Raw genomic sequence first — 81,204 nt, 5'->3', positions numbered from 1 at the left:
TGATTTAGTTGCGCAGAACATTTTATGCTTCAATGGAAGACTACCAAAAAGATAACTTAGCACGTTTTCTGGAGCAGGTATTTACGCCTAATTGATACTCAAATAGGTCATACATGTGGACACCGTGTATCACCCCTAAATGTCTAAAACACGCCATTTGAATTTCTAACTTTACCACCCATAAATAAGTTATACAGGCGCATCGAAACATCAAGGGCTTGAATTGCATCCCAATGTTCAACAAGATTGCCATCAGTTATCTTCCAAGTGTCAATAATGTTCATTCCCTTTGTCTCGTCTCCCCTGTGTTTTGCCTTAAGAGTCGCATGGGAGTGCAGTATTACGTGGTCACCATCTACAAATACATGTTTCACATCATAGCTAAATTCAGGCGCCATTTTTACAAAATCTCGTAGTGTCGCCACTACACCGGATATTCCATCTGCCATACTTCTATTGTGCTGTTTATAGCTATTATTGCCATAACGCGCAGTAACCTCAGCAAAGTTATGCTCGTTCATTAATAGCTGTACAAACTCGACAACAGATGCTGCTTTTACCTTTTCGTCTGAACTCCAATGAGGTTTGATCAGGTTCTCGATATTAATTTGGGGTCTTTGCATTTGGATTTCCAACTCTAATCTTTGCGTATAAACACAGTTCAAATTTAACTTTTAAAATGCAAGTTAAATTATTTGATTGCAAAATGCAAGTGAATTATCATTGGCATATATTTACCAATGAGACAAAGTATGCCTAAACGTTCTGAGTGTCCCATTTCAAATGTGCTGGACCATGTGGGGGATAAATGGAGTTTACTGATCATCCGAGACCTAATGTTTTTTAACAAACATGCTTATTCCGATTTGCAAAGTTCAGATGAGAGAATGGCTACAAACATTCTTTCCAGTCGGCTTGAAAAGCTTGAAAGTGATGGGCTGATTAGCAAACAGGTAGACCCAAAAGACAAGAGAAAAAAAGTATATACTCTCACTCCTGCAGGTATTGATATGTTGCCTATTTTAATTGAAATGATCATATGGAGTAGCAAACATTCGCCTGATTTGAACATCCCTGAGGAGCTTGTTGCTAGAGCCATTAGTGATCGAGCAGGCTTGATACAGGATTTGACGGCTAATTTGGCTTCATAACTGTATCAAGTACATACATTTTTTTAGTTTAAAGTAAATCGCTCAACGATGGCGGTTGTCCCTGTGGCACCTGCCTCCATGGCTCCGCCCAAGATATAGATTTGCCCGTTTAGTGAAACTGCACCTAAGCCATGACGTGTCGAGGTCATGGATATTTGTTCGGTAAACCAAACATTCGATTTTGGATCGTAGCGCCAAATTTGGTCAAAGGTGCGTGTTTTCATCTGCTTTTCACCGTCTTTTGACTTAACAAATTTGTACTCCTCACCTCCAAAGGCATAAATTTGTCCATTGATGACAGCACTAGCCAGCCCAGCACTGGGCTGAGGCATCGCCGCTAAGCTTTCCCACAGATCACGTTTAACATCATATCGCCACAACGAACTCAGATTCTTAAAGTCTAATGCATTCACTCTACCTCCCATCACATACCATTGGTTATCAATCACAACAGAAGCAGCTGAATTGCTTGCGATGGGCAGTGGTGCTGCTTTTTGCCACTTGCCAGACTTTAGAACCCAATGAGCACTGGTATCAATCAATTGACCATTTTCCACAGAGCGCCCTCCCGCCACATGAATTTGACCATTGATCAACCCATATACAGACTCCCCCATAGGGATAGGTAACTCGGGGCCATTTGACCAACTGTTGGTTTCATTACTCAATACAAATACGGAAGACTTCACCTGCCATGCATTATCACGCGTTGCGTTAAACCCGCCTATCGCGTACAACTTTTCATTATTGGCAATCAACCCTAAATGGTGACGAGGCTCTGGTAAACTAGGCCCTCTGCGCCAACTTTGGCTACCGTAGTCAAATATATAGGATTTATCTGATGCCTTCAGGTGCGCTAATGTAGCAAATTCTTTTTGAGTTTGCTCAAAAGCACCTGCCACAACTATCCTATTGTTAAAAACTGCTGGATATACCTCTTGTAATGGCGTTGGTAACATTGTGGAGAGATGCCATTTGGGCCCTTTAGTATGAATAGTGCTAGATTCTGATGAGCAGGCTTGCAGACACAACGCGATTATACTGACGGTAATTGCTCGAAGGAAATAAAAGTGATTCATATAAAGTCTCAATAAAATGCAGATGGCTTAAGTAAATCACACCTGACAAACTTATCTTCTGACTTTTTTCTCAACCTTCATGGAACCTAATTTTATCTATAATTATCAAAAATTTAAAAAACTAAATTTCAAAATTAGCGAAGTCACTTTGGTATTTCCATACATTAACACACTCCTTATTTGCGATTTTTTTCGTGCGTCCACTATATCAAATAGCAAAGAACTTAATGCGTATAAAGGGTAACTATTAATCGGGGCTAGGAACCTGAATACCTAGCGCTTACAAACACCACTTTCGCAACGAGATTTGCCCGTGAGCCAATAAGAAATACGATATCTATTTTTGGCAAATACGAGATAAAATCTATCTGCAATGGGTTTTATCACCGGCCAGCGAAGTGGAGCGTATAGCCAACCCATTCCAACTAATTGCCATGCTTTATGTGTTACATCAAGCCCTAGCAGTAGGTTGCCGTTTTTATCCAAAGCATGCAAAATCATATTGGCTTTATCTGCGTTTATGTTTGGATAGCTTTTAAACTCCTCTGCGTAGATATCGACAGTCTTGATATTGCCTTTTGTATCTCTTTTGGTAAGTGCCGTCATCTCTTTAACACAAAGTGGGCATGTTCCATCATAAAATATTGTCAGTTCGCTCATGGTCGTTTCCTATACTTTGCAAACTAATACGCTTCCACAAATCAGTCAGATCACAACTTACCTCTCACATTTTGAAGGCATTTAAGCGCATTATTGAACGGTGGTGTTCATCCCTACAATGCTACTACATAAACAACGCCTTCACCTCAATAACTCACCGTCCTTAATAAAGTTTAAAAAAGTACTTTTTTCTTTCGTCCTTTTGAAAATAAGTGCGTCTTATTGGGTGTTAATAATTGAGGAGACGTATATGACTTACCTAAACAACGCTGAATTTAACCTGCTTCCACCAGCATCACAGTTGAGCAACCACAAACCTCGCGTGTTAATCTTATATGGTTCACTTAGAGCGCAGTCATACAGCAAAAAAACGGCGTTAGAGGCAAAAAACATACTCACGCATATGGGAGCTGACGTGAAAATATTCAATCCAACAGGCTTACCAATGTTTGACAATGGCCAAAGCGTGGCAGATGAAAAAGTGCAAGAACTAAGAGAACTAGTAAACTGGTCGGAAGCACAAGTATGGTGCTCCCCAGAATTGCACGGCAATATGTCAGCAGTCATGAAGAACCAAATTGACTGGATCCCACTATCACTAGGTGCAGTGCGTCCAACACAAGGGAAAGTACTGGCAGTAATGCAGGTAAGTGGTGGCTCGCAAAGCTTTAACGCTGTAAACAACATGCGTATTTTAGGCCGCTGGATGCGTATGCTCACTATTCCAAATCAATCGTCAATTGCCAAAGCAATGAACGAGTTCAATCCAGATGGTACGATGAAGGCCAGTAACTTCAGAAATAGAGTTGTGGACGTGATGGAGGAATTGATGCGCTTCACATACCTCACAAGAGACAATAAGCAATTTCTAGTTGACCGTTATAGTGAGCGACAGACTGAACAGCAAGCTATGATTAACAATAGTAAGGGCCTAGCTGATGTACTAGAGCCTGCAATACCGAGCAAACCTGTAGCTAAAGCAGGGTGTTGCTAAACAAAGTAGGCAGCCTATTCTGTGCTGCCATTTTAGAGATTAGAATATGACAATTGAACAGGTTTGGGCTCAGTACAGACAAAGTTTAAAAGCGTTTTTACACACAAAAGTCGCAAGCCCCAATGATGTAGATGATTTACTACAAGATGTATTACTTAAAACTCATTTAGCCATCGAAAACTTACACAAGCCAACTAGCGTAAAGGCTTGGCTGTTTCAAATTGCACACAATACGGTAATTGATTACTACCGAAAAAATGGCATTCATAGTAACGCCCAACAGGAAATCACTTGGTACAACGAAGCAGAGCGCAATATCAAAAAAGAACTCGCACAGTGTATTAAGCCCTTTATCCAGCAGCTACCAGAGCAAAGTGCCTATTTACTTGAGGTTATTGAACTAGAAGGCAAATCACAAAAGCAGCTGGCCGATGAAATGGGTTTGAGCTATTCCACTTTAAAATCTCAAGTACAAAAAGCGCGTAAAGAGTTACATGGTGTATTCAATGCTTGTTGCCAGTATGATATCGATAAACATGGGAACCTGATTGAATATCATCAACAAGCAACCAAAGGAAAGTGTTCACCAAACCACATGGATTGTACACCAGGCGTACGCAAAAAAAGTGACGATAAATATGCTCACTGTAGTAAGGGCTAATTTACTAAGTGAGCAATTAATGCCCTAAATAGCAACGTATTGCGAGACTCTCCCCAACCCTCTGGTAAGCACATCATGAGTATTTGATACACAAAGAAAACACCATAAAGTCAGCTCAACATACTCTGTAAAAAAACCTCGAAGGCATTAATAAACTTGAAATCATGGTATTAAATAGAGTTGTCGTTTATTCCATTTCGTCAATGCAACATTCATCTTGTAGAAAAGAAATGACTGAAAGTAGCTTTTCATATTCAACTGTACAATATAGTACTCGGCCTTCTCTTTGTTGCTTTATAAGACCTGCAGATACGAGACTGGAGATATGATGCGATAACGTTGAGTTTGGAATATCTAACTCATCTTTTAAGGTGCCTACACTCACCCCTTTTTCACCAGCTTTAACTAGTCTCTTAAATACTAATAATCTGGTCGCGTGACCTAATTCTTTAAACGCTTTAGCTATTTCTTCGGTTGTCATAGTCAGTACTCTTCAAAAAACATTTCGATATTACTAGAAATATATTGACGAGTCCAGCAACACTCGATAACATTTCCAAATTACTAGAAATATAGGTTTATAAATATGTCATTAAATCAAGAGATGATTGTTAGTACTATCAATATGTTTGCTTTTTTAGCCGTAGAGCTAACACTGCTTTTTTTACTTATTAGTTATATAGTTGGCGTTCTACAGGAATACATACCACCTACCAAAATACAGAGCATATTAAGCAGCAAGAAAGGGAAAGGATATTTTGTTGCTGGTTTTCTTGGCGCAATCACGCCGTTTTGCTCTTGCTCTACAATTCCTTTTTTAAAAGGACTTCTTCGAGCCAAAGCAGGATTCGGGACCATGATGGTTTTCTTGTTCGCAAGCCCTCTACTTAACCCGATTATTATTGGCTTATTCGCCATTACGTTTGGAGTAAAAGTCACACTATTTTACTTTGCAATAGCAATGGGTGTTTCAATTATCGCAGGAATAACACTTGAAAAACTTGGTTTTGAAAAATACATCAAACCAGAAGCTTATGTTGAGCCAGAAAAAAAAGCATGTGGAGTAACTTGTGGTGGTAATACTCAACCAGATAATAAATGGTTCAAAATTTGGAAAAGCACTTGGAAAGATTTTAAAAAAGTACTTCCTTATTTGTTCGGAGGCATCGCTTTAGGTTCACTGATTTATGGGTTTATGCCAGCTGAGTTTGTGGCGAGTGTAGCGAACGAGAGCAACCCTTTTGCGATCCCTTTTGCTGCTGTGATAGGTATCCCTTTGTATATAAGAGCTGAAGCCGTCATTCCGTTAAGCGCTGCATTAGCCGAAAAAGGCATGGGGCTTGGAGCAGTTATGGCTTTAATTATCGGAAGCGCGGGCGCAAGCCTAACTGAAGTGATATTGCTAAAGTCAATTTTCAAAAACAAAATGATCTGGGCATTTCTATTTGTAATTTTATCTATGGCAATCAGCGCAGGCTTTTTATATCAGTATCTCTTTTAACTGCAACAAACGCGCTTGCAACAAAGCGCGTTTAGCAATTTAGTGTTCAGTTTTAGATATATCCTCAAAGAAAAATAATTCAATATTGGCTAGGAAGTTAGCACAAAAACGGCGCACACTGGCTACTATAGTTCCATGAAAAAAGATATAGATAAACAAAAATCAGACCGATGGCAGTAGTCAGCACAGCAGCTGATCTTTTACTTCTAACCAACTTAGATTCTGTTAGTAGCTCAATACTACAAGTCAAAATACACAATGTAACGCCAAATAAAATAAATAAATATGTTACATTTTGCTCAACAAGATAAACCGGAATGCTTTGTAGGACGATACCACTCGGGGGCGAAGAAAATGACGTGATTACATAGCTAATCAACGTTGCCATCGTTTGCGAAGCGTTGAAACTCTCAAAACTAACCTTGGTGATAAGCATCACTCCCAGTGATATTATCACCGAAAGTGTACTTAACAGTTTCCAGTACATGTGTCTAAATAGCTCTGCACCCTTTAGGCTTTATTTGTGGTCTTTTTTCGTCCAAACAGCTTTAACCAAAATGCGGCCTCAAATAGAAAACCGAGAATAATAAAGCCAAATAGGCCTGCACTGTTACCAAAACTATAGGCACTAATTGCACAAACTAAAAGAACTAACGCGATCAAAATTCGATATACAACACTCATTGTTCACTTCTCCATTACTTGCGATAAATACTATTTTATATCATATACTTATTCATATCAGACAAAGCTATGTAACTGTTCTGCAAACTCCTTTGGCAACTCAAATATTCTAAATTGTCCATCAAATTTGCTCTTAAACTTAGACCGATTAGTTTTGACAATGCACAATGTCGAACGCTGGCTATTAACGGGTAAATCATCTTGAGGCGACCAGTGGCAATCCTCAATGGGGTAGCAAATATGAAACATGGTCATGCTCCACACCTCCTTACAGTCAATGCCCACTCCGCTATTTAAATCACTGTGGGCTAATACCTAAAAATTCGCACAACAACATTATTAAGATTTGTTCACTATTTGCCAATTTCAAGGATGGACCACAAATTTTGTACTCTTGCTTTCAGGAGCGCGCTTTAAAAAGCAGTAAGTAATTAGAGGCTATGGCCCTCTGTGATAAATCAATGCCTTATTAGAAGAAACAAATTGCCTCCCAGTGCTATAGAATCAACCCTTTATGTTATAACATATCCATAAATTATAATCGTTGTATTCATGCACCAGCTTATTTCTGGTGTGAAAAGGTCAAATTGATGTCAATTCCAGTTACTATATTACATGGTTTTTTGGGCTCAGGAAAAACCACATTACTGCGCAGCCTCTTAACTCAGTCGGCAAAAAGTGGGGTTATCCCAGGCGTCGTTGTCAACGATATGAGTGAACTTGATGTTGACGGCGTACTAATCAAAAATACCGAGGTGTTTGATGACGAAGGCAGCCATTTCTTTACCATCAGTGGTCATAGTATAAGTAGTGCAAAGGGCTTAAAAGAGCTCAAACCGGCGTTAAAGACTTTGAAAAAGCAAGCTCAACCACCATGGGTTATCATCGAAACTTCTGGCAGTAGCCACCCTCTTCCACTGGTTGAGTTTTTCAAAAGTAACAAAGACTTTGCGTTAAAAGGGGTCGTCACACTGGTTGATGCAACTTGGCTAAAAGAAGACTACCAATTTGCTCAATCTCTTGTTCCAAAGTGGCAAGAAAATTTAAGCAACCAAGTGCGAGGCATTGAGAATTTACTCGTTGAACAAATCCTTTTTTCAAACCAAATATTTTTAACCAAAACAGACAAACTCACTAGCAAAGCCGTCGAGCAAATTGCGCAAGCGCTCCACCCAATTAACCCTTATGCTGCAATTTCAGGGACAGCTTGGGGCAACATGGACGTAGCGTATTTTCATCAGTTTCCAGACTACAACTTCCATTTGGTTGATCAACTGATCACGGAGCTACGTAGTAGCGTTAATGCGCCTCTTACCTTGTCAGGAAAAGATAATCAAAAAATAGTTTCCAAAGTTATTCGAGATGACAGACCTTTTCACCCTTTACGCCTATGGGAAGTATGCCACAAACATCTTACGCATGGCGTATTTCGCAGCAAAGGTTTCTTCTGGTTACCGACAAGAGATGATATGTCATTACTTTGGAGTCAAGCAAATGGCAGCGTGGGGTTAGAAGTAATCGGGTTTTGGCGTGCGCCCATCCTAAAAGCGGAAATGGAAGACCTTGAACAGGAACACTATGATATTCTCAAAAAGAAAATCGATAAAATAGACAGCCGCTTTGGCGACAGGCGCTGCCGTCTAACAGTCATAGGTCAAAAAGACGAAGCCTCTGACTTTGTAAAAGCACTAGAGGCTTGTTTTTTGACTGATGAAGAATTGAACTTTTGGAGAAATGGCGGGTCTTTTGAAGATCCTTGGCCAACCAATGTGGCTAAAATTTGATGCTTACACTTCAAAATATAAAGCGTACGACCCTTCGTGCGCTTTATATTTGTATTGAGAGAGCCTAATGGAGTTGGTCTGTTTTGGAGAGATACAATCGTAACTATTCTCTTTGATAAACCCTATTTCACTCCCAGCGCTGAGTCACACAGGCATCCGTATGCGCGCAATTGCACCTTGCTTGTCTTGCCTATTTTCAAGCGTTAATTCTCCCGCTTGTCCCCGAACAATCTCTCGACTCAATACCAACCCAATCCCGTTGCCTTGATCCTTTGTTGAAAAGAAAGGCACAAATAAGTTCTCTGAGTTGCTAATCCCAGCCCCATTGTCAATCACCTCTAGGCTCCAATATTTATCACCACAATGGATAGATAAAGTCACTTCTTCTTCGCCTTCAATCACATTTGCCTGCTCTGCATTTTTCACTAGGTTAAGTAAAGCTTGCTCTAATTGTTCAATATCACAATGTACGATCTGCGCTTCTTCATACAGCCGCTCTACTCTCACTTTTGGGAACAAAGCTTGTAATCTGTCGCTTAAACCAGCTAAACAAGTAGGTACTTTTTGTGGTTTAGGCAGTTGAGATAGTTTGGAATAGCTGGCCACAAAGTCCAGTAAGTGCTCTGAACGCTTTTCTATTACATCAAGCATGGTATCTCTCAGCTCAGAGGTACCTTGCACTGGTAACTCTTTTAGAGACTGGGCCATTGAATATATCGGCGTAAGTGAATTTCTCACTTCATGATTAAGTACCCGTATGAGCTTTTGCCACGCCTCTTGTTCATTCCGTCTCAAAGATAGCTCAATTGATACAAATACCATTAAATGGTATTTTCGTCCCCCCCTATACAGTTCGTGTTCAACGACTTTAAAACGCTGATCTTTATGGTTTACCTGCCACTTTCCATCGTGGCGCACTAAATTGAGCGTATTGACTCCAAACCCGGCAATGTGTATTCCTTTATAAAGGTTTTTGGCAGTCTCATTAAAGTGGTACACCTGATAGTGATGATCGAGCACTAATATTGGTAGCTCCAATTCATTGATGAAGTCAAATACAAACGCTTCATTTTGAGCATATTCATAACGCTTATTTTGGATTCGTTGTGCAATTGATTTTAAGTCGTTTTTTAAATTTGCAATGCTACCCTGTCGGTAGTGTGCAAGCTGCCAAACGGTAAACTCTTCGTTAGCAATGCTATCCAGCTGCACAGCAACACGCTCTATTGTATTGAAGATGCTTTGATAAGCTTTATACAATGCAAATACACTGGGCGTTAATATCACTAATATCAAGGTCAGCACTTCTAGCCAGTCTAACGAAAAATACAGTGACGCACCTAGCAGAATCACTAAAATAGTGACAATTGGCACAGCAAAAAGCTTCGTCAGGCGTGCCTCAAGTGAGTGAGTTAATATCCTCATTATGATTCTTTAACTTGAATGTTAAACTTTTCAATTCGACGATATATGGCGGACTTACTCAATCCCAAAAACTCTCCGGCTTTTACAACATGGCCGTCAAAGTGGTTTATGGCTTTAGTAATAAGCCTTTGCTCGGCCTCCTCTAAACTCATTAGAGGTAGCGTTCCCGACTCTTCAGCATAATTTTCAAGTACAATATCTTGTGCATCTATTGTATCCACGTCTGCCATAATCACAGCTCGCTCCAACACATGGGACAACTCTCGGATATTGCCGGGCCAATGATAAGATAGCAATTTACTACACGCTTTTTCACTCAAAGTCAGTTCAGTCAATCCATATTTTTGAGCATGCTGTTTCACAAAATACGCAGCAAACTCAGGTAATTCAGAAAGTCGCTCTCGCAGTGGTGGCAGCTCAATCACCAATGTATTTAATCTAAATAATAAATCGCGACGAAAAGACCCCTGCTCAATCAGTTTATTTAAATCAGCATTGGTCGCTGAGATGATCCTCGCATTGCTGGTAAGTGTGGTAGCTCCACCGACTTCTTCATATTCGCCGGACTCAAGCACACGCAACAATTTTGCTTGCAAAGCCATAGGCAAGCATCCCACCTCATCTAAAAACAAGCTCCCTTCATTCGCCAGCGTAAAGCGCCCTTTGCGGTGTTCTTTTGCATCGGTAAATGCCCCTTTTCGGTGCCCAAATAGCTCACTTTCGAACAAGTTGTCGGGAATAGCTGCCATGTTCACACTCACCATTGTTTGGTTGTTACGTTGGCTATGCTGATGAATATAGGCTGCCAACATGCTTTTCCCAGTTCCGTTTTCTCCGGTAATTAATACATTGGCGTTGGTTTTAGCGATACGCTTGGCTTTCTCAAGTAGCTGTTTGTTGTTGGCTTCAAAAGCAAGTGGGATACCGTCACTTGGGGTGTTATCAGAGCAAAGCTTAGGCAGCAACTTCTGCACTGACTCTAGTAATCGAGTATTTTTCCAGGGTTTTTCAATAAAGTCACATGCACCGTACTGCATTGCTTGAACAGCTAAGTCAATTTTTGCCCATGCCGTAATTACAACTACGGGGACGGTATAATTCAGTGCCTTTAACTCAGTCAAGAAGTTAAGCCCCTCTTGACCTGAAGTCGTATCTTGGCTGAAATTCATATCAAGCAGTATTAGGTCAACCTGATTGTGCTTGATTGACTCAATTGCCCTGCTAGGGTGATCTGCTTCAAGGCATCGATACCCGTGGCTTTCTAATACAATGCGTGCACTTAAGCGAACGTCAATCAAATCATCAACTATTAAAACTGTTTTCATATTTCCATACTGATTTCGTACTTTTACCAGCTTGCATTACTAAGCAAACTGGAGCTGCATGAATGCAACTCCATCTCCGCATGTTATTCCTGACGCAGTGACGCCATTGGTTTAGCTTTCAATACTTTACTCATTGGGTATAAAGTTGCGAACAGAGCAAATCCCAATATACCAATACATACACCGGTTAACCATACAGGGTTAAGCAGCATGTATTCCTGAACTTGCTTACCAAACAACCTGTAGCCAAGCACACATACACCGACTGCAAGACAAAACGCTGCTGCCAAAGGCATTATAGTGTCTTGAAAAAGCTGTTTATAGAGCTTTTTATTCTTTGCACCTAATGCCATTCGGATCCCAAGTTCATAGCGGCGTAGCCCCAAGTTATAGCTCAGCACCCCATAAATACCGATTCCAGCTAAAAACAGCGTAAATAGAGCAAGCATAATACAAAGGTTGCGCGTGATTCGCTCCATATATGTCATCAGTGCATATTCCTTTTCAAAATCTGTCAATCTCCAAAGCCCAGCTCGTTCATCTACAGTGTGTGCAGCTTGAAAAACTAATTCACGATTTAGGGCTTTGCCTTCTTCCATTTTTACAATATATGGGAATGAATAAGCTTGAGATGCCCACCAAAAATGGCGACCTCGGTGCTTACCAAACGATTTGGGATGATTAAAGTTTTCAGTAATGCCTACAACCTCAACAGGGTTGTCAGGGTCAAAGCTTAAAAACTTTTCTCCCAGTAAGCTCCCATCAGGTTTGAGCAAATCATTCACCGCTTTAGTGACCAAAAATTCATGTTTCTCGCCACGTAATGCCGCTTCACTAAATGTGCGCCCTTCAATAATTTTAAGGCCTGTCATTTCAAAATAGTCTTGTCCTACCCACGCTTGTGGAATGAACACACTTTCTTTACCTGACATATCCGTCACCGTACTAGCGCGAATATTGTACTCAACGGGACTGCCACCATGGCCAACTTTGGTCACGCCATCAATTTGATACAAGGCTTGTCGATACAACTCGATGTATTTGTACCGGACACTTAGGTCATCATCTAGACCCGGCACATAAATTTGCACCGCGTACAAATTATCAATATCACTACCTAGTGGCCTGTGGAGCGTTTCAAGACTTTTGCTCAGTACCATAGTCGAACCAATCACCAGACAAGAAGCGACAAACAATTGCACAGCGATCATTATTTTAACCGTCTTGGCACTAATTTGGCTCACAGCGCCTTTACCAGACGATTGCACTTGCGCCCTTAACTGAGAGAAGTTAATCAAACGGCTTGATACCCAAGCAAAAAGCCACGCAAACACAATACAACATAGCAAGGCACTGACTAGTACCATAGAGTCAAGTGTTAAACTGGACACTAAAGGTAAAAACCCCATGCCGAGTGCCTTGAAAAGCTTGATACCCCACGCAGCTAAAAATAGTGCTATAAATACAGACAACGCCATGAGCACCGACGTCTCTAGTAGAATACTTTGGAAGATCACTTTGCGTTTGGCGCCTAGTACCGCTTGTAGTGCAAGTTGTTTGTGCTTTACTACAGCGCGCGAGACAAACAAGTTACTGACATTAAGCAATGCGATTAACACCAATCCAATAACCCCAGCTAATAACAGCAATGCCAGATAATTGTTATCGCCCAACTCTGCCTTTCTAAAACTAGTAACAATGGGTACTAAATCAACAATATTTGGGAACCCTTCCTTCCACTGTGATTTTATGTCTTGTAGTACCTGATGTAGCTGCGCCTTTGCCGAACTGTTTGTTTCCCCTTCTTTTAGCACACCAACTAACTTGAGCGTGCCAAAAAGGTTGTACCATGGGCTTGGGTTCTCTTCTCTGTAATATCGCGCATCCGCACTAAATTTAAACCAGATTTGTCCCTTGCCTTTGTTAAACATGAACGGATCACTGAAACTTTGATCGACAACGCCCACGATAGTGAACTGCGCGTCATTAGTCTGTATCGATTTACCAATGACTGATTCCTGACCATCAAAATACTTTTGCCAAAATTGATAAGAAATAACCACTTCTTGGATTTTTTCTCCCAAATGACTAACTGGCTCAGTATGTCTGCCAAGCAGAATTGGCATTCTGAATAGTTCATAGTATTCATCTGATGCGTAAGTCACTTCAATTTTTGGCTGACCTGGCAAATTCCTAATTATCTTTTGACCAGAGACAACCGCTGCGGCCTTTTCAAATACCTGATTGTTTTTGTACCAGTGCTCTATAGATTGAAAGCTCTGATAACCAGGGCTACTTTTATCCTCATAAACATTTTCTTGTTCGACAATTACAAGACGCTGCTCGTTTTCAACGTTGAGAGGCTTAACAAAGTAACTACTCACTAGACTCATAACGACAAAAAAACACGCTAGGGTCAGTGACAAAGTTAGTATAATTGCGCTCGAAAACCCTTTCGCTTGACGCAGCGATTGAACCGCAAGCTTAAATTGATTATTGAAGCGGACTATATTCATAGTACCTCCTCCGTTTGATAATCTTTCGCTTGTTGCTCGGCCGATTGATCTTGCAGCACCTCACCGTCTAACAGCTTTACTTGTCTTTTTGCATAACCTGCATAACGGGGGTCATGAGTTACCATACAAATAGTCGTACCTTGCTCATTCAACTTGTCCAAAATAGCCATTACAGCATCGCCATTTTTGGAGTCCAAATTACCTGTGGGTTCATCCACCAGCAAAATACTCGGCTCTCCAGCAAGCGCTCTGGCGATAGCGACTCTTTGCTGCTGACCACCAGACAATTGATTGGGCTTATGATCTGCTCTATGGGCAATTTCTACTTGGGAAAGCGCTTTGTGTACTCTGTCTGCAATGCCTTGCTGGCTCAATGATTGCTCTCGGTAAATTAAGGGCAACGCAACATTGTCAAAAACACTTAACTCATCAATCAGGTTGAATGATTGAAATATAAACCCAATGTGTAAATTTCTCAGCTCGGCCAAAGTGTCCAAATCAAGGCTTTGGGTATCCACGCCTTCGATTTTGTAACATCCTTCAGTAATGTCGTCGAGTAGCCCCATTAAGCTTAAAAGCGTTGACTTGCCACAGCCAGATGGACCACTGATTGCTACGTAATCACCTTTGTGGACATTTAGATTAATTTCACTGAGTGCCTGCGTCTCGACGCCCCCACTAACATAGACTTTTGATACGTTAATGAGCTCGATTACGGGTGTGTTAGCCATGATTGATTCCTTTTTACTGGTGATTTATTGTTATTTGTGCGAGATGTTTAAAGTCGGACATATCCGAGATTACGATTTGCTCGCCGGCTTTAGCACCAGATCGAATTTCGATGGCGTTGCCTGCGAGTTTACCAAACTCCAATTGAGTTTTAACTAGCTGATTTGTGTCTTGATTAAGAACATACATAGCAGTGCTGGATTGCTCAGAGACGTAACTTGGCTTTTGAATGGACAGTGCCGAGGTTCGCTTTTCAGTGATCACTTTGCCTTCTATCGATAACGCCGGCCGAGCATTGTCTGGTAACTCCCCTGTTAACTCCAATTCGACTAAGATCCGCCCTTCTCTAACGACAGGGTCAATACGGTTCACCTTCGCGCTAACCTCACCACTAAACGTGTTAATGATGCCAAGCTGTCCAACTTCAACACGGCTTGCTTGTTTCTCTGGCACTTGTAGATCTGCCAATAATGTTCGCTCACTGCCAACCAAAGCTAAAGGTGCCCCAATTTGAACTGATTGCCCTTGTTCAATGTTAACTTCCAATAACATGCCCTCGATACCAGCTCTTACTTGTAACTTGTCCACATTTTCTTTGGCGGCCTGATAACTCAACTCCAGCTCATTAATTAATTTGCGTTCAACACTTAACCGCTGGGTATGCAGCGCTTTGGTTTGTTCCAATTGCTGTTTAGCTAAACCAACCCGTTCACTTAACTGCTGTACGGCTAACACGGAGCGACGATGATCCAGCGCCGATACTATCCCACTAGAAATCAATTTTGCCTCAGCTTCCTCTCTCAGTTGTGCATTAGCTAACTCACTGTTTAGTAAAGTAAGTTGACCCTGCTGAGACAAAAGATCGCTCTTTTGACTTAGATTTAAAGCCTCAAAACTCGCTGTTTGTCTTGCTAGCGCAAGACGACTGCGCATCAGTGCTTGTTGCAAGCTTGGGTTTGACAAGCGCATAATGATTGAATCAGCATTGACGCGACTACCAGGCAAGAGTAATACCTCTTCAACCTGTGCTATACGACTCGAAGTGATGAAGCGGCTATGTTTTGAACGTAAATGCCCAAACCCAGAAACAACCAACTCCAGTGGCCCACTCTGCACTTGTGCAAACACTAGATCTTCCTGTTCAACAGTCTCTTCATGAAAATCTGCAACTGAGAAAACTAAAATCAAAAGTAAACTCACCACACTGACTACAACTTCCTTGAAAGGAAGTTCACGCTTTTTACTTTTCGCTAGAGAGTCTTTGATATCCATACTCACCCTTACTGATAAAAACTAGAACCAATAAGAGCGAAATGCATACCAAAACGTAACTGCATGTTTTAATTAAACTTAAGTAATTGTTGAGCGCTTTTTTCATCCCAGATATGGGAATAAATTACAAAATTGGGAAAAGTGAGGCTAAAGAATAATCGCGTTGAGTACGCTTAACTATTGATTGCATTACACTCTCCAAAATAAGTCTGAAAAGTGTCTACGCTAATTAGGGTGGATCATAGTAGATAAAAAAGCCGGCTTGATAGCCGGCTTTTAGCATTTAGAGCATGTAGGGATTGTCGCCACTTTGAGCCGAGCCTTGGCCTCCAGAAGGCAAACTTTCTATCCTAGAAAGTCGCTCTAAAATGACATCCACTTTTCGGCTTAGCTCTGGATCTAACCCATTTGCTTCACTGGCATTGGCAAGCAGTTGCGGCAAAGTATTGTTAACCAGTTCACTCAAGGCGAGCGCAACATCTTCACTTGGCGTAGCCTGACGCGAGCCAAATGATTCACTCACTTGTGCAACCTGCATAGTGAGTTTTTCCAGTGCCGTGCCTTGTATATCTGCTTTAGTCGACAATGCATCGTGAATTTGCTGCTGAACGTTCAACACTTTATTTAATTGCTCTGTGCTTTGCGTTTGATTCGTTTCAAGCACATGAACCAGCTGATTTGCTAATCCCTTCAACCCCTGCTGAGTGCCCTCATGTGAGGCAGCATTTTGCAAAGACTCATTGATTTGCAACAACAGCTCTGCTTGCTTGGCTTGATGCTGTTCAGGGTTTTGCGCCTCCTGTAACCTTGCGATCTTAGCCAACTGCTCGAAAATCCCAGCACCAACTGTGTCATGTTGTTTAGCATGTTCAACCAGTTCTTGCTGTTGCTCTGACTGCTGTGACAGCGCTCGGGACACTTGGCCAAGCTCATTGCCTAATTGCGCGAACAGCGAGCCTTGCTTCTCCAAAACTTGCTCAGCACTTTGCTCTTTTTGAGCAAGTACTTGAGCATGTTGTGTACTTAACAACTCAGTGAGCTTGTCTAGTGACCCTGTTAATGGTGACTGCTGTGCTCCTTGGGTGAGTGTTTGCGCTAGTAAATCTAGATTTGGCTTTATATCCTGCGCTTGTACTGTACTCGTTAAGCTTTGCAGTAGTTGCGAATAGTCATGAGTAAGCTGCTCTTTATCAAGCTTAGACGCAATGCTTGACAGTGATTCGTTTAGCTCGCTTAACTGTTCAACAGCCAATAATGCAGGGCTACCGGCATCATTGGCTCTGTTTAATAGCGCATAGTCCGCTAAAATTTGCTTCCACCTAACTTCATCTTCGCCAGCCAGTGTTCCTCTCAGCTCAGCCAGTTTCAGCAAATTCTCTTCACTGCCCTTACTCAGAGTTTGTGCTTCACCACGATAATGATCCTGAATGAGGTTTTCTAGTTCCTCGTCATTCATCGCCGCGACTACCTTTTCTGCCATTTTGTTCATGTTACGGTAGCTCCCTTGTAACTTAAACGGTGGCTCTGTTCGATAGTCATCATCCTGAGCAGCTGACGCAATGTATTGGGCGTTTACTTTCAGCACGGTATTTCGGATGGTGATCAGCTTTTGTAGTACCGAGACAATTTCATTTGCTTGCGCTTGAGAATAGTTGTGCTCAAGCTCATTTAACGAAATATCTTCCCCTTCACTGATCCTAACAAGCTTATACAAATCCGCCATATTGCGGTTTGCTAAAGGTGCGAGCACTGCATTTGAGGTCAACGCATTTTCTATGAAGCTCATTGCAAACTCTTGCTCGCAGCCCGATAGAGTATCACCCAAATTATAGATATCAGCACGGTTTGCCAACATATCTGGGATTTTAAAGCTTTCACCTGATTCCGTATATGGGTTACCTGCCATCACAACAGCAAATTTTTTACCACGTAAATCATAGGTTTTGCTTCGCCCATTCCAAACCCCATCAATACGCCTTGAGCCATCACAGAGTGAAATGAACTTCTGCAAAAACTCTGGGTTAGTATGCTGAATATCATCCAAGTAGAGCATTACGTTGTTGCCCATTTCAAAGCTTTGATTGATTTTTTCAATTTCTTTGGCAGCTGTAGCGTTAATGGCTTGCGCAGGATCCAACGATACCTGGTCATGACCAATGGACGGACAGTTCACTTTTACAAACGTCAAACCTAGGCGGTTTGCAACATATTCAATAAGCGTTGTTTTACCATATCCCGGTGGTGAGATAAGTAATAACATCCCCATCAAGTCTGTTCGTTTATTGCTGCCAGACGCGCCGATCTGTTTAGCAAGGTTGTCACCAATAATTGGGAAATAAACTTTGTCGATAAGCTGGTTACGAACAAAAGAGCTCAGAGGCCTTGGTTTGAACTCATCCAGCTGCAAGCGCTCTTTTTGTTCAACCAATATCTCAGATTTAATTTCATGATAATGAGAAAACCCAGGTACATGCTGAGCAAGATAATCCGAAGTTCGCGCATAAAACTCTGAATAGTCCAGCATCAGTGACTGCTCATCAATACGGCTATGTTGTCCCAATAGTCCACTGATAGAATTTGATACCGTCACATCTTGCGCAACAAATTTAGCAATATTAAGGTGCTGTAATAACAACACATTTGCCGATTCAAGTAACACGTCTTGCGCAATCTTTGCATGTGATGCTTGCTGAAGCCCATAGGCATTTAACCAGCTAGCCATCATAACTGCTTGTTCTTGCAAACATCCCAGCGTGTTCAACGTTTCGTTCAAAGACTTAGTAAAGCCCTTAGTTTTAGCCACACTACTAAACTGCTCAGACACCTTTTTAACCTGATCCGACATCGCAAAACAAACTTCTTTTTGACCGTTTGCCAGTTCCTTAACAAGGTATTCAGCGCTCAGCGCAATAGAAAGTTTAGGTAGATAAGCCAAATACTGTGGTAAATGTTTGTCCGCAAAGGCCTCAATCTCAATACTTAGCGCTGCTACGAGTTGAGCTTGAAAACGCGTATCGCCAAGCATGCTAGACATTAACTCAGCTTGCTTTGATTGCTCGGTCCATTTAGCCTGAGTTTGGCGCTTCATTTGACTAAAATATAGCTGCGCAACAATACGGGCTGAACTGGGATAAATGAGCAACTTCAACGCTTTTTTCTGCCCCAATAGATTACTCAAAATCATCGCTGCATCATGGTCATGAATGCCTTTTTCATAGCCTTCTTGATAGCGAGGCTCAGCAAACTTTTGTACCAATGGCAGAATGCGATCTTCTTGGATTGCTGTTTCGAGCGCCGTAAATGTAAGACTATGCGATGCATCATTAGCGGCTTGTAAAACTTGAGCAGCTAAAAACTCCCCACGATAAATACTCTGATTTTCAGAGACTAAGTTTTGTTGCCAATACGGGCGATACGTCAGCAGTTTTTCACGAATTTGTTTGTTTTGAATAGACTCAAAATACTCTGTACCAGTAAGGTGGAACATCAGATCTTCGTCGCGCGGCAATAGTGTTAGATCTAGCAATTGCTTATTCACACCAAAGCTGTGTTTGCCAATTTTAACGGAGTTTCCGCCATCGCTGTAAATATCTTGCTTGTCTCGCAATGAACGAATGCCTTGGTCCTTACACGCTTTTAACTTTGCCTGTATGTCATCCGCTTTTATCTCATCACCTAACTCTTTGAGCTCTTGAGTCAAACTACGTAACTTGCTGATCATCGGATCCGATGCAAAGTAACTGTTGATCTCATCAATCTCAGTAAAGTTTTGAGAACGTCTTGTTACACCTTGCAGAATTCGCTCCGCAGCATTGGCTAGATTTAATGCGCGACGTTGCCTCTCATCAATTAGTTGCTGCTTATGTGCTTCAAAGCTTTCGTAAACGTCATCACGTTTTGCCATGATTTCAGCAAGGTATTCATCGTACTCACTAAATTGTGACTCTAGCTCTTCTAATTGAATGAGCAAACGCGACAACTGCTCATCACATTGCTCTGGTGTACGAGCATTATTTAAACTGCTGGTAATACTTTGACTGAACAGCTTAAAGCGCGCAGCAAACTCTGCTTTGGCTTCAACGCTGCCAAGGCTTTTTCTCCGGATCTCAATACTTGCTTTGGCGCGATTAACCAAAGCATAAACGCCGCTAACATCTTCGAGGATCTGCGTTCTAACACGACTGTCATCGATTTCTAGATCAAGCATAGTGTGATTAAGTAGATCAAGCTCACTTCCCAGCGTATCAAGGGCTTCTAAGAAACCATTTAACTCTGTGACGCTCTCACTTTTCTCACTCAGCCCAGTCAATTCATCTAATTTTTCATGATACGGGGCAAGTGCCGTATCTTGCTGCAAAAACTGCGCAGTAGCTTGGCTTAAATCAAGTGTCTTTTCGTCCAGCTGCTGTTGCAGTGCTGTAAGCGCCTCAAGGTTGATATATTTAACCTCTTCGAGGCTGATAATCTTGCCTTTCAGCAGCTTTAATGACTCTAAACCAGTGACAAACTCGGTCGCTAGCTTGAAACTATCTGGGCGTATATCCTTAGTTGTTTCTTTGTACTGCGCTTGAATATCAACCAGCGCTTTTTTGGCTGTCTCTTGAATTTGGCTGACTTTTTCAAACTCATCGAGCACTTGCTCTGACGTTTCAAAAATCTCATGAAGTTGGCCATTAAGTGTCGCAAACTCGCTTTCAGTTAACCAATGATATCTATCTAGAATACTGCGAGTCAGTGAGATTAGACTTTCATAGTGAGATACATTTGGGTTCTGTTCATTAATCGCTTTACATACGCTGTATAGATCAGAGATACCACGAACCAAATCGGGGTTACCAATTTTACCCAGCATACTTGTCGGCGTCGGTGCATTGGCTGCATATTCAACAGAGCAAAATGGGCTATCCCAAACTTGAATTGGGTGTACTCGTTCTGCTTCTTCTTTTTCGGCTTTGAACGTGATGGTTAAGCCATCGTCGTACACTCCGTAACCATGACAGTAAATTGGGTTTTGTAGATTTTTTTCAATCAGGTTGTATGCAAATAATGCGTATCGACCTTCTGTCGGTTCATAAAAAACGTAGAGAACATCTTCGCCATTGGGCGATTTGATTTGTTTGTGAAACTCTAGATTTTCGATTTGATCATCAAAATGTCTTGTTTGCCCAGACTGCAAATAGTAGCCACCTGGGTAGATCACACCATGATCGTCTGGCAGTTGCACACACGCATCTGAAATCGCATCTTGACGAATTACTTTCTGAGTAATGCAGTTAAAAATATAGTGACGCCAAACTTTTTCACGGTATGGTAATACCTTCAATAAGATGATTTCACCAAGTTGCGCGTACTCGACTTCACAATCAGCTAGCGACTGATTTTTATCATCAACGGGCTCTGCATAGATCCCTTCGCCAGATTCGGTATTGTTGTCAATTTTAATGGTTAAGTCGCCACCAACCGTTTCAACAAAAACACGATCGAGAATATTAATATGTGGAAAGCGTCCTTCCACATGATCTGAACGGTCTGTTTTTATCCATTCAAAGTCGTAGTCTTGACTGCCATTAATATCGCGTTCGCCGCGATTATCAATGTAATCCAGCGTATTATCCGCAGCAATTTCCCAGCGAAAGACTCGGACGTCGGTGAGCTTATCGCCAATCTGAAATACCGCATAAAGCTTACCGCTTTGTTGAAATAAATGCTGAAGGCGCGTTTCTTTGTAATAGGTATAAAGCTCTTCGAAATCTCTTAAAAAGCGATTGTCTGTCAGAAATTTAGTTTCGCTCGGGTAGGCTTCAACTTCATAGTGATCGTCTTGATCAACAAGTTTTTGAACGCTAAAGACATCGCTAACATGAATATTCTTTTTTAGCCCAATGAATACGTTGTAGGCAAATATCAACTTATCGCCAATCAACACAATATCGCGAGGAATACAATTGTGTTCAGTTCGTACTCTAGCTCGCCCTTTGACCTTAATTTCTGTGCTGCCAAAGGTTTCAATACGGTTTTGGTTTAGAGCGTCAATGTCTTTGCGAAGCTGAGCACCCGAGTTGCTCAAGCGGCGTTTAATTAGATCGTAGGAGCCCTGTTCAAGCGCAGCATTGTTTGCAGAATCCGTCATAGTTTACTGTCCTGTTGTACACGGAGGGTAAATAGAAAGGTAAGTTAGGTGTGCGCTTGGTCGCACACCTAGGTATATCCGTCGAGTTTAGTCTTGCCCTTCTGACTTAACTACTGACTTGGCGTTACCATTTAACGTGTTACCTAACATCGCTAAAAGCTGCTGCTTTTCAGCGTCAGACGTATTACCTAACTGCTGAAAGAACTTACTCATTGCAACATTCTTCATAGTTTCTGATGAAGCATTTGCACCACTTAATACACCTTTCAAGTCATCCATGATGTTTCTCTCACCCGACAGATGATCTTTAAACAAAGTCTGAACCGTATCACTTTCGCCCACTAGCCCGTCAATTGACTTGCCTAGGGTGATAGCCTTCATAAACTGATTGAAGAATTGACCATCACCACCCATGATATTGATGTCCGCATTACCTAGCGTCTTCGCTAAGATTTCAGATTGATGCGCGGCAATTTCTTTTTCTGCTTCTAACTTGGCTAACGTCAGCTCTTTTTGCTGATTCAGCTTCAGTGTAAAGCCTTCATAATCTCTCGCATCTTTGTCCATCGCATTGAGTGCTTCTAGTTTCTCTTCAAGACCTTTCGCTTCAGCAGTCATACGACGCTCTAGCGTAATCGCCTCTGCTTCACCTTGCTTTTCGATAGACTCGGCCATCGCTGTTTGAACTTCAGCCTCTGCAAAGCCAATATCACGCTTACCTTTGGCTTCGGCTGCCAGTTTTTGCTCTAGTACTTGCGCTTCAGTTTCGCCTTGTTTTGCATTCGCCTCAGCTTTTGCTTTGATAACTTCAGCTTCGGCTAGCCCTGATGCGGCTTTTTCAACTTGCTCTGCCTCTGCAAGGATCTTTTTCGATTCGGCACTTTGATTAGCTATGCGTAGCTCAGCTTCTGCCATTTTCTCCAGCTCACGAGCTTTAAACTCGGCTGCTTGTTCTTGCGCTTTTGCCGCTTCAATATCTTTTACAAGCGCTTCTTCAGCGTCGGCTTTGGCACGGATGACAATTGCTTCTTTCTCACGCTCAGCTGCTGCTAGTGTTTGCACATCTTTAATTCGTTCTTGCTCTTCAGCAACGGTTTTTTCAACAGCGACTCTATCTCGCTGAACTTCCGCTATTTCTTTACGCTCAACTTCCAGCGCTTTCTCTTTATTGATGCGCATGATTTCAGTTTCTTTCTCACGCTCAATCACTTCGATTTCACGAGAGCGAGCCACTTTCTCTTCTTCAATTGCAAGCACACGCAAGCGGTTTTGCTCGGCAATATCAATTTCTCGTTGCTTATTTTGCTCTGCAATTTCAAGCGCCTCGTCAGCCTTCAGTCTTGCATCTTCTGCTTTCAAGCGCTCTTCTTGTTTTACACGCTCAGCTTCTGCTGACTCTCTTGCTCTTACCGTTTCAATCTCACGCTGCTGTTTTGCTTTGGCATCTTCTTTTTGACGCTCTATTTCTAGTGACTTCTCAAGCGCAGCTTGGTTTTGAATCTCAATTTGTGCTTGCTCGTCACACTTTAGTTGGTTTGTTTGGACGTTTTGCTCTGCGGTTTTCTCTGTGATACGACGAATACCTTCGGCATCTAAAATATTGTTCTCATCCAGCTTGTGGATTGAAGTTTGTTCTAGATAGTCAATTGCAACGTCTTCTAGTGTATAACCAGATAAATCCTGGCCAATTACTTCTTTAATGGCATCTCTAAATTCATTTCGGTGAGTAAATAACTCTTCAAAGTTCATTTGCTTACCGACAGTCTTTAGCGCCTCTGAGAATTTTGCTTCAAAAAGCTCTTGTAACGTTTCAGGTTGAGAAGCTCGCGCACACCCCACCTGCTTTGCAACACGCAGGATATCTTGCTTGTTTTCATTTACTCGAATGTAAAAAGTAATGGCAATATCAGCACGGATATTATCTTTACAAATTAGACCGCTGTTTTCTCTGCGCTCAAGCACCATACGTTTGGTAGAAATATCCATCACTTCCATCTTATGAATGACCGGGTAGACAATACCCCCTGTGGTAGTTACATCTGGTTCATTCTTCATCTTATTGATGATAAGTGCATGTCCCTGATCCACTTTTCGATAAAACTTGCCAATCATCAAAATAACCGCAAAAATAACGGCAATTACAACACCAGCGATTGTTAAAATAGGTCCTAGATTATCTAAAAATTCCATGCGTGTTCCTAACTAAATATTGATTTCCCGAATTAGCACAACACCCAGCTGTTTCCACCGAAACCAGATGTCATGCCATAAGTTGTTTTTTTGTAGCCCCATCTAGACCACTGTTTTTAATTACACAGTTAAGCGATTACTATCCTACTGATTTATTACCAAGGTTTTACGACAACCACATAGCTATTACGAAGTTCATCATGTTCTATTAGCAAGCCGCTATCCCCTATCTTAAATTCATTCTCTTCTTCGCACCGTACTTCAATCAACTGCTCAGTGCCTTGAAATTGCACTTTTGCTTGACCGAAGTTGCCAGTTACTCTGCTCGTTGCAATGACACACTCAAGTCCGATAAATTCGTTTTTCGACGCGGTTTCTTTGCTTTCAAAGAAACGCCTTAAAGGCTTTACAAGTATTGCTGTCAGCGGGATAGAGAGGACAAAACAGCCAAACATGACTGCCGCTCCTAGCAAATAGAAAACGACCCCCTCACCCAGCACATATTCGAATAACTGGTGCGAATAAAAACTAATTACCCAGCTAATTAGAATTACCAGGCTGATTGAGATTGTTAGAGGTACACCACCAAACCCCATTTGAAATAATGAATCTGAACCGTCGGCTTCAATTTCAACATCCCCTTCGAACATATCAATATCAGCAAAGCCCAATAATGCGATGAACCAGAAGCCAATAACGACAAGCAATAGCGTCGTAAATACGACAGTTGGAAAAGTGAAAATTGTATTAAGAAAGTCCATAGTTGTCCGTATACCTCCACGTATGTATATCGGTGTTACGCTCGTCTAAATAACTAAGCGCGCTTAATTCGAGTCTTTAACATGCTTGATCAGCAAATCTGCAACTTTTTGCTTCACCATGCGCTTATCTGCATCTGGTATACCAAATTGTTGAGCCAGTTGAACGATTTCTTCATCGCTTAAATTAAAACTCAATCTCTGACGTGTTTTTTTGGATTTAACTTCAAGCCCTAAAATCCGCCGGATCATATCTGAAGGTGTAAGTTCCTCATCAATCGCACTTTTTTTGATAGACTTTTGTACTTCCGAACTTAAATCAAAAGCAAGCTGGGTTGCTCGAACCGCCTTTTCTTGCTTTTGCCAAGCACTTTTGTTGTCTGTCATGGTGGCTATTTACTCTGTTTAGCCTTGATGCGCGCTAATATATCGGCACCTTTAGCTGCTTCATCACCAATACCTGCCTCGAGCATTTTGTCATGCAAAGATTTATCCGCACTTTCATCCGCTAATTGTTGAGCAGCATCTAGTTGGTCTTGTTTATCCATTTGACGTTGTTTAATACGCTCAAGAGATTGCTTTGCTGACGCCATTGCCGAATCACCAGATAACATATTGTCATTGACGGCCATTGTTGCTTTTTGCACGCTTTCAGTGGTCTTGACCATGCTAAGTTGACGTTGGTTCTCAACAATCGTCTTTTCTGCAAGCTTTATTTGCTGCTTTAACTTAGTCACGCTTGTTGTAAAAGTCGTAAGCACTTGTTGCTGCTCAGACTTTTGCTGTTCAAATTCTGCAATCTTACCTGCAATTTCTAGAGCTAACGCCTCTTCACCTTTCTCAAGAGCTTGTCCAGCGAACCCTTCATGCTTTTCAATATCACTATCTAACGCTTTGATAGCTCGAGTTGTCTGCATTTCTTTAGCCATAACTTCAGTTAGGCTACGTTTCGCATCCGAAAGTGCTTCTTGCGCATCTCTTATCTCTTGCTCGAAAATACGGATAGCGTTAGCGTCCACGATAGTCTCGCCAACTTCATTCACACCGCCCTTTACCGCGGTGAATAACTTTTTGAAAATACTCATTGTGAATACTCCTTTTATTCCGTCAAATAATCGCTAATAGCTTCTAAGGCATCTATCGAATTCGCTGATAAGGTAATGATTTCATGACTCAACTGTTCAATTGTTGAATTTGTTGAAAGCGCTCCAAAAACTGCGTACTTATCATCTATTTTGGCAAATGCACTTAATGGCATTGGTACATTCAAACGCAGTAACGTGTCGTTTAATTCTGCATGTTTATCAGTATTGATTTCTGACTCTGAAAACAAGTAGCAAATACACAAAATTTGCTCTTCTGTGCGCGTCACAAAGATAGGAAGCTCATCGTTTCCATCTACGATAACCTGTAGCACTTCTTGACCAACATTGTTGATAAAAAAAGATTCGAAACTTGACCCCTCAGTTTCATACTGAGACAATTTTAATGAAAGCTCATTCAATTCCATGTAAGAAATTCCTTATGTCAGTTAGCGTGTTTTAATCGTTAAATCACGCTGTTATGATTGTATGAGTTATGGTTACACTTTGCCTAGCAAGACATAATATGTCAACTGCGCTTTTAAACTTTATTGTTAAAATTTGCTTAAAATTCGATTCAAAAAAATTCTTTTAGCATTGTAAAACATAAGCATAGCATCAGCTCATAAATGTATTCATTTTTTGAAAAAATGCCGGATATCTGAAGTAAAATAAGCGAACTCCACAAAAAATGGCTTAATGCAGATCCATTTTAAAACCCAAAACACACCCATCTATACTGAGAAATAAGTAAGGAACAAGCATTTTATTGATAAAATCAAAACGACTAAAACCCACCCAACCCATACAAAAATCAGTGAGTACGAATTTGGCTAATAGCTAATAGCTAGAAGGTTATCTAAAAGGAAAAGCCCAAATTCCCACCTTTGGGCCATAAGCCTAGTTTCACTTTGTAAACAAAAACATGCTAGGTATATTTCGCTAATTTAGCGAGCAAATGATTTTTAACTGAAGGCCATTCATGGGATAGGATTGAGTAAACTGCGGTGTCTCTGATTGAGCCATCATCCATAATTTGATGACTGCGCAATACACCATCGAGCTTTGCACCTAATCGCTCTATCGCAGTTCGAGAAGCCTGATTAAAGTAATGGGTTTTGAATTCAAGGGATAAGGCATTACAAGATTCAAACAAGTGTTTAATAAGTAGATACTTACACTCTGTATTTACTGCTGTTCTTTTAACTGTATCAGCATACCATGTATACCCAATGGAGGCGCGGCGATGTTGTGCTTTGACATCGTAGTATCGAGTAGTACCAACAATTTGATTGTCAGCTTTTGTTTTAACGACATACGCAGGCTGCCCACTTTTTGCACCTTCTATCGCTTTCTCAACATACCCATACATTTTTTCTGGTGTAGGAACTGAGGCGTACCAAAGCTGCCAACTTTCACCATCTTGTACTGCACTTGCCAACGACTCAACATGCTCTAGTTTTATCGGTTCTAAAACAACTACATCTCCTTCTAAGACATTGCTTTTTAACCACATCAAATTTATTCCTTATAGTACGAACAACATGATGAATTTTAAACGATAAAGTATAGTTAGTCTGTAGTTATCTAGATCCTTAAAGTCATACTAAACGTTGGATGGTTCTCTTCAGGCATTTTTCTTGGGTTGAAGTCTGAGACTTGTAAACGTATTCAAATAAGTCTAAGCGTTTATCTTCCCCAACGTGATATTTAGTGTAATTCAATCCAGTATTAGAATACATCTTAGTATTCGAGTGGGCTTGCCAGCGCTCTTTCTTTAATACTTCGTATTCATCTTCTTTTTCGTCACAAATAATACGTTTGATATCTGAAAGCTCTGCAACTTTAACTGAGTTTCTGCTTTCAATACGCAGCGTTCTCTCTCGATTGCGACTTTCAAAAAGTGTATGCTCACCGAGTGATAAAGAAAAATCGTCAACGTCTCTCATTAAAATCGTATTCAAATCTCTAAGTATCTGAACTTTAATGAGGTCAAATAAGGACTCAACCGACTCACCAGAATACTTGGCTAACTCCTCCAATATCAACAACAATGCATCGTTATAGAGTGTATCCTGAGCAATCGCCAGACCAATATCAGGTTCATCAATTATTAAAAATTCCGACAGTTGCTGCGTACAACTTGGGAGCATGTTTGCAAGCTCCCCTACTCCTGGGCAAGCATTCAGAAATTCATGGAATCCGCTTTTAAATATGAATTGGTACTTATCGGGTTCAATATAGCGCAGCTCGACACCAAAACTGGACTTCAAATCTCGTTCTGTTTTGCCATTTAATGTTACGACTGTGTCACTCACATCAATACGATACTCATCGTTCACCACAACAAATCCTATATATTTGAAATACAAAAAAGCGCCCTCTAGGGCGCTCATTATCTAATATACCTAATTTAAGCTGGTATATTAGTGGCAGCGTGCATAGCTAGTACAACCCGCAGCAGTGTTAAATCCTGCAGCATTTGCGCCACCTGCGATTTCTTTTGTCTGACCTTTAACAAGAGATTTGTTGTTTTCAGATAGTTTTTTGATATTTTTTTTATTGAATGATAGTTGCATCGTGAGCTCCTTTTTTATTTTTATAAAATTGCGTTCTAAATTTAATACCTACTACCCAAAATGTAAACAAAAGTTTTTCTGAAATTTCCTACGCTACTTTAAAGGTATAGTTAACTGGAGGTATATGTGTTTGATAACTACAATAACCAAAATGCTTGGTGACTTAAACCTGTGTAAATTGACAGGTCATAACAACTTTTAGTGGTATCGGCTTACCTTAAGCAAGAAAAAGTAAAAATCACTGAATAAAATTAGTAGTTCGAGTCTTGCGTAAAATAGCAAAAAGACAAACCTACGGGCGGTAGTTAACGAGGTTATGCTTAACAAAGTCAAGCTGAAAAAGATTTAAAAATACACTCTTTAATCAAACATAAACTGCAAGAGAAAAACTAACACAATCTTAAATCACAAACTTATAATCAATAGGAGAATATTAAATATTAGACAGCAAAAATTCGCTATTAGCTTCCACTAATATACTTAATTACATTAGTTGAAAATATGCCGCTTAATTGAGTAACGCAAATCGCAAATTAAACACCCCATCAGTTACCTCTTCTACCTCTATAGAAGCGGAGTTTCTATATAAGTTCAATTCAGTCAGAAGTTTTATGCGGTCTTGTTCTGACACTGAGTCATCATCAACTAACAGTGTTGCGTTGATATGATGTTTGTTGATATCAGCTCGCTCGCGCATCTCTGCTGTTGCATATTCGTCAAAGTTCAATTGCTCAATTAGTTTTTGGTCCATAGCGTGTCTTTATTGCAAGTTACTAAACAACAATAACTATATAAAAGTCCTTTAAATCCAACTATTACAAAGTATTACACGTGGATAAAAAATAGTCTACAAACAATTACTTCCCTTTAAATGCCCCCTTTGCCAAACTAAATTATTAATATTAAATTCCAACACCAATAACATTATCGAATGAGTTCACAATTTAAAAATTAAAAATTCACTTTACAATCAAGACACTATGATTTTTTAAGCTGTTTTGTATGTACTTCCACCTTTATGATCTCTTTGGTCTCAGGCAAAAAGTAAATCAAAAGCTCCAACCCAGGTGAACCGCTTTTATGAACTGACTGAAAAGTAATGCGAACGATATCACGATTAAAACTATGCTCAGTAAACACCGAAGTATTGGGACTTTTATTGTCTACAAACCAATCTATTTTTTTCCTTAATTGAGTAAATTTCAATGAGAACCTCAGCCCTAATTTATTTGGTGCATGATAAATTCCATAATAGTTGGCTAAAGCAAGCACGGTAGACTGCTCATCTTCATTCAAGTTATGTGATACAAGAGGGAGTTTGTTCGCTTTGTCTTCACAGCTATCAAAGCCATACATTAACACAGTCAGCTCGATAGCTGATTTTTGTTTATGGAGACGATAGCCCCTGCATATTGAGTACTCTGAAATAGCTGGCAACACGTCTATAGACATATCACTCCCGCTCAACCTAAGGTCTAAGCCTTCAGGTTCGCTATTCAACATGTTAAGAAGTAATAAAAAAGTAGCTGACCACATGACCTTATACTGCTGTTTTGACTCGTAAGCAAGTGACTGCCTTGTTGCTTGGTTTAAGGTCAATATGAGAATGGAGTTGTCTTAATGTCAGTGTATTGGTAATTAGTTAAAAAGCAAGCTCACAGCAATGTTGTTGATACAAATGCTAATATGCTCCTTTTTTATCATGAGTCAGCGCTAGCGAAAAACACAAAGATTAATTTTTTACGTATAAAATAGATAACAATCAAATAAATAATAAATCAACAAAATAAAAGGTGGAAAGCATATTTTATCAAACAAAAACTGTTCGTAAGGCAATTTACGCAGTACCAACGCCCCCAAAAAATTAGTAGGTTTACCTGCTTAGCACGATTTTAAACCGCCCTTATTGTTTACAATTTTACACAAATAAAAAATGAGTTAGATACAACAATTCCGGTATGGTCAACCTCTTATCCACAGATCACTCCCAAATTCAACATCCAACCCATATAAAATTAATTTATTAATATCAATAAGATGGCAAAGAGCTTTATAAGCAACTTAAAAATTCCACGGTCCAACAGTCCGTTTTGAATAAAAATTCGCTTTCAAAAATAATTGTTGATTTAAACTTAATTCCTGATTAACATCCTCGTCAATTCAAATAGAGAGCACCCAAATAACAAAGGGTTAACTTTTTATTATTCTTAATGCTAAATGGAAGTATAAATAATGAACAAAAAACTATTATTAGCTGCTGCTACAGCTCTAACTTTTGCTGCAAATGCCAATGCTGAAGGCCCAAACCCATTCTCTGATTGTGGAATTGGCGCAGCACTATTCCCAGACAACAGCACTCTAGCTGTTACATCAAACATTATTTGGGATATCGGTACTACAGCTGTAACTTCAGCGACAATGAGCCCAGAAACATGTAGCGTTAAAGAAACAGAAGTTGCAAAGTTCATCATCGAAAGCTATGACTCATTAAATGAAGACACAGCTCGTGGCGAAGGTCAGCACCTTAATGCACTACTAGACATTGCAGAAGTTTCTGCAGAGCAAAAAGATGAAGTAGTTGCAAAGCTTCGTTCAAATGTAGCTGTTTCTATGGTTGAGTTTAATGCTGAAACTACTAAAGTTGAAAAGTCTCAGGCATACTACACTGCACTAATGACTGCAATCTAAGTCATTTGATGCAAGGCGTAAAAAGCCTTGCATCTCACCCTCTTTATGCAAAAACTATTTTATTACTCATTCTTTTTACTTCTTTGTTTCAGCGCGAATGCAACCGAAGAACATATTTTAAATAACTTGTCCCAGCACAAGCAGTGGCTAAAGTTACTAACCGCTTACAGCGGAAATAGTCCAAAAGTTACGGATAAAAACTTTTTACTATCACCGGAGGGTGAATATAGTAGCCTTAACGAATTACGGTTGACAATTAATGCCTTCGCTGAACCCGCAGGTTTAGACTTAAATCAACATGGTCAATGTAAGTACCCTGCCAGATACCTGTTTCTTAAAGAGAAATTAGATTTTGTAAAATTAGGAATAAAAAAAGTTAGTTGTCCAAACTACGAAGAATATACAAATGTAAATGACCAAGAACAGCTTAGTTTGGTTTTTGCAACAGGGTTTCTTGGTAATCCAGCTTCTTATTACGGGCACTTGTTGTTAAAAATAAATCAGAAAAACAAAACAGGTTTAGAACAAGCTTCCATTAATTTCGGCGCAGACATTCCAGCAAATGAAGGCATGCTTTCATATATTGTAAAAGGCATCATTGGTGGCTATGACTCCTCGTTTACAACACAGCCTTTTTTCTACCATTTTAATAACTATAACGAAACTGAGCATAGAGACCTTTGGGAATATCCTATCGTACTCAGTAAATCACAGTCTGAATTAGTCATTGCGCACTTGTGGGAGTTAATGAATGTTGATTTCCAGTACTTCTTCTTCAATCGAAATTGTGCCTATTTCATGGCAAGAGCTATCGAATTAGTGCTAGATCAAGATATTCTAGACGATGTAAAACCTTGGGTAGGGCCACAAGAGGTTATTCAAAAACTTAACTTGAGCACATCCGATGGTAAACGAGTACTCGGAGAGGCTGTATATCACCCTTCTCGTCAGACCAGGCTATACCAGCGCTTTTCTGGCCTCAACTCTACTGAGAAATCGATTGTAAGATCTATCGCTCTTTCTCCTGAAAATCTATCACTTCAAAGCATTTCAGACGTTCAGTTAGAATCAAAGTATCGTATAGTCGACACGCTAATCGATTATTATCAGTTCACACGAGATAAGAAAGACCCGGAAGATAAAAACAATTTATACTATAAAAAGGCTGTTCTAATTAGATATCAATTAGCCCCATCAGCCTCCACAACAAATTTTGCATCAAGCAATATCCCAGCATTGGGAAGAGGAATATCTCGTAGTTACATAGGGGTTGATGATCTTGGCATCATAGTTGGTATAAGGCCTGCTTACTATGATGCATTGGATGCATCCTATGGACATGTAAAGCATGCTGAACTAACAATGGGCGCTGCCGAGCTAATAATTGATTCGGGTAAAGTAAACTTGTATTCCTTATCTTTACTAAACATCGAGAGTGTAAAACAAAACTATACAATGTTACCTGGTGATAAGAATCATTCGTGGTTCTTGAAAGTTGGAGCAGAACAGGAAAGGTTGAATTGTAGTGATTGTTTAACACCCATAATTCATACAGGCGCCGGTTTGTCAAAATCCTTCTTTGGCTCTGATCTTGCCATTTCTGGCTTTTTAACAACTGGCTTTTTCTCTGACAGTTTAATAAGTGATGGACTGTTTGCTGGTGCAAAGATCAAGGCGAGTTGGTTCATTTCAAGCAATATTAGTACAGCGTTAACAATTAACCACAGACACCATATTGGCAATGCCACACAGACAGCTATAAAGCTTGAGCAAAGGACGTCTATTTCTGAGTCGATGGATTTAAGGTTGTCTTGGGAGCACAGCATAGAAACAGAGCTAAGCAAATTATCTATGAATTTTGGCTATTACTGGTAAGAAGTGTAATTTAGGGGGAACAACTCCCCCTAGAATACAAATGAGATAATTTGAGGGCCGTTATAACAACCTTCCATTAATCGTAAAACACAAAAAACCGCCAAATACAGCAAAAAATATCAAAAAACCCATTTCTCTTTTTTTAAAGTAACCACATCAAATCGATGACACTTTATGAGAGTTACTTATGAAAATCACTAAAACGGTAGAAATTAATAAACCTGCAGAACAAATATGGGAGCTTATAGCGACTCAATTCGATAAAGCACATTTGTGGATGGGTCCGATTCCTCGCTCTGTCGCTATGGGCAGGGGCAAAGGGCTCATAGGCGCCCCCATGGAAGGTAGGATCTGCGACCTAAGTGATAATCCCAATGGTCCAAAAGTTAAAGAAATTATTACTGAGTTTAATGAAGAGAATAAAACACTCGCTTTCGACGTATTACCCGTCAATAACCCAAAAATAGTTCCAATCAAGCAAAATCATGTGAAGATGGCCGTACGCTCACTTGGCCCTAGTAAAGCTGAAGTGACTTGGACAGCAACACCGCAACTTAAAGTGTTTGCTTACCCTTTTTATCCTTTACTGAGATTGGTGTTTCCCGTTGCTTTTGGCAAACTACTAAAAGGACTCAAGGATTATGCTGAAACGCAAGTACTTACAAAAGCTAATCCAGCCTAAATCACTGAACTACATTTAAAAAATACGAGGATTTTGAGATGGATCGATTTTTAAAAAGTATCGAATATATAGAGACGCACTTGAGCGAAAAAATCAGTGTGCATCAAATAGCGACTGCCTCTCATTATTCAACGTACCACTATAGTAGGGTGTTTAAAGCATTGGTAGGAGATACACCTAAAGAATATTTACGCAAGCGCCGATTAACCTTAGCGGCCAAGCGACTACTCACTGAAGACGTTGGCATTCTGGATCTCGCTATCGAGTGCCAGTTTGAGTCTCAAGAAGCATTTACTAGAGCGTTCAAGGCATTATTTGATATGACACCAGCACAATATCGGAAAATTAACGAGCCTTTTAGACTGTTATATAAAAAGCCATTTAGTGAAAGTGATTTAGATTTTTTACAAAACAATATTAGTATGGAGCCAGAAATAATCACTCAGCCTGCTATGAAGATCGTGGGAATAGCAACCCAATATGATGATGGTGATCTTAGTTTACCTAAGCTATGGTCTGGGTTTAGACCCTATCGAGATAAGATCCCCAATCGAATTGGAAGCGATTTTTTCGGTATTTACGAATGCTATGAAGAATCAGAGGATGTGACGCGATTTGTATATATCTGTTCAGCACAAGTCAAGAACTTTGATGATGTCCCAGAGGGCTTGATTACACGAGAACTTGAGGCTCAAACCTACGCTCGATTTACACATATCGGGCCTCTTTCAAAGTTAGAAGATACGTTACGCTATATATGGGGGAGCTGGCTACCGAAAAGCCCCTATGAATATGCAAATAAACCAGATTTTGAACTTCTGCCTGCAAGTTTTAACGATGCAGACCCAAATAATAAGATTTACTTAAACATCCCTGTTACTTTAAAAGCCTGATTTATTTAGGCTTTTTCTTTTAGAGCACAAACTACCCCGTTCGTTTCTTGTAGTTTTCCATCAAGACAGCAAGAAATATCAAAAATCACTAAGCTCATTTACCTACTATAAAGCCATCAGATTGAATCAATTTAAAAGAACATGAAGGGCAAAGTTATGATTACTCGAGTCTTAATTACAGGTGCAAACGCAGGTTTAGGTAAAGAAACAGCAAAGCAGTTAGCGAGCAATTCTGAGATAGGAAAAATCTATCTTGGCTGTCGCAATATGGAAAAAGCTTTGGCAGCCAAACTAGAGCTCGAGCAACTAACTGGCAGATCCATATTTGAAGTTTTAATCATTGATGTTAGTAACCAAGTGTCGGTTGTTGAAGCCGTGCAAAGGCTTGATTGTAGTGTTGATGCGCTTATCATGAATGCTGGCGGCACAGGTGGTAAAAACTTCAATAAGATAAATAGCAACGGTGTAACGGAAATTTTTGCAGTTAATTTATTAGGACATAGTTTGCTTGCGCAAGAGCTTTTAAAAGCTGGCAAACTTTTAAAAGTTGCAATTTATGCCGGCTCAGAAGCAGCTCGTGGCGTCAAAGAAATGGGTATGAAACGACCTGAGTTACCAACCTCTTCTGAGGAAGAGTTTGCAATGGTTCTTTTTTCAAAAAAACACAAGATGCCACTGTCTCATACGGTTCTATAAAATACATGGGTGCATTATGGATGTCAGCAATGGCAAGGCGCTACCCTCATGTGAAGTTTATAACCATGAGCCCGGGCGCGACTACAGGAACCGAGGGCTTCAATACTCTACCACTATTTAAACAATATATAATGAAAAGTATGATGCAAGTAATGTTATGGTTTAACAAAGTACATACAGTAGAAATCGGGGCTAAACGCTACCTTCAAGGCTTATATAATAGTGATTTTGAGTCAGGTTTATTTTATGCAAGTCAAAAGGGGCTCACTGGTCGTCTATGTGATCAAAGTTTGTTATTTCCAGATCTAAATAGCGAACAATATCAGGAAAATGCGTATAACGCGATACAGAGGTTTCTATAGTGCAAGTCGTGGGCTAAAACGCTTGTTAGCCCACACTTTTGACGATTAAAAGTAATTATGCATCAGCGACAAATAGCTTTTTGCGTTACGCGCCTGACATGGTTTGGGCATCAAAAATTTATAAATACCTACCAAAGTCAAAAAAGCTCTTAACCATTGATTTAACAAGAATATTTTCCGCTCCAATTTTACTTTATATAACTAATTTTTACGCAATTAGTAAAAGCCCAGTATGGCCATTACCTAAGAAAAAACCTCTGAGTGATTGATAAAAAACTAGCGCATTAAGATATTCCCAAATATCCAATATAAAACCAAGATTATAAAACAACTCAATTTACCACCTTAAATCCGCACGGTTAATTTAATTATTCGCAACATTAACACCCTATAAAAAATTAAAGAAAAATTCATGCGCGTTTCTTTAACGGTAAAACACCATAACATTTCATCCAAAGAAAAATTTAAAAGAATATAAAAACTTGCAATAAAAAAATTTATAAATAAAATACCCAAAATGTAGAGCTTAGACTCTATTGAATATATAAAACACTATTTAATTAAGGATGAACAGTGAAAAAATTAATACTTGGTTTAGCTGCATTTTGCGCATTCAATGTCTCTGCACAATCAGATGATCTAACAGCCAAAATTCTATCAAACAAAATTAAAATTGTTGCTTTCGGTGAGAGTGGGTGGGATCCGAGGTGGAGAGAGCCAACATGTAGCGTAACCAAAACAGATAAAGATGAAACAGGTCGCCCATACATGTATAGCCACTACGATATGTGCACCTGCCAAAATAGTATTGCAGCTAAATATCTAATAGAAGATACACAAGATAACCCAGAACATGAGTTGTTTGTTTGCTACATAAACAATAACTAATCAATCTTAAACAAGGTTGAGCTTACAACTTGACCTTGTTATAACCCTTACTCACTAAAGCCTACGCAAACTAGTTATGACTTTGCAGTGGGGCAATCGCCTACTCATTAAACTTAAATCTTTGATCGCTGGGAGCCTAGCGATTGCAACAACTGACAAGCTCAACAACTCCTACCATTACTTCAGCTTAATAGTAACCGTTTGAAAAGTTTTGCTTTTATATACTTTTTACGTATTCACCTACATATAAAAAAGTTATAACTTAAAATAATTAGGAATAAAAAATTGCCTACACCTCATACTAAGTGTTACATTATAACGAAGGCAACCCCTTTATTGGGTACAAGCTAATACCAAGTAATAGGTCAACAATGGTACTACTCAAATTAGAAACATATATTAAGCACAGCCGAATCATCGCGTCTCTGGCTATTATTATAAGCATTACAGCTTGGGCTGTAGAGCTAGCGGGCGTTGTTTACGTCTGCCCATATTGTAGAACACAACGCACAGTTATAGGCATATTGGGAATTTTATTGATTTTGCCCATTGCTTCGCATTGGATAACCAAGTACATCGCACTCGTTGTAGGTTTTTTTGGCGCTGTTGTTGCCGCCAACCAACACTTTATGGGCTGGAAGAAGATATCAGCAGGTACATTTAGTTTCCATGAAAAAATAGCGATGGATCCTTTTTTGTTATCAGGTTTAGCGCTAACGGGGATCATTGGACTAATTTTTCTAATACTCCAACAAACTAAACCAGAATAAACGCTCAACCTTGACTAAGCTGGGCCATTACTGCCCAGCATAGTCTAAACATTTAAAGACCGTAAACGCTTGGCTCCCTGCCATCATTGATAATCTTATCAGTCAATTCAGCTTTATACGCTTCATCATCTGCATCATTGTGCCAATACCAACGACCAAATTTTTCAACGGCTACCTTCATCAAAGAAGCTTTTGTACTCCCTACTCCAGCATCACATAGCATACGATAAAAGAGTGTATCAGCAGACTCACGTTGAATTTCGTGAGTGTGATACAGCCAATCATGAACAAGCGCAGCTTTCATATACCGAGGGCTGAAAGGGGTGCCAACTAAATAATAAGCAAGAGACGGAATACTTGCTCCATCATATTGAAAATACTTTGGCACCCAGTGTATCTTACCTTCATGTTCATAGGGAAAATCTTCAATAAGTTCATAGGCGGTTTCAAGCTTGTTCGAATGCGTTTCTAAAACAGGTCTTAAATTCAGTGTATCCATGATATACCTTCATTTAATTTAAAAGTGGTCTTGGCCACATTCAAGCAGTTCGATATGTCACTTTATATATTTCTGAGTATAAACTCGTTAATTCTTTGCGAAACTTGGGTAAAAGTGATAAAAGAAAGTAGCCCTGAATAAGGGCTACAACATTAACTAAGCACTGAACAGGCTACCATTGTTATTATATTTTTTTAGCCGTCAATGCACTCCCCGAATATAGCTTTATCGACAGTCAGATACTTAGTTTCTTGATTCGTGCTCTACTACTTATTCAATACAAGTAACAAACACAAACCCATATTAGGTACAAAGTTTATTATATGTCAATAGTCTATTTAAATTTGATGCCATCTAATATTAATGAATTGCTTTACATTATAAGCTAAAACCGGACACAAACCGACCTATTCGAGCAACCTTAAAATGATATTATCCAATAAAAATCATAAGGATAGAAGTTACATGTCAGCAAACCAAGAAATCTCCCGCTGTATCCACCCTCTCACAAAAATTAGTAAGTCACAATTGCTTAGAATAAATGAAAATGACACTGAAAAATTAAAACAGCTTCTCCCGAAAGAAGATTTCCTATGGCAACTAGCCTTGGACCCCTGCAGTCATGAAAGTGCTTTTCTTCATAGTCTTCAAATTGCTCCAAATATCTCATTTGTAGATAGAAGGGATATATCGCAGCCAGCAAACCTTTGTTTAAAGCTATTTATGCAAGACCCTCATTGGGAGTTTGCTGAAATCATCTTTAACCCTGATGCTACAACACTCGTCCACACGCACTCTCCATCTCTTGAATTACCACCAGAAGAGAAACATGTAACCGCAAGTGTAGATCTCTCTAATAAATCTCTTGCCATTATCAATATTCAGGTGCCTGCTCATCATCCGATCACTGACTTTTCTTCTAGCTCTCCACTATTTGAGTTTTTTGTAAGAGGTAAGCATTTAGAATCTGGTAAGCTGTTTTGTACGGCACAGCCAAATATATTGGCACACAGCTGATAGCATTAGGGTGACCCCAAATTTAGTGGAATGAATTGAGTGTCACCACCTATGAAGGGCGTATGAAGGGCGCAGTACAAACGCGCCCTCAAATTAATCTACCTTGTAATCAGCGGTATGTACAAACTCTGCAAGTTAACGTTGTAGGGTTGCTCTGCCTGCAAAATCACAGTTAAAATCTGTACACAACTTGTGGTGTTTTCTCTTTTACAATATCTGCGCTATTATGTTTAATCGTTTGAGTTTTTTCTTTAGTTGCAGTTTCATGTGTAATTATTACGTCTATCAAAACGGCCCTATTTTTTTAGATAAATCAACGATATCAAGTTTATTTCAGCTTCCCAGTAAAGTAGTTCAATAAAGCTGCTATTAGTATGCGCAGCACGGTATATTTTCATTCTATCGATTAAAGTGTTTTTTATTCACCAGCAGTGATTATACTTGCTGAGTACTTAACAAAATGCGGGCATATAACAATGAGAAAAACCAACTATTTAGTAACTGCACTCAGCATTCTTTGCACCTCTTCTTTGACCGCGTCAGCTGCGGTAAAAGTGGAAGATATATTTAAAGCCAACTGTGCCTCATGTCATGGAGAGCAACTACAAGGGGGAATGGCAGGATCGTTACTTGACACCACTTGGCTTAAAGATGGTTCCGACAAATCTCTCTCAGAAGCTATTAAGTTTGGTGTTAAAGAAAAGGGTATGCCCGCTTTTGGTGCTTCATTGTCAGAAGAAACTATTCGTACCTTGGTTGTCTACATCCGAGAGGCAGGCTATCGCGCTGATGTCCAAGCTATCAAAACCCCAACTATCAATAAACGTTTTAGCACTAAGTATCACAGCGTCAATACACAAGAGGTTACATCGACATCTGGAATTATCTGGGCCATGGACTTTTTACCTGATGGTAGCCTCTTATATACCTTAAGAGAGGGACAGCTCTGGCTCCTTGATAAAAATGGTCAATCAACCCAAATTAAAAATACACCTGAAGTTTGGCATCGAGGTCAAGGTGGCATGCTAGATGTCATGCCGGATCCAGACTACGCACAGAACGGCTGGGTATATCTCTCATATAGTAAGAAAACAGGTCAAAATAAGGCAGGGCAAGACATTGGTATTACAGCGATTGTCCGTGGCAAAATTAAAAACAACCAATGGGTCGAACAGCAGACCTTGTTTGAAGCCCCTAAGCAAACACACAGAAACAGAGGGTGGCATTTTGGCTCGCGCTTTGCCATTTCAGGGGAATACTTATTTTTTAGCAATGGAGATGAAGGTCATCAAGATGATGCACAAGACCTAGCGACACAAAATGGTAAAGTACATCGAATATATAAAAATGGGCAAATACCCAAAGATAACCCCTTTTTCAACCACTCTAAAGCGCTAAAAACAATTTGGACTTATGGTAACAGAAATCCACAGGGCTTAGTTAAGCACCCCATAACACATCAAATTTGGTCAACGGAGCACGGCCCTAGAGGTGGTGACGAGCTTAACTTAATCACCAAAGGGCTTAATTACGGATGGCCAAAGATAACCTATGGTATGAATTACGATGGTACACCTATCACGCCCCATACTAGTTTGCCGGGGATGCAGCAACCCGTGCACCAATGGACTCCTTCTATTGCCGTTGCAGGTATGAACTTCTACACCCATAAATTGTTTCAACAATGGCAGGGAGACTTGTTTGTAGGCAGCTTAGCTAAAAAACAACTACATCGTTTACGGATCAAAAACGATAAAGTTGTTGAAGATGAAATAATCCTGAAGGGGTTAGGTAGGATCAGAGATGTTGTCGTAGCACCAAATGGCAAACTTTATATTACTATGAATGACAGGCAAGCAAATGAGAGTAAAATCATAGCGCTATCACCAAGTAAGTAGAGTATTATTTATAGCTAGGTAACCGTATATACACGGCTTCCTAGCTAAACTCCAAATCTATTGCCCAACAGCCAAACTCATAGTCGTTTACATCACCTTATTCGCAGCCTACAACTTGAAAAATGCAGCACTGTTTTGCAGGTTTTCAGACACATTTACAATGTCCTCCACTGAACGTGTTAAGCTATTGCTTGCTTGGGTATTTCTATATGTTGCCGTTTCTACCGCTTTGACTGTTTGATTGATCTGCTCTAATCCTGCCTGTTGTTGTCCTGAAATATTCATCATATTTTGAACTAGTTCCGATGTTTTATTAGCAGCGGGTATAATTGTCTCTAGCTGTTTACCTGCTACCTCAGCAAGATTTACACTTTCAGCAGCGGTTTCACCAATTCTTTCTGACGCTTGCTGACAGCGCTCAGCCAATTTACGGACCTCACTTGCCACAACAGCAAATCCTTTGCCATGTGTTCCAGCTCTTGATGCTTCTATCGTTGCATTTAAAGCAAGTAGGTTTGTCTGATAAGCAATGTCATCAATTATCTTAATTTGTTCAGCGATTGTCCGCATTGCTTCTATGGTTTGCTTGACCTTTCCGCCACCATCTTCCGCTTCTTTGGTCGTATTTATTGCTACTCTGTCCGTTGCCAAGGCATATTCACTATTGCTTTTTATTGACTCTCCGATTTGTAACGCTGCGCTTTTTGTATTCGCAACACTCTGCTCTTGCTCTGCCGCTGAGTTTGCCATTTCTTTGGCTGTTTTAATGACCAACGTAGAAACACTTTCCAAAGCTGCGGAGCTTTGTTTTACTTCTTTTACCACAGTAGAAAATTGTTTAGACATTCCCTGCAAAGCCCGTAATAGACGAGAAGTCTCACTATCACCTTTGATTTTTTTGCTAATAATCAAATTACCTTGGGCTAATGCATTTGCAATAGATACAGCTTCATTAATCGGAGTCGTAATTGATTTAGATATAAGTACCGCTAAAGATATTGCAACAACGAAACTAATCACACTCACGGTTGCCACCAGTGTTTGCGAATTACGATTGTCCCTTTGTAGTAAAGGGCCCATATGATCCTGTCGATCTTTTATACTCAGCTTTAATTCTTCTATTTGTTTTGCAGCTTGCTGACCGATAACATCTAGGTACTCGCGTTTTAAACGGTTGCGAGACTCGATAACTTGAGTCAAACGATTAAAACTATCGATGTATTTCGGCGCAAGCCGCTGCAAGTTGAAGAAATAATTTTGTCGTTTTTTCTCTTGAATTAATGTGCCTAGCGTTCTTAAATTTTCTCTAAAAAGAGCGTACTCAGATTGAACTCGATCAATGTCTTGCGCATCGTTGGTATCCAAAAACTTGACTACATATAACCTTGCCAATAACAAGTTTCTCAAAGACGTGGCTGCAAAAAATGCAGCTTCCATGTCGTTGTCTTTCCTTGCATCCAATAAAATATGGGATAGGTCTTGTTCCATTCTTGGCCCAATCACATTCAATTTGTCATGCACAATGCTATTGCGTTCGGAAATTCTCGCGGCTACCTGCTCAAATGTAGAAGCGTATTTATCTGCCAATAGCTCTACATCGTTAAACGTTCTGATCTGTTCTTTACTGATGGCATCTTGATGGGCGCTTTGTAAAAGCTCTTTTAGCGCAGCCATTCGCGCAAGCTCTTCACGCAGAGCATCGGCCTTACCATTGTTGATATAGTGCAGCGCTGCGATTCTAAGACTAAGTAAATTAGCTTGTACTCTGCCTGCATTATTTGTATTTCTCGCAAGTGAACGATAGTCCCTAAAGCCATCGGATGCTGTATTAAGTGCTTGTATAGAAACTAATACGGCACAGCCGAATAGTAACAGTAAAACAAAAAAGCCTATTCCGAGCCGGTTTGAGATTTTTAGCTCCGCTAACATGTCTACCTTCTGATGCCGAAAAACACCCTTTGTGAGCGATTCTAAAAATATAATACAAACAAAGAGAGTTGCTTATTTATTGTTCTTGAGGCAACAAAATACTTATGTTCAACATGATTAACTTATCTTGTCGTACACTTTTACCGTAGGCTCAATTACCTCGATAAATTGTTTCTCTTTGGGTGCTAGGATCGTTGCAATCCCAAATACAACTTCTTCTTTGTTTTGATTCGTACATTGGCAGTCCAATGTCACAAAACCATGCTCGAAATCTTTATCAATCACGGTTACTTTAGTCGTAATAACATCTCCAATCATAACTGGCGCAACAAACTTCAACTCTTGAGATAAATAAATAGATCCTGGCCCCGGAAGTTGTGTGCCTATGAGTGCAGAAATATGAGATGCAGTCCACATGCCATGGGCAACTACACCATGAAAGCGAGTATTTTTGGCATATTCTTCGTTTAGATGTACTGGATTATAATCCCCCGTCAATGCAGCAAAGCCTATAACATCACTCGTTTTAACAGTACGAGCGACTGATACATTGAGGCCTATTTCTATTTCTTCAAAAACGATATTTTCTAAGATCATCTTCTAGTCCACCACGTGATAACCATTATCCACATAAAGCGTATTTCCTGTAATTGCCAACGAGAGATCGCTAACCAAATACAAAACGGCTCCTGCTACATCCCTTGTTGACAGGTCACGTTTCAAAGGAGCTTTCTTCGTGCTTCTTTCCAGCAAAGTATCAAAGTCTTTCAGCCCTGATGCAGCGCGCGTTTTGATAGGACCTGGGGACACAGCATTGACTCTGTGACCTTGCTCACCAAGTTCAAGCGCCATATAACGCACCGAAGATTCTAAAGCAGCCTTTATAGGACCCATCAGATTGTAATTTTGCACTGCTCGTTCACTGCCGAGATATGACATGGTGATAAGACTTGATGACGGGTTAAGCAAAGGCTCGGCCATTCTTCCTAGACGAACAAATGACCAACATGAAACATCCATTGCTAACTTGAGCCCTTCGCGGCTTGAATTAAGTAACCCTCCTCTTAGGTCTTCAAGAGGAGCAAAAGCAACAGAGTGGATGACAAAGTCAATCTGCCCAAATTTAGCCTGTGTGAGCTCAATTAAGTTTATGAGCTGCTTGTCACAACAAACATCACATTGTGTGAAAGTGACATCAGGTAAAATAGCCTGTAGAGGGGTAACAAAATTGGACGCTTTTTCGTTGGCATAACTAGCTATTACACTCGCCCCCATACTGCTCAGTAATTGTGTACATGCAAATGCAATACTATGCTGATTTGCAATTCCAACAACTAGGCCTTTTTTCCCTTTTAGATCGAACATACCCAAACCCCGCCCAGCCTTTCGAGCTAACTCAAATAATCTGCACTTTCTTGAACTAGTCCAATAATAAAATTTAGACTTTTCATTAATAAGACAATAGAAAAAATAGTTCAAAGTAGCGTACGGGATTAAGCAAATATTAAGGTAATCTTCGCGCCAAAAAGCACCTCGAAACAAAAAGTACACACAATAGAAACAAGATAAAAGAACGGTAAAAAATGAAAATAATAATTAACAAAAACAGTATTTTACAAATAAACCGCGTTCTGTATGATGTGCGTTGTTTTTTGTAATTATAATAGGGACTTTTATGAAACAATCACTTTTAGCACTATCTATTGCACTACTTTCAGGCAACGCCATTGCAAATGATGCGTTCAATTTCGACTATGTAGGTGCAGGTTACGGTAAAATAAAAATTGATGATTCATATTCTGATGAAAGCTTTAATGGATTTGCAATCGAGACAAGTAAAAAAATTAATGACAGCTGGGTTATTTCTGCACAATACTTGAACACATCTCGAGACTATACTAAACAATACTACTACCACCGCTACACTGGTGCGGAAGTTACAGGCAAAACGAATGTAGATTTAGACGTTGAGCAGTTTAACCTAGGTGCAGCTTACTTAATTGAACTTGATGAAAGCTCGGTGTTAGAGCTTGCTGCACATATTGGCAGATTAAATCTTGAATCTACTACTATGGGCGAAGAGCTCGAAGTGTTAGATAACGTCGAGTCTGTAACATCTTACACCTACGGTGGTAAAGCTCATAATAGTACTTATGGCTTAAACGTAAATTACCACTATGCATTTTCAGATTCATTTAGCGCAGAAGCTGGTATAGGCTATGAGCGCATTAATGACGCTGAACAAGAAAATGAGTTTGTTTACCAGCTGGGACTAAACTACAACATCACGCCTGATTTCACCATCAGTGCACTGTACCGCAATGTAGATGTTTATCAAAATCATCAAGTTACACTACGTTACAACTTTTAAACGTTAAAAAATATGGGGGCGCTTGCGCTCCCTTTCAAAACCATTTGATTGCCAAAAAGCCCCACAGCAAATATTCTCACACCAATAATTATATTACCCTAGACATCCATCACTTTAATATGCGCAATTCAGCTGTGTTGTTATGGCCAAATCTCTAACCACACCCCTTTACTACTGCCTAAAACATCCATTACAGACAAACTAACGTAGACAATCTACCTAAAATTCTCTATTCATATTTTCCCAAAATAACAACAACATACCTATAAATGAAACAAATAATACACATCAGGTTAAAGATAAAAGCAAACAAAATCAGAGCTTTACATAATTTACAAAATATGTATGATGCGCATTGTTTTTTCTGCAATTAATTATGGATTATTATGAAACAATCAATTCTTGCCCTTTCAGTCGCACTGCTTTGCTCAAACGCAATGGCTAACGATGTGATTAACTTCGACTATATTGGCGCAGGATACGCTGAATTCAAAGCAGCTAATAGCAATGTCACTGACAGCTTTGATGGATTTGCCATTGAAGCTAGTACTCAGTTAAACGAAAAGTGGGTTGTATCTGGCCTATACTCTGATACTTCGTTTGACGAACAATACACTCGCATCAATCAATACAGTAATGCAGTTCATAAGCTGACGGGTAATAAAGGATATGATGCAACTCAGTGGGAACTCGGTATTTCTTACCTTGTACCAGTTGAGCAAAACGCAGTAATCGAACTAACAGGCTTCGTTGGACGATTTGAATTTGAAGGAACTAATAAAGGTTCTGGTCAATTCAAAGTTAATGGCTATAGCCCTGAAATAACCGTATTCGATACCAAAGCGACATCACACAACCGAACTTATGGTTTACAAGCAAATTATCACTATGCGTTTTCTGATACTGTAAGCGGTGTAGCAGGTGTTGGCTACCAACACATCAATGATATTGGCTCTGAAAATAAATTTTCTTATCAGCTAGGTCTTCAATATAAGATCATCGAAGATTTCACTATTAGTGCACTATTTAGTGACTCTGATGCATATGAAAATCGCCAGATAACGCTCCGTTACAACTTCTAAAGTTGGTACAGGTGGGAGCTGTTTATAAGCTCCCACAAATAAATACAAAGTTTATGCACTTTTATCAATAATATGTACGTCTCGTTGAGGGAAAGGAATCGCAACATTGGCGCTATCTAGCGCAGGCTTAATTGCTCGGTTAGTATCAAAGTACACATCCCAGTAGTCGTCAGTTTTACACCAAACCCATACCGTAAGATCAATTGAATTATCGCCGTAACCAACAACACCGACAAAAGGAGACGGCTCTTGCAAGATGCGACTGTCGTTTTTAGCCATCTCCAATAACGCTTTCTCTGCTTCATCCACACTATTGTTGTAACTAATACCCACAGCCAAGTCCACACGACGAATTTGCTCATGCGTCACATTATTCACTTTTTCACTCGCCAAAGGACCGTTCGGTAAAATAATCCGACGATTATCTAAGGTTGTTAAAAACGTACAGAATACATCAATGGCCTCGACAACACCTTCCTCACCTTGTGCAACGATGTAGTCTCCAACTTGAAACGGTTTGAAAATTAATATCAAAACCCCACCAGCAAAGTTTGATAAGCTCCCCTGTAACGCCAACCCAACTGCTAAACCCGCAGCACCGAGAATGGCAATAAATGATGTTGTTTTGACTCCGAGCATTGATATCACAGAAATAAACAAACATGCTTTTAGCAGCACTGTTGCTACGCTACTTAGCCACTTTCTTAGCGATACGTTGAAATCACGCTTTTCCAGCAAATAATCAATTGCTTTTCCAACTAGGGATATCAACCATAAGCCTACAATTAAGGTAATAATCGCAAGCGCGAACTTAGGCGCGAACTCAACCGCATGAACTGTAATTAAATCAACAATTTTTTGCACATCTATATCTGCAATTTCCATAGCACTTCCCATCATAAATTAACACTTAAGAACTAATCTTAGTTAATAAAATGATTTTCATGCTAAGTTTTTATTAATTATTGCAAAATAGCCCACCTGATTAAGTAACTAACTGCTGCATTACGTACGAAATGACCTTGCTGAGACTAAAGCCCTCCAAACTCAGACCATAAAACTAACACAGCATTGAAACCACTATTCATCGGTACTTCTATTGATATAACAGCAGTGTAATCACTTGTAATTTTTAGCGTTAATTAAGTATGCGAAAATGTTAATTAACACTAAAACCGTCAGAGAATTTTATGTCACGTAATTACCCAATTGTCCTTGGATGGCTACTAAAAAAGTGGCCATGGATTCTATCCATACTCATTGTCATCGCGATCGCTGCATTTGTATTTCGCACTTTGACAGCGCTCAGCGAACTAAAATACGGCCTGACCCCGCCAGAACTACCTGAGTATCAGCATCTCAAAACTGAGTTTATTAATCAAAATGGTTGGTTATCTAAAGAGCAACAATATGATCACCAGTGGCCATATCATGCATCACAAGGTACTGCGACGTTACCGATTCCTTATGAATGGCTTGATGCGCTAGAAGCCCCAAAAAATATGCCTTGGTTTATATTCTTCGGCCAAGAAAAAGCTTTTTTGTCTGAGTACATTTACCGTATAGGTTTTATTAATTTAAATGACGTAGATCAGAACTTAGACTCTAGTGTTAATTACTCCGAAAAACAACAGCTCCCATTAGGGTTAGCAAAAACAGCAAGTATCCACATGCCTGGTTTAGATCGCAGAGCAACGGCAGTGGGCTTTACTTGTACAGCATGCCACACCGGGCAGTTCACTTATCAAAATACACGCTACATAGTTGATGGTGGTCCGGCCATGACTGACCTAGGCCTACTAACAAAGTCTTTAGGTGCCGCTATAGGCCAAACAGTACTGTCGAGTAAGCTGGCTCCTTTTGACGGTCGGTTTGAGCGCTTCGCACGTAAGGTGCTGGGCAGCAATTATAATGTTGTTAGTAAAGCTAAACTCAAAAGTGCGTTACAAGAAACAGTAACAAAACTGGCAAAAGGGCAAGACACCATCAACGTGACTGAAGGTTTTACACGTCTTGATGCACTAAACCGCATCGGCAACAAAGTTTTTGCTGACAATATGGACCGCCCTGAAAACTACAACCCAATTGAAGCCCCCGTTAACTATCCACATATTTGGACTACCTCGTGGTTTGATTGGGTGCAATACGACGGCTCTATTATGCAGCCACTTGTTCGTAACTCAGGTGAAGCTCTGGGTGTTGCTGCATTTGTAGATATGAAAATACCCAAAACATTATTGGACCAGCCCGCCACATTTTCTAGCTCAATTCCAATGAAAACCCTCTATGAGATCGAGCATTGGTTAGCTGGTGAATACCCACTTGAAAATTACCAAGCAGGCCAGCTCGGAAACATTAGCGGACTTAAAGCCCCAAAATGGCCGAGCAGCCTACCGAATATAAATACAACTCTAGCCGCCAAAGGGAAAAAGCTGTACGAAAACAACTGTCAAAGCTGCCACTTACCACCAATGGACAGCCCCGATTTTTGGAGTAATCACTGGTATCACATTAGCTATGAAAACGATGGCCATATTAAGCAAACAGATAAGAAGTATTTACATCTTACGATGGTAAAAGTTGACAAAATTGGGACTGATCCAGCCCAATCTGAAGTTTTAGCCAAACGCACGGTCAATACTAAAGAGCTCGGCTTAAATACCGATCTTTGCGTCGAAATAGACCCATTACAAAAAACAGAGGAAATGCAATCTCCTCTACAATTTGTCAATGTACAAGACAGTGCAGCCAATAATTTTGCACTGGCACTGGGCGCTGTGGTTCAGCAAACCAATGACCAGTGGTTTGAGCAGAATTACATCACTAATTCGGCTCAAACTGAGTTAGAAGGTAGTCGACCAAATTGCTTGAGAAGTAACGCAGGTTACAAAGCTCGCCCACTGAACGGGATTTGGGCAACAGCACCTTATCTCCACAATGGATCTGTTCCAAACCTTTATAGTTTGCTTTCAGAACCTACTGACAGGCCAACTTTTGTTGAATTGGGTGGTTTAGAATTTGATCCCATCAATGTGGGGATCACTCAGAGCAAGCATGTTGCGCAAATGAACGTTAACGTAAATGCACTACCAGCAAATCAAACGGAAGATTATCAAGGTGGATTTTTTATCCTTGATACTCGCCAAGCTGGCAACTTTAATACTGGACATGCCTTTACGGATAACCCTGACACTCCAGGCAAAATTGGGAAAAAGTTCAGTCATGAAGAAAAAATGGCCCTGATTGAATATCTAAAAACACTGTAACTACAGCGGGGTGCGTAGTTAAAATGACGCACCTCCATCTCTTGAATAAAGCGGCGCTTTCCCATAAACACATTACAGACACTTTGTATTCTCAAGCCACCTTTTATTGAACATTAAATGAACTATTGAGCTACTCCAAGCGTATATGAGGAATATCCAGCAAGTTGGAGGTGGTATGAATCATTACGTAATTAAAGGTCACGATTACGATGCTTTTCGTGATGCTCAAGATGAACTTGTAGACCTCAAGGTCGATAACGAAGATATCAGTGCCATATGCGATAGCAACACACATCCTTTGCACGATTTTTTAACTAACCATGTCGTCAAAATAATTAAATCTGAATGCCTGTTTTTAATTATCTTGGCAGGTGGCGCATACACAGCGCTCAACACGGGAGCTATTCCAGCGACCGCTATCATTGTCGCGACTGTAGTTTTAGCTATGTTTAGTGTTTGGGTGAGCGGTATGCTCGGCTCAGATTTAGTGAGGTATTATGCACTTTGCCGAGAAACCACTCTGGGTGAGAAACACCCTTTGGTTTTACACGTAGAAATCGAAGACGAACAAAGCGAAACACTTAGAAAAGTGATAGAGAAAAGACCGCAACTTCAAATGAAGCAAGTGTGTTGAACCCCAACAATCAAGCAAGCAACACGTAATGGCCTGAACGCTTAAAGAGGACATCATGGAGCCCAAATCACTGGGCTCCTAAGCAGTAGTAGCGTCAGTTAGTGGTGCTTTTGTCCTCTGCGTTTTTAGCTAAATCAGTTTCACGTGCGTCAAGAAACGCTTCGTACTGACTTTGCATCCTAGCAATATCGATGTCTACAGCTGACGACCAAGTTACTCCATAGTCACTCGTTTTAACTACTTGCCCTTGGTCACACAAGAAAAACAAAGTTTCTATTTGTGTTAATTCTGGTAGTAACGCAGTACAGTTTGGCTTGACCTCACCATGAGCTTGCCAGGTAAAATTCTTACCTTGTTTGTTCAGAGGTGCCGAGATGATTCTAAGCTTCTTCTTACCCTTCTTCTTATTTTCTTTTATACGACCAACAGAAATCACTCTGCTACCCGGGATCAGAGCTGGCAAACTCGCATCTGTTTTACGATCTCCTAGCAGGCTTAAAGAGCGGTCTACAGTGTGCCAAGTTTTACCATAATCCATCGAAACAACTTGATCTCCATAACCATCCCATTGACTCACTTCCAGCGCAATCAGCTCACCACTTTTAAGTTGAGAAAACTTCTTAAAGCTTTGATACTTAGAAGACTTCCACTGCCCAGATGCCTCATTGTAGGTCAGCAATTTATTGTCATTTATCACTTTGGGTTGACCCGTCTCATCAAAGAAAACAAACAGTCCGCCATTTTGAACTAGCCAGTTGTTGCCGTCTTTCTTTTTAAACGAACCAATTTTTTGCCACCCTTTATCTATTTCAGCAAATCGATACAAAGTATGCTGCTTTTCAGAACTTGACAAGGCATATCCAAAGTTGCCGTTACTTCCTAACCAAACAAAAGCTTCTGTCGCTGAAATAGGTTGGTGCTGTTGCCATTGCCCTGCTAGTGATTGGGTAAATAGTAGTCCACGTTCACTGCCTACCAGTAACGTATCTTTATATTGGGTACTTGCCGTTATTTGGGACGCTGTTGGCAGAGTTTCTGTTATCAAATTGCCTTGTGAGTCTATCAAGTGAAGTTGTCCAAATCGAGCAGCAAGCATGTTGTTGTCACTACCTTGAATTGATATAGCCTTATCACCATAAGCATTTTTTCTAGATAATAAACCTAACTGGCTTCTTAATTTAGATAGTGGGTCGGCTTTCCACGAATTGACAGTAGATAAATCAAGTGAGCTATATAGGTTTTGATAGTGGTGGTTCACAAAAGGCGCAAGATCTGTGCTTTCTTCTAACCGTGTCACATAAGCTCGTTGCTCAGTGGAGGTACTCCAAAACGAAGCTTTTTTGGTATTTAGCAGTGGCTGAAATACCAAGGTGCCTAAGTTTGTTAACTGTGTATTTTTAACATTGAAAACGCCTGCCGATTGGAAAACGGGCATGTTTATCCAAGACGATACATTCCCATCACTATAGAAGCTATACAACACAGAAATAATATAATCACCCTCTGGCATAGTGCCGACAAAAACTTGACTGTCTACCGTGCCTTTTGAATTCGCACGCAAGCTATAGTAGTCGTGTTCCCATTCAACTTTTTCTGGGTCAAATTTCTTCCCGTTCTTTTTTGCCTTGTCCTTTGCTTTTTGAATTGCTGCTTGCTTACGCTCTTCCTCATTGTCAATTCGAATGATGATAACTTCACCCCAATTCTTATGGTAGCCAGCTAGACGGTCCGTATTATTAACAAGTTCTAGCGCAACTACGCCATGCCCGGCTTTAAGCGGCTGATTGTCATTGATTCTTGTATTGTGAATCGTTGTGGTTTGACAACCGACCATAAATATCGAGATAAGTACTATCAAAAAAGCATTTGCTAAAGTCTGTTTCATCTTATTTTTTCACTAATTAGTGCTAACTATGGTTGATTTATCCCAACTATAAAACAACAGTAAGGAGCCAATAAAAAGTGGCGACATTTTACACAAAAATTTTATTCTAAAACACATTAACTTGTTTTTTCAGTCAAATAACTCATCACTAAGTGGAGATATTCGCCGTCTTTTGTTGCAACTTTGGTGCTTAAAGCCACTTTAGTTACTACAGTCGAAAAAAGTCTACTCATTGTTGAAAACCAGCGTATGTTACAGCCCAACTTACCCCTGTGCACAGCGAACTTATTACGACATCAAAATAATGCGAAGTTATCAACATTGCACCTCTGTTCAAAATTTCCTCTATACTGAAGAGATAGCGTTCGTGAGGTATCCTATGTTTAGTTCGCTCCAAACCCTATCCTATAACGCCATCAGCATTGGTTGTAATAGTGACGAAGCCAACATACACAAAGTTCGCATAACTAACACGCTTGCCTATGTGGCTTCAATTATTGCGTGTATTAATATCGTTTTATTTGGCATGTTATCGCACTCACTCATCACTGCATTAATGAATGTAGGACTGTTATCCATATGCCTAACTGCTGTTTATTTACAACACAAAAGGCTCTACTACATAGGTAGAATAGTGCTTTTACTCAGCATCATTGGATATATTTTTATCCATGCAAATTGGGTGGTCGGTAAAAATCTCGGCGTGCAAAGTACATTTTTCACACTTCTTCCACTTCCATGGTTATTACTTGAAGATCACCGTAAACGAACCAAAGTCGTCCTATCCTTTTTATGCTGCAGTTGTTATTTTTATGTTCAATATCATCAGCCAACGACACCATTTATTGCCTTTAATAGTAACTATCAGAGCATTTTACAAATTGGCTCTGAGTTACTTGCCATGCTGGTTTTGATTGTATTGGCGATCACATTTGATAACGACCGCAACAAATATGAAAGCAGGTTGAGACAGCTCGCTACAGAGGACCCTTTAACAGGGCTCGCAAATAGAACCAAATTACTCAATGAAGGAAACCGCGTGCTAGCATATGCAAAGCGCCATCAAGACCCCTTGTGTATCGCCCTGCTCGATATTGATCACTTTAAAAGTGTGAATGACAAATACGGTCACAGCCATGGCGACACATCGCTGAAGATCATCGCAAAATTACTGGCAAATAATTTACGCGAGAGCGACTTGATAGCAAGGTACGGAGGAGAAGAGTTTGCGATTATTTTGCCCAATGTCAATCTTCAACAAGCCACTAGCATTTTGAACAAGCTAAGAGAGCAAATCGCCTTAACACCTATTTGTTATGGTGGCGTGTGTATTAATTGCAGTGCTAGCTTCGGTGTTACCCAACTCAATAATCCAAAGCAACAGCTAACCGACTTATTTGACCAAGCAGATGAAGCGCTCTACCTTGCCAAAGATCAGGGAAGAAATTGCGTAGCGACCTTTCAGTTATCCGTGCAAACTTAGTCGTATAATTTGGTAATACGAAGGCCAAGTTAAACTGCACTTGGCCTATATTAACTTAATTAGCAAGCACAAGTATGTATTTCACGTGTCTTTTCAATGCATTCAGATTCATTGGTATTGCAGTAGAACGGACCAAATGAATGCTCTTGACAAAACATATTCTTCGTGTGTGGAGCCCAACCGCCAGCAACTCTAGGTGTTGCTTCAGCAGATACTGTATTGGTGCGTGAAAGAGACTTGATTTTCTTCTTATTTAACTTTAATTGCATGATTAATTCCTTGTTTAATGAGTTTTTGCCTTAAAATAAAGCAATAAAAAATTAACAAAAGAGCAATAATTAAACAAGTTGTTTTTTAAACAATAACCGAATTTACAAGATATATAAGCAACAAGCGTTGTAACCCTCGACTCATAAGGTCTTTTAAAAATTTAATAATAGAGCCACAAAGCCCGCGTTACACAAACGCGTTGAGCCTGATTGTTGAGAAACACACTATGATTGATAACACCTTTGGATATAAATTTGCATTGGCGCTAAATAATCTCAATTTTTGACAAAAATTTATCAAGGACCTCTCAAATACCCAGCCACTTTTTAAGCAGTAAACCGCTTGCGATAGTCTGTGGGTGATAGTCCATACTCACGATAAAATAGCTTTCTCAAGGCACCAACGTTTTGATAACCCACGGCATACGCTATCTCCTCAACACTCTTTTTGCTCAGTTCAAGATACTGACATGCATTGTGCAACCTGATCTTTTGAATGTATTCAATCACACTCATTCCCACAGCATGTTGAAATCGTCTTTGCAAAGTTCTAGCGCTTACATAAAACTGCTCTGCCAGCACAGGGATCATCGTTGGTTTTGAATAATGCTCACCAAGGTGCTTTTGAACACATAAAATCATTTCATCGCCATGATCGCACTTTGGTATAAATTGCCGATAAAATTTTTGCTCTCTGTGCCCAATATCAATAACCATTTCCTTAGATAAAGTAGACACTACGGTGGGCGGGCAAGAGAATGAAATGATCTCTACGGCTAGGTCTAACCATGCCATGCGGCCACCCGCAGTGATAACATTGCCCTCATTAATGATTATTGCATTGGTATTGAGCTTGGCCCTAGGAAAACACTCAGTAAACTGCTGTGCTAGTCGCCAATGTATTGTACAAAACTTATCATCTAAAAAGCCACCGTGAGCTAATATAAACGATCCAACACAAGCAGACGCTAAGGTTGCGCCTTTGCTTTGCATCGCCTTCAAATAATCATTCAAGTCCTGGCATTTTTTAGTATAAAACTCATCGCTCGTACTTGGCGGCAGTATAACCACTTGCGTTTCAATTGCGCTATTCAATTCCTCTATTTTGCAAGCGTAAACGGAGAACAAAGTCGAAATACCCAAGTTTTCGCATACAGAGTTTGTGACCTCAATTATTTCAGTAAAACCGTAAACTGCCGCTTTACTGGCTGATGGGTAATTAATCAAGGTTAGGTGGATTTTTTCATTGTAAAATTGACGCAATTGGAGTGTTAACTGTCATTTTAGACACTGCTTAATCTAAATCAAAGTCGGCAAAATATCTGTGTTCTTTAAGACAAGAAAATTTTAGAGGAAAAATACAATGATTAAAAAAGCACTTATCGTAATTGACATTCAAAATGACTACTTTGCTGGTGGAGCATACCCTTTGCATCAAGCTGAAGTTACGATGAAAAAAAACCTTGATGCAATGGCCATTGCTCAGAGCAGGCAAATTCCTATTATTCATGTCCAGCACGTTGTTTCACCTGAATTTGGTGACGGACTATTCTTTTATGATGACACCTACGGAGCTGAAATTCATCAGGAGATAATGGCCGCCGCACCAAATGCCCCAGTGATCTTGAAACGTCATGCAGATTGTTTTGAAAAAACAAATTTAGATTCTTTACTTCAAGAGCTTGATATAGAAGAAATACTTATTACAGGGATGATGACCCACAATTGTGTAATTCACACAGCCTTATCACCGGCCGCTGCAAAATATCGTCCGAAGGTAATAGAAGAGTGCACCTGTACGACCGATCCAATTACTCACGCTCTGGCTGTAGACGCCATGCAAGTGCGTGGCATAGATATGATCACCATTGAAGCTGCGTTTGATTAATTAACCACTCTGTTATGACTATATTTATTCCGATCTTTGCAGCGCTTGCAGATTAAACGGCTTTGAGCCACTAACGAGACTAATCAATCATTCATGCCAGTGCCTCGTCTTGGTATGGCCTGCTCGGTACAATTGTGTGCTCAAATTATGTAGCTTCATAACATACTATGCCACAAACTGTTTTTGATTTAACAAAAAAAGCTGACAATTCATGTCAGCTTTTTTGGTCAAATGAATGTCACCACAATAATTAAGTGTTTGCCGTGGTATGACTAACGTTTAAGTTAAAGCGTGTAGATCCATTTGATATTGGATGAATAATACTCTCTTTTTGAGTGTATTACTCACGTAATTACTGTGTCAATAAGGGAACAATAAAAGATGAATAATTTAATTTTTAAGACAACTCACGTGTCAAATAAAAGACGACCCCTCTAACGCAAAGCAAAAAACCACTCGCTTCTTCTCTCTTTTCCCTCCCACAAAGCACAGCAAAGTATCAACGAGTAAAAAATTATAAAATTTTTGTGCCCAATGAGGTGCTAATTTCATATTACCCGCGTATATTTCACTGTTCTATTTATTTTGTATTAGAGAATTATGCGCAAATATTTATTCTTATCCATGCTAGTGCCTTTTTTCGTGCACTGTGCCCCCATACAGCTCGAATTTTTAGACGAATTTGTAATCCCTGAAGATTTGACGATAAACGGTGATAAGGTTGGCGGGCTTTCTAGTATCGAATACTCGAGGGGCAAATACCTAATGATTGCCGATGACGCAGACAAACCTAGGTATTTTCAAGCAAATGTGAGTATTGAAGGTAAAAAAATAAAGCATGTTCAATTCGAGCACTCCATCTCTTTGATAGAAAATAAAAAACAAGGGATTGTAGACCCTGAAAGCCTACGCGCTTTACCAAACAACAAAGGTATAGTGTGGAGCAGTGAAGGCAGCGTAAAGTTAAATCACCCACCCGCAGTGTTCATGCAAACAAAGCAAGGTCTATCGTCATTTGAATTACCAACAATGTTTAATATGAGTGAACGGTCAGGGCCTCGCCACAATGCTGTTTTTGAAGGCTTGTCGTTAGCGCACTCAGGAGAAGGTATCTGGGTATCTATGGAAGGTGCACTCAAACAAGACGGCGAAGAGGCCAGTGTTGAACACGGTAGCCTAGTACGCATCTCCTACTTTGATTTTGCGACCAAAAAACTACAAAAGCAGTTTGCCTATTATCTTGAGCCACTAGTCAAACGCTCAGAGGCAAAACCCGATGCGTTTCGTACCACAGGACTTGTTGAAATACTTCAAATTAATAAACATCAATTCTTAACTATGGAACGCTCATATACTTCTGGCCTTAAAGATGGAGGTAATAGCGTAAGTATCTATCTTGTCGATATAAGCAACGCAAGTGACACATCAAACATGGCGTCATTAAAAAGCAGACAATATCGCGTAGCCCAAAAAACCTTAATTCTTAATTTAAACGAAGTAAAACACCAGCTAGGCTCGCAACATATTGATAACCTAGAAGGCATGACGTTTGGTCCCAAACTAACTAGTGGAAACCAAAGTCTTTTGATGGTGTCAGACAATAATTTCAACATCCATGGCAAACAACTTAGTCAGGTTTTGCTGTTTGAAGTTAAAACGACAGAGACCACGCCGTAAAACCTGTTGTCCATTGTAATATCTGAAAGCACCTTTTGTGGCTTTCAGGTATTGTTTTTAAATACCCGTGACGGAGCTGCGTTTTCCCCAGTTACGAACCCCAGCTCATTATAAAAAACACCGCCCGAAAATGTATCAACACTTCGCTTTCAAGGCCTGTTCTAGTAAAGTTTTTTATCACATTTAGCCCTAACTCCACATTACCCCGACCTTGCTTGGCTGCATAAAAGATAAAAATACTGAAGCCTGCCAGACTTTCTGAGCCGATTATCACAAACCCAGCCAGACCATAAAAAAGACTTATAAAAACTTAATAAAAGTCAAAAAAACCTTAATAAAAATTGAATTAAATATTTATTATCAAATTCAAAGTTGACATTTAAATATTAATAATAAAACATAACATCAAGCTTAAATAAAGGAGTTATAATGATTATAAATAAACCAGCTATCGCGTTATCTCTATCTCTTGGCTGTGCTTTTTCGGCACATGCTGTTGAATACCTATTTAGTTACGACAATGTATTAGATGGCATCGACCAAAAAACAAACACTGCTTATATAAATATCAATCAACAAGGTGAGATATTGCATGGAACTAGTCCTGACGGTGGTGTGCTAACAGGCGAAATTGAGCAAAAAAATAATGTTTTTACTGGCTCTGGTGAAATGGAGCGCTTTTCATTTAAACTGCTTGAAAATGGTGCTATCAAATGGTTCACTGGACAAGTAACAAACACGGGATGGAAAGGTGTTTGGTATGGTCCCAATGGCGAACAAGGCGATTTTTCAATCGGTGAAACCGACCCTTCAATGGCCTTACCTACAGCAGCAGATGTCGTTGAATTTAAAGCTGACACGACATTTTCAGGTGCGCGTTTCGACAAACATAACCCTTGGAATGAGGACTTCCTAGTCCCGTTACACGATGTAGGATCGATACCATTTGCAGGTGTTGACCAATCAAAAGGGATTTTTGTTCAGTCAGATAGTGGTGGCTTACCATTCCCGATGTCATTTGAGCTTGGGTTCTCAAACTCATTCACACTTCAAACATTTAGGCTTGGATCTTTTAATAATGGCCAAGGTACTAGGCTTAAAACGTTTAATCTGGATGTGTGGGAAAATGGCCAATGGGTAACTAAAGGGTCTTTTGAATTCCCTACAATTGTTGCAAACAGAACTTTTGAAATACACGAATTTATGCTTGACCAAAAAGTGACTGCTAATAGAGTACGTATTTCAGCCACTGGTACTCGTGATATGTATCATGGTGGACGAGTACTAATGTGGGGGTTATCTTTCCACTAAATAATTCAACGAATAAGGTGAGCACATTTAACGTGTTTCACCTTATATCTTACGTTTTTGTTAACTTATAATTCACCAATTATAAAACAATTAATTTTAATAAAAAACTCATTTTAAAATAACAACAATCAACCAACTATATTACGCACTTCTTCATCCGAGAAATGCTGCTTACTTTGCCAGAACTTTGAGTCTTTAAACCGCTGTTCAAGACGGTAACACCCCAATAATTCATTTAAATAACTATTATAAATATCAGCCATCGTTTTACTGTACTGACCGAGGGCATTATTATCGCCATTAAATAGGCGATCTATCGCATGGGCGGCCTTTTCAGCCATATAAATAGCGGTAGTCATGCCATGAGAGGACAACGGATCGAATGACATTGCCGCATCGCCAACTAGCAACCAACTCTTCCCGCTTAACTGACTAACTATGTGGCTGCTGGCATTTAGTATTTTTACTTCAAACTCACCGTTCGACACGACCTTTTTAAACCATTGTGTTTGATTAGCAACTTCGGGCCAATTTTTGGCGTATTTGAACTTACTAAACTCCGGCGTATATTGATTGCAAAATATGGCTACCATACTTTGGTTGTCGCTAATTTTAGAGGTTAAGGTCCAACCATCTTGAAAAGCTTCTACCACCACGGATGGCTGCGCATCTAGGGGGGAGTGCACGGTAACATTCGCAACAAACGCACTCAGTTTGTCGAACGTATGCCTGTGCAAATTTAACACTCTTGGCAAATACCCTTGCCGCCCGCTCGCATCAATTAAAAACCGAGTATGGATCTCAAAGTCCGTTTTAACACCATTTTTTTTAATATGACATCGCCAACCGTTTTGTTGAATAGCGACCGCCTTAACTTTTCCTGATATAACACAGGCGCTTGGCAGCTGAGATTTTATTTGCTCTATGATAGACCATTTGTCTACCTTCCAACCATGATGTTGCGCTACCGAAGGCATTACTTGAGGCACAGATGAACCCCATAGCGACACCATACCTGTATGCTTGAAATGAGGTGGAGATTTGATTAGCTCCAAGAGTCCAAGTCGTTGCAGAAGTGGCTCTATAGTAGCGGGTAAACTTTCTGCCAAGTGTAGTCTAGACGGGGCACGCTCATCTATCAGCGCAACTTTGTAACCTTTTTCTTGCAGTTGCTTTGCGGTGACCGTACCAGCAATCCCACCACCCACTATCAAGCAATCATACTCAAAGGCATGTTTCATTGTACTTTTCCTTAAATCAAAGGCACCGAAGTGCCTTTATCTGAAGCCTAGACTAGTCTTTGTCGGCTTGGCTATATGCAACATAAACCACATTTGGAATGCCAGATGATCCTGGATTTTCAACGGGTCTAGCCATAACCATTGCCATGTTTTTCCATTGACTCACCATTTGGATCAGCCCATTGGTATAACCCCCTTCGGCATGATAGCCAACAAACCCAAGATCTGCGGTGTGAAGCCAATCTAAACGCTGCGAAAATTGCTCCAAACGTAGGTGTTCAAATGTTTCTTCCGACATACCTTGGGCGATGCTATGAGTCATACCATTAATTTCAGGCAAGTCGGCAGACTGACTGTCCTTAAACTTGTTATACCTTGCAAGCGGAAGCACATGAACAGGCAGGTTTGCGGCCCACCATGATGGGATCGGGAAATCCTCTGGAGTATATACAGCTTGGCAACTAGCCGCATCGGATTGCCATGGGATCCCCATCCACTTAGTCAAATCACCTGGCGTACTTCGCCACAACCATGCAGCATCAGAGTTGGGGTCAATAGATGCTGTCACGTTATCTACTGCAATCACATGGCCAAAGTCTTGGTACATATTAGGAGAGTTCAGCCCCTGAAGATCTTGCTTAAGTCTAAACTCTCTTAGACCTAATAAGTTGATTTCTGGCGTAACACTACTCACATAGTCGTTTTGACTGTAGATTAAGTTGTGACGCATTGGCCATGTCAGCTCAACGCCAGGGTGAAAACCACCACCATATAGTGCATCTAATGCGCCACGTGCACACAACAGAGCACTGTTTGGCGAGTTTTTAAATTGTTCGCTGTAAAATAGACCAAGCTCTTCAATTGTATTTGCGCTCTCTTTTTCAACTTGAGTAACGCTAAAATCGCCCGCAGCCCAATTTTGTAGATGTTGATACATAAACGGCGGTATCGCAAACCACTGTACGGGGCTACCAGGGTAATCAATCCCATCATTTGGATAAAATGGCAATTTCAACGACGAAGTCGCGGGCTTAGCAGCAATATTTGTTTCGTCTTTACTTGGAATAATACGGCTATTGCTCACCCATTCATTGCTACTTTGACCTGGGTCATCTACGTCAATGTCTTGATCAAAGAGTGGATTTCTAAACTGGTTGAATATACCTTCTCGCAAAGACTTAGCAGATGCAGAATTATCAAGCAATTGTGCAAAACCTAGCTCGCTGTTGAGCTCGCGGATCTGAGTATTAACTGCATTGTCAGTAAAATCAGCTTGGTTTACCCACTGCATTCTGTATAGGCGATATAGAATCGGAAACACATCGCTAAATTGCGTTGTCAGGTTGTCGAGATCTTGCTCCTTTAAGGCAGCCCCCGACACCATGTCGTACATGGTTACAATAGGTTCAATCTGCGGCGCATAATCAGGTGGTGTTGTCGCTACCCATGCACTGCTTTGTTCATCTTGTATTTCAAAAGTGTCACCATTTTTCAACTCAACCACCGCAGTCACACGGCCATCACAGATATCATCAAACCAGTTTGAGTTATCTGCAAAGTCGGTATTTAATGATGAGGGTGACAATGCTTGAGAGATCCCATTTCCTGCATAAAATCTAAGAACCCCTTCGTTATCACACTCGATAGAACCTTGTAGTACATTATGGCGCTCTTGTAAGTTGAGTAAGTCACTCAACCGGTTGTTAGTATCTGGCTCATTTGCTGGAAACTTTCCACGTAGTGGAACTTGTGTATTGTTGTCGCTCGACACACTACCTTGGCTTGAAATAACCAATTGCTTTCTTAGGCTATTGGTTATCACATTTGGATTTCTGCGCTTCGCCGTCATTGCAGGAGCTAACCTATGCTTACTCACGTTTTTGCTTAGGTTGCCAGATCCCTGCGTATGCAAGGACAAGTCAAGCGCATTGTTATAGTCGTACCAGAATGACTTTTTGTTCGCCACTTCTACACGCCAAGTAACCTTGTCTCCATCTGTCAATTTCAACTTTTCAACTGGATTACCTTGCTCATCGCACTTATAAATATAAAAGTTCTGAGCTTGTTTCTTCACCGCATGTAAATAGTGGTCACTCAACACTTTAAGCAAAGCACCTTTGATTTGTTGAACTATATCGTCGCTATCTTTTGTACTTTTTAGCTCTAAATTATCAAGGCTGCGAGACAATTGCTGCTGCGGCACTAAATGAGATAAACCAAGTAATCCAGTAATTGTTTCTATTTCTTCTTGTTTGAATTTTTCAGCTTTGCGCTCATCGAGCTTTGTTTTGATTTGGCTAATCTCGTTTATGACATTGCCTCCAAAAGCCTCTTCCAGCAATTGCTCAAGCTCCTGCTGCGTAACCAAATACTGCACATTGGTATCATATAAATGTGCCCAAGGAACTTCAGGAGTTGATAAAGATAGTGGTTTAATTGCTGGACCATTGCCAACTCGGGCAATACCCAGAGGTGGATAAATCTTATACTGACAATTTGACATGGTTTGTCCTTAATATAACTAATTTAAATGGTCGAATACCTCGCTACGAGCGCTTATGCGCGACGAGTTCAATTTCGATGAGTGCTTTGTTATGCTGGCTCTTTTGAGTCAGTACACCTAACGCCATAGAGCGTGCAGGATAGCTTTGAGACTGCGGCCCAAAGTATTCTTGATAAACCTGATTAAACTGTTCGAAGTCATCTTCTGAGTGTAAAAATCCATTAACTTTAACAACATCTTGTAAAGTGCACCCAGCACCGGCCAATGTGATGGAGAGAAGGTCAAATACCGTTTTTGTTTGTTCAATAATATTACTAGACTGAATTTGGCCATTTGCTTCTGCATTTTGGCCCGAAACAAACACTAAATTACCTGCTTGTCTAAATGGTGGGTATAAAGGGGCTTTTACGTTCTGAGTTGACATTGTCTCTCCTTAGAGAATCTAAATGAAATTTAATTCAACGGGTGAGACCACTAGTTTAGTAACAAATATAAAACATTCCATTACATATTATTACGCGGACTGTGCACAATCCTCTTCTCTGAACTTGTCGTAACAACGTGTAATTGTTGTTTCTGGCACAACGAACTAAAGTTAAAACAACAACGATCTAAGGAGTAGCAACAATGGCATTTCCAACTGCAGTAAACAGTCAAATTACGGATTCAGTCTCGCAAGTAAATACCAAGGTGTTAGGTGATGCACCAGCAATTGCAACGGGCAATTTTATGCTTGCGACAAGTCAAGCACTGTCAAATGCGGCGCACAATGCAACAGTGTGCCAGCAAAACAACAGGATTATGGACCAAGCAGCATTAACCCAAGGCGTGGATACTTTGTATTGTATAGACACACAACTGACCGCCACAGGAATGACCAAGATTTATCGCTGAGGCTCAATAATTAGTTACTTTATATATTACGCTCGAGGAGAGACGAGAAAGTGTGCTTGTGCTAGTGAGATGAGTGGCGATTGGAAGTGGTAGATACATCACCCTTCCTTAAATTTCTCCATTTTCCTTTGCTTCGAAAAGAAGAGTAAATAGCAGGTATGATGAGTAAAAAACTAATATGCATACCTTAATAGAGAAGTCCTTATTTTCTTCCAAGAAATATCCAAAAAGAAATGCACACCCTCCCCCTCCGTAAAAAACTAAAAGTGCCGAGTATATATTATTAAACCTCTTAAAGAACAAAGGTTTCAAGATATTTTTAAAAGTAAAGAGCAGCATCAGAAGGTTCACTAACATTAATAATATATAGCTCCCATCAACATAAACTAAACTGACAATTACATCTGAAATAATATATATTAAAAAATACACAATTATCAAGAACGTCGCTTTGCTTATTACAAGCGATATTTTCATATCTTCACTTTGGCATTAAATATGTACTAAAAACGACTAAAAGTTCACATATTGGTGGGGTTAGCTGGAAAAATCACTCTAATAAATTATTAACTATTAGTCCGGATACTCATAGATTATAGAGGGTTAGAGTAACGAGGCAGCATTTACTGCCTCGATAAAGCACCTCAAGTTAGAATATAATTAATATACACTCTAACGAAAGAGAAAGCCCCAAAAGAACTGGGGCTACAGAAAGTGCCAAATATATGATTTGTAATAGATCAAGTCCTGACTTAACCAAAGTCCTTTAATAAAATCATATTACCCTTTAATTTATTTGTTGACTACATCCCAAAATTCAGTGGTTTTTAGTAGATTAATTGCGTCCTCTCCACCCCACTCAATTGCCAACTTCATAAGTCTCTGTACCTCTTCAAGGTTGCCAGTTGCTACAAACTGGAATCGAGCTAGCTGAACAACCCCTTCAATATGCTTTAGCTCTTCAGCGTGAGTCAACTCACTAACTATAACATCATAGGCTTCTTCTGACAGTTTCATCTCATTCCTTTGCGGCATATATTGATTAACCAGATTGATACCGTGGTGGACATGTGCTCTTTTGAAACCGAGTAAAGCAGAGCTATACAGCCATTTATTAGCCAGGGTCACATTTTTTTCAAGATAACTGCCCTGAGTCAATACCATTCCCAAATTGAACTGAGCAAATTTGTTGTTTGCTTTTGCCGCATCAGCAAGGTAATGAATTGCTTCTTCCATATGTGGAAACAAAGTCTTAGGGTAGACATTGAATACAACATATGCCATGTTTTTTGATGGTACATGACCTAACACAGCCCCTTTACGAAATAACTGATAGGCTTTTTCTGGTGAAAAGTCGTTGCTTCCTTTTGTCTCATAATACTGCTCAGCAATTTTATAAAACTCTTCTGCAGGTTCTTTTACCTGTGCATTCACATATGTGGTCATTATTAAACTCAATAAAATTACAAATTTCATCATCTATCTATCACTCAATGGACTTGCAGACAGTGCTTTATTAAAAGTTTTAATAAAGTTTACTGTATTATCAATTGCATTCATTGGCATTACAGTAGCACTGCCTTCTACAGTAACATTTTCATATCTTCCAACTAAAGCCAACGAGAGCTCAGCATCTGTATCTGCTGAACCTTTAAGCGCAACATGCAGATCTTCTTTACCAAGAGTTCTTTGAACGTTTATTACCGATTTACTTGCATTAGTTGTCAGATTTTCAACATGCTCTACGTTCACCGATATCACTTTTGCATTCACTTCAATGAGCTCTGACGTTAACTCTATTTCTCCTGATTGGTTCGCCGATATTGTCTGATTGGTTTTAGGTATATCAGTCGACAATTTGTAACCAGCTTTAGCGACAGGCTTGGCTTTGAAGAATTTAAATGCTCTTTCAAAATTCCGGCTCATGGTAACCATTATATTCTGTGAATATTCATTTACAATGAACTGAATTGCACTAGTCACTGCACCATTGGCAAACTTTCCACCCGTCAGCCTTGAAACTGTACCACCAGCAATCGCTTGAACTGCCGTGGCACCAAACTGGCTGTCAACTTTAGCTGCAGTAAATTTACCTACTCCCTTCATAAACCCAGCATTTATAAAACCATGACCAAATTTACCGCCTTGAAGGTGACTCAAGATGCCTCCGGTCACAGCATGTGCTGCAATTTGAGTAGTTTTAGCCCATTGTAGGCCATGCTGACCATAACCAACACCACCAAATACCGCACCAGAAATAGCACCTTTAACTGCTCCTTTTAAGGTCCCTGTTGAAACAGCTCCGGCGACAAACCCTGATGCAGCACCCGCAAGCATACTACCGGTAAAGCTAAGTGTATTAACGCACATAGCTCCCCAGCCGGTACCAACTGTTGTCATTGTCGCAAACCCATTGGCCATCAGCCAACTGCTAGCGGCTCCGTAAGTAACAACTGCCAAAGCTGCGGCCGCAATAACTTTCCAGTATTTTTTAACAAAACTACCAAGCTTCTTAAATAGATACCCGCTAGGGTCCGTATAAGACAATGGATTGTTTAGTACATAAGAATAAGCATTATAATTCTGAGTATTTGTTGGAGCCTGCACAAATGGGTCTGCCTGCATAAAGCGCCCAGTTTCACTATCATACAAACGACCGTTCATATGTAATATTCGCTTCTCGCCACCCAATGAAATGGGCTCATGCCCAGTATACGCCTTAAAATTACTGGAAACACTATCAAATATGGTTAGAGTTGCTTCTTGGGCATAATTTGCATCAATCTCAGCTTGGGTCTCAACTACATCTGATTGTTTGCCAAAAATATCATAAGCATAACGTTTTAAAAGCTTGTTTTCACTGTTTGTAATTGCAATTGTTGAACCTTGGTGGTCGGTAAACATCCATTTCGTTTTACTCTGACCTGTACCGTAGTAGGTTTGCTGCGCATCGTTCCCTATATAGCGATTTATCACAGATTCTTTTGCTGTATCACTAGGAACTGTCAATTGCAATGCGCCTACATAGTAAATTGTGTTTTCTGAATCTACTCGTTTGAATCGGCGATTATTAGCATCATAGCTAAACTTAACAATTTCGTCTTTACCACGGATCTCTACAGCTTTATTTCGGGCGCTATATTTAATGCTACGTATCGATAGGGTACCTTCCTTAACACTCGTTTCATTACCATTAGCATCATACGTAAAGGTTTCATCATTTTTGGTTTGGTTAATTGCATCAAAATCAATCTGCGCGAACCCGCCTTGGTTGTTTGAGGCGTTACCCGCTGCAGAACAAACATTACCAGACAACTTATTACGAGAAGTTAACGCATGCAGTGGTTCTGAGTTTTCACCGTAGTTTTGATCCCACTTTGCAATAATTTCAACATTAGAGCCGCTGCACTGCGCAGTTTCGTGAATTCGATAATCAGCTTTTTCTTCCAGATTACCAGAAGCTGAGTATTTAAATAGATCAACATTATTAACACCTAATACACGGTTTAAGCTGTCATAGTGATATGTTCTTTCACTCATGCCTAATTGAGAACGCGCCACTAAGTTGCCAACGCTATCAAATTTATAACTATCTGATTGAATATACGTGTGGCTTTTACTAAATATAGAGCTAACCATCCCCTTCGCGTCATAACCAACAGCCATAGTCACATTGCCTTTCTGGTACTCAACTACTTGGCCACGCTCATTAGTGTCAATTATTCGATAGTAATTTTGCCCTTGTCCGCCTTCACGGGCTTCAGTTTTCGCAACCACCTGACTGTATGCATATTCAAACGCTACTCCTCGCGCCTCAATATACTCACTACTACCACTATTTAGACGGCGGTAATCATCAAATTGCAGCGCAATACGACCGTATTCATCATACGCGGTTTGTTGGATAACACACTTGCTCTTTACTGGATCTTTAAGCGAAGCATCAACTATGCGTAAGTCATTACTTATTGTATTAAATGCAACTTTTGACTCACAATGATTAGTACCATCTAGGCTAGTTAACATTGCAGCAGTTCGACCAAACGTATCGTAGTAATAGTTACGCTGCCAATCATTACTTTGATTTTCAGTTAAAAGTAAATGAACATCGTCAGAACTTGTTCCATAGTGCCATTCACTAACACCTTCATTCCCCACAAAACCATTAGGGGTTGTTTGACTCTGCTTTATCTTACGCGCGAATCCATCATATTCGTTCGTAAGTACTACACCACGAGCATCAGTTTGAGTTATTAGGTCTCCAAATGCATTATAGCTATATGACCACGTACCTCTATTAGCATCTTTTTGAGATAGTTTGCGCCCAAGATTATCATATGAAAATTCTATCAGAAGGCTGTTGGTACTATCCTCTGCACTAGAGTGCACATCCTTCTTTTGACCATTAGCATAATAAGTAAAGTGAACCGCTTGGCCACCGTTTTCATCCGAAGATACAACTTGCCCTAGTATATTTTTAGTAACATTTTTAATCTGATCAACTATACCTGCTCCAGCAATAGTTGTCGTACTCTTCATACCCGAGTATTCGATTGTAGTAGTAGTACCTGAGTTAGGGTTATTTATAATAGAAGTCCTACCCAAAACATCATATTGCGTATCAACCCTTTGAGTACCTGCTTCTGTAACTTCAACCGTCCTACCATACAGATCAAAACTGAGTTTATTGGTCAACCATTGACCAGTCATGTCTATTTTACTGGTATGATATGCTCGACCCATTTTATCTAGATACTGCACTTCAACCAGTTCACCATTTACTTCTTGATTAAGTTGTGCGGCACAACCCTCACCATCTGAACAATATGATAAATAACTCAACGACTGAGCGCCGGTGCTTTTATATTGACCAACTTCTCCACCGAATTGGTCATATATTTTTTCGACAACAACACCATGTACATCTTGTACTTTTACAGGGTCGCCAAATGCATTTCTGCTTAGTACTACCTCACTCTGCATCTTGAGCGAAGGGTTCTTACTACTCCATTGCTCGGTATATTTAGCATACCTTCCATCATTGTCTATTACGTGACGCCTATAACGAGTCTCTTTATCTATGTCATTACAACCACTATTAGTTGTTGCAATTTGAGCTTTGTTACCAAATTCATCATAACTATGCTCCGTCGTCAGCTCTATATCACAACCAAGGCCTTTTCCAATGGTTTCCGACTTCAACATATAACGACTATCATGATTTTCGTCATAGTAAGTAAAGTTACTTGTTCGTTCTAGTACAGGCATATTTGGTACTTTTGTGGTAACAGTCGTTGTCTCTAGACGACCATACCTCTTCTCAAGAACACTCAAGCCGTATGTATTTTCGGTTGTCACAGACTTTGCTGAAACTTCGAAGCGAGGACCGTTCTCTACAAAGCCGTTAACTCGACTAGATGCAATTTCATAAGTATCAACTGTCAAACTAGTTACATTTGCATATTTATCTTGTTGTGTTGTTGTGTCAACACAAGTAAAGGTATTCACAGATAAGTTTGAATCAACTATTGCACTACACTCAATAGCCTGAGAATTGTAAACTCGGTAAGACTTAACACCGCCGAGTTGCTCAATCACGTCCAAGTAGTACTCACTCTTAGCTCGACCTAGAAGTGTATTCTCGGTTCCCATGCGCTTTTCTGTCGAGTAAGGCATACCTGTGAGCGGGAAAGCCTGATGATAGCGAGTCGTAGTCGTAAAAATAGTATCTACCGTATCGTTGGTGCCCCTTTTTGCTGTTGTAGTTATCAATGCCTTAAATCCAAGCGAGCCACGCCCGCCAAACTGGCCTCGAGCACCTTGATAATGGTAGTTAACTTTACTTCGCGCCGTATTATCTGTTGAAGAAGGGTTATCTGTTTCAACAAAATGAACCAAAGGATTTGCACCTATCATCTTGGTAACTTGCAAGCCATCTTTTGCAAATTGCTCAGCATCTTTCGTCAAATCATCTTCAAGATCACTGTACACTTCAGGGTTAGTCATGAGTGCATAATTAATTGAAGTTTTGTTTCCAAAGCCCTGCGTAATGCCAGTTAAGAAGCCTTCAGTGGGTGATTGGGCCAAGTTGTATTTAACCTGCACACCTTGCTCGTTCTTAATAAGAATGTCAGACACACCATCATTGTTGTAATCAGCAAAGAAGGCATAGTGTCCTTTTTCATGATTTAGCGAAGCTCTAAACGCATTATTTGAAACTTCTTCAAAATCTCTTTGCTCCGGCAACCATTCGTATTGTGACCAAGTGCTATAAATTCCATGTTTGAAGAACAGCTCAACCTTGCCATTCTTATCAAGGTCCATAAGCATCGGTGGAATATGCTCAGATACAGTACCACTACTGTGCTTATCCGAATGAGCGGTCAATGAGAAGATAGACGAAAATGCAACTTCGCTGCTAGATGTATTCAGAAGTACCTTCCAGCGTTTCATATCTTTGTTGTACCAATCAGACGCTAGGTAAATGATATCGACTAAACCATCTCCATTTATATCGGTCGGAGTTAGTTTTTCAATTTTACCCGCGGTCGCAACATTGTGAGCACTAAACTTGTTGTATGAACCATTACTGTCGCTCCCCTGATTGTAATGCACCGTTATGCGCTTAGCCTCGTAATCATCACACTTGTTACTATTATCGCAACGTAGAGAAATGATATCGGCTAGACCGTCATAGTTAAGGTCCATTACCTGCCAATCTGTACCTTTTTCAGTAAAGTCACCTCGAGAATCAAAGCGAATATTTGAGTTCGTAGTTGTTAGCGTTGTTGTTCCACCAAAACTATTAGAGCTTGGGTTCCAAACTTTAACATAAAGGTTAGCGTTGTCTCTTTTTTGCTTAAAGACAAGGTCTACATAACCATCACCATTAAGGTCGGCGGGCTTTATTTCTCTCATATACTGATTAGAAAGCCAACCAGTAGGTAAGCTGTGCTCGTACAAAGTATCTGTGCTGTTGAGGCTATACATTGTCCAGAATTTAGCTCTATAGTCGTCAGTATGCTCAGAACGCAAATTAATAACTAGGGATTGCCTGCCATCTTGGTCAGGGTCAATCGCAAACATAACGACACTCTCGTGGTCGTCTTTGCGGCTTAGGTATCTACAAGATAACTCTTCTGGGCGCTTATATGTATTTCCTTGATAGACACACAGCTTATAAGACTTGGCATCTTTGTTTGCACGAACTAGTGTAACAAGCTCAGGTTTACCATCGCCCTGTAAATCTGCCAGTGTTACCGCTGCCATCTTCTGGAACTCTTGTCCCCACTGAACGGTTCCTACAGACATAACTCCACTTTCTGCTTCAAAGTTTAAATCTGTCGCAAAGGAGTCATATTCAAACGTAATAGGCTTACGGCAAACATTGCCGCGACACTGCTGCACTTGCTCAAGCAGGCGCATGCCATTATTCGCCGCTTTAAATGACAGCTCGTATGTGCTTAGCTCTTCACCCAGATGATTTTTAACCACAATGTCAGATAAGCGCGCACGCTGCTGCATAATTGCTTGCTCAATATAGACAGTGCTGCGCACTTCACCAACCGAGTAGTTAAACTCAACTCGGTTACCACTATACTCAATAGCACTTAATACTCGCTCAGAAGCACCTAACTCACTAGTACCCACGGCATCGGTATAAATGTAGTTAATGGTTGTCGCTTCTTTGCGTTTATTGTCTTCAACCTTGCTGATAAGCCATGAGATAGTAGACTCATTGCCTTCACTATTAGTGATGCTTACACGGCTTAATGCGGTCAAACCATATTGTTTGATTGAACCATCTTTACCTTTAACAACGAACCACGTATTGCCGCCTTGAGTCACCCTTAAAACGGAGATTTGGCTGTCGATTTCAGTAACATACTCTTCCTCGACCGTCGCACCATCGAAGTGGCCACTGCTTGTTCTCACATTCGTACTCACTAAGCGCTGTCCGTCTATACAGTAGCGATCTTCATCAGTGAGTGTAATGCCTTTAAACTGGCCATCTTGTGCTTTAGTTTGACGACAACGGCTAATACTAGAGCTTGCAGCAAGACTCCAACCCAAAGCAACAGGTCCATCAGAGCTTTGCGAACTATAATTTAGGCTCACACTTGGCTGTACTCCGGTGATACCAGCTGGCAATGCGATTGGAATGCTATAGGCTGCAGCACCAGACTCGGTAACTCTGAAGTTGCCAGATGTTGACTGTAATTGCGCATGATTGCGAAGCGCGTATTGACTCAACGAGTGCTTACTAGCCTGTGTATTAGGCAATTTAACACTGATAGGAGACTCTACTGCACTACTTTCAACTTTAAGTTGAACCTCATTTGAATAGTCATTACTACACTGTAAACGCGTGCCATTATATTGGGTCGAAACGCTAATACAGGCTTTTACTTTGAAGTGGTATATCCCATTTCCAAACTGTTTATATAACGTAGTAAGGTTATTTGCAGCAGCCGTGTCTGCATCAAATTGCTGACCGAGATGATATGCTTCAGGGTCATGTTGCTCATACAGCTGATACTCGCTCACCCTTCCAGTAGTTGTCACATCAATACGAACATTGCCGTTGCCATTGTCAACTACGGAAATTACAGGTGCAACCAAACCATCGCTTGGATCGACAGGGTTTGTACCCAGCTCGTCTTCAGCACGGTCACTCAGACCATCACCATCTGTATCAAAGTCGTAAACACATGACTTGGTATCTAAACAATAGTCATAGAAATAATATAGTAGGCTGTTTACAGCACCTTCATACTGTGTTCTTGCATGACCTAGCAAAGCGATTGTTACATCAGCTCGCGTTACCCCTGATTCAAGTACTGATACCCAATAAGCTTGATTACCAGAGCCTAACGAGCCTCCATCTAGTACATCATTAGATGACGCACTGCCCAATAAATAATTGAATAGGTGGTTGATAAATGATACATCACTTGCATTGGCTAAATCTGGATTAGCATTGATAATTGCATTGATAATTTCGTTGTATGGATGATCATGGGCGAGCAAAAATGCTAAAAAGCTCAGTTCATTTTTAGTTGGTGAACGCTGTAGCAACACATACATTGCTTTTGCAAGACCAATAACTTCAGTATGTGATTGATCTGGCTGCCACTGAGCTAGCTCCCAAGCCTGCAATTCAGCTGCATAGACGTTGGCTAGCGAGCTAATGTCTTGCCACTTAATCGCATTTGCACCAATCATTCGATTGTCGATAACATGTAATTCGCCATCTTCAGTCGTTACATAAATATGACCTGAAGCAGACACTGTCGGCTGTAAAATGATGCCGCCACTGCCTGGGAATTCATAGTGCCATTGCACATTACCCGTTTCGGTATCAACTGAATAAAGTGCTTCATCCATTGAGCCAACATACAAGTTTTGCTGCTCGTCTATCGCTGCCTGAGCTCTTATAGGGCCTTGTGTTTGTAACACCCAATTGGTAATTTTACGCTTGTTTGGTTCAGCCTGTAGTGGGTCATGCGTCAATTTGTAAAAGCGCTTATTCAAGCTCCCTACATAAATTTCGTCTGCTGCATTTTTGCTTGTGACCAATGGTTTAGCGACAACTTCGTTTGATAAAGCTGCTTCAAACTTGTGAGACCACACATAGGTCAAGCCTGACGAAGTGTTTAGTTTATAAGACTTAAGACCATCTTTTTGACCAACATATAAATAGTGATTATCACTGACTGTATATTCATGATTCGCCAATTCTGGGCGTTCTTCTGATCCTGTCTTATCAATGACTATCGTATCTCTAAGCCACTTTGAATTTTCCTTAACGCCATTAGCAATAGTCAGAGCAAGACCACCATTTAAATAACCACGACAAATACGATCATTTACTTGAGCAGACAAACTGTTACCAGAAACCACCGCTGTAACTGGGAAAGTTTCACCCGTTTTTCTCAAACGAATATGTACTGTTGACTTGCTAGAGCTAAAGCCAACGCCTTTCGCGCTCAATGTAAAAGCTGTTTTTCCGCTATTTAATGCGTCAACAGAACAGTTTTGAATGTCACCTGAGCTAAAGAATGGCGCAATATGTTCAATTGTTATTTGCTGTCCAGCGATACACTTGCTTTGACTGTTACACGCAGTTACTTGATACGTGTGTCGACCTAGGTTTAGATTATTGATCTGAACAGCAGTTGCCTGATTTGAAGATAGTTGCAACTTTTTCGCAGTTGAGTTGTTTTTATCGCTCGGTAATCCTGGCCATGTATGTATTTGATATTGATTAGTAACTCCGTCGGCATTTGCTTTCCATTTTAAGGTATATGATCCACCAACCTGACTTGGAAGGTTATCAAATACTGGTGAATGGGGAGCCATTTCGTAGTTTTCAATATTGATGCGGTTTGATGACTTAACCAAACCAAGTACAACTTTGCTAGGATCGGAGTCATTATAATTTTGAGCTACCGCTTCAACCAACAGCTCCTTACCATGGTCTTCGACTTTGGTATCAATTGTGAAGGAGTAATTTAACTGCGTTACAGTGATATTGTTCTTCTTAAGAACTTCTTTGCCACCAACATAAACGCTATAGTTTAGTCTTCTGGTATTGCTCATACCTGCAATAGTGGCATGGTACTTACCGTTGTTGGCTTCATCCTTTAGAACGGTGATTTGCGCAATTTTAGGCGTGTGTGGTACAGGGTCAATAATTGTGACCCCGGTCAAAGACGTTCGAGCCTTATTATTTTTGTTATCTGTAGCAACTAAAGTATACGTTTTGTTGGAACCTATATCTGCTGCAGATGTCACCCATTCAACCGTTACATTTTTAGCTTGAGACTGCTCTTTTGCAAGGCCTATTGGCAACCTAGGGCTGACAGTCACTGAAGTCAACTTTCTGCCTGTTATTTCAGAGCCTTCAAATAGCTCTAATTTTGTAATTGTGGTTGACTGAGCACCCAATGAAGAAGCTTTTGCTCTAAAAGTGACTTTATCGCCAATGTTGTACTTTTTCTGTTTCGGGTTGGTAAACACAATACCATGATGGTTTTTGAAATTGACGGTTACCTTGTTGCCTTTTTTAACATTGAGCTTATTGGCTGCATAAACAGTATAAGTACGGACACCTGCACTACTACTGCTAACGCGGTGAGTACAAGTTGTACTAGATTTTGAACACGTTTTAATAGGACTCGAACAGCCATTATCTGCATTCACGTTGGTCACATTAAACGCACAAAGATAAAACTTATCCAAATCGGTGGTGCTGTTTATAGTCGCAGTAATAGTAATGCTATCACCTACAAATGGTGCACTATTGCTCACTCTAATATTAGGCACTGGCGGCAGTACGCCATTTACTTTCACAGCCTTAATACCGGATAAACTATCTTGCTTATCACGCGCGCGGGCTTGTATTGTCGTATCAGCATTTATTTTTAACGGGATAGTACATTTTGCTGACTTGCCACCAATACTACATGCATTGTTATATGCATGGATATTGCTACCAAAGAAAGTCTTTGCACCTTTCCAGCCATTACCCACATTTAGCTCTAGGTCTTTTAGCTGATTTGCCGATGAAGAGTTGGTATCAGAACCATTTACAACAATTGATACATTAGTACCTAATTTTACGTCAACAGTAGGGGCTGAACCAACAGAGGAGGCCCCTGCAGTATTGTTAACACTGAGCGTGACTGTTGGTTTTTTGTTGGGCTCCTTCATGGTCACATAAAAGGTACTGGATGTGCTGTCACCCAGTTTATCAATAGCCTGAACGGAGTACCTATACCGCTTAGCGCTCATGCCACTTTTATAAAACGTATGGGAACAGGTATTAACCGTAGAACTTGTTGAAACACCACAGTTTTTGACGACTCGATAATCTCGGAATATCTTGATTGATTGTAGATCTTTACCTGTATCAGTGATTTTAAAAGTAGTCGTAAAGTTGCTGTCCATTGAATGTGTATTGGACGACCCCGAATGAGAGCGGTAACTAACACTTGGTTTCGTACGGCTAATTACATTGATTGTTCTCTTACAATCAATCGCTGGAACACACATAAATGGGTTAGTGCGCTTTCCCCAACAATGTTCATGTTTATACGAAGCAGAGTATGTACCCGCTTGAGTAAATGTATAGTAAAACGGCGACTTAGAACCCGAACTAACGCCGTTCCTTTTCAGTGTCACAGTGCCCTTTGAAAGCTTTACACTACCATTTTGCCAAAAGCCTCCGTAAGAAGGCGATACTGAACTGCTTCCTTTGTGGAACTTAACATAGGTTTCGTCGCCTACAATGGCCGTCATATCAGAGTTATCGCAATAATTTGCTTGGGTAAATGCACTGAATGAAGCGGCAGTTACAAAAAGCGCTTTGGTTAGAAATTTCATATACCATCCCTCCAAACTACTTTAAGTTCTTCAGGACCTTGTGGTGCATTACTTGGCGCAGAACCTGCGGCAGAAACCTCTGCACTTGGACTCATTCTAAACCACTGACTAATTGTTTCCATAGTGGACAACTCTGGCTCCTTAACAACTGCAGGAACGTCAACTCCCATGAGCTCATCGGCCTGCTGAATTACAAACTGCGGCTTATAAAGGGCAATATCTTGGTTCATAATCAATGAAGGGGTGGTGACAATGCCTTGTGTTTGGTTAATGCTGTTTTTCAATGAAAACTGACGTTTTAATTTCAAATTATTGTGTGGATCTAGCACATCAATGGTGCCGTCTCTGTGGAATACATAAAGACCTGTTTGTACATCATCTTGCTGTTGAGCGCTGCTAGTAAAAGACTTTGCAAATCGTTGTACGCTTGCGACGAAGCCAAGATTGACCTCTGGAGCAGGTTTAACCATCACAGGGCTTGCAAGTAAGTTATTGTTTGTTTTATCTGAACAAACCTTTGCTGATGCATCAAGCCAACGTACTCTGCATGCTTGGCCTGTATTGTCAAAGTAGCTTTCGGTAAAGTATAAAAAATCACCATCTACGACTGGTGCGTTATTGATAATACCTTCCAGTTGCATATTCCAACCGTGGCGCCATGTGACTTCACCATCGCTACGCCTTACACCCTGATAGAACATTAATAGTCCATCATGTGTTGCAAAAAACAGATTATCGTCATACTCAACAATGCTCTTTTCAACGATATCAAGTGATGACTCATAGAGCGGCTGCTTAAAACCGCCTTTTTGTCCCTGCAACTGGATTGGGAACTTTGGTTTAGACGTCACGGATAAATTTTTGTGGATCACTTGCCCGCCAAAACCATGTGCGCTCAATGTAAATTCTGTTAGACCAGAAATATAAGGTGTCGTAACCCCCTGAGTAGGATTTAACCCCTGCTTTACTGAAACCACTGAGCCTGCAACTTTTTGAGTTAGAGTAACACTAGACGCACCCAGCACTGACCAACCTATATTAATTCGCCCAGCGTCATCAGAACGAGCGCTGTCGCTGTAAAATGCCTGAATATTAAGGGGGTCTTGAACATTTCGAATATTTGATTGCCAATCCGCACAACCATATCGATGACAAGCTCTAACGCGAAACGGACCAGTTATACTTTGAGTGGAGTAATGTGTAGATGTATATTGATCACTAATAGAAACCCACTGGCCATTTTCAAAGTGCTGAATTTGGTAATAGTCTGCATCGCTAACCGGCGACCAAGCTAGTCTTGTTTGACCAGAGTCTGTATTTAACGACAGATAAGAAGCCTTTTCAGGCAACAATTCTATTGGTATAAATATTGTTATACTACCAACATTAATGGGCGCATACGCTTGTTCAAACGATGCATTTGCTGTCATGGACAACAGCGCTATGCAAATCCCCCAAATTCTGTTCACATTATCTCCTAAAAGTCTCAGTGGCAAAAAGTGCGCATACTATTCAAAAGAATCTGTGTAATCAATGTACAGTGTAAAGATATGTAAAAATGAAAATAGACATTATTTAAGTGATAACAAATAGATTGATATTCACCTTTAAAATCAGATATTTAAAAATCAACTATCACTTATAAAAAACTTCATAAACTAACAAAAACATTCGTTAACAAAGTATTAAAAATTACTGGCGTTATAGACATATTTTGAAAAAGCACACTCATTTTAGGAGCTAAATTTTTTACTATTTTGCTTGCCTTATAACTGTTCAAATTACGCATAAAATCGTCAATTCGTTATACTCATTTACCTTTATTTATGCAGTAGAAATAAAAAAGCTACCACTAACTAATGACTAAGTTAAAGGTAGCTTCCATTGATATGAGAGGCTTCTACAGTGTTTTACGGGGGTAAACTTGATTAGTAATAGCTTTCTTGAAGTCCAACAAAATCTACTTCACAGCTATTTTCAGCTTGTGAAAAAATACGTACTTTTTTACCTGACATTTGCGCTGCAATTATGGTACTAAACATATGATTAACCGCTTGGTCTGACTTTTGGCTGTATGTAATGGTTCCAAACGGCCTACCATTTTCTGAACAGCCTGGCGTCCACAATTGCGATCCTTTTTCAAAGTAAACTTTAATCGCTTTATTATTTGAAAAGTCATAGACTTTTGTACCAACTACTTTTCCAAATGCGATATCGCCAGCAAAGACATTTAATGCGCAAGATATTGCGCCTATAAATAGTATTTTATTTAACATTACAGCTCTTTATATTTATATGTTTCGATATTAATTATATAGAAACCGATAAAGTAAAAACAGCTTCATAGGCTATGGCAAAAACCAACACCATAAAAACAGAAAATTCAAACAAGGCTAACACCATTATTACCAAACATCATCAAATTCAATTAATAACACATTAAAAAATACCAGCCATTAAGATTGAATTTAAAACCTTCTCACTTGCACATTTAATATTGCAATATATTCAATAATTAAAATAGCAGCAAAAAACTTCGAATATATACTAACCAACCCACTTATACCGAGTCGCAGTGTTTACCCCTCTAGCTATGAATGACGATTAAGATAGGGTTGGAAGAACTTTCCGATTTTCGATGGCTGGGGTGGTACTTTGATACTCTCTTAGATAGCTTATTTTACTCATCTTGGCTCCGTTAACTTTCCCGATTATACGCGAAAATGGGAATGTTTTGGAGATGGTGATGATTGCTAGTCATGCTGAAGTAGGTGTGAAGCTTTGATGATTGGTGTATCAGGATCCCGCAGGGATCCTGATGAGGTACTTTACATGTCAATACTAAAGCATACTGAAAAAGGGAGGTCTTGAGGAAGGTGCTTTGTTACATCTTCAGTTGGTGCGCTCCCTTTTATTAATTCAATCTTTCCATGGTCAAATACAAAACAATTTGAAGAAAAGGTGTAAGCTAACACCTCTCCTCGAAACGAGTTCACGCACTTATCGGGAATAGCAAGTAACCTGCAAAAAACATTAGATAGTTCGCTGATATTATCTATATTATCCCTCACCCAGTCCTTATCTGCTGATACTAGAATCCAATCATTAACATTCTGCACTAGCACTCTTTTAGCCGATAATGCTAGCGCATCAGACATCAAGTGAGACGCTATTTCATTAGCTGGTGACTCTGTGTTTGCTAAGTATTTTTCAGGGTGTGCCTTTATTAACTCAACTGCCGTTGGTACTGGTTTTAGGTCATTCAAAGTATATTTCTTCATGGCGTCGCAACTATATCTTCAGTCTTTCTGTATGAATTAAATGTACCAAATGCTTGCGGAGGGACCAAATATTCATAACCGTCCGCTCTAAATCCACCAACCGGAATTTTCTGAAAGTAAGCTCCATTAGCATTTAGCCCACCCAGTGCTTTATTTGAAATAATAAACTGAATGACGGCACCTTCTCCTCGTCGAGTGGCGAAGAATACAGCATCATCATAGTCGGTGGCCAAGTAAAAACCCGGTGGGCCATCTATTTTATTGCCAGCAGCTATTTGAGCACTAAGCGGCTCACCGTTTAGCAATCTGATTGCAGATTGAACGTCAGTGCCATGGTAAAGCACTATTCCCCCATCTGCTGTTCTTACTCTTGAAATTGCAGCCGCTTGTTCTTTCTCATGCGCAGCTATATTCTCAGCTATTACAGGTGCAGCAAGCGCGTTCATCTGATCATCAGTTGCTGTTTTACTTGGTGACACAGCTTCAATACCAGCCATAACTGCTACTCCTCCGAGCAATGCTGCAGCTCCCTTAGCGACCACCTTTTGATCCAAAGCTTTGATCGCCGTAAGCGCAGCTGCACCTCCAGCTAATGTACTATCAATACTACCAGAGTTTGTACCAATAGCCGTCAAATCACTCAAGCTTGCTATCTGTTCTGTGGTTTCTTCTAGGCCATTATTCAATGCAGCATTGATATTTGTAGCAGAAGCTCTTTCAGCTATAGACTGGTCAGCATATGCTCCAGCTTTGGCTCCTGAGTCGACACTTCCGTCACTATACATAACAGAGCAACCGGGAGCTGGATCATGTCGCTTTACTGCCGATCCCGTTTGACACGCTGATGAGTACCCTGTTGGGTCTGTGCCCCCCAGTGGGTTATTCATAATATACGAATAAGGATTTATTGACTGAGAATTCCCTGGTGATTGGATAACAGGGTCCACACTCATAAACCGCCCAAGGTTATAATCGTACACTCGACCGTTCATATGGATCAGTTCTAATTCGTCCAGATGCTCATGGTCGGTAAAACCACGTTTGGTTTTTGCGGTTGCAAAATCCTCAAGCTTTGCGTTTTCTTTCAACCCACCGGATGCTTTTCTTGGTTTACCGAATGGGTCAAAGTTTCGCTCGGCAATAACTTGACCATTGGCGTCGGTTATAAGCCTTGCACTGTTTAGCCTATCTTTGTGTAGGTACCTTACCTCAGGTGTACCATTAGACTCCGTGGAAATAATCGCAAAATCACCAATGTAGGCACGTGTCGTGGTTTTACTACCCTGAATATCAAGTTCATAGTGCTTGCCCGCATAGTACGTGGTGGTGCTGCCATTCACTTGTTTGTAACGCATGTGGTCTGCGCCATAGGTAAAGGTCGCTGTTACCCCATTTTTAACAATGCGCGTCGGCTTGTCCATGGCGTTATAACTGGCATGAGTCAACCCGTCACCCGCTGTCATGTTACCTCGGGCATCGTAGCTAAAGCCTACCCAATTACCTTGCTTTGTAAGGACCTTTTTAACCGCATTTGCGCCACCACCTGAGTGGCCATTGATATGCTCTGCATAGTTGTAATTGGTCGCATAGTCCGATTTTGAAGTGATGTTGCCAACCTCATCATAGCCGTAAGTTATGACTGTATGCGCGTCAATTTTGTTTTCTTCTAAACGATGCAAATGGTCGTATACATAGGACTCTGTGAAAGCATGCTGCTTATCAATTTTGCCAGATGTCACTGACATATTTGTAAGGTTGCCAAAACCATCATACGACGTGTACGCAATATTGAGTAGCTCGATATTGCTTTTACGCGTGGTATGCTCGGTCATTTGACCAGTTTGAGCACTGTAGTATGTGTCTGTTGTGAGGCCATTACCCAATAGCTGTGATTGAATAAATCCATAAGCATCACGCGCAGTTATATTTTGGTAAACAAGGCCACTGGCTGTGTTTTTGGTTTGCGTCTGGTAGCCCTTATCATCGTAAATGTATTCTAACGTAAGATGATTTGGGTAACGTAGCCCTTTAACACGACCATAATTGGTGTCATAGTAAGTCTTAGTGGTAAAGCTTTGTCCATCTCCACTCACCGTATGTGTAACCGGTCTACCAAACTTATCGTAATCGTAACTATGGGTTACGCCATTGCCCGTTGTGCTTGTTACTTGGCCAAAAGACTTAGTATCAAACTCATAAACATAGGTGTCTTCATCCGTAGCACTGCGTTTCGTGGTACGCCCCAACACGTCATTGCTAAAGTATACTGAGTGCGTGCCATTACGCAGCTCTTTTTGTACTTCACCAAAGCCATT

Annotated in this window: 63 protein-coding genes; 24 read left to right on the top strand and 39 right to left on the bottom strand. The window is 40.3% G+C overall.

Annotation, left to right across the window (positions count from 1 at the left end; translation table 11 throughout):
• Positions 1 to 143: 143 nt before the first annotated feature.
• Positions 144 to 623 (bottom strand): nuclear transport factor 2 family protein, encoded by a 480-nt coding sequence (locus N475_RS17735; RefSeq protein ID WP_063358285.1) that lies wholly within the window; start codon positions 621 to 623, stop codon positions 144 to 146.
• 129 nt (positions 624 to 752) lie between these two features.
• On the opposite strand from N475_RS17735, the gene N475_RS17730 reads away from it, so the two are divergent.
• Positions 753 to 1,151: a winged helix-turn-helix transcriptional regulator gene (locus tag N475_RS17730; RefSeq protein WP_081216016.1), complete on the top strand. Its 399-nt coding sequence runs from the start codon at positions 753 to 755 to the stop codon at positions 1,149 to 1,151.
• 23 nt (positions 1,152 to 1,174) lie between these two features.
• On the opposite strand, the gene N475_RS17725 is transcribed toward N475_RS17730, so the two are convergent.
• Positions 1,175 to 2,053, bottom strand: coding sequence for a Kelch repeat-containing protein (locus N475_RS17725; RefSeq protein ID WP_162269609.1), 879 nt, complete (start codon positions 2,051 to 2,053; stop codon positions 1,175 to 1,177).
• Between the two features lie 450 nt (positions 2,054 to 2,503).
• The gene (locus tag N475_RS17720) at positions 2,504 to 2,890 is read right to left on the bottom strand and encodes a thiol-disulfide oxidoreductase DCC family protein (protein WP_063365715.1); all 387 of its coding nucleotides are present in this window, start codon (positions 2,888 to 2,890) and stop codon (positions 2,504 to 2,506) included.
• Positions 2,891 to 3,140: 250 nt separating this feature from the next.
• Between N475_RS17720 and arsH the strand changes: the two genes are divergently transcribed.
• Both arsH and sigZ read left to right on the top strand, forming a co-directional pair.
• Positions 3,141 to 3,884 carry an arsenical resistance protein ArsH gene (gene arsH / locus N475_RS17715; RefSeq protein WP_063365714.1) on the top strand — a complete coding sequence of 248 codons (744 nt, stop codon included), beginning with the start codon at positions 3,141 to 3,143 and terminating at the stop codon, positions 3,882 to 3,884.
• Positions 3,885 to 3,930: 46 nt separating this feature from the next.
• Positions 3,931 to 4,545, top strand: a complete 615-nt coding sequence (gene sigZ, locus N475_RS17710) for an RNA polymerase sigma factor SigZ (protein ID WP_063365713.1) — start codon at positions 3,931 to 3,933, stop codon at positions 4,543 to 4,545.
• Between the two features lie 187 nt (positions 4,546 to 4,732).
• On the opposite strand, the gene N475_RS17705 is transcribed toward sigZ, so the two are convergent.
• Positions 4,733 to 5,026, bottom strand: coding sequence for an ArsR/SmtB family transcription factor (locus N475_RS17705; RefSeq protein WP_063365712.1), 294 nt, complete (start codon positions 5,024 to 5,026; stop codon positions 4,733 to 4,735).
• A 105-nt stretch (positions 5,027 to 5,131) separates the two neighbouring features.
• Between N475_RS17705 and N475_RS17700 the strand changes: the two genes are divergently transcribed.
• Entirely contained in the window at positions 5,132 to 6,046 is a 915-nt protein-coding gene (locus tag N475_RS17700) for a permease (protein ID WP_063365711.1), read from the top strand.
• Between the two features lie 510 nt (positions 6,047 to 6,556).
• Here N475_RS17700 and N475_RS25850 read toward each other — a convergent pair.
• On the bottom strand, positions 6,557 to 6,730 hold the full coding sequence (locus N475_RS25850; protein WP_169809462.1) for a hypothetical protein: 174 nt from the start codon (positions 6,728 to 6,730) through the stop codon (positions 6,557 to 6,559).
• A gap of 57 nt (positions 6,731 to 6,787) precedes the next feature.
• A complete protein-coding gene (locus tag N475_RS17690) occupies positions 6,788 to 6,985 on the bottom strand; it encodes a hypothetical protein (protein WP_063358277.1) in 198 nt (65 codons plus the stop codon).
• Positions 6,986 to 7,320: 335 nt separating this feature from the next.
• On the opposite strand from N475_RS17690, the gene N475_RS17685 reads away from it, so the two are divergent.
• Positions 7,321 to 8,514 (top strand): CobW family GTP-binding protein, encoded by a 1,194-nt coding sequence (locus N475_RS17685; protein ID WP_211270622.1) that lies wholly within the window; start codon positions 7,321 to 7,323, stop codon positions 8,512 to 8,514.
• A 144-nt stretch (positions 8,515 to 8,658) separates the two neighbouring features.
• On the opposite strand, the gene N475_RS17680 is transcribed toward N475_RS17685, so the two are convergent.
• From N475_RS17680 to N475_RS17610, 16 genes are all read right to left on the bottom strand, one after another.
• Positions 8,659 to 9,939 (bottom strand): sensor histidine kinase, encoded by a 1,281-nt coding sequence (locus N475_RS17680; RefSeq protein ID WP_063365708.1) that lies wholly within the window; start codon positions 9,937 to 9,939, stop codon positions 8,659 to 8,661.
• Entirely contained in the window at positions 9,939 to 11,264 is a 1,326-nt protein-coding gene (locus N475_RS17675) for a sigma-54-dependent transcriptional regulator (protein ID WP_063365707.1), read from the bottom strand. Before N475_RS17675 ends, N475_RS17680 begins: the two co-directional genes overlap by 1 nt.
• 83 nt (positions 11,265 to 11,347) lie before the next feature.
• The gene (locus N475_RS17670) at positions 11,348 to 13,780 is read right to left on the bottom strand and encodes an ABC transporter permease (protein ID WP_063365706.1); all 2,433 of its coding nucleotides are present in this window, start codon (positions 13,778 to 13,780) and stop codon (positions 11,348 to 11,350) included.
• Positions 13,777 to 14,511 carry an ABC transporter ATP-binding protein gene (locus tag N475_RS17665; RefSeq protein ID WP_063365705.1) on the bottom strand — a complete coding sequence of 245 codons (735 nt, stop codon included), beginning with the start codon at positions 14,509 to 14,511 and terminating at the stop codon, positions 13,777 to 13,779. Before N475_RS17665 ends, N475_RS17670 begins: the two co-directional genes overlap by 4 nt.
• 13 nt (positions 14,512 to 14,524) lie before the next feature.
• The gene (locus tag N475_RS17660) at positions 14,525 to 15,781 is read right to left on the bottom strand and encodes an efflux RND transporter periplasmic adaptor subunit (protein WP_063365704.1); all 1,257 of its coding nucleotides are present in this window, start codon (positions 15,779 to 15,781) and stop codon (positions 14,525 to 14,527) included.
• A gap of 283 nt (positions 15,782 to 16,064) precedes the next feature.
• On the bottom strand, positions 16,065 to 21,911 hold the full coding sequence (locus N475_RS17655) for a DNA repair ATPase (RefSeq protein ID WP_081232458.1): 5,847 nt from the start codon (positions 21,909 to 21,911) through the stop codon (positions 16,065 to 16,067).
• A gap of 87 nt (positions 21,912 to 21,998) precedes the next feature.
• Entirely contained in the window at positions 21,999 to 24,101 is a 2,103-nt protein-coding gene (locus tag N475_RS17650; protein WP_063358270.1) for an SPFH domain-containing protein, read from the bottom strand.
• Between the two features lie 155 nt (positions 24,102 to 24,256).
• Positions 24,257 to 24,862 carry an OB-fold-containig protein gene (locus tag N475_RS17645; protein WP_063358269.1) on the bottom strand — a complete coding sequence of 202 codons (606 nt, stop codon included), beginning with the start codon at positions 24,860 to 24,862 and terminating at the stop codon, positions 24,257 to 24,259.
• 63 nt (positions 24,863 to 24,925) lie between these two features.
• Positions 24,926 to 25,246 carry a hypothetical protein gene (locus N475_RS17640; protein ID WP_063358268.1) on the bottom strand — a complete coding sequence of 107 codons (321 nt, stop codon included), beginning with the start codon at positions 25,244 to 25,246 and terminating at the stop codon, positions 24,926 to 24,928.
• 5 nt (positions 25,247 to 25,251) lie between these two features.
• Positions 25,252 to 25,944: a PspA/IM30 family protein gene (locus N475_RS17635; RefSeq protein ID WP_063358267.1), complete on the bottom strand. Its 693-nt coding sequence runs from the start codon at positions 25,942 to 25,944 to the stop codon at positions 25,252 to 25,254.
• A gap of 14 nt (positions 25,945 to 25,958) precedes the next feature.
• The gene (locus tag N475_RS17630) at positions 25,959 to 26,369 is read right to left on the bottom strand and encodes a YjfI family protein (RefSeq protein ID WP_063358266.1); all 411 of its coding nucleotides are present in this window, start codon (positions 26,367 to 26,369) and stop codon (positions 25,959 to 25,961) included.
• 500 nt (positions 26,370 to 26,869) lie between these two features.
• Positions 26,870 to 27,457 carry a GNAT family N-acetyltransferase gene (locus N475_RS17625; protein ID WP_063358265.1) on the bottom strand — a complete coding sequence of 196 codons (588 nt, stop codon included), beginning with the start codon at positions 27,455 to 27,457 and terminating at the stop codon, positions 26,870 to 26,872.
• Between the two features lie 85 nt (positions 27,458 to 27,542).
• Positions 27,543 to 28,337 carry a hypothetical protein gene (locus tag N475_RS17620; RefSeq protein WP_063358264.1) on the bottom strand — a complete coding sequence of 265 codons (795 nt, stop codon included), beginning with the start codon at positions 28,335 to 28,337 and terminating at the stop codon, positions 27,543 to 27,545.
• Positions 28,338 to 28,367: 30 nt separating this feature from the next.
• A complete protein-coding gene (locus tag N475_RS25845) occupies positions 28,368 to 28,520 on the bottom strand; it encodes a hypothetical protein (protein ID WP_169809461.1) in 153 nt (50 codons plus the stop codon).
• A gap of 508 nt (positions 28,521 to 29,028) precedes the next feature.
• Positions 29,029 to 29,271 carry a hypothetical protein gene (locus N475_RS17615; protein ID WP_063358263.1) on the bottom strand — a complete coding sequence of 81 codons (243 nt, stop codon included), beginning with the start codon at positions 29,269 to 29,271 and terminating at the stop codon, positions 29,029 to 29,031.
• Between the two features lie 227 nt (positions 29,272 to 29,498).
• A complete protein-coding gene (locus N475_RS17610; protein ID WP_155730952.1) occupies positions 29,499 to 29,972 on the bottom strand; it encodes a hypothetical protein in 474 nt (157 codons plus the stop codon).
• Between the two features lie 780 nt (positions 29,973 to 30,752).
• Between N475_RS17610 and N475_RS17605 the strand changes: the two genes are divergently transcribed.
• The 8 genes from N475_RS17605 to N475_RS17575 all read left to right on the top strand — a co-directional run bounded on the left by N475_RS17605 (position 30,753) and on the right by N475_RS17575 (position 37,374).
• Positions 30,753 to 31,208, top strand: a complete 456-nt coding sequence (locus N475_RS17605; RefSeq protein ID WP_063358261.1) for a DUF3015 family protein — start codon at positions 30,753 to 30,755, stop codon at positions 31,206 to 31,208.
• A 45-nt stretch (positions 31,209 to 31,253) separates the two neighbouring features.
• Entirely contained in the window at positions 31,254 to 33,083 is a 1,830-nt protein-coding gene (locus N475_RS17600; RefSeq protein ID WP_063358260.1) for an Lnb N-terminal periplasmic domain-containing protein, read from the top strand.
• A 187-nt stretch (positions 33,084 to 33,270) separates the two neighbouring features.
• Entirely contained in the window at positions 33,271 to 33,765 is a 495-nt protein-coding gene (locus tag N475_RS17595; RefSeq protein ID WP_063358259.1) for an SRPBCC family protein, read from the top strand.
• Between the two features lie 38 nt (positions 33,766 to 33,803).
• On the top strand, positions 33,804 to 34,658 hold the full coding sequence (locus N475_RS17590; RefSeq protein ID WP_063358258.1) for an AraC family transcriptional regulator: 855 nt from the start codon (positions 33,804 to 33,806) through the stop codon (positions 34,656 to 34,658).
• A 156-nt stretch (positions 34,659 to 34,814) separates the two neighbouring features.
• Positions 34,815 to 35,354, top strand: a complete 540-nt coding sequence (locus N475_RS25965) for an SDR family NAD(P)-dependent oxidoreductase (protein ID WP_196765623.1) — start codon at positions 34,815 to 34,817, stop codon at positions 35,352 to 35,354.
• A 20-nt stretch (positions 35,355 to 35,374) separates the two neighbouring features.
• Positions 35,375 to 35,716: a hypothetical protein gene (locus tag N475_RS25960; protein ID WP_196765622.1), complete on the top strand. Its 342-nt coding sequence runs from the start codon at positions 35,375 to 35,377 to the stop codon at positions 35,714 to 35,716.
• 573 nt (positions 35,717 to 36,289) lie between these two features.
• Positions 36,290 to 36,604, top strand: coding sequence for a hypothetical protein (locus N475_RS17580; RefSeq protein WP_063358257.1), 315 nt, complete (start codon positions 36,290 to 36,292; stop codon positions 36,602 to 36,604).
• Between the two features lie 371 nt (positions 36,605 to 36,975).
• Entirely contained in the window at positions 36,976 to 37,374 is a 399-nt protein-coding gene (locus N475_RS17575; RefSeq protein ID WP_063365703.1) for a hypothetical protein, read from the top strand.
• Between the two features lie 52 nt (positions 37,375 to 37,426).
• Here the strand turns inward: N475_RS17575 and N475_RS17570 are convergent, their stop codons facing one another.
• A complete protein-coding gene (locus N475_RS17570; RefSeq protein WP_063358256.1) occupies positions 37,427 to 37,873 on the bottom strand; it encodes a DUF1353 domain-containing protein in 447 nt (148 codons plus the stop codon).
• Between the two features lie 465 nt (positions 37,874 to 38,338).
• Here N475_RS17570 and N475_RS17565 point away from each other — a divergent pair, with 465 nt between their 5' ends.
• Entirely contained in the window at positions 38,339 to 38,890 is a 552-nt protein-coding gene (locus N475_RS17565) for a hypothetical protein (RefSeq protein WP_063365702.1), read from the top strand.
• A 476-nt stretch (positions 38,891 to 39,366) separates the two neighbouring features.
• Positions 39,367 to 40,788, top strand: a complete 1,422-nt coding sequence (locus N475_RS17560) for a PQQ-dependent sugar dehydrogenase (protein WP_063365701.1) — start codon at positions 39,367 to 39,369, stop codon at positions 40,786 to 40,788.
• Positions 40,789 to 40,896: 108 nt separating this feature from the next.
• Here the strand turns inward: N475_RS17560 and N475_RS17555 are convergent, their stop codons facing one another.
• From N475_RS17555 to N475_RS17545, 3 genes are all read right to left on the bottom strand, one after another.
• Complete coding sequence (locus N475_RS17555; RefSeq protein WP_063358253.1) at positions 40,897 to 42,717, bottom strand: methyl-accepting chemotaxis protein; 1,821 nt, start codon at positions 42,715 to 42,717, stop codon at positions 40,897 to 40,899.
• A gap of 117 nt (positions 42,718 to 42,834) precedes the next feature.
• Positions 42,835 to 43,314, bottom strand: coding sequence for a MaoC/PaaZ C-terminal domain-containing protein (locus tag N475_RS17550; RefSeq protein WP_063358252.1), 480 nt, complete (start codon positions 43,312 to 43,314; stop codon positions 42,835 to 42,837).
• A gap of 3 nt (positions 43,315 to 43,317) precedes the next feature.
• Positions 43,318 to 44,082 carry an enoyl-ACP reductase FabI gene (locus N475_RS17545; protein ID WP_063358251.1) on the bottom strand — a complete coding sequence of 255 codons (765 nt, stop codon included), beginning with the start codon at positions 44,080 to 44,082 and terminating at the stop codon, positions 43,318 to 43,320.
• Positions 44,083 to 44,392: 310 nt separating this feature from the next.
• Between N475_RS17545 and N475_RS17540 the strand changes: the two genes are divergently transcribed.
• Positions 44,393 to 45,088, top strand: coding sequence for an outer membrane beta-barrel protein (locus N475_RS17540; protein WP_063358250.1), 696 nt, complete (start codon positions 44,393 to 44,395; stop codon positions 45,086 to 45,088).
• Between the two features lie 386 nt (positions 45,089 to 45,474).
• Positions 45,475 to 46,170: a hypothetical protein gene (locus tag N475_RS17535; protein WP_063358249.1), complete on the top strand. Its 696-nt coding sequence runs from the start codon at positions 45,475 to 45,477 to the stop codon at positions 46,168 to 46,170.
• Positions 46,171 to 46,221: 51 nt separating this feature from the next.
• Here N475_RS17535 and N475_RS17530 read toward each other — a convergent pair whose 3' ends face one another.
• Entirely contained in the window at positions 46,222 to 47,055 is an 834-nt protein-coding gene (locus tag N475_RS17530; RefSeq protein ID WP_063358248.1) for a mechanosensitive ion channel family protein, read from the bottom strand.
• Between the two features lie 305 nt (positions 47,056 to 47,360).
• Here N475_RS17530 and N475_RS17525 point away from each other — a divergent pair, with 305 nt between their 5' ends.
• Together N475_RS17525 and N475_RS17520 are read left to right on the top strand one after the other, a co-directional pair.
• Positions 47,361 to 49,436, top strand: a complete 2,076-nt coding sequence (locus N475_RS17525; RefSeq protein ID WP_063365700.1) for a c-type cytochrome — start codon at positions 47,361 to 47,363, stop codon at positions 49,434 to 49,436.
• 175 nt (positions 49,437 to 49,611) lie between these two features.
• Entirely contained in the window at positions 49,612 to 50,070 is a 459-nt protein-coding gene (locus N475_RS17520) for a hypothetical protein (RefSeq protein ID WP_063358246.1), read from the top strand.
• A gap of 94 nt (positions 50,071 to 50,164) precedes the next feature.
• Here N475_RS17520 and N475_RS17515 read toward each other — a convergent pair whose 3' ends face one another.
• Positions 50,165 to 51,955, bottom strand: a complete 1,791-nt coding sequence (locus N475_RS17515; RefSeq protein ID WP_063358245.1) for a hypothetical protein — start codon at positions 51,953 to 51,955, stop codon at positions 50,165 to 50,167.
• A gap of 379 nt (positions 51,956 to 52,334) precedes the next feature.
• Between N475_RS17515 and N475_RS17510 the strand changes: the two genes are divergently transcribed.
• Positions 52,335 to 53,438 (top strand): GGDEF domain-containing protein, encoded by a 1,104-nt coding sequence (locus N475_RS17510; RefSeq protein ID WP_063365699.1) that lies wholly within the window; start codon positions 52,335 to 52,337, stop codon positions 53,436 to 53,438.
• 59 nt (positions 53,439 to 53,497) lie between these two features.
• On the opposite strand, the gene N475_RS17505 is transcribed toward N475_RS17510, so the two are convergent.
• Entirely contained in the window at positions 53,498 to 53,707 is a 210-nt protein-coding gene (locus N475_RS17505) for a hypothetical protein (RefSeq protein WP_063358243.1), read from the bottom strand.
• Between the two features lie 327 nt (positions 53,708 to 54,034).
• Positions 54,035 to 54,970, bottom strand: coding sequence for a GlxA family transcriptional regulator (locus N475_RS17500; protein WP_063358242.1), 936 nt, complete (start codon positions 54,968 to 54,970; stop codon positions 54,035 to 54,037).
• A gap of 100 nt (positions 54,971 to 55,070) precedes the next feature.
• Here N475_RS17500 and N475_RS17495 point away from each other — a divergent pair, with 100 nt between their 5' ends.
• From N475_RS17495 to N475_RS17485, 3 genes are all read left to right on the top strand, one after another.
• Complete coding sequence (locus tag N475_RS17495; protein WP_063365698.1) at positions 55,071 to 55,595, top strand: cysteine hydrolase family protein; 525 nt, start codon at positions 55,071 to 55,073, stop codon at positions 55,593 to 55,595.
• 600 nt (positions 55,596 to 56,195) lie between these two features.
• A complete protein-coding gene (locus tag N475_RS17490) occupies positions 56,196 to 57,272 on the top strand; it encodes an esterase-like activity of phytase family protein (RefSeq protein WP_063358240.1) in 1,077 nt (358 codons plus the stop codon).
• 429 nt (positions 57,273 to 57,701) lie between these two features.
• On the top strand, positions 57,702 to 58,583 hold the full coding sequence (locus N475_RS17485; protein WP_063365697.1) for a hypothetical protein: 882 nt from the start codon (positions 57,702 to 57,704) through the stop codon (positions 58,581 to 58,583).
• A gap of 128 nt (positions 58,584 to 58,711) precedes the next feature.
• Here the strand turns inward: N475_RS17485 and N475_RS17480 are convergent, their stop codons facing one another.
• Genes N475_RS17480 through N475_RS17470 form a run of 3 tightly spaced genes read right to left on the bottom strand, consistent with a single transcriptional unit; the run spans position 58,712 to position 62,751 of the window.
• Positions 58,712 to 59,824: a tryptophan 7-halogenase gene (locus N475_RS17480; protein ID WP_063365696.1), complete on the bottom strand. Its 1,113-nt coding sequence runs from the start codon at positions 59,822 to 59,824 to the stop codon at positions 58,712 to 58,714.
• Between the two features lie 52 nt (positions 59,825 to 59,876).
• On the bottom strand, positions 59,877 to 62,327 hold the full coding sequence (locus N475_RS17475) for a LodA/GoxA family CTQ-dependent oxidase (protein WP_063358237.1): 2,451 nt from the start codon (positions 62,325 to 62,327) through the stop codon (positions 59,877 to 59,879).
• A 43-nt stretch (positions 62,328 to 62,370) separates the two neighbouring features.
• Positions 62,371 to 62,751, bottom strand: a complete 381-nt coding sequence (locus N475_RS17470) for a RidA family protein (protein ID WP_063365695.1) — start codon at positions 62,749 to 62,751, stop codon at positions 62,371 to 62,373.
• 203 nt (positions 62,752 to 62,954) lie between these two features.
• Between N475_RS17470 and N475_RS17465 the strand changes: the two genes are divergently transcribed.
• Positions 62,955 to 63,221, top strand: a complete 267-nt coding sequence (locus tag N475_RS17465) for a RebB family R body protein (protein WP_063358235.1) — start codon at positions 62,955 to 62,957, stop codon at positions 63,219 to 63,221.
• Positions 63,222 to 64,013: 792 nt separating this feature from the next.
• Here the strand turns inward: N475_RS17465 and N475_RS17455 are convergent.
• The 6 genes from N475_RS17455 to N475_RS17430 form a co-directional block, all read right to left on the bottom strand.
• The gene (locus tag N475_RS17455; protein ID WP_155730951.1) at positions 64,014 to 64,667 is read right to left on the bottom strand and encodes an SEL1-like repeat protein; all 654 of its coding nucleotides are present in this window, start codon (positions 64,665 to 64,667) and stop codon (positions 64,014 to 64,016) included.
• 33 nt (positions 64,668 to 64,700) lie between these two features.
• Entirely contained in the window at positions 64,701 to 75,608 is a 10,908-nt protein-coding gene (locus tag N475_RS17450; RefSeq protein ID WP_063365693.1) for an FG-GAP-like repeat-containing protein, read from the bottom strand.
• Positions 75,605 to 77,077 (bottom strand): hypothetical protein, encoded by a 1,473-nt coding sequence (locus tag N475_RS17445; RefSeq protein WP_063358231.1) that lies wholly within the window; start codon positions 77,075 to 77,077, stop codon positions 75,605 to 75,607. The genes N475_RS17450 and N475_RS17445 overlap by 4 nt, the downstream gene beginning before the upstream one ends.
• A gap of 459 nt (positions 77,078 to 77,536) precedes the next feature.
• Complete coding sequence (locus N475_RS17440; protein WP_063365692.1) at positions 77,537 to 77,884, bottom strand: hypothetical protein; 348 nt, start codon at positions 77,882 to 77,884, stop codon at positions 77,537 to 77,539.
• Between the two features lie 552 nt (positions 77,885 to 78,436).
• Entirely contained in the window at positions 78,437 to 78,889 is a 453-nt protein-coding gene (locus N475_RS17435) for a hypothetical protein (protein WP_063365691.1), read from the bottom strand.
• A partial coding sequence (locus N475_RS17430; RefSeq protein WP_162269608.1) for an RHS repeat domain-containing protein occupies positions 78,886 to 81,204 on the bottom strand: 2,319 nt, incomplete at its 5' end. The genes N475_RS17430 and N475_RS17435, both read right to left, overlap by 4 nt.

It is taken from the genome of Pseudoalteromonas luteoviolacea DSM 6061, from assembly GCF_001625655.1.
In the GTDB taxonomy this organism is placed as follows: Bacteria; Pseudomonadota; Gammaproteobacteria; order Enterobacterales; family Alteromonadaceae; genus Pseudoalteromonas; species Pseudoalteromonas luteoviolacea.
This window is presented reverse-complemented; position numbering and strand designations above follow the sequence as displayed.

Excerpts from the sequence above, each read along its gene's own strand:
- N475_RS17735 (WP_063358285.1), bottom strand. The coding sequence starts at position 623 with ATGCAAAGACCCCAAATTAATATCGAGAACCTGATCAAACCTCATTGG.
- N475_RS17730 (WP_081216016.1), top strand. The coding sequence starts at position 753 with ATGCCTAAACGTTCTGAGTGTCCCATTTCAAATGTGCTGGACCATGTG.
- N475_RS17720 (WP_063365715.1), bottom strand. The coding sequence starts at position 2,890 with ATGAGCGAACTGACAATATTTTATGATGGAACATGCCCACTTTGTGTT.
- arsH (WP_063365714.1), top strand. The coding sequence starts at position 3,141 with ATGACTTACCTAAACAACGCTGAATTTAACCTGCTTCCACCAGCATCA.
- sigZ (WP_063365713.1), top strand. The coding sequence starts at position 3,931 with ATGACAATTGAACAGGTTTGGGCTCAGTACAGACAAAGTTTAAAAGCG.
- N475_RS17705 (WP_063365712.1), bottom strand. The coding sequence starts at position 5,026 with ATGACAACCGAAGAAATAGCTAAAGCGTTTAAAGAATTAGGTCACGCG.
- N475_RS17700 (WP_063365711.1), top strand. The coding sequence starts at position 5,132 with ATGTCATTAAATCAAGAGATGATTGTTAGTACTATCAATATGTTTGCT.
- N475_RS25850 (WP_169809462.1), bottom strand. The coding sequence starts at position 6,730 with ATGAGTGTTGTATATCGAATTTTGATCGCGTTAGTTCTTTTAGTTTGT.
- N475_RS17690 (WP_063358277.1), bottom strand. The coding sequence starts at position 6,985 with ATGACCATGTTTCATATTTGCTACCCCATTGAGGATTGCCACTGGTCG.
- N475_RS17685 (WP_211270622.1), top strand. The coding sequence starts at position 7,321 with ATGTCAATTCCAGTTACTATATTACATGGTTTTTTGGGCTCAGGAAAA.
- N475_RS17680 (WP_063365708.1), bottom strand. The coding sequence starts at position 9,939 with ATGAGGATATTAACTCACTCACTTGAGGCACGCCTGACGAAGCTTTTT.
- N475_RS17675 (WP_063365707.1), bottom strand. The coding sequence starts at position 11,264 with ATGAAAACAGTTTTAATAGTTGATGATTTGATTGACGTTCGCTTAAGT.
- N475_RS17670 (WP_063365706.1), bottom strand. The coding sequence starts at position 13,780 with ATGAATATAGTCCGCTTCAATAATCAATTTAAGCTTGCGGTTCAATCG.
- N475_RS17665 (WP_063365705.1), bottom strand. The coding sequence starts at position 14,511 with ATGGCTAACACACCCGTAATCGAGCTCATTAACGTATCAAAAGTCTAT.
- N475_RS17660 (WP_063365704.1), bottom strand. The coding sequence starts at position 15,781 with ATGGATATCAAAGACTCTCTAGCGAAAAGTAAAAAGCGTGAACTTCCT.
- N475_RS17655 (WP_081232458.1), bottom strand. The coding sequence starts at position 21,911 with ATGACGGATTCTGCAAACAATGCTGCGCTTGAACAGGGCTCCTACGAT.
- N475_RS17650 (WP_063358270.1), bottom strand. The coding sequence starts at position 24,101 with ATGGAATTTTTAGATAATCTAGGACCTATTTTAACAATCGCTGGTGTT.
- N475_RS17645 (WP_063358269.1), bottom strand. The coding sequence starts at position 24,862 with ATGGACTTTCTTAATACAATTTTCACTTTTCCAACTGTCGTATTTACG.
- N475_RS17640 (WP_063358268.1), bottom strand. The coding sequence starts at position 25,246 with ATGACAGACAACAAAAGTGCTTGGCAAAAGCAAGAAAAGGCGGTTCGA.
- N475_RS17635 (WP_063358267.1), bottom strand. The coding sequence starts at position 25,944 with ATGAGTATTTTCAAAAAGTTATTCACCGCGGTAAAGGGCGGTGTGAAT.
- N475_RS17630 (WP_063358266.1), bottom strand. The coding sequence starts at position 26,369 with ATGGAATTGAATGAGCTTTCATTAAAATTGTCTCAGTATGAAACTGAG.
- N475_RS17625 (WP_063358265.1), bottom strand. The coding sequence starts at position 27,457 with ATGTGGTTAAAAAGCAATGTCTTAGAAGGAGATGTAGTTGTTTTAGAA.
- N475_RS17620 (WP_063358264.1), bottom strand. The coding sequence starts at position 28,337 with ATGAGCGCCCTAGAGGGCGCTTTTTTGTATTTCAAATATATAGGATTT.
- N475_RS25845 (WP_169809461.1), bottom strand. The coding sequence starts at position 28,520 with ATGCAACTATCATTCAATAAAAAAAATATCAAAAAACTATCTGAAAAC.
- N475_RS17615 (WP_063358263.1), bottom strand. The coding sequence starts at position 29,271 with ATGGACCAAAAACTAATTGAGCAATTGAACTTTGACGAATATGCAACA.
- N475_RS17610 (WP_155730952.1), bottom strand. The coding sequence starts at position 29,972 with ATGTCTATAGACGTGTTGCCAGCTATTTCAGAGTACTCAATATGCAGG.
- N475_RS17605 (WP_063358261.1), top strand. The coding sequence starts at position 30,753 with ATGAACAAAAAACTATTATTAGCTGCTGCTACAGCTCTAACTTTTGCT.
- N475_RS17600 (WP_063358260.1), top strand. The coding sequence starts at position 31,254 with ATGCAAAAACTATTTTATTACTCATTCTTTTTACTTCTTTGTTTCAGC.
- N475_RS17595 (WP_063358259.1), top strand. The coding sequence starts at position 33,271 with ATGAAAATCACTAAAACGGTAGAAATTAATAAACCTGCAGAACAAATA.
- N475_RS17590 (WP_063358258.1), top strand. The coding sequence starts at position 33,804 with ATGGATCGATTTTTAAAAAGTATCGAATATATAGAGACGCACTTGAGC.
- N475_RS25965 (WP_196765623.1), top strand. The coding sequence starts at position 34,815 with ATGATTACTCGAGTCTTAATTACAGGTGCAAACGCAGGTTTAGGTAAA.
- N475_RS25960 (WP_196765622.1), top strand. The coding sequence starts at position 35,375 with ATGTCAGCAATGGCAAGGCGCTACCCTCATGTGAAGTTTATAACCATG.
- N475_RS17575 (WP_063365703.1), top strand. The coding sequence starts at position 36,976 with ATGGTACTACTCAAATTAGAAACATATATTAAGCACAGCCGAATCATC.
- N475_RS17570 (WP_063358256.1), bottom strand. The coding sequence starts at position 37,873 with ATGGATACACTGAATTTAAGACCTGTTTTAGAAACGCATTCGAACAAG.
- N475_RS17565 (WP_063365702.1), top strand. The coding sequence starts at position 38,339 with ATGTCAGCAAACCAAGAAATCTCCCGCTGTATCCACCCTCTCACAAAA.
- N475_RS17560 (WP_063365701.1), top strand. The coding sequence starts at position 39,367 with ATGAGAAAAACCAACTATTTAGTAACTGCACTCAGCATTCTTTGCACC.
- N475_RS17555 (WP_063358253.1), bottom strand. The coding sequence starts at position 42,717 with ATGTTAGCGGAGCTAAAAATCTCAAACCGGCTCGGAATAGGCTTTTTT.
- N475_RS17550 (WP_063358252.1), bottom strand. The coding sequence starts at position 43,314 with ATGATCTTAGAAAATATCGTTTTTGAAGAAATAGAAATAGGCCTCAAT.
- N475_RS17545 (WP_063358251.1), bottom strand. The coding sequence starts at position 44,082 with ATGTTCGATCTAAAAGGGAAAAAAGGCCTAGTTGTTGGAATTGCAAAT.
- N475_RS17540 (WP_063358250.1), top strand. The coding sequence starts at position 44,393 with ATGAAACAATCACTTTTAGCACTATCTATTGCACTACTTTCAGGCAAC.
- N475_RS17535 (WP_063358249.1), top strand. The coding sequence starts at position 45,475 with ATGAAACAATCAATTCTTGCCCTTTCAGTCGCACTGCTTTGCTCAAAC.
- N475_RS17530 (WP_063358248.1), bottom strand. The coding sequence starts at position 47,055 with ATGGAAATTGCAGATATAGATGTGCAAAAAATTGTTGATTTAATTACA.
- N475_RS17525 (WP_063365700.1), top strand. The coding sequence starts at position 47,361 with ATGTCACGTAATTACCCAATTGTCCTTGGATGGCTACTAAAAAAGTGG.
- N475_RS17520 (WP_063358246.1), top strand. The coding sequence starts at position 49,612 with ATGAATCATTACGTAATTAAAGGTCACGATTACGATGCTTTTCGTGAT.
- N475_RS17515 (WP_063358245.1), bottom strand. The coding sequence starts at position 51,955 with ATGAAACAGACTTTAGCAAATGCTTTTTTGATAGTACTTATCTCGATA.
- N475_RS17510 (WP_063365699.1), top strand. The coding sequence starts at position 52,335 with ATGTTTAGTTCGCTCCAAACCCTATCCTATAACGCCATCAGCATTGGT.
- N475_RS17505 (WP_063358243.1), bottom strand. The coding sequence starts at position 53,707 with ATGCAATTAAAGTTAAATAAGAAGAAAATCAAGTCTCTTTCACGCACC.
- N475_RS17495 (WP_063365698.1), top strand. The coding sequence starts at position 55,071 with ATGATTAAAAAAGCACTTATCGTAATTGACATTCAAAATGACTACTTT.
- N475_RS17490 (WP_063358240.1), top strand. The coding sequence starts at position 56,196 with ATGCGCAAATATTTATTCTTATCCATGCTAGTGCCTTTTTTCGTGCAC.
- N475_RS17485 (WP_063365697.1), top strand. The coding sequence starts at position 57,702 with ATGATTATAAATAAACCAGCTATCGCGTTATCTCTATCTCTTGGCTGT.
- N475_RS17480 (WP_063365696.1), bottom strand. The coding sequence starts at position 59,824 with ATGAAACATGCCTTTGAGTATGATTGCTTGATAGTGGGTGGTGGGATT.
- N475_RS17475 (WP_063358237.1), bottom strand. The coding sequence starts at position 62,327 with ATGTCAAATTGTCAGTATAAGATTTATCCACCTCTGGGTATTGCCCGA.
- N475_RS17470 (WP_063365695.1), bottom strand. The coding sequence starts at position 62,751 with ATGTCAACTCAGAACGTAAAAGCCCCTTTATACCCACCATTTAGACAA.
- N475_RS17465 (WP_063358235.1), top strand. The coding sequence starts at position 62,955 with ATGGCATTTCCAACTGCAGTAAACAGTCAAATTACGGATTCAGTCTCG.
- N475_RS17455 (WP_155730951.1), bottom strand. The coding sequence starts at position 64,667 with ATGACCACATATGTGAATGCACAGGTAAAAGAACCTGCAGAAGAGTTT.
- N475_RS17450 (WP_063365693.1), bottom strand. The coding sequence starts at position 75,608 with ATGAAATTTCTAACCAAAGCGCTTTTTGTAACTGCCGCTTCATTCAGT.
- N475_RS17440 (WP_063365692.1), bottom strand. The coding sequence starts at position 77,884 with ATGTTAAATAAAATACTATTTATAGGCGCAATATCTTGCGCATTAAAT.
- N475_RS17435 (WP_063365691.1), bottom strand. The coding sequence starts at position 78,889 with ATGAAGAAATATACTTTGAATGACCTAAAACCAGTACCAACGGCAGTT.